The sequence below is a fragment of the Bartonella sp. OD88NMGDW genome (assembly GCF_042193775.1).
GTDB lineage: Bacteria > Pseudomonadota > Alphaproteobacteria > Rhizobiales > Rhizobiaceae > Bartonella > Bartonella grahamii.
Genome location: NZ_JBHIMA010000001.1, coordinates 288,358 through 394,970, shown reverse-complemented (window position 1 = coordinate 394,970; position 106,613 = coordinate 288,358). Strand labels below are relative to the sequence as shown.

Genomic DNA, 106,613 nt, shown 5'->3' with positions numbered 1-106,613 from the left:
TCTTCCCATGATCAACGTGACCAATCGTACCAATATTAACATGCGGTTTTGTTCGTTCAAACTTGCTCTTCGCCATCGCTATTAATCTCTTGTTTTATTCCCTATTTTTGTTAGCACCTAGGGACAGTCCTGCAAAACTCAATCCGATTAGGCTGTAACCAGCTCAATCACCACAACTCTTAGACGGAAAACCCCACCCAATCTATAAATGGAATATCCTCCATCATACCTATTTGCCCAATCACCAACAACTATTTGGAGCGGGTAGCGGGAATCGAACCCGCATATTCAGCTTGGAAGGCTGCTGCTCTACCATTGAGCTATACCCGCATGACTCACATACAAACTCTCCTTCGATGAATGGTGGAGGGGGTTGGATTCGAACCAACGTAGCATACGCAACGGATTTACAGTCCGCCCCCTTTAACCACTCGGGCACCCCTCCATTACACCGGTAAAGTCGCGCAATGAGACATTACGACAACCATCTTGAATACCCATTCAATTCAATCTGATTGCGAAGTGGTTATGACGATTACTATTGTATCTGTCAACAGAATAAATACAATTCTGTACAAATTTCCTGCTCATAACTTTAAATCATAAATTTTTTCTCTCTATTTTTCTTATTAACACGCTATAAAGAAGCTATGAAAGAAAAAACATCACAAAATTCTCATTATGCTCGTTTACGTCGCCGATATCGCGATACAAAAAGCTCTTCTTCTCGATCTTTTACACACCTAAAGAAGAAAGCTGCTTCTTTACACCAAGGGATAATCCATCTTTATGGCATTCATTCTGTTCAGGCAGCTTTAGAAAACCCAAAAAGAATTTTAAAATGTCTTTACGTTACACAAAATGCCTTAAAACGATTAAATATATCCGAATCAGATTATCCTTGCTCTGTTACATTATGCACCCCCAAATATCTTGATTCGCTTGTTGGAAGTGAGGCTGTTCATCAAGGTATTGTTTTGGAAACTCTCCCCCTCAAACCATGCAAACTGTCGGAACTAACCAATACTGATCTGGTCATTGTCATGGATCAAATTACTGATCCGCATAATGTTGGCGCTATTATGCGCTCTGCAGTTGCATTGAAAGCTAAAGCGCTTATTACAACTTGCCGTCACTCTCCCCACGAAAACGGTGTTCTTGCAAAAGCGGCATCTGGAGCTCTGGAAATGATTCATTATATTACCGTACGAAACCTCGCTGAAGCTCTTCAAGAACTTCATCAAACAGGTTTTACAAGCTTTGGTCTTGATTCAGAAGGGCACAAACCTCTAGAAACAGCATTAACAGGGAATAAAATTGCTCTTGTTTTAGGAGCAGAAGGTAAAGGTTTACGTAAAAAAACACGTGAAACCGTTTGCGCTTTAACACGCCTTGATATGCCTGGAAATATTAAATCATTAAATGTTTCAAATGCAGCAACAATAGCGCTTTATGTGGCACATAAATATCTTAGATTCTAGTTTTTATTTTTTTTGTGAAACATCAAAAAAACCAACCAACAAAAAACCCGCAAGAAACCCGCCAATATGAGCTTCCCATGCTATTGAGATGCCATTTTCTTCAAACAAAATAGAAGAAATACCTATGATAAAATCAGCCATCAGCCATACACCCATATAAACGAGCACCCCCTTAGAACACAGAGCTTTTTTAATGGACAATAAAGGTCCCAAAAGTTTTTCGTTCTGCGCATTGACAGCTAGATTACCACTAGGAAAACCGTAACGTGCAATAGCACCCATCATTCCAGATACGGCACCTGACGCCCCAATAAGTGATATGGTACTTTCTTGATGAAATGTAAAATAAGTCAAAACAGAAATAACTGCCGTTAACACCCAAAAAATTAAAAAACGTAAAACACCAAAATGCCTTGCTAAAGGAGAGCCAAAAACCAAAAGCCAAACCATATTAAGAGCAACATGTTTAAAACTACTATGCATAAATGAATAACTCACCATGGTATAACAGAGTGCTACAGGATCCCTCTTAAACAATGCTGGTATAAATGAAAAAAACTCAAGACTTTCAGTATAAACCTGATGAGAGAAAAAATACTGAGAAATGCAATAAAGACAAAAACAAAATGCTATCAAAACAACTATAATAAATGGAACATTCAACAAGGGTTCTTTAGGTTGTTTCGGCAATCGGGAAACATCATTATGTTGGTGACTAAAAACTTTCATTGTATAAAATCTCGTATTTTTCAGAAAATGGGTTATTCTTTATACAAAATAAATATACCACTCCCAGTGATACAGAATCTTTTCAACGCCTCTTCGGAGCCCCTTTTTCAATAGCTCTACATGAAAACACGTGTATTTTATACAAAAGATTTTAAAAAGCATGGATACCAAGAATATGATTTACAAACTTAGTGGTATCCTGCTTACTTAAATGTGAAGTTATCATACAATACACAAGAACTTACGAATAGATAAACTCACTTATGAGGTGGTGTATAATCAAAATATATAAACATTGTTTTCTTACTAGAAATATATTGATCATTGCATTTTTTAACTAAGCTATACTTCGATTGATAAACTTTAAATAATCTTAAATCTCAATTTTTCCATTAATATAGCTTGCATTGCTTCTACTCTTTGAATGAAAAACGACATCTCTATGAGAAAAAACTACCAACACAGCTTTCTCTAGATATACTCATTGGTGTTTCATGATGAATTACTCTCTTGATAGCCTTTTTCCCTCATAAATGCAAAAGCGTCAGTCCATCTCTTTAACAAATATAAACAAGCCTTTCATTTCAACCTCTAACAGATATAATTCAAGAACTGTCTCCTATGAAACACTGAAAAAATACGTTGGTTCTAATGATGCATCTTTGAATTTAAACAGTTCATGAAGGAAATTTTTATTCCTTATCTTAGAGAATCTTATCTGCACATCCGCCACTTGTAATGCGCAAGAGAATAATTTGGATTAATTCAATATAGAAAAATTTTAAATGAGAAAATCATAGGAATTTGAACCTCCTATTAAGTTGTAAAATGATAAATGACCATTATAAATCAATGTATTATAAATAGATAACACACTCATCATTGAAGAGGAAGATCTTGAGAATTCTGCTTGCAATCCTTTAACCACACATCATAAATAGGATGCTCAACAGCATTCAAACCAGGACTATCTGCAAACATCCATCCTGTAAAAATACGCCGTATTTTTTTATCTAATGTCACTTCATTGACTTCAACAAAACCAGTTGTACGCGTTGGTTCATCTTTAGAGCTCGTATAACACGCACGTGGTGTTACCTGTAATGCACCGTACTGATAAATTTTACCAAGAGTAACTTCAAAACGTGTGGTCCGCCCCGTGATTTTGTCAAGACCTGCAAAAACAGCAATTCCATTGCTAATACGTTCAGCACGCACCCCATTATTTAAGGATAAAAACACTAAAATTCCCATTAAAAAAATATATATAAAATGCCTCACCCCTAACAATAAAAAAAATCTCATCATATCAAAATTAATCGCACCTTAAAAAATAATTCTTTTCATAACATAGATTCAAATAAGACAAAAATATACGAGCGCATTAAAACATTTTATTTTTTAGGTGACCACGCATCATAATCTTCATGCACACAAGAACGCTCTCCACTGGAGGTGATAGCCCCCTTTGGTCGATAGCTCTCACTTGTTCCTGTCATATTTGCAACATGGGGCTTTTCCCATTCATAAGGATGATAATCCTCCTGTGTTGGTGGAGAATCACAGCGATGATGAATCCAGCCGTGCCAACCTGGTGGAATAGTAGAGGCCTCAGAATAGTCTTTATAGATAACCCAACGGTGCGGATAACCATCCTTATGAAGTCCCCCTTCATAATATATATTTCCAAATTGATCTTCCCCTATCCGCTTACCTTTGCGCCATGTGAAAAAACGCGTACCAATGGTATTGCCATTCCACCATGTGAAGATTTGCTTAAAAAAACGAGCCATCTGCTATTCCATTCATTTAGTGCGCTCATGAAATTAATCGTTGGAATAAAACTGTTAACGATTGAAATTACCGAAAAAGTTACTAGGAAATTCAGCTACAATTCCAATTGATAGGATAACGTGCTATCCCTTAATTTCAAGAAGATATCATATGTATGGCTTCTTCTCCACCCCATAAAATTTAATCTATGCCAAGTTTCATCTTAACCAATTCATTAACAACTTGAGGATTTGCCTTACCACCTGTTGCTTTCATTACCTGTCCAACAAACCAACCAGCTAGAGCGGGTTTCTGTTTTGCTTGCGCAACTTTATCAGAATTATTAGCAATGATTTCATCAACGGCTCTCTCAATTGCCTTTGTATCCGTCACCTGCTTCATATTTCGCTCTTCTACAATTTGGCGTGCATCTCCCCCCTCATTCCAAATAATCTCAAAAAGATCTTTGGCAATTTTTCCAGAAATAACTCCTTCTTTTATGAGATCAATAATGCTTCCCAATTGATTTGGCGATACTGGTGACTCTTCAATCTCACGATTATCTTTATTTAAAGCCCCTAAAAGGTCATTAATCACCCAATTGGCAACCATTTTTCCATCACGCCCACGCGCTACTTCTTCAAAATAATCAGCAATAGCCTTTTCCGTCACAAGAATGGAAGCATCATACACTGTCAATCCCATTTCCTTAACAAAACGTGCTTTTATAGCGTCAGGCAATTCTGGTAAGTCTTCTGCCAAAGCATCCACAAATGCCTGATCAAATTCTAATGGTAAAAGATCAGGATCAGGAAAATAACGATAGTCATGTGCTTCTTCTTTTGAACGCATAGAGCGCGTTTCACCTTTAGCCGCATCAAAAAGCCGAGTCTCTTGATCTATGACTCCTCCCTCTTCTAAAATTGCGATCTGACGACGCGCTTCATACTCAATTGCTTGACCAATAAAGCGAATAGAATTAACGTTTTTAATTTCACAGCGCGTTCCAAAATTTTCACCAGGACGACGAACAGATACATTGACATCTGCACGCATAGAACCTTCATCCATATTGCCATCGCAAGTGCCCAAATAACGAACAATCGTACGCAATTTTGTCATATAGGCTTTGGCTTCATCTGATGAACGCATATCAGGTTTGGAAACAATTTCCATAAGAGCAACACCAGAACGATTAAGATCTACAAAAGACATCGTTGGATGTTGATCGTGCATCGATTTTCCAGCATCCTGTTCAAGATGCAACCTCTCAATTCCCACTTCAATATCTTCAAATTGGCCATTCGAATCTGGACCAACAGATATGATAATCTTTCCCTCTCCCACAATGGGATAGCGAAATTGAGAAATTTGATACCCCTGCGGTAAATCTGGATAAAAATAATTTTTGCGATCAAAAACAGATTTTAAATTAATATGCGCCTTTAATCCTAACCCCGTTCGAACCGCTTGACGGACACATTCTTGATTAAGAACAGGCAACATACCTGGCATGGCTGCATCAATGAGTGATACATGATTGTTCGGCTCTGCACCAAATTTGGTTGACGCTCCTGAAAAAAGTTTCGAATTTGATATGATTTGCGCATGAACTTCCATGCCAATGATGACTTCCCAATCACCTGTAACTCCAGAAATAAAACGCTTAGAATCAGGAGTACGCGTATCAATGATGCTCATTGCCAATCCACTACCAATATTTTAAAATACACTCATGGCTTATCTAAAACCATTCTCTCAGTGCAATCATAGGATATAAATCTTACAAAAAGCCCGATTCTATCGGGCTTTTTCTGTTTGCATAAATATTAAGCTTTTTTAGGAGCCTTTTTCTTAACTGATGTTTTCTCTGTAGAGGTTTCTTTCACTGCAGATTTTTTCTTTGCCGGCTTTTCTTCAGGGACATCTGATTCGTCATATTCTTTCATCAACTCTTCAACCGTCACTTCTTTATCTGTGACTTTTATCTGTGCTAATAAATGATCAATGACCTTTTCTTCAAAAATTGGAGCACGTAGATTTTCAACAGCTTCCGGAGTCCTGCGGAAAAAATCCATAATCTCTTTCTCTTGTCCAGGATACTGACGAACCTGATCAAAAACGGCTGCTTTTAGCTCATCCTCACTAACTTTAACACCAACCTTCATTCCAATTTCAGAAAGCACCAAACCAAGACGAACACGACGTTGCGCAAGGATACGATATTCCTCCCGTGCCTTTTCTTCTGTAATACCTTCATCTTCAAAACTGCGCCCAGCCTTTTTCAAATCATCATTAACCTGAGCCCATATATTGTTAAACTCAATCTCTAAAAGTTCTTCAGGAATCTCAAAATTATAATCAGCATCTAAAGCATCAAGAATTTGACGCTTAACTTTTTGACGTGTCACTGAACCATATTGGCTCTCAATCTGTCCACGAACGACCTCACGTAAGCGATCCAGAGACTCTAAACCAACTTTTTGTGCTGCTTCATCATCAATTTTTAATTCATCTGGTTTAAAGACAGCTTTGACAGTAATGTCAAACTCTGCTTCCCGTCCGGCCAAATGTGCTGCACTGTAATTATCAGGAAATTTAACAAAAATCGTTTTTGCATCCCCAGCTTTCACACCAACCAATTGCTCTTCAAAACCAGGAATAAATTGTTTTGACCCAAGAATCAGTTGTGCATCACTATCTGCCCCACCTTCAAATGGAGCGCCTTCAAGCTTACCTTGATAATCTATGGTAATACGATCACCTTCTTCAGAAGCCCCCTCTTTTAGGGAATAATTACGCGTAGAAGAAAGGACGCGATTGATTTGATCATCAATATCCTGTTCAGGAATAGTTGCAATTTCACGGATAACCTTAATATGTTCAAAATCTTTAATTTCAATTTTTGGTAAAACTTCATACTTTAAACTAAAAGTAAAATCAGCTTTGCCATCTAGAATTTTTTCATCTTCATCTATATCAATTTTCGGCTGCATCGCTGCACGTTCATTGCGATCTGCTAAAATAGACCGAGGCGCATCACTGAGTATCTCATTGAGAATCTCCGCCATAAAGGATTTACCATACATTTTTCGCAAATGCCCACTAGGCACTTTACCGGGACGAAAACCATTAAGCTTGATTTTTCCCTTGGTATCATCCAATCTTTCATTCAACTTTTCTTCTAAATCTTTCGCTGGAACCACGATCTTAATTTCGCGCTTCAGTCCTTCATTAAGCGTCTCGGTAACCTGCATTAAACACCTTCATTTTCCTAAGGAGAGGGATAAACCCACTCTAATAATCATTACATTCTAACACTTCGAGTGTTACATTTACCATGAAGCGGAATTTCAGACACGTAGAAATCCGTAGCACTTAAGGGATTGCTTTGGTGCGGATGGAGGGACTCGAACCCCCACGGTCTCCCGCCAGAACCTAAATCTGGTGCGTCTACCAATTTCGCCACATCCGCTCAAACTTACAAGCTAATAACCTTATACAAGCGGCGTTTCTATACCATTAATTACAGAAAAAAAGCAAACAAATATATTAAAAAAAACAAAATCTATGCTTTTCATACATAACTGCTTACGCTAAAAGTCAATTATGTTAAAGACATTTGATATCCCAATTCATATCATCGGTGGCGGTCTTGCGGGGTGTGAAGCAAGTTGGCAAATCGCTCAGTCAGGAATTTCTGTTGTTTTGCATGAAATGCGACCCGAAAAAAAATCAGATGCCCATAAAACCGATAATTTGGCAGAACTGGTTTGTTCAAATTCATTTCGTTGCGATGATTCATTAACAAATGCCGTAGGGCTTTTACATGCTGAAATGCGATTAGCGAAATCGTTAATTATGAAAGCTGCTGATGCCAACAAAGTTCCCGCAGGTAGTGCCCTTGCTGTTGACCGTGATGGATTTTCAAAAACTGTTACGACAGCACTCGAAAACCATCCTCTTATAACAATCAAACGTGAAGAAGTTCAAGAAATTCCTAAAGCTTGGAAACATGTTGTCATTGCAACGGGTCCCCTTACATCGCCTGCACTTGCTCAAGAATTACAAGCAATAACCGGTATAAAAGCTCTTTCTTTTTTTGATGCGATTGCACCTATTATCCATACCGATAGTATTGATATCAACATTTGTTGGTATCAGTCTCGCTATGATAAAATTGGTCCTGAGGGAACAGGAAAAGATTATCTTAATTGTCCCCTCAACAAAGAACAATATAAAACATTCGTTGAAGCATTAAAAAATGCTGAAAAAACAGAGTTTCGTGACTTTGAAAAAACGCCCTATTTTGATGGATGCCTCCCCATTGAAATTATGGCTGAGCGCGGACTTGAAACGTTAAGACACGGTCCTATGAAACCTATGGGCTTAACCAATGCCCATAACCCTACAGTTAAACCTTATGCTGTCGTTCAATTACGCCAAGATAATAAACTTGGAACGCTTTACAATATGGTCGGCTTTCAAACAAAACTGAAATATGGTGAACAAATTCGCATTTTTAGAATGATTCCCGGTCTTGAAAAAGCAGAGTTTGCGCGTCTTGGTGGTCTTCACCGCAATACCTACCTCAACTCGCCAATTATTCTTGATCAAACCCTTCGTTTAAAACAAAAAAAACAACTACGCTTTGCAGGACAAATTACCGGATGTGAAGGTTATGTAGAATCAGCGGCAATAGGGCTTCTTGCTGGACGTTTTGCTGCTGCCGAATATCATCATATTTCCCCTTGCCTACCCCCACAAACTACAGCATTCGGAGCCCTTTTGAATCATATTACGGGGGGACACATCATAGATGAAAAAGCAGAAACACAGTCCTTTCAGCCAATGAATATCAATTTCGGACTCTTTCCCCCTATTGCTTCTATTAAACATTCAGGAAAACGCCTAGCAAGTAAAGAAAAAAAATTAGTAAAAAAACAAGCCATAACAGCGAGAGCTCTCAATGATTGTACTCAGTGGTTAGCAGATAAAGAATCAAAGAGTTTCTGTTTATAAAAAACACACGATTCGCTTCTCATCTACTGATATGACTCTCGTGAAAAAATCATTCTAAAGCCTTTTAATGGCTGTCTCTCCCAATCAATAAATACTACCTACGTTTCATCATTTATTCAATTATGTAGGTGCTTGTAAAATAACTTTTGGCTATAAAAAACCTTTACCGCTACCAACAATTTATATGATTTAATAACTAAAAATAAAATAGATGGAAAATACACAAGCAATACTGTACTATCTCTATTGATTGATAGTTTTTATATTATGTAATGTAATTAGTTTATAGAAGAAAAACGCTCGCTTGCATATCACAAGTGAAATAAAGATATGGAAAAAATATTTGTAGGATAGAGCTTGATCTGTCTCTTCCCTCTTAAATGCCAAGAAAAAACATAATATTGAAAGTGAAATCTGATTATCATAAGATTCTTTCATTTCAGATTCTCTTATAATAAATCGATAAAAATTATCCTCTTGGTGCGTCACAAGCAAGCTTGGCGTATAAGTAAAAGAATAAAATTACCCCTTATGCACTCGTCTCAGATATTGAGGGCTAGTCGCAACATTATAGGAACTGAGAAAAATAGTACAATGGCACCAATATGCGCTTTTATTAAGCATAAATGGTGGTATATAATAACTTTTATACACTTCACAGAGTTTTTTGCCTCATACTATTTACGGGTCTTATTTTTGAAATAAACACCGTAACACTTCAGCGTAATAAAAGTTAACATTACATTTTATAACCCATACCAGTACTTCACTAATACAGTGCAATATTTTATTGAAATGTCTAAAAACAATATATTTTAAGCTGACAGTACTTTATACAACACTTAAAATCATTTTCAAAAATACCAGCAATAAATGAAAATAAAAAATACCGCAAAGATCTCAAAATATTATATAAAAAACACGCATAATACATGTGTAAAAAAAACCCGCTTATAAATAAATCGGGTTTTTTAATGTCGCTTAAATTATTTTTTATTAACTGCTTCTTTAAGGCTTTTTCCTGCAGAAAATTTGGGTACAGAACGTGCTGGAATATCGATTTCAGCACCAGTTGAAGGATTACGCCCCTTTGTTGCAGCACGATGAGAAACTTCAAAAGAGCCAAAACCAGGAAGACGAACATCTCCTCCTGAAGCCAAAGCTTCTGTTACAGAAGCCATAAAAGCATCAACAACAGCACCAGCTTGCGCTTTCGAAACACCTGCCTTTTCAGCAACGGAGCTAACCAATTCACTTTTATTCATAAAATATTTCCTTTCCCTATATTACCTGACAACATGACTTAATCATGTTATTGGTCAGTTTATTGAAAAGTACAACAAACAGAAGTCTTATTTTTATCCAAAACATTGTTTTTTTAGCAATAATCACAGTTATTCACGGAATTTTTTACTTTTTCCAACAAAAAACAGAATAATAACCTCAACAACGCCTTCTGCCACCTAAAAAATGTCGTTATAAATGAGATAAGTGAATCAGTGTGCAATCTGTATTCCTTCACTATCACTGCTCTCTGACCGGATTGGGACAGCCACCGTAGAGGGTTCTTTCCATTCAATAGTGTCTGGAAAACGAACCAAAGCATGTTTCAAAACTTCACTCACATGATTTACCGGAATAATTTCCATATTATTTTTGACATCGTCAGGAATATCAACCAAATCTTTTGCGTTTTCTTCAGGAATAAGTACTTTTTTTATCCCTCCTCGAAGAGCTGCTAGGAGTTTTTCTTTTAATCCACCAATTGGTAAAACGCGTCCACGTAAAGTAATTTCACCAGTCATTGCAATATCTTTATGCACAGCTACTCCTGTAAGAACCGAAACAATTGCTGTCACCATTGCAATCCCAGCAGATGGGCCATCTTTTGGCGTCGCACCCTCTGGAACATGAACATGGATATCGCGTTTTTCAAAAAGTGGAGGTTCAATACCAAAATCAACAGCACGAGAACGTACATAAGATGCTGCCGCTGAAATGGACTCTTTCATAATATCACGTAAATTTCCAGTTACAGTCATCTTACCTTTGCCGGGCATCATAACTCCTTCAATGGTCAATAACTCTCCACCAACTTCTGTCCACGCAAGGCCTGTCACAACACCAATTTGATTTTCTCCTTCAATCTGATTGTAATGATAACGTTTAACACCCAAGAAATCATGAATATTATTTTCTGTAACTTTTACAGATTTTTGATGCGTTTTGAGAATTTTTGTAACAGATTTGCGGGAAATTTTCATGAGTTCACGCTCAAGGTTACGAACGCCTGCCTCACGTGTATAAAACTGAATAATTGACCTTAGTGCTCCATCAGAAATACTAAGTTCTTTTTTAGACAAACAGTGATCTTTTAGTGCCTTTGGTAAAAGATGCTGTTTAACAATTTCCATTTTCTCACATTCAGTATAACCAGCAATACGAATAATTTCCATACGGTCCATTAACGGACCTGGAATATTAAGCGTATTGGCAGTTGTGATAAACATGACATCAGAAAGATCATATTCAACTTCCAAATAGTGATCAATGAATGTACTGTTTTGTTCAGGATCAAGAACTTCTAATAAAGCGGATGAAGGATCTCCACGAAAATCTTGTCCCATTTTATCAATTTCATCAAGCAAGAAAAGCGGATTAGATTTTTTTGCTTTTTTCATAGACTGGATAATTTTTCCAGGCATCGAACCAATATATGTTCGGCGATGTCCGCGAATTTCTGCTTCATCCCGCACGCCTCCCAATGAGATACGAACATACTCACGCCCCGTCGCCTTTGCAATAGAGCGCGCTAATGATGTTTTCCCTACACCAGGAGGACCTAACAAACAAATAATGGGACCTTTTATCTTTGATGCTCGACTTTGGACGGCCAAATATTCAATAATTCGCTCCTTAACTTTTTCAAGACCGAAATGTTCATTATTCATGACCTTTTCAGCAAAATCTAAATTGTTTTTAATTTTAGATTTTTTACCCCAAGGCATTGCTAATAACCAATCAAGATAGTTACGTACAACAGTCGCTTCTGCAGACATAGGAGACATATTCCGTAATTTTCTCAATTCTGCCCCAGCTTTTTCCTGCGCTTCCTTGGATAGTTTTGTATTCTTGATGCGTTCTTCTAATTCAGAGAGTTCATCTCGGCTATCATCACCTGCGCCTAACTCTTTTTGAATAGCCTTCATCTGCTCATTGAGATAATATTCTCGTTGGTTTTTTTCCATTTGCCGTTTAACATGCGAACGAATACGTTTTTCAACCTGCAAAACAGAAATTTCTCCTTCCATGAAGGACAGAACTCGTTCAAGACGGGCCCGTACAGGTAAGAGCTCTAATATTTCCTGTTTTTCTGCAAGTTTAATCATCAAATGAGAAGCAATCGTATCGGCAAGCTTAGAAGGATTATCAATCTGGCCAATCGCATTGACAACTTCAGGAGAGATTTTTTTATTAAGCTTTACATAGTTTTCAAAATAAGCAATCACTGACCTTGAAAGAGCTTCAATCTCAACATCACTCTCTCTAGGTTCTTCTGTAACAGTCGCATATGCCTGATGATAACCTTCACTTAAAGCAAATTGACTAATTTTTGCACGTGCAGTTCCTTCAACCAAAACCTTTACAGTACCATCAGGCAGCTTTAAAAGTTGAAGAATATTGGCAAATGTACCAATATGATAAATATCCTCTGATTTTGGATCGTCATCAGAAGCGTTTTTTTGTGTCACCAAGAGTATTTGCTTGTCAACCGCCATCGTTTCTTCAAGAGCACGAATTGATTTTTCGCGCCCCACAAAAAGTGGAACAATCATATGGGGGAAGACAACAATATCACGAAGAGGTAAAACAGCATAAACCCCATCTCTTACTTCATCTGTCTTTTCATCAATATATTGCATAACTCTCCTTTCTGGAGCCTATGAGCTATCTACAACAACCAGCTCACCTTTAGAAAACCTCAGCTCTTCACAATACATGAAGTGGTAATTACTCATACATAAATCAAGCATTATAATGATATTATTATAAACACCCATCAAATACCGTTCATTATCACCTTTTATATTGTGCATCGCACAATATCATGCTGATACATTTTCTTTATCTTCTGCACGTTCTGAGTAAATATAAAGAGGACGCGCTTTCCCATCAACGACATCACTCGAAATAACCACTTTTTGAACGCCTTCAAGAGCCGGTAGCTCAAACATCGTCTCAAGAAGGATCTTCTCCATAATTGAACGTAAACCACGAGCACCAGTTTTACGTTCAATTGCTTTCTTCGCAATAACACGTAAAGCATCTTCATGAAATGCTAATTCGACATTCTCCATTTCAAAAAGACGCTGATATTGCTTTACTAACGCATTTTTAGGTTGTGATAAAATTTGCATGAGGGCGTTAACATCTAAATCCTCTAAGGTAGCGACTATAGGAAGGCGCCCAATAAATTCTGGTATTAGACCAAATTTTATAAGATCTTCAGGCTCTAAATCACGAAAAATTTCACCGACACAACGCTCATCAGGAGCCTTAACGGTCGCAGAAAAACCAATAGAAGTTTTTTCACCACGTCCTGAAATAATCCGTTCTAAACCTGCAAAAGCTCCCCCACAAATGAATAAGATGTTTGTGGTATCAACCTGAAGAAACTCTTGTTGCGGATGCTTACGTCCACCTTGAGGAGGAACAGAAGCAATCGTTCCTTCCATAATTTTTAATAACGCTTGCTGAACCCCTTCCCCCGAAACATCTCTTGTAATAGAAGGATTGTCAGCCTTACGAGAAATCTTATCAACCTCATCAATATAAACAATACCACGCTGCGCACGTTCAACATTATAATCTGCTGCTTGAAGAAGCTTCAAAATAATATTTTCAACATCTTCACCCACATAACCCGCTTCAGTCAAGGTGGTCGCATCCGCCATCGTAAAAGGCACATCAATAATACGTGCTAATGTTTGTGCAAGATAAGTTTTACCACAGCCCGTTGGACCAACAAGAAGAATATTTGATTTAGCCAACTCAATATCATTGCTTTTAGACTGATGCGCCAACCGTTTATAATGATTATGAACAGCAACAGAAAGAACACGCTTTGCATGCTGCTGACCAATAACATAATCATCAAGAACTGTTATAATTTCCTGTGGCGTAGGAACACCATCACGCACCTTAACCCCAGAAGACTTATTTTCTTCCCGAATAATATCCATGCAAAGCTCTACACATTCATCACAGATAAATACAGTAGGCCCCGCAATGAGCTTACGCACCTCATGCTGACTCTTGCCGCAGAACGAGCAATAGAGAGTATTTTTTGATTCGTTCCCGCTATTGCTAATTTTGCTCATTTTTCTTTCCTTTCACCACGATATATGAATACTTTGCCTTTTCAAAGGAAGCTTTTCATCATGAAAACTAAAAGACATATAGAAAACCATGCATGTCTCAATCTTTTTAGGTGTTTGTCTTATTTTGCGATATTTTTTATAAAACTCTGTGATTTAAAGTAGCTGTTTTTTCTATAAAAACTCTTAATCTTTTTCTTCTTTTTCAGTTTCTGCACGATATTGTATAACATCATCAACTAAGCCAAACGCTTTGGCTTCTTCTGCTGTCATAAAATGATCGCGATCGAGAGTTCTCTCAATAATCTCATAATCTTGACCTGTATGTTGAACATAAATTTCATTTAAACGCCGTTTCATCTTTATAATGTCTTGCGCATGTCGCTCAATATCTGAAGCTTGACCTTGAAAACCACCAGATGGTTGATGCACCATAATACGTGCGTTTGGCAATGTAAAACGATGACCTTTTGCTCCAGCTGTTAACAATAAAGACCCCATAGATGCCGCCTGCCCCATGCAAAGCGTAGAAACAGGAGGGCGAATAAACTGCATAGTATCATAAATAGCCATACCAGATGTTACGACACCACCTGGAGAATTAATATAAAGACTAATTTCTTTTTTAGGATTTTCCGCTTCCAAGAAAAGCAATTGTGCACAAACAAGCATTGCCATACCATCTTCGACAGGACCATTAATAAAAATAATCCGCTCCTTTAAAAGACGGGAAAAAATATCATAGGCCCGTTCACCACGATTGGTTTGTTCAATAACCATAGGAACAAGGCTTAATGCTGTTTTCATTGGATCACTCATATTTTTACTTTCCGTTCATATAACAACCGCTCTTTACACATTCAATGTTTTTATCCATATGTTAACATTACTCTCTTGCGCAAGCTACAATCAAGAGCTATTTAAGGTAGATTAAAATCTCAATAGTTAAAATAGCAATAATAACTCTATCTAAACAAATGATGAACATCAGGGATGCGAGATACCGCCCAATGGTAAAAACTTCCTTCCTGAGGTCTTTTCGTGGTCTTTGTCTTTCTGTGAATATGAAAGCCTATCAAGCGTGAATCTGTAAGCGGCTTTATGCCAAAAGCTGGTTCAAAAATACGTTCAGTTTTTCGCCCAGTCCAATAATAAAAAGTTTCCTTTTCCTTTGCTTCATGAAAAAAACCATATCGTTTTGCTAATCGTGAAATACCATCATTGCCAAATATCGTAACACCAAGACTTCCCGGTAAAATCGGCATTTTTTTTCTCTTTAACCAGAATGGTCTCCAAATACGACGCTTAAATCCAAGCCAATGAGGAATAATTTCTGTGCCTGCCCAATAATCTTCAAATATTTTTATAATAGGGTTATTGGGCGGAAAATAAAGTGCAGAAACGCCTACTCTTGTATTATTTTCTCTTGCCAACCAAACCTTATCCGCATCTGGATGAAATTGTTTAACAAGGTAAACATCTGTATCTAACCAAACACCTTGTTGATATTTCATCAGCATAACACGAAAAAAATCCGAAAACTGAACAATTGTACACCCTGGTTTATTATCAGAAAAATCGGGGTCAAGGCGATAAATTGCTGAGCGTGGTAAAATTGATTCGGCTTCATGCAACTCAACACCGGCAGGAAGATTATCTATTTTTTTATCATAACTAAAAAGCTTAACGCGCTGTCCAGTTTTAACCATTGAGGACAAACAAAGCCTATCCACCAATCTTAATTGTCCACTATACCAAAAAGTACAAATATCCATAGATAATATATCAAAAATATTCTAAACTTACGCGAAAGAGTTGTTCAACATCACGAACCCTATCAGCAAGAGCAAAAATCACTATTCTATCACCAGACAAAATGCGCGTATCTGCCGAAAGTTGTATTATTGTCTTATTGCGATAAATTGCACCAATTCTCAAACCATCTGATAAATTGAGCTCTGATAATGACTTACCAACCAATGAAGATGTTTGCATCACTTCAGCTTCAATAATTTCTGCTCGGCCATTAAAAACTGAATGAACAGAACGAATACGTCCACGGCGCATTTGTTGCAAAATTCTCGATATTGTAACGCTATGGGGATTAAGATATGCATCCACACCAACAGCACGACTAAATTCTTGATAGGCAACATTATTAATCAATACCATATTGGCTTTGCAGCCCAATCTTTTAGCAATAATAGCGCTTAAGAGATTAACCTGATCTTGATTGGTCAATGTAATCATTAAATCGGACTGATCAATTCCCGCATCTTGAAGAATCACTGGATCTAACACGTTACCGTATAAAACTGTTGTTTTTTCAAGCTGATCAGCAATCGTGAGAGCTCTTTCTCTATGCGATTCTATAATCTTCAATTTTAATTTATGGAAACGCTTTTCAATAGCCTGTGCAACATAAAGGCCAATGTGACCGCCTCCTGCAATAATCATGCGGTGGGCATCTTGTTCTTTATGACCAAAAAGCCCAACAGCACGGCGCATTTGATCACGAGCAACAACAAGATAGGTTATATCACCAACGCGTAATTGCGTTTCTGAATGTGCAACCAATAATTCCGCGCCACGTTTAATAGCGGTAACCGTCGTATGAAGATCTGGAAAAAGCTCTGTTAATTGACGCAAAGGTGTATTAATAACTGGACAATCTTCCATGCATTCCAAGGCTAGCGCAACAACATCATCATTACAAAAATAAAGAACATCTATTGCACCAGGTAAAGCAATACGGCGCAAAACCATTTCCCCAACTTCAACTTCTGGCGAAATAACCACATCAATGGGAATATTCTCTCTGGAAAAAAGCGTCTTATAACGTGGTTCTAAATAAGATTGTGAACGAATACGAGCAATTTTTGTGGGCACATTAAATAATGAATGTGCTACTTGACAAGCTACCATATTGACTTCATCAAACAAAGTGACAGCAATCAACATATCAGCTTTGTCTGCATCTGCAGCCAAAAGAACTTCAGGACGTGAACCGTGACCAACAAAACCTCTCACATCCAATGTATCGCGAATCTTTTCAATTAATCTCGTTTCAATATCAATAACAGTAACATCGTGATTTTCAGCAGCAAGACGCTCTGCTATCCCATACCCAACCTGTCCTGCTCCGCAAATAATAACACGCATCGCTTTAAGAAACTCCAAGCGCTTTAAGTTTACGGTGCAAAGCTGAACGCTCCATGCCTATAAATTCAGCAGTACGTGATATATTTCCACCCAAACGCCCAATCTGTGCCACTAAATATCTCTTTTCAAACAATTCTCGTGCTTCACGTAACGGCAAATCCATTATACTTTCATCTGAATCCATTTGAAGACGTGGCAAAGAATCACTTACTTCACTGGGAAGAAAGTCCGCTGTTATAGGACCATCACCATCCCGCACAAGAATAAGAAGACGCTCAATATTATTGCGTAATTGCCGCACATTACCCGGCCAAGCATGCGTTTGCAAAATAGCAATCACATCATCACTGATTGCACGCGGTTTAATCCCAACCTGCTGTGATATTGTTTTTACAAAATGATGTACAAGTTCTGGAATGTCTTCACGACGCGCTGAAAGGGGCGGAACAGCAATAGGAACAACCGAAAGACGGTGGAAAAGATCTTCTCTAAAGCGCCCATCAGAAATGAGGTTTTCAAGATTTTGCGCTGTCGAAGAAATAATACGCACATCCACTTTAACACGTTTTGTGCCGCCAACTCTTTCAAATGTCTGCCCCGTTAACACCCGAAGAATCTTACCTTGAGTCTCACGTGGCATGTCAGCAATTTCATCAAGATATAATATACCGCCATGAGCTTCCTCTAAGGCACCGATCTTGCGCTCTCTTCCTTCCATTTCACTGCCAAACAGCTCTATTTCCATTCTTTCCGGAGTAATCGTTGCAGCATTTATTGTAACAAATGGCCCATTCGAACGCGTTGAGAGCGCATGAATAGTTCGTGCAACAGTTTCTTTTCCTGCCCCTGAAGGACCTGTTATCATGACGCGACTATTGGTTGGTGCTACTTTTTCTATGATTTGACGCAAATTTTTTACAACTGTCGATTTTCCGAGCAACTCTAATGTCTCGTTCGAACGCTTTCGCAATTCTAAAAGCTCACGTTTTAAATTTGAGTTTTCAAGTGTTCTCTCTGCAACCAATACAAGTCTATCAGCTTTAAAAGGTTTTTCAATGAAATCATATGCCCCTCGCTTTATAGCGGAAACAGCCGTCTCAATATTACCATGACCAGAGATCATAACGACCGGAAGAGCCGGATATTGCGTTTTAATTTCATCAAGCAATGCTAAACCATCAAGACGACTACCCTGTAGCCAAATATCCAAAAAAATGAGCTTTGGAATACGCTCACTAATTTGAGCCAATGCTTCATCAGAGTTACAAGCAACACGCGTTTCATAACCTTCATCATCTAAAATACCAGCAACAAGCTCACGAATATCTGCTTCATCATCAACAATCAAGATATCTGATACCATACTATTCCCCTATCTTATGATTTATGGCTTGTATAATACTACCCTGCTTACCCCCATCCGCCGGAAATATCAAACGGATCATCGCACCACGACCTTCATAAAAACTCTCCGGTGCATCATGAAGCTCCATGGAACCACCGTGATCTTCAATAACTTTGCGCACAATGGCTAACCCGAGCCCTGTTCCTTTTTCCCGCGTTGTTATATAGGGCTCTAATAACTTTTGTCTTTGCTCTTTAGGAAGTCCTTTCCCATTATCAACAACATCCACAACCACCCATTCCTCTTGACGATAAGAACGGACAAGAATATGACCGTGAATATTTTCCTCTCGCACAACTGAATCTATGGATTCGCTCGCGTTTTTGATAACATTGCAAAAAGCTTGTACAATGAGACGGTTATCAAATGCACCCATAAGTGGTAGACTTCCTAAATCTTGCTCAAAATGAATATCATGTCGTGTCACTTCTATCAAGAAACATGCTTCGCGCAACAATTCTCGTATATCTAAAATATGCATTTGTGGTTTGGGCATACGTGCAAAAGAGGAAAACTCATCAACCATACGCCCAATATCTCCAACCTGTCGAATAATTGTCTCAATACACCGCTCAAAGACCTCTCTATCTTGTGTAATAACTTTGTTATAACGTTTACGAATGCGTTCGGCGGATAACTGAATGGGTGTGAGGGGATTTTTTATTTCGTGTGCAATACGCCGTGCAATATCCGCCCACGCCGCTGTACGTTGCGCTGCAACAAGGTCTGTAATATCATCAATTGTTAGAACCCAAGATTGCCCCTGTCCATCATCCTCTTCCATCGTAACTTGGACATTACAGACACGCTCTTTTCCTGCAACGTTTAAAGTAACCTGCTCACGATGATTTTTACGATCCAATGAACGTGCAAACTGAAAAACCTGCCAAATTTCAGCACTTAAAGATAAAAGACTTTGTCCAACAACGTGTTCAGAGCGAATATCAAACATCGCTTCAATAGATCGATTAATAATTGTAATATCACCATTATCATCTATACCAGCTACTCCTGCTGTTACACCCGATAACACTGCTTCAGAAAAACGCCTTCTCTCATCAATTTGATCACGCACTGCAATCAACTCATTGCGCCGACTTTTCAATTCACTAACCATGTAATTAAAAGTTTTGGATAATTGCCCAATATCCCCATCTTTTGCTCGTACTGGCACAAAAATTTCCATATTTCCAGTAGCAACATCATCAGCTGCACTAATGAGAAGACGAATAGGACGTACTAAGCGATCAGCGACAGCAATAGCGGCCCAAATAGCTGATAAGAATAAACTAAAAAAAAGACATAAATAAAGCATACCAAATGCAATTTGCGTCAGCAGGCGATTTTCATTTAAATCACGATAACGATCTGTATTGACTTCTGTCAAACGCAAAGCAGATAAAACACCTTTATCAACGTCACGCACCAAATATAGAAATGTGTTTGGAATGTTGGTAAATTTTAAAATAATACCAAAATAATCATGCACGCCTGGTTGAAAAGAAAAAGGCCTCGCACTGGTTGCACGTTCAATAAGATTGGAAGGAGGAATTGGCAGTTTATCTTCATCACCAAGAGCACTCGATATAAAAATAGCTCCGCTAGAACTTAACAAAAATGCGCCACGCAAATTGCGTCCTATAGCATGGCGCGTCAATTGCATCCTATATTCAGCTGGATTACGTTCTAAGAGTTTTTTGTTATCAAGTGCAAATGCCATCGCGTAGGATAAATTTTTTAAATTTTGAAGCATTTCATCTGCATAAGCATTTGCTAAATCAATAGAAGAGCCCACAATTTGCCGCGTTGTTGTATCAAACCATCGATCAAGTCCCAAATTTAGTGCTGGACCCGATACAAGAGCTACAGCAACAGCTGGCATTGTTGCAACAAGTGCAAACAATGAAATAAGGCGCACATGAAGACGCGACCCTGCACGCCTTGAACGCCAAGCACGAATGATCGGAATCATCTCATAAAAAACGATGACAATAAGCCCTAAAACCCAAAAACTATTAATCCCTATAAGAATAAGAGTTACTGTTCTACTGGGAACAACAGGGGTTAATCCAATAAGAATAATAAATGAAACAGAGGCCGTAAGTAAAGCCAATACAATAATTGTAATCCCTAAAAAAATATATACCTTACTTAAACGATACAACTCATCGTTATAAGTATTTTTATCTATGTCTTGAAGATTCGTCACAGATGTTATATTCGTCATGAGCTTACATACCCTTATCCCATTATTCTCATATAACCTTTTGTAGCAAAAATTGACAATACTAATACTACATTTAAAATAGAGCAAATATAGTCAACGAGAAAGAACTTCTACATTTTGCAAAATATCTTTAAAATAAACTGTGTTCGACGATACTTTACGAAGGAAATGAGATGCGATTAACAAAACAAACAAATTATGCTCTTCGAATGCTCATGTATTGTGCAGATAATCAGGGAACTCTCAGTCGTGTTCCAGAAATTGCTAAAGCATATGCCGTTTCAGAACTTTTTTTATTTAAAATCCTTCAGCTGCTTGTTCAAGCAGGTTTTATACAAACAGTGCGTGGACGCAATGGTGGAGTTAGATTGGCGAAACCCGCAGCAGAGATTTCAGTCGCTGATGTTGTGAAAGTAACAGAAGATAACTTTTCCCTAGCAGAATGTTTCGATACTGCAGAACCAACTTGCCCCTTGATCGATTTTTGTGGTTTAAATACCGCACTTCAAAAAGCATTAAATGCTTTTTTTGAGGTGTTATCCGTGATATCCCTTGCTGATCTACAACAACCATCCTTTCAAAATCATTTTAAAATTAATGACAAAAAGGCAAACTAAGATTATAATACAAGGAGATTAGGTATTTCTATTGCAGCAATAATATTAGCCGCTGGACGTGGTGAAAGAGCAGGATCTCCCCATGAAATTCCAAAACAATATCGGCTTCTAGGACAAAAGCCGATTATTTATCATACCGTGCATTGTTTTTTGCAGCATCCATCTATCACAACAATTATCCTTGTTATTCATCCAGAAGATCGTCAAATCTGTGAACAAGCTATTGGTGATTTTAAAGAGCGCCTTATTATCGTTGAAGGAGGCAATACACGTCAAATCTCTACCTTAAATGGACTTCAGGCACTCAAAAAATTCAATCTCCAATATGTGCATATTCATGATGGTGCACGCCCCTTTATCGAAAACAAGCTTCTTGATAACATTCACAATACAATCACCCCTCAAGAAGGTGTTCTTCCTGTTCTTCCCATCTCTGATACCCTTAAACGTGTAAATAATCAGCATGTTTTAGAAACAATTCCCCGTACCCATCTTTATAGTGCACAAACTCCACAGTGTTTTCCCTTTGAACATATCTTAGCGGCCCATAAGCAAGCAAAACAAGCTTGCAAAAAAGAATTCACTGACGATTCTGCGATTGCCGAATGGTTTGGAATTCCTATGCGTATCGTTCCTGGGGATCCTAACAACATAAAAATTACATGGCATGAAGATTTTAATACCGCACATTTATATCTCCAAAAGAAAATGCAAATGTTTCCTGATATCCGCACCGGCAATGGTTATGATGTTCACTCTTTCGAGGAAGGTGACTTTCTTATTTTATGTGGTATAAAAATCCCTTTTCATAAAAAATTAAATGGACACTCCGATGCAGATGTTGCTCTTCACGCGCTAACAGATGCCCTGCTCGCTACGCGAGGTGCTGGAGATATTGGCACACATTTCCCTCCCTCTGATCCCCAATGGAAAAATGCATCATCAGAAATTTTTCTCCGTCATGCTCTTGATATTCTAAAACAAGCAGGTGGTCGTATCGCCAATGTTGATATCACAATTATCGCTGAAAATCCTAAAATTGGTCCCTATCGTCATGCCATGACAGAAAATCTTATGACAATACTTTCAATGACACCTGATCGAATCTCTATCAAAGCAACAACAAATGAAAGGCTTGGATTTATTGGTCGTGGTGAAGGAATTGCTGCTCTTGCAACAGCGAGCGTTCTTTATTCAGGAGAACTTCCCCAATGACATATCTTTGTGAAAAACAAGCACATGAAGTCCTTAATATCTTTCGCCAAAAAGGTTTGCTGTTAACAACTGTAGAGTCTTGTACAGGAGGACTCATTGCTGCAAGCCTCACAAATATTGCAGGCTCGTCAGATGTTCTCGATTGTGGATTTGTTGTTTATTCAAATGAATCTAAAACACGCCTTGTTGGCGTTTGTGCTGAACTTATAAAAACCTATGGCGCCGTTTCAAAAGAAGTTGCTCTTGCAATGGCTGAGGGTGGATTAAAACATTCACAAGCTGACATTGCAGTCTCTGTAACAGGAATTGCTGGTCCAGGAGGAGAAAGTCTTGATAAACCTGTAGGACTTGTGCATTGCGCAGTTGCTTACAAAAATCATAAAACTCTGCACAAAGAAATGCACTTTGGTCATCTTAACCGCAATGCTATCCGCCATGCAACTGTTGAAAATGTTTTTAAAATGATTCTGGAATTGCTTCACTGAATTCCCCATACTAATTTCAAAGCTCTCTATTCCACATTGAGTCTATAATCGTCAACATCTTGAAAAAATGATTTATTGCACCACAACTTTCAGTTGAATTAATCAAATTTATTCACTTGCACGCCACAAGAAAAAAACTGTATAAATAAAATGATTGAAGAAAAGGATACTTGTACCTCTCTCAAATGCTAAGAGCTCGCGCAACATCTCGAGAGATGGCAAATAAATGGTGCAGGCTGACTTCTTCATAAGTATAAAGATGTTGATTTATATACTTTTACGAGTATCTATACTATTTATTATGAAATGGGTATGACGCAAGCATGTCCTATTTGGGCGTTTTGTTTGGATATGCCTCTATTAAAAAAGAGAAACAAAAGCGTGAAGCTGTGCATCATCTTCATCATTTAAAATGATATTCCTTTAATATGCTTTTCAAAGCTGAAAAAGATGAATTAAAACAAATAGTAAAGATGGAAACCAGTTTTCACCTTCACGCCGTTATAAGCAATACGTATTGTTAAAAAATAACAGAATAGACTATGTTATCGTAGAGCCATAAATCTGATGCGCACGCTTCTCAAAAGCGTCGGTGAATTTACGAAACGCAATATCAAACATTGAGCCCATCACTAATCCAAGCGTTTTACTTTTAAATTCATAATCAATAAAAAACTCTACATTACATGCATTGGTATTTTCAATATCATGAAAGGACCAACGATTTTCAAGATATTTGAATGGACCATCAATATATTTAACTTCTATAAGATTTTTTTCCGGCTGAAGAAATACTTGAGTCGTAAAAGTTTCACGGATAATCTTATAGCCAACGGTCATATCCGCAAGAAGCAACATTTTTTTCCCATACTCTTTTCGAGAACGTACTATTAAAGACTCACACATTGGTAAAAATTCAGGATAACGCTCAATATCTGAAACCAGCTCAAACATTTCACTGGCACTATGGGTGATCTGCCGATGTATTGTAAAAATCGGCATAATTATCTCTGTAAGGAAAATTTTTCATCACGCGCTTTTTGCAAAATAGCAAAATCATCTCCAGCATGATGAGATGAACGTGTCAGAGGATTGGAGGCCATATGTAAAAATCCTTTTACTTTACCAATCTTGGCAAAAGACTCAAATTCTTCAGGAGGCACAAAACGAACAACTGGATGATGTTTTCGTGTAGGCTGCAAATATTGTCCAATCGTCATAAAGTCAACATCAGCAGAGCGCAAATCATCCATCAATTGCAAAATTTCATTTCGCTCCTCCCCAAGACCAACCATAATTCCCGATTTTGTAAAAATTGTTGGATCAAGTTCTTTAACGCGTTGTAATAAACGAATTGAATGAAAATAACGTGCCCCTGGACGAACCTTCAAATATTTAGAAGGAACTGTTTCTAAGTTATGATTAAAAACATCAGGCTTAGCAGCAACAACAACTTCTAAAGCGCCATCCTTATGACGAAAATCAGGTGTCAGAACTTCAATTGTTGTTTTAGGAGTTTTTTGACGAATCGCATAAATAACTTTTGCAAAATGCTCAGCACCACCATCAGCAAGATCATCACGATCAACAGATGTAATGACAACATGTTTTAATTCCATCCGTGCAACAGCATCGGCTACACGTTCTGGCTCATTATCATCAACGGCAAGTGGAATACCTGTTGCAACGTTACAAAAAGCACAAGCACGCGTACATATTTCACCTAAAATCATAAAGCTAGCATGCCGCTGGCTCCAACATTCGCCAATATTAGGGCAACCAGCTTCTTCACATACAGTCACTAACTTATGCGTACGTACAATACCATGTGTTTCCTTATAAATTGGCGATGTTGGCGCTTTTACACGAATCCAATCTGGCTTTTTTTGAACGCTTGTATCAGGACGATGTGCCTTTTCAGGATGACGCAAACGTCTATTTGTAACTCTATCAACAACCGTAACCATTTAAGCCTTTGCCTTATAAATACGAAGTAACAATCAAAAATATAAAATCTTTCATACAATCCAGTCATCAAGCGTTTAAAACTTGACCATAAGCATCCAATACACTTTCTTTCATCATTTCCGATAAAGTCGGATGTGGAAAGACAGTATGCATTAATTCTTCTTCTGTTGTTTCAAGATTCATAGCAATAACAAAACCCTGTATCAATTCTGTTACCTCAGCCCCTACCATATGGGCCCCAAGAAGCTGTCCTGTTTTTTTATCAAAAATTGTTTTTACTAACCCCTGATCTTCACCCAAAGCAATCGCCTTGCCATTCGCAGCAAAAGAATAACGACCAATACGTATATCATAACCTGCTTCTTTTGCTGTAGCTTCTGAAAGCCCTACAGAGGCAACCTGTGGTGTACAATATGTACACCCTGGAATTTTTCTTTTATCAAGCGGATGAGCATTCTTTAAACCTGCAAGATGCTCAATACATATCACACCTTCTTCTTCTGCTTTATGTGCCAACATAGGAGGACCTGCTACATCACCAATAGCATAAATGCCTTCCACCCCCGTCCAACTCCATTCATCGGTTACAATGCACCCGCGATCGGTTTTTATTCCCAAAGCTTCTAAACCAAGATTCTCAATATTACCTTGCACCCCAACAGCCGAAATCAACCGGTCAACAGTCATTGACTCTATTTTACCTTGAACATCAATATGTACAGTCACAGAATCAGAAGATTTTTCAACCTTTGTTACTTTTGCTTGACGAAGAATGCGTAAACCTTTTTTCTCTAACTGTTTACAAGCAAACGTTGAAATTTCAATATCTTCAGCAGGCATGATGTGGGGCATCATTTCAACAACAGTTACTGTCGCCCCCATATCACAATAAAAAGAGGCAAATTCAATGCCAATAGCCCCAGACCCTATAACCAAAAGCGATTTTGGCATTGCTGGCGGTATCATAGCTTCAAAATAAGTCCAAATGAGTTTTCCATCTGGCTCAATACCAGGAAGGACACGAGGACGTGCACCCGTTGCAATAATGATATGCTTTGCTTGATATGTTCCCTCCCCTAACGTCCCTTTAGGGACTGGATTTTGCGGTTGCATAATCGGTTTGGAGGATGAAGAAACCATAATTTCCGCAGGATGGCTTCTCTTCGCTTCTTTAGTAAGCTTTGCTTCACCCCAGATAATATCAATTTTGTTTTTTTTCATTAAAAAATCAACACCAGCATTTAAACGTGCTGAAACACCGCGTGAACGTGCCACAACATCTTTGATGTTTGCCTCAATTGAACCATTAATTTTTAGTCCATAATTTTTTGCATGTTCAGCAAAATGTTTCATTTCCGCTGAACGTAGAAGGGCCTTTGTTGGAATACACCCCCAATTTAAACAGATCCCTCCCAAATGTTCACGTTCAACAATCGCAGTCTTAAAACCACATTGTGCTGCACGAATTGCGGTTACATATCCGCCTGGACCTGATCCAATCACAATTACATCATAAAGATTTGCCACAGTAATTCCTCCATGGATATATATAAAACGGATATGCATTTTTTGAACTTAAAACTGCAAAACAACATCACAGAATTATCTTATGTCTTTTTCTTTAAGCTTCACGTAAATGCTTTACCCAAACTAGAAATAGCAATAACATTGCTCTTCAAACTCTTAAATTTGTTTTTATTCTCTTAACACACTCTCTCACAATTTACGTGAAGAACTGTTAAACAGTTCAAACCAACATTGCTAATGGATTTTCAATCATCTTCTTAAAAGCCCGCGCGAGCTCTGCGGCTAAAGCACCATCGACAGCACGATGATCCGCAGAAATTGTAACTGACATAACTGTCGCAACAACTAATGCACCATTTTTAACAACGGCGCGTTCTTCCCCTGCACCAATCGCAAAAATCGTCGCATGCGGTGGATTAAGGATAGCCGAAAAACTTTTTATACCATACATCCCCATATTTGATACAGCTGTTGTTCCACCCTGATATTCTTCCATTTTTAACTTGCCCTCACGCGCACGCTTTGCAAAATCCTTCATCTCTTTGGAAATAAGTGATAACGGCTTTTCCTCTGCATGGCGAATAATCGGCGTAATTAATCCATTGGGAATAGAAACAGCAACCCCAACATCACAATGTTTATGATGAAGCATTCCGCCTTCAAGCCAAGAGACATTCGCATCAGGAACAGCTTTCAAAGAAAGTGCGACAGCTTTGATCACCATATCATTAACAGAAAGCTTATAAGTAGGCTGAGTTTCTTCCTGCCCCTTAATCATTGGTGCAGCAGCATTCAGTTGTGTACGCAGTGCTAACAGCGCATCAAGTTCACAATCTACCGTTACATAGAAATGTGGAACTCTCTGTTTTGATTCCATCAAACGTGTTGCGATTGTTTTACGCATATTATTATGGGGTGCGAAGGTATATTCATCCTCTTTAAAGAGTTTCAGTATCTGTTTGTCAGAAGCACCTGTAGCTACTAGCTCCCCTATTTGTGATGAATAAGACACTTTAGAAATATCACTACTCACAGCTTTTTCTACATCGCGCTTGATAATACGCCCATGCGGACCACTTCCAGAAATAAGGGATAAATCAAGGCCTTCCTGAGATGCTAATCGCCGCGCTAAGGGAGAGGCAAAAAGACGCGCTACCTTTTTATCTTGCTGTATTAATTGCTGAGCTGATGATTCATGAGACATTTTTGTACCCTTTGAGTCCGTCTGTTTCAGAGAATCTGTCTGTTTTACGCGCTCTGGTTCTTGTTTTGTAGAAGAAGAGATTTCTTCTGAAACTTTTGCCGCTTCAGCTAAATCTTCACCTTCTTCTGCTAAAACAACAATTAAAGCATTTACTTTAACGCCTTGTGTTCCAGCAGGAACAACAATTTTGGCAACCCTACCTTCATCAACGGCTTCGACTTCCATTGTCGCTTTATCCGTCTCAATCTCAGCAATAACATCACCAGAGGAAACCTTATCTCCCTCCTTAATATTCCATTTTGTTAAATTTCCCTCTTCCATCGTAGGGGAAAGCGCTGGCATTGTAATTTTAATGGGCATTATGCTTTCCTCCGTTATGCTCTGTATGTCACAGCCTTAACGGCCTCAATAATCTCAGCAGTATTAGGCAAAGCCAACTTCTCAAGATTAGCAGCATAAGGCATCGGAACATCTTTACCAGAAATCGTAGCAATTGGCGCATCAAGATAATCAAAAGCCTGCTGCATAACACGCGTTGCTATTTCAGTTCCCACGGATGACTGAGGAAATCCCTCTTCAATCGTTACCAAACGACCTGTTTTTTTAACTGAAGAAAGAATTGTTGGAAGATCCATCGGGCGAATGGTTCGTAAATCAATCAATTCAACATCGATACCAAATTGTTCAATTTCCGGCAACGCTTGAACGGCATAATGCATTCCAATTCCACACGCGACAATCGTCACATCTTGTCCAGACTTATGAATACGCGCCTTACCAATAGGCAAAACAAAATCATCCAATTGAGGGACATCAAATTGATGCCCATACAAAATCTCATTTTCAAGAAAAATAATAGGATTATCATCACGAATAGCAGCTTTCAGCAAACCTTTTGCATCTGCAGCACTATAAGGCATGACAACTTTCAGACCTGGTACATGACTATACCATGCAGCATAGCATTGAGAATGTTGAGCACCAACACGGGCAGCCGCGCCATTGGGACCCCTAAAAACCATAGGAGCGGTCATTTGTCCACCAGACATATAACGTGTTTTGGCTGCTGAGTTAATAATTTGGTCCATCGCCTGCATCGCAAAATTAAATGTCATAAACTCGACAATAGGACGTAACCCTCCAAAAGCAGCCCCGACAGCCAGCCCAGCAAAGCCGTGCTCTGTAATTGGGGTATCAATAACTCGGCGTTCTCCGAATTCTTCCAACAAACCTTGACTAACCTTATAGGCACCTTGATATTGCGCGACCTCTTCCCCCATGAGAAAAACTTTTTCATCACGCCGCATTTCTTCAGCCAAAGCCTGATTAAGCGCTTCACGAACTGTCATTGTAACCATTTGTGTTCCCGCTGGAATATCAAAATTAGGAGATGTATCAAAAGTAGAAGCAGACTGCGGAACTGACGATGCCAGAGAAAGAGGAGATTCCTTAGTTTTTTTTGCTGTATCAGTAGGTTGCGAAATATCCTCAGCACGCTCACCTTCTTCTAACAAAATCGCAATAACAGTATTAACCTTTACGCCTTCAGAACCTTCAGGCACAAAAATTTTACCAAGAGTACCTTCATCAACGGCCTCTACTTCCATTGTAGCCTTATCCGTTTCAATTTCAGCAATAACATCGCCAGAGCTAACCTTATCACCTTCTCTCTTGAGCCATTTAGACAGTTTACCTTCTTCCATAGTTGGTGAAAGCGCCGGCATCAAAATATCAATAGACATACTTGCTTCCCTCGCATCAAACTAAAATATCAGTATAGAGCTCAGAAGCATCTGGCTCTTGATCACTTTGTGCAAAATCTGCCGCATCAGCAACAATTGCACGAACCTCTTTCTCAATAGATTTTAAATCATCTTCGTTCGCCCAATTTTTTTTAAGAATCCGACTTTTTACTTGATCAATCGGATCGTGCTCCTCTTTTATTTTTTGGACTTCTTCCTTTGAACGATATTTTGCTGGATCAGACATGGAATGACCACGATAGCGATAGGTCTGCATATCAAGAATGATCGGTCCTTTACCTGAGCGTGCCCAAGAAATCGCTTCATCAGCAGCTCCTTTTACTGATCGAACATCCATACCGTCAACAACAATACCTGGAATTTCAAAAGAAAGACCACGTCGGGAAAAATCAGTTTCTGCAGATGCACGTGAAACTGACGTTCCCATAGCATACTGATTATTTTCAATAATATAAACAACAGGAAGCTTCCAAAGTGAAGCCATATTAAAACTTTCGTAAACCTGCCCCTGATTTGCGGCACCATCACCAAAATAAACCAATGTCACATTATCTTTACCAAGGTACTGATTCGAAAATGCCAAACCTGAACCAATTGGAACCTGCGCACCAACAATACCATGTCCTCCATAAAAGTTCTTTTCTTTAGAGAACATATGCATCGAGCCACCTTTCCCTTTGGAAAAGCCACCTTGACGTCCCGTTAATTCTGCCATGACACCACGTGGGCTCATCCCAACGGCTAACATATGACCATGATCACGGTAAGACGTAATAACCTGATCACCTTCTTTTGCCGCTTTCAATGTTCCTATAACAACGGCTTCCTGACCAATATAAAGGTGACAAAATCCCCCAATAAGCCCCATACCATAAAGTTGTCCTGCTTTTTCTTCAAAACGGCGAATTAAAAGCATTTCACGATAAGCATCAATTTCTTCTTCTTTTGTAAAGTCTGCTATTGGTGCTTTCTTTGTGGTGCTTGATAATGCAGTGCGCGCCACCGACGCAGAATTTTTTTTAAGTCGTTCTGCCATATTAAACTCCCTTTTATGATTATTTAGGAATAACCTTTACGAACAAAAGTTACAAGCCTTATCAATCGGCTTAAACAATATCATTGCTGATTGTTGTTTAAAGTAAGCGATTTTTCATTTACCTTTGGTGTCATTTCAAGGTATTAAGATTGTCAGTTCATTTGGCTTAGAAAAGTTCAAATTCTTTCGGACATACTCATCCAGCATATCTTTTTCTATATGTCCATTGCGTAAAAGAGAAATACGCTTTTCCATGAATATCCGCTCAGCTTCTATTTTATGAAGCTCCTTTTCTAATTCGCTAATATGCTGATTAACTTCACTGCGTGAATACAATCCATACTCACCATGATAAATGTGATAACTGAAATAGCTTAAGACTCCCACCGTCATAAGAGGTAGTACAAAGCGCACTTTGATTGATCGACGTTTCTGCTTTGTCCACATAAAATAGCACAGTCTTTACAGCACAAATTTTTTAATATTTTGCCCAACTATGCACGATTTTGATTAATACCTCATTACCAAATCTATACACTCAAACAATTTGTTATTTTCAATTTACCCTCATCTTTGTCCCTAAAATTTCCTGTTAAATAAATATAAAATCAATCAATGCCCAAAGTATAGTTGTCAAAAACCCGATCCCCAGAAATAGTAGACCTATTACACTTAATAAGAAGCATTATAAGGCCCGATACAATTTTACCAACCATAAATTGATGAATCCCCAATGCACAAAAAAACAAGTAAACGATCGCTAGCATCACATTTAATTTTTGTGACTGACCTTCAACCGAGATAGGAAAAATAGATTTAATGGTATCCCTTCACAGACAAAATCAATGGTATCCCCTACCTTTGGTGTTTTTACCCTAAAAAATCTTCAGGCAAAAATTGATAACGCTTATCATCATCTCCAAAAACGAGATAAACCCTTTGATCTTGACCAATAATCGTACCTTTCATCTTTAACACCTATAAAGCTGCTCCTCATGTGTTATTCATAAAGAGATTATTTCTTTTTATAATATGTTGATTAACCTCACGGTGTAAATAAAATTTGTAGCAGCCGTGATAAACGTGAAATTAAAATAGTTTTGAGCTCCCCAATGAGCTAATGTTTTCTGCTGCTATAAGCAGCAATACAAAACACACCTTAGTGGATTTACGCCGTTGTTTTACCCACATAAAATAGCACAGTCTTTTTCAATACTTTTATTCAACTGTGCATATTTCTCTTAATATCTCACATTAAAGAAATAGAGTACAATAATCTTGCATTATGCAACTCAATATATTGATCGAAATAAAAAGTAAACTTAATTATTTTCTTTTTATTATAAAATTTTTACAAATCTGTAATCTGATTCCCATCTTTATCCGTAAATCTTCCAGCAACAATGACTATAAAATCAACAATTGCCCAAATACCGGTAATTATCAATCCAAACAATGATAAAGATAGAACCAGCATTAAAGCACCAGTCCGAACTTTACCAACCATAAAGCGATGAACACCAAAGATACCTGCAACCCAACAAAGCAGTGCGAACATTATCTTTGTGTTCTCTGTACCTGGTCTCAACAATGGGAAAACAGAACTGACAACACCTCCTTCACAGACAAAATCAACAGCATTACCAATCCTTGGTGGATTCTTTCCCAACCAATCCCAAGTCGCAAACTGATAACGTTTACCATCATCACCCGAAACGAGATAATTTCCTTGGTCTTGACTAATAATTATACCTCTCATATTAATCCCTATAAATTTAAACACTTAAAAATTATTGCGTATATGCCTTTGATAAAAAATCTCAATTTCATAGTCTAAATAATATCATACTCTCACACTCTTTGCTCGCAACTATACACGATATAAATCACCAGCATAACGCGCTTGGGCTCCTAGCATTTCTTCAATACGAATAAGTTGATTGTATTTTGCTAATCTATCCGAACGCGCAAGAGAACCTGTTTTAATTTGTCCACAATTCGTTGCAACCGCAAGATCTGCAATGAAAGAATCCTCTGTTTCGCCTGAACGATGAGATATAATGGCACGATAACCTGCTTTATGTGCTACTTCTACAGCATCAAGTGTTTCACTCAATGTACCAATTTGATTAACTTTTATGAGAATAGAATTGCCTACCCCCATTTTAATACCATCACGCAAACGTGCTGAATTCGTTACAAACAAATCATCGCCAACAAGCTGACATTTTTCTCCAATTGTGTCAGTGAGTAACTTCCAACCTTCCCAATCATCCTCTGCCATTCCATCTTCAATTGTAATAATAGGATAATTTTTCACAAGCTGCGCTAAATAATCTACCTGCTCTTGGATGTCACGGCATTTGCCCTCACCTTTATAAAAATACGAACCATTTTTATAAAATTCGGTTGAAGCACAGTCTAAACCAATGGCAATTTGTTCACCTGGTTTATAGCCACATATCATGATAGATTCCATAATAAAATCAATAGCTTGATCAGCACTTTTAAATTGAGGTGCAAAACCACCTTCATCACCAACATTGGTATTATAACCCGCATCTTTTAAACGCGTTTTCAATGCATGGAAAATCTCAGCGCCATAACGGATAGCTTCTCTTACAGTAGGAGCTCCTATAGGAATAATCATAAACTCTTGAAAATCAATCAAATTATCAGCATGAACGCCACCATTAATAATATTCATCATGGGGGTTGGAAGAATATGCGCTTGTGTACCACCAATATAACGATACAAAGGTAAATTTAATGAATCCGCAGCTGCTTTTGCAACAGCTAATGAAACACCAAGAAGTGCATTGGCACCAAGACGGGCTTTGTTTGGCGTTCCATCCAAAGCAATCATTGCTTGATCAATAGCAATTTGATTTGTTGCATCCCGCCCACCAAGTTCTTCAAGAATTTCGCCATTAACTGCAGCAACCGCTTTTTCAACACCTTTCCCTTGATAGCGCAAACCACCATCACGAAGCTCTATAGCCTCGTGTGCTCCTGTTGAAGCTCCCGATGGAACCAGAGCGCGACCAAAAGCTCCATTCTCCAAACGAACATCAACTTCTACCGTTGGATTACCACGGCTATCAAGAACTTCACGTCCAATGATATCGACAATTATAGTCATATGTGTTTCCTTATCCAATAAAAGTCTTGATTCATTTCTAATGTCCTATTAATGAAGTGTTTTTCTCTTCTCAATTCAACTTCTTTGACAGATAATCAAACTCCATTAAAGTCTCAAGCAATCTTTGTAAATTATCAAGTTTAACCATATTGGGTCCATCAGAAGGTGCATTATCTGGATCTTGATGTGTTTCTAAAAAAATACCAGCTACCCCAACAGAAACAGCTGCACGCGCTAAAATTTCAACAAATTGACGCTGTCCACCAGATGAAGCACCCTGCCCCCCAGGTTCTTGAACAGAATGCGTTGCATCAAAAATAACAGGAGCACCAAATGAACGTAAAATAGGCAATGAACGCATATCAGAAATAAGTCGGTTGTAACCAAATGACGTGCCTCGCTCACAAAGCATAACATTCGGATTACCACTGTAAACAACCTTTTTTAAAACATTCTCCATGTCCCACGGCGCTAAAAACTGACCTTTTTTAATGTTAATAACACAGTCTGTTTTGGCGGCTGCTACCAAAAGATCTGTTTGACGACATAAAAAAGCCGGTATTTGTAAAATATCAACCGTAGAAGAAACAATTGTACATTGCTCTTCTGTATGCACATCAGTTAGTACAGGGCAATTAAACTCTTTTTTTAAATCAGAAAAAACAGCCATTGCCTTTTCAAGACCAATACCACGTGCCGCACCCAAAGAAGTTCGGTTAGCTTTATCGTAACTCGATTTATAAACAAACCCGATACCAAGCTGATCGGTAATTGTTTTAATACGACCAGCCATTTCAAAAGCATGATCGCGACTTTCCATCTGACACGGCCCTGCAATTAATGAAAGAGGCATTTCATTTGAAAAAATAATATTTCCAACTTTCACACGGGCATTTGGTTTAGTCATTTTATCCCTCAAAAGCAAAGTAACCCAATTTATGCATTAAACTAATCGACTTTGTTCTACAGCGGCTTCAATAAAAGAAGAAAAAAGCGGGTGAGGATCAAAAGGACGAGATTTTAATTCTGGATGATATTGAACACCAATAAACCATGGATGATCTGCATATTCTATCGTTTCTGGTAAAATACCATCAGGAGACATCCCAGAAAAAATCAAACCACACTGTTCTAACTTATCCTTATAATCAATATTGACCTCATAACGATGACGATGTCGCTCGACAATCTTGGTTATCCCATAAATTTGAGCAATATGACTCTCTTCTTTTAATTCAGCAGCAAAAGCACCAAGACGCATTGATCCGCCGAGATCACCATTTCTTGTACGTTTTTCAAGAACGTCTCCTTTAAGCCATTCTGTCATTAAACCTACAATTGGATTTTCTGTTTCGCAAAACTCACTTGACGAAGCATTCTTAATCTGTGCAATATTGCGCGCAGCTTCTATACAAGCTAATTGCATCCCAAAACAAATCCCTAAAAATGGGACTTTACGCTCTCGTGCAAATTGAATTGCTCGAATCTTTCCTTCTGCCCCTCGTGCCCCAAAAGCACCTGGAACCAAAATTCCATGGGCTTTTTGTAAAGCTGAAACAGAATCTTCTTTTTCAAAAAGTTCCGAATCAATCCACTCAATATTAACTTTTACTTTATTCGCTAAACCACCATGTGCAATCGCTTCAATAAGAGATTTATAAGCATCCTTTAAACCCGTATATTTTCCTACAACAGCAATCGTAACTTCTCCTTCAGGATGGTGAATACGATGCGTAATATCTTCCCAACGATCCATCTGAGGGGAAGGTGCCGAATCGATTCCAAAAGCACAAAGAACTTCAGAATCCAAACCCTCCTTATGATATGCCATAGGAACATCATAAATTGTTGGCATATCTAATGCCTGAATGACTGCATTGGAGCGAACATTACAAAAAAGTGATAATTTGCACCGTTCTGTTTCTGGAATAGATCGGTCTGCACGTACAAGCAAAATATCAGGAGAAATACCAACTGCTTGCAATTCTTTGACAGAATGTTGTGTTGGTTTCGTTTTTAATTCACCTGCCGAAGGTATATAAGGCATTAATGTGAGATGGACATAAACGACACTTTGTCTTGGTAGCTCATTGCGAAGCTGACGAATCGCTTCTAGAAAAGGCATTGCTTCAATATCACCAACCGTTCCGCCTATCTCACACAAAACAAAATCAAATTCTTCATTTCCCATCGTAATGAATCTCTTAATTTCATCCGTAACATGAGGGATAACTTGGACTGTTGCCCCCAAATAATCACCACGCCGCTCTCGTTCAATGATATTGCGATAAATACGCCCTGTTGTGATATTATCTTGGCTATTTGCAGAACGCCCAGTAAAACGCTCATAATGACCAAGATCAAGATCCGTTTCTGCACCATCATCGGTCACAAATACTTCACCATGTTGATAAGGTGACATCGTACCTGGATCAACATTTAAATAAGGATCAAGTTTGCGAAGACGTACACGATAACCACGAGCCTGTAATAACGCTGCTAACGCCGCCGCTGCGATGCCTTTTCCAAGGGAAGAAACCACACCACCAGTAATAAAAACATAACGTGCCATGGGCTTATGGTGATAAGCAATTTATAATGATTTTTCCAGCAAAAAATGCAAAAAGAAACAATTTTTCTTCTAAAATAAAAAAGGTGAAAAAATCACCTTTTTAAAAAGTCTATATTTTCTTAAAAAACTATTTCGTACTGTTATCCGGAACTGTATTTTCAAGAACCGGTGGAACTGGACTTTCTGCTTCAGGATTTGCGGACTGTTTCTGTTCCTGCGGAGAATTCGAATTGCCTCCTAGCTGTTCAAGAATAGAAGGGGAAGAAGACTCACCATCTGATGATGGGACTGATTCTGATCCTTTATTGGTAGAATTCTGTTCTGAATTAACCGGTATACGCTTTAAAATATCAGAACTAGAATTTGATATATTACCCACCACGGTAAGCCCAATAGACACAACAAAAAAACAACAGGCTAAAATAGCAGTCAAACGTGTTAAAGGATTTCGAGATCCACGAGTTTTCATCAACCCTGAGCTATTACTCACACCTAGCCCACCACCTTCTGAAGGTTGGATTAATATAACACCAACCAGAGTAATCACAATCAACAAATGAATAACTATAAGTACTGTTTGCATAAACCCTGCTCTTCAAATAACTCTTTCATAGCTATTTACACATAAATAACACACAATCCAAGGAGAAACTAAAATTTCTCTACTATAGTTTACGACAAACATCGCAAATAGTTAAAAAATCAATCGCTTTTAAGCTTGCTCCACCTATTAAAGCACCATTAACATGAGGAATGCTTAAAAGCTCAAATGCATTGGATGGCTTTACGGACCCACCATAAAGCAGACGTATCTTATCGCCTTCATCACTAAAACGAGAGCGCACCTTATCACGAATGAAATGATGTACTTTTGCAATATCTTCTGGAGTCGCTGTATTGCCGGTGCCTATCGCCCAAACAGGTTCATAAGCGATAATGGTATTTTCTGCTGTTGCATCATCTGGTAAAGATTCTTCAAGCTGCTGCGTGAGAATATCTAGTACTTTATTATTATTACGCTCCTCCAATGTTTCACCAATACATACAAGAGCCACAAGACCTGCTCGCCACGCAGCTTGCACTTTGGCACAAACAATCGCATTATTTTCTTGGTACATTGTACGACGTTCTGAATGCCCAATGATGACATGACTTGCTCCTGCTTCTTTAAGCATAAAAGCTGAAATATCTCCAGTATAGGGACCATGATCATCAAAATGACAATTTTGTCCTCCCAAAAGGAGATTTTTGCCATCCAGCATATCAGAAGCACGGGATAAAAGCGTTGCTGGGACACAAATAAGCGCCTCAAAAAGATGACTGAGATCAGATCTAACGCCTGTAGCAATAGCACGCAACTCTCCAAGTGTTTCACCCGTTCCATTCATTTTCCAATTTCCAGCAAGAAAAGGCCGAGTATTTGGAGACATATTTTCACCTCAAGAGCTCTTACAATACATTGTTTATCTGTAGTTACCAAATTATAACATGAAAGCAAGTCTTTAAAGCTTGCATCTTTTGTCTCTTTATTGCAAATTCTATTACTGCTTTTGTAATAATTTATGTTAAAAATAGGATTGAACAATGCTTGACGTCATAAGAAGTGCTACAAATTCTTGGATTTTCAGAATTTTCCTTGCTATTTTACTCTTATGCTTCATTCTTTTATGGGGAGTACCGCATTTACACAAAAAAAGTGAAAGAGATCTTATTACTTCTGGAAAATCCACAGTAACTGTCGATGATTATCGTCTCGCACTTGCCGATCAAAGTGCACGTTTAGCCCAAGCGGCTCATCTTGGACGTATGTTTACAGCAAATGAAATGCAGCAATACCAAATTCCTGCTTTTGTGTTTAATCAATTACAACAAAATGTATTGCTTGATGAACAAGTACGTAAAATGAAAATAAGTCTTTCAAAAGATACAATAGCTCATACGATTGGTTCTGATAAGATGTTCCAAGTAAATGGCACTTTTGATAAAAATTTATTTTATAACTATCTTCAGCATTTACGTATTAGTGAAAGTGCTTTTCTTAATTATTACTCCAAACAAGAAAAGCGTAACCAACTTATTTCAGCTTTACTCTCTGATATGAAAGCACCAAATCTCTTTTATAAAGCACTTGCTCTTTATCAAGGAGAAATGCGTATTGCTGATTATCTCGTTATTGATCTAAAAGAAAAGGAAACAATTGCTGATCCTGATGACGAAACACTACAAAAATGGTTTAAAACACATCAAAGTCAATTTCGTGCTTCAGAATACCGCACTGTCTCTTTGTTATCTATGGAACTTAATAATTTTGTAAAACCTAAAGATATCTCAACAGATGAGGCAAAAGCCTATTATACACAAAATGCTTCACGTTTTGTAACGCCTGAAAAGCGTACATTCGAAGAACTGCGATTTCCCTCACGCGAAGAAGCCGATAATGCAGCAAAAAAAATAGCTGATGGATTGAGTTTTGATGAACTGGTAAAAGCTGAAAAAAAGACTCTTAATGACATAAAAAAAGGGCCTTTCGCAGAAAATGAACTTCCTAATCATCTAGCATCTGAAGTTTTTGAACTTCAACAAGGCCAAGTCAGTCCTGTGATAAATGACTTACAGGGTCCTGTTATCATTCGCGTCACACATATTGAACCCTCAAGCTCTCTTCCTTTTGAAGGTGTCAAAGAAAATATTCGCCAAACACTTGCCAAAAATCGTGCTACTGATGATATTCGTAACAATTATGTAGCCATTGAAAATGCTCGTTTTGAGGGTGCTTCTCTCAAAGAGCTAGCTGATCAATACAAGTTATCTTTGCGCACAATTACCATTGATAAAACGGGAAAAACGCTTGAAGGTGCAATACTCACGGATTTACCTCAAAAAGATATTTTACTGAATGCCATCTATCAATCAAACGAAGGAGTCGATCTTGATCCTCTCTCTTTTCAAAATGGTGGTTATCTCTGGTATAAGGTCGATAAAATTATTCCTGCCCGCGATAAGACACTTGAAGAGGCTAAGCTAGATGTTCTTTCTCAATGGAAAAGTGAGGAAATTCAACGTCTTCTTGATGAAAAAGCCCAAAATGCTCTCAAGCAGCTCACGGAAGGAAAAAGTCTTGTTGCTCTTGCTCATACCCTTGCTGTTACAAAACAAACAACACCAGCCCTCCGGCGTCAAGACTCATTTGCCCCCCTTGGCGTTGAAGGGATTAAAGCATTATTTTCTGCTCCCAAAGGTCATTATGGCATCATAAAAGGTCCAGTTTCAACAAACCGTATCATTTATCAAATAAAGACTGTAACCATGCCTCAAGATATCACGCCTCATACTCTTTCAACTGAGGTTCGCACCAATATAGATATGATGATAAGAGAAGATCTCAAGCTAGAAATGCTACAAGTTGCCAATAAAGAACACCCTTTGGAAATTAATAGCACAAATTATAATCAGATCTTTAACGCTCTCCAATAAAAAGATTGTGCATAATTTAAAGAACTTATTCGATAAAGTTTCCATCAACTCTTCGTCTATAGTTGAAGAGGTAAGATAGGTCTCTTGTTTCCATATCTTAGGATCAGTATTTGTATAATGATTAATTCTCTCGCAAATCAGTGCATGTATGGATTTGCGAGAAAATAGTCAACGGAATGTAGAGTCGTTTTTGCAACGCATTAAAAAATATTATCCATCCAAAGGTTGTAAAAGTTGCCGCACACTAAGCTATACCCATTAAGCTATAAATGTCATCCCTATCGTCATTCATTTATAGCTTATCATATTGCTACTCTTAATACTCATTCATAAGGAGCGTATTGCTTTTTCTTTAAATGATTTCATTTACACACCCAACTTATAATATACAAAAAAACTATTTTTAAAATTCATTATAAAAATGAAGAAATCTTTTTCTATTCAAGACTCTCATTCAATATGAGAAAAAACGAATTATCATTATAAATCAATATATTCATAAATCATAACAGTCATCAATTATGATTTTATAATTTCTCAAAAATAAGAGTTTTTTATAGACTTATAGACTGCCAAGACAACTTCTCTCATAAAATAGAAATTTTATTTCATTTGCAAATGAGATACAATCAACATACTTAAAAGTTTTTCATCAAACAAACCAATGTATTGAGCTTTATCTCATATTTTTCTTTCTCTGCATCTCACCCTTCCAATACACTGAATAAAACATATTACCGATAAAGAAATACATCGTATTTTCAAGATCATAAAATTTCTTATTCTTTTGCGCTCATAACAACCAAAACATCAACATTTTTTATAACAAAAAATGGTTTGGAAACACCATAGTTCCTTTTATCTTCATATGAGAAAATCAGTCTATATGTTACGCATTCCGACATAGTAATATTCTTTTACAATATCTTTGGAAAATTGCCGCTTATTGCTGCCCTTGTTATCAACCAATAGCGATATATCAATGGCAACGTTGCATTCTCTTGAAAAATTTCAGCCCCCAGCTGTATAGCTTTTTGAAGAGAAGCCGGTACAATGACCAATGGAAGAAAAGCTGGCTTAAGAACTCTAGGTAAAGCACAAGAATACTCGTGAAATTGGGTATAATGATCGCGCGATAATGCTACCATAGCTTCAACAATACGACCCTTTTGTTGATCACTGAGACGATGAGATTCCAAATCTTCCCTATTCACTCCTACAGCCTTTAATATATCAGTAGGTAAATAATATTGATATCGTGATTGCATGAATGATAAAAGACGCAATACACCACTTAATCCTTGAGATATCCCTCCATGTTCATAGATATCTGTAAACTCTTGTGCAGTATCAGGATCTAATATCTGACAAGAAAGCTGTAAAATTATGCTTGCTGTCTCACCACAATAATGCTCTAGATCATGAAGCGTTTCTATTGGATTGTGATAAAGATCTAAAATTTGTGCATTACAATAACGTAAAAAAGCTGTCTTAGGTAAATTAAAAAGAGTCATTGCTTTCAATAAATCACTCAAAATCGGATTATTTCCACTCGTTTGTATTTCACCATGAGCAATAGAATCATACCACCAACGTAACCGTATTTCTCCTATGAGTGGATCATGTACACTTTCGCGAATACGAGAAACTTCAGCATTAAATACGTAAAGAGCAGCCAATGCTTGGCGCTTTTTTTTAGGCGCAAATAAAACCGATATATAGCGATCACGATCTATGGTACGTAAAATATCAAGACAATAAGGAAGAGAGCCTATCATTCGAACCTATTAACGTCCCTTTTTTAGCAATGAAATTAATATCCTCTTTTTATTCATATTAAAAAATGAGGGATAAGCAAATACAGCTCAGAAAATAAGATTTTTAAATGTGTCTCTTAACTGTATTATGAATTAAAATTTCTTTTCTAGTCACTTTTCGTTTTAGAAAGAAAAAAATTAAATAAATAACTTTTCTGATAAAACTTATCTTATCAGACTTCAAATTTTCATTTGCAGTAAAAAAAGTTAAAAACTAATCGTAACATGCATAGTGAAAATTAGAATAACAAACAACGCAAAACACTTTTTCACCGAATAGATGACAATGTTATTTATAAAAATGCACTGATCATAAAAACTTCATCAAATCATTGACCTCCTCCCCATTCTAAAGGACAAAGATTCTTACCAATACCAATTTGTAAAAAATCCAATTGCTCTCGGTGAGTTTCTATTACTATCAACATATTTATTTATAATGATAATTTATTGTTTTATATGTTAAATTAGAATCCCAAATATCGTAGAATGCTTTCATTTCAAACCAATTCCATGTTGACTCAATCAAAACTATTCCCTTGCACGTCACAAGCAGGGCTGGCTTGTAGGTAAAAACTGTATAAGAAAGAATTAAAAATGTCTCTTATGAACTGCCTCAAGTGCCAAGAGTTGATCACTCATGTGATTCATTGAACTACGAACAAGCTCTGCCCTGAATACTTGCTGCTGTATTTAAAAACACTTAATGTGTTAAGTTATGTATATTTTATTCCCCTTATATCACCACTTTAAACGACGGTATTTTACGGCGCAGTAAAGTAATCACACAATTCTTTCATACTAGATGAGAGAATTTTTTTATTAAACAATACTCTATTCTACCGCAAATAATAATGCCGCAACAGCGCGATCTTCAGCCAATAAAACATTAAATGTACGCACCGCCGCTCCCGTACTCATTGTATCTGATGAAATACGTTTTTCCCATAAAAGAACCCGTAACTCTTCAGGTAATCGCAATAATTCAATGCCAGTACCTATTAATAAAACTTCGATTTCAGAAGCTTCTTCTAAAATACGAGATATATCCTCTTGAGTGGGAATAGGTCCTGCCATATCAATGCCATAAATACCTGATGGTACACAAATAATAGAACCTCTATGAGACATATCAGCAAAACGAAATCCACCATTTCCATAAGCATCAATAGGTGCGCGATTTGGAAAATGCGCTTCACGAATTTGAATTGCATCGAACATGAACAAGCACCCTTTATTTTTGAATAATCCAATTGTCTTTGCTACTTCTCACCATAAAATTAAAGGAAGGCTGATACAAACATTGATATCTTAACCATAGCCTAGTATTGAAGTGGAAATTTTATATAAAACCCTAATCTTCTCATACAACGAGTATATGAAAATTTGATAATAAACCGCAATCAAAAGCTATACCTGCTTAAATAAATCTATCTTTTAAAAAGTTTTCTCAGCTTATTTACTCGCAAGTTTCTTTTTATAGAAACAATGATCTTGTTTAAAAAACAGAAAAAAATTGCGTAATATTCTATAAATAAAGCAACTATTTTAATAATCTCAAGGAAACAAAAACTCCATTTTCTGTAGCCACTATAAAAGCTATTTTTCCAATGAAATTGTCCTGATCTTGCCAAGCTTTTTATAAAAATGCTTAAAACTGCCACTACACCTTAAGATGCATTTTCCTTTGATATAGCTTTTTTCTCTTTAGAGACACTCATATTTTCTTTCGTTGTCGTTTTAGATTTAGACTTTTGTGGTGTTTTTGTTTTAGCATTAAGCTTTGATTTTTTTTCTGCAATCGGCTCACCTTTAACGCGCACATCAGCTAATGTTGAGCGAATAACACGAATATTCATACTCTCACCAATTTCAACCTCTAATTCACCACTCTCGTCGTGAACCTTCGTAACTTTGCCGATGATACCACCACCCGTTATAACTGTATCACCACGACGTACTGCATTAAGCATTTCTTGGCGTTTTTTCATTTGAGCACGCTGTGGACGAATCATAAAAAAATACATAATTGCAAAAATTAAAATGAGAGGGACAGCGCTAGCAAATGAAATTCCACCGGAAACATCGCCTGCAACTTGAGCATAAGCGTTCGTAATAAACATTTTCATCTCCTATAGTTAAACCTCAGGTATTTCCCACTCTATTAAAATGAAATTCCGATACAGAAAAAATTCCTAAAGAATTTATCATAAAAAGCAATAACTACATAATCTAATCACAGCTTTACAAAAATACAATAAATCCTTAAGAGATAGAATACCAAAATACAATGAGAAAAATCTTTAAAATAGATTCACTTTCCCCTATTATATATCCTAAAATATAGAATTTTTCACTAACTCAATAAATTATACAAGATAATTTTTCTCATGAAAAAACTTTAATTTATATAGATAATTCATCGTTTTTGATATCGAATGACAGATCTAAGTACAGTAAAATACTCTCATTTCAAACCCTCTGAATTAATCAAAACGATTTTCTTGCACGTCTCACATATGAAATGAGCCTGTAGATAAAAACTTTTTAAGAAAAGCGTGAAATATCTCTTTTCATGCTTCTCTCAAATGCAAGAGCAGTTGGAACACTGAAAGCTGACAAATAGTATGATGCTATTGCCTTACACTTTCATAAACACAAAGATGGTAATATCTAACGCCCCAACGAAATACTCTGATTAAACCAATGATTTTTTGCTGCAATGTTATTGATTTAAGAAAATCAATTGTTTTTCATGAAGTTTCTATAAACTGTAAGGCTATTCAAATTTTAAAGTCATCAATCAATTAGTTTTCTAAATATTTAAGGGGATCAACAGGTAATGAATTCTTACGCATCTCAAAATAGACACGTGGCGTTTTAACATTTCCTGAAACACCAGATTTAGCAATCTCATCACCGCGTCTTATCCTTTGTCCTTTGTTAACAACAAGTTTACTGTTACATCCATAAATAGTGATAATATTATTTTCATGTCGAATCATCACAACATTACCAAGCTCTTTTAATCCATCTCCCGCGTAAATAACAACACCATTTTCTGCCGACTTTACCGAAGATCCTTCCGGCACTGCAATATCTATTCCTCGATTCATTACTGTTCCCTTTTTTTGACCGAACTGGCTTAACAAACGCCCTCGTACTGGCCAACGCATCTTAGAAATTCCTGTGGCTTGCGGAGTCGTCATATTATCTGTATTCGTAACAGTATTTGACAAACCAGTCTCATGATTCAATTGCGTCATCTGTTTAGAAAAATTTTTCTCAGAACTTGATTTGTTCATCTTTGCAGGGGGTGGCGTTGTTACAGGAGCTTTATATATAGGAGAGGACTTCTTGTTTTTTATAGAGGACATCAATTGAGATTGGGCTGCAGATTCTGTTTTTGACACTGTCCAATCGTTATTATTGTGTGCATTTGAAGCTGCTAATGTACGCCTGCTTGGAACAACAAGTACCTGACCGATATAAATGGAATTGCTGTTTATACCATTTGCTAATTTTAATGCCTCAACACTAACCCCTATTTGTCGTGCAATACTGAGTAGTGTATCTCCACTCTGGACAATATAAGAATTCCGCCGAAAAATAGGAGACTTATCCATTTGTGAACGAGAAAGAGTTCCAAGATTACGTGGAGGGGAGCCCATAACGCGACCATCAGAAGAAGTTATCCTACCTTGATGTGGAAAATTATAGGGAGAATTGTCATCTCCCCACGAATCATCGCTTGATTCCACAGGCGGCAATTCAGTGCTTTGTATCATACCACTACCGTATGATAGCATTCGCGGATCTATAGACATTGTGCTCGATATATTTGATTGAGATGATACCGTACGATGAGAGAACATATTAGAAAAACGCTGTGTACCAGAACTACAACCAGCAACAATAGTTACCACCGCTAAAAAAGTTATTCTCTGAAAATTATGCTGGAAAATATTATCCAAAGCTTTTAGACACATCGTTTTGCTCACTCATCAATAATCAACTCACTCTATTAAAGCTTTTTTAAATTACCGAAGAGTTAAAATGAGATGTTTTATTCATAAATATCTTTATATAAGATCAAAATGAATTTAACATAGACAATTTGCAGAAATTTCTTAGCTTTTAAAAATTAAAGTATCTCCGCAATGCCTTTAATAAAAGGTTGGTAACGCACTTGGAACAGTTCTAAACACTCAAATCGACTACCAATTTTTGTATAGCGCGTCACCGTTTGTACCCCTTCGTCAGGTCCTATCGCCTGAATGAGAATTCCGTTTTCAGCTAAAAGTTCTAAAAATTCCTTGGGTTCATCAAAACGTGATGGCCAAATAAGAATGCGATCAAATGATCCCAAGCCTGTCACACTATGACTTCCATCAATCTGCCGTATAATAATATTTTCAATTCCTAAAGTTTGAAATTTTTGGCGCGCCAAATCAACAAGCGTTTTATAACGATCAATCGTTGTCACACGGTCACTCAGACATGCCATAAGCGCAGTACAAAAACCAGATCCTGTACCGATTTCTAAAACGCGATGCCTTTTTTTCAACGATAATGCCGAAAGAATTAAGAGTTGTTCTTCCAAACGTTCCATATATTCACCACACTCAAGGGGAATAACCTTATTATCATAAGCACTATTAAACCAAGGAGCAGAAACAAACTGTTGACGCGGAATTTTCTCTAATGCCGAAAAAAATCGCACGTCATCAATGCCTTTGCTACGCATTTTCAGTACAAGAGCGGCTAACTCCTCACGAAATTGTAAAATACCCTTTTGCCCCATAGTATCATTCAATCTCCAATGGAGGTGCACTTTTATTATACTGACAAACTGCTTCTTTTAAAATGGCAAAAACTTGCGTTTGCATATTATCACCTCTTGGCAATAAACGCATATTGTCTCTCCTTTCGTAAAATTAAGCAGTAATACAACGCATGCCTCCCATATAAGGTTGTAAAACATCTGGAATAACAATTGATCCATCAGCCTGTTGATAATTTTCAAGCACGGCAATAAGACAACGTCCAACAGCTGTACCAGAACCATTAAGGCTATGAACAAAATGCAATTTTTTATCGCCTTCTGTACGATAACGTGCATTCATACGACGACCTTGAAAATCTCCACAAACTGAACAGCTAGAAATTTCACGATAACATTCTTGACCAGGAAGCCAAACCTCGATGTCATAGGTTTTACGTGCTGCAAACCCCATATCACCCGTAGAAAGAACCACTGTGCGAAAAGGCAAACCAAGTCGTTTTAATATATCTTCTGCACATTCTGTCATACGTTCTAATTCAATTAAAGACTGCTCTTCACTGGTAATTGAGACCATTTCAACTTTCCAAAATTGATGCTGACGCAACATACCGCGCGTATCACGACCGGCTGCTCCCGCCTCTGAACGAAAACAGGGAGATAAAGAAGAAAATCGCAGTGGTAAATCTGATATTTCAAGAATTTCATTGTTGACCAAATTGGTTAATGGCACTTCTGCCGTAGAAATAAGCCATCGACCATCTGTTGTACGAAAAAGGTCTTCAGCAAATTTCGGCAATTGTGCTGCTCCGTAAACAATCTCATCACGAACAAGAAAAGGTATTGAGACTTCTGTATAACCATGCTCATTGACATGCACATCAAGCATAAATTGACCTAATGCCCGTTCTAGCCGTGCTAACGCCCCTGAAAGTATTGTAAAACGTGTTCCAGACAAACGACTAGCTCGTTCAAAATTCATCTGCTTGAGATCTTGACCAAGATCAAAATGTTCCTTTGGTGTAAAATTAAATGTTGGAGGTGTACCAAAATGTCGAATGACGACATTATCACTTTCATCTTTACCTTCTGGAACATCATCTAATGGAATATTTGGAAGTGCTGAAAGAATTTTTTCAAGACTCTCCGTCAGCTGTTTTTCTTCCGCTGTTGCAGAGGAAAGAAAGATTTTAATCTCTTCACCTTCAGCTCTAAAGCTTTCAGCCTTTTGCTGATCAGATACCGCTAAAGCCTGTCCTATTTCCTTTGAAACCGCATTGCGACGTTCCTGCGCCAATTGTACCTTAGCAATATGCGACCGACGTGCAAGATCAAGTTGTATTAACCTCTCAGCTTGCGGCTCAAGACCTCTACTTACGAGTGCTTTATCTAATTTCTCAGGATTGTCACGAATCCACTTAATATCAAGCATAAAAATTCCTCATTTATATTTTTTTATTAATTTCTTATCGCATAAGATTATACACTTTTCTTAAGCGGATTTTCTTCTCTTTTCTATACTGTAAGCAATTAAAATTGAAATCTCGTAAAGTGCTATCGTTGGTAAAGCCACTGCAAACATCGTAAAAAAATCCGACGGCGTTATGATTGCCGCAATGATAAAAGAAAGTAAAATAGCCCATTTTCGTTTAGACGCCAAATCATGAGACGTTAAAAATCCAACTTTTGTTAAAAGACTGATGACAAGAGGTAATTGAAAAATCAAACCAAAAATTAGGATAAATGATGTCATAAAGCCCAAATAATCAGAAATACGCACTATAAACTCTATTTTTAAATGAACATCTGGAAGAAATTGTTGAGAAAGGCTAAACCATAGTATTATTGGCGCTAATAGACCATAAACAAACGCTCCCCCAATACAAAATAAAATAGGCCCCCCAATGAGAAATGGTAAAAAAGCCATACGCTCATTTTTATAAAGCCCTGGTGCAATAAAACTATAAAACTGAAAAGCCGTATAGGGAAAAGATAAAATAATTCCCCCAAAAGCAGAAAGCTTCATCTTCGTTAAAAAAGTTTCCCATACTTGCGTTGATTGCAAACGAATATCCTCAGGATTACCCCCTGCTATTTTCATTGCCCACTGATACGGCCATAGTAAAAAATTTAAGATATAATCTTTAACAAGAAAACACATCATAAAAGCGATCATAAATGCAACTAGGGCAGCAATAATTCGTTGACGAAGTTCGATTAAATGTTCTAAAAGTGGTGCCATATGGGCATCAACTTCATCTTTCTTAACATTCATGACACATCTTCTTTATCTTTAGAAGCTATAGATCCTGTCATATCTTTATTGGTTACGTTGTGATCGCATTCCAAAAAATCTTTACCTTTTTCTGATTTATGGTGTGTTGCCTTAACATCCAAATTATCGTGGATATCTTCTAATGTATTTTGAATGGGATCAAAAGTCTCTGTCAACTTCTTGCTTGAATCGCTAATATCCGAATATGTTTTTTGCAAATCATCGAGCTCGATTTGTCTTATTGCATCATCAAACTGATGACGCAGCTCTTTTGCCATTAAACACATATGAGCTCTTACCTTTGCTATTGTCTTTAATATTTTAGGTAAATCTTTCGGTCCAACAACAATGATGAGAACAAGTAAGATTACGACAAACTCTGGTCCATCAATCCCAAACATCTCTTAATTCGACTTCCTCATCAAAAAATAACGCACAATGATGATTACGTTTTTGTTATTTGACACGCTGTTTTTTAGCAACAGATGTTTTGCTTCTTTTAGAAGCAGAAGAAGCCTTTCTGCGCGCTGTTACATGTTTTACCGATAATGGCTGAGATTGTTGAGATTCTACATCAATTATTTGGGAAGTAGTAGCCATTTCAACTTTATCCTCAATGCCATCATCTTCTTCCTTCATATTTTTTTTGAAGGCTTTAATTCCCTTAGCAACATCGCCCATTAATTCAGAAATCTTACCGCGACCGAAAAGCACAAAGATAATCAGTAAAATTATAATTAAATGCGTTGGTGAAAAAATATTACCCATTACTCTCTCTAACTTTATGCTTTTAAATTTGATTTCATTTATTCATGCTTCCTCTGAAGAATGTATCAAATATAATATCTTAATTATATATTTTCTTCTTAACTTAAAAACAATCACACGCTTTTATTGCAAAAGAACTTTTTATCATCTCATCCCTTCTTAGCGTATTATAACACAAACCATTCAAAAATGATAAACCGCTTCATATAAAATTAAAAAAGCTTAAAAACTTTTCTAAAATAACTTCATCTGATCTCTTAGTTACTCATCTTCCTGTAAATACTATAGCTCATGTCTTTCCTTTTAAACAATGTTGTACGTATCATTACAAATATTTCCTCCAAATTATCCATTACTGATAAAAAACATACCATGCTGTAAAAAAATTTACGTATTCAATTAAAAAATTCAGAAAGAAAAATCTCTAAAAAACTTTCTTGACACATCATCAGTCTCTTTAAAAACTATCATCTTACGCATAAGATTTATTCTTTGCGTTGGTGGGAATTTTATCATCCATTATTCCATATACAATACGAAATATAAGCCATCATCGCATTCAATTAAATATCTGACGTGTGGATAAAAACTATTCGCGGAAAGAGTAAAAATGCACTTTATGAATCAGGTCAAGTGCCAAGAGGTATGGCCAATACTAAAAAATAAAAATGGTACCAGCTTGCGCCTTTATTCAGTAAAATACCTCCATATAACCAGCTCTTTGAACCGCTGCATGCCCTAACTATTACAAGTCTCCGGATTCTGGGCATGCGTTCTCATAATATCATGTGCTTAACTTATCTCAGTATTGAAAACAGAATGGGCATTAATAGAAAATTACATCCAATCAAAAGCATGGAATCGAAGCACAATCCATGTAAAAGAATTTCTTATCCTAGTCTTTTCATAAGATTATCTCATAAAGCCGCTAGATAATACAGTGTTAGAGATAGATACACCTATTTACTTTAGTTAAAAACCCCTCATTTTATTGAGATCGCTTGCAGAGAACATATCACTTTTTAAAAGTTTTGTTTTAGCACCATACACAATAATCTAGCCATTTAGCATGTATAATATAAAGCTTGGGTTTCGCTTAAACCAATGAGATTCATCCACACTTTTATAAAAATCTATCACTATAATACCAGCACTTTATTGCTCTATCCATAATTTTACGCTCGCTAAAAAAACTGATAAATGTAACAATGTTTTTATCAAGCATTTTAAATTCTTTAATCTTTAAACAAGTAAATTTATGAATGAATTTGAAAGATAACCTTAAATTTTTTAACAAACTTCACTAATATTCTCGTTAATTGCTTGTCTTTTATAGTTTTCCTGAAAGAGTCCGCGATCATAAGAAACTTCTCTTACAACATAACTATCTCTATTGAAATGTTTGCCCTCTCCCTATCTATTTTTCATATAAAAAAATTTAAGATCTTAATGATGAATCTCATAATATGAAAATAGCCCAGTGAATAAATGCTCCTATGACATTAATATTTTTCTGTAGGGTATTATTTGGGAGTGAGGGTATTATTTGATTTCTATAAGAGTATTTTTATGGATATCAATTCTAATATTCTATGCTAATAATCCGGTACAGTTATACATATGATAGAGTTTATTCCATGAATTATCGGCATATTTATCATGCTGGCAATTTTGCTGATGTTTTTAAACACATTATTGTCACTCGCATTGTAGAATATCTCAAACGCAAAGAAAAAGCTTTTCGCGTTATAGATACGCATGCTGGAATCGGTATTTATGACCTTTCTTCTTTAGAAGCACATAAAACAGGAGAGTGGCGCGAAGGTGTCCAACGGCTTTTTTCAACTCCTATCCCAGAAGATTTAAGAGCACTCCTTTGTCCATGGTGTGATATCATTGATGCCCTTAATAAAGGGGAAAAAGAAATTGTATTTTATCCTGGATCTCCTGTTCTTATTCGTCAATTATTACGGAAACAAGATCGCCTCACCGCAATAGAATTGCACAACGAAGATTATCATATTTTAGCAAAAAACTTTGCCGGAGATTATCAGACAAAAGTTCTGCATTTAGATGGTTGGCTTTCCTTAAACGCTCATGTACCACCAAAAGAAAAACGTGGCTTTATCCTTGTTGACCCTCCCTTTGAAAAAACTGGAGAATTTTCCCGCCTTATTGAGGGATTAATGAAAGCCTATCGTCGCTTTTCTGGAGGGATCTACGCTTTATGGTATCCTGTTAAATATGATAAAGAAATTGAAAGTTTTCTTCACGCGCTTTATCAAACTAGAATTCCTAAGATTCTACAGCTTGAAATGCGTATCCGAAAAAGCTCAAGTCCACCGACAATGAATGGAAGTGGTATGATTATTATTAACCCTCCTTATCTTTTGGAAGAAGAAATGAAAAAACTCAGCCCCTTTCTTATCAACCGTCTGGGACAAGATGAAAACGCCCAAATAACGCATAAGTGGCTTCAAAAAGAACGTCTATCTTTTTGATCATCATGAATTTCCTATTCCAATCATTTTAGTGGATAAATTGAGTAAATTCATAAAACTATTTTAGAATAACAACTCTCATATTTTTTATGAAAAATCGGCTCTCTAAAATCATACTCTTATGCTATAAGATATTATTTATAGAAAAAATTATAAGGATATAAATAATCATTATTTAATAAAAAAGAATATTTCATATATTAAACAACAAGCATATTCTTAATAAACGGAATGGTCCTGAAAAATAATACAAATTGTCCGCAAAATGAGCGGGAAAAGCTTTCTTTTCTCTCTAACATTACATGGAATAATGCCAATCAAAATAATGAGAAAAATCAATTCCAAGGTGTCAAATTCATACAAGAGTTTGTTAGACACCTTCCGCATAAGCCAGGGGTTTACCGGATGATTGGTAAAAATGGTGATATTCTCTATATTGGCAAAGCTCGTAATCTCAAAAAACGTGTTTCAAACTATACGCGTGAACAAGGACACAATAATCGTATTACCCGCATGATTCGCGCAACATATCATATGGAATTTATCGTCACCCATACAGAAACAGAAGCACTCCTTTTAGAAGCCAATCTCATAAAAAGATTGCATCCACATTTTAATGTATTACTACGTGATGATAAAAGTTTCCCTTATATTATGATTACAGATGATCATCGAGTGCCTGGACTTTACAAACATCGTGGTGCCCGAACACGAAAAGCTCACTATTTTGGTCCTTTTGCTTCTGCTGGTGCAGTGACACAAACAGTTCATGTTTTACAACGCGCCTTCTTATTACGAACCTGTACTGATTCAGTTTTTGAAAACCGTACACGCCCCTGTTTGCTTTATCAAATTAAGCGATGTTCCGCACCTTGTACCCATGAAATTAGTGACAATGATTATAAAGAACTGCTGAGGGGAGCAAAAGCGTTCCTTTCGGGAAAAGATCAATCTGTTAAAAGTAATATGGTTCAAGCTATGCATAAAGCCGCAGAAAATCTTGATTTTGAACAAGCAGCTTCCTATCGTGACCGCTTATCAGCCCTTTCTCATATACAAAGCCATCAAGGTATTAATCCTCAAACGATAAAAGAAGCGGATGTATTTGCAATTGCGCAAAAAGAAGGAATGACCTGTATTCAAGTGTTCTTTTTTCGCATGGGGCAAAATTGGGGAAACCGTGCCTATTTTCCTAAAGCAGATCCCTCTTTTTCCTGTACTGAAATTTTAGCGAGTTTTCTTGCTCAATTTTACGATGATAAACCACTTCCCAAAAGCATCCTTTTATCTGAAGAAATTGAAGAAAAGACACTTCTTACAGAAGCATTGAGTCTCAAAGCAAATCACAAAGTGTCTCTCTCTTTACCCAAACAAGGTGAACGGAAAACTCTTGTTAATCATGCCTATCTCAATGCTCATGAAGCACTTGAACATAAGCTTTCTGAAACAGCCACTCATACAAAATTGCTTCAAGGTCTTGCCAAAACATTCCAACTACCTTTTCCTCCACGCCGGATAGAAGTCTATGATAATTCTCATATCATGGGAACAAATGCTGTAGGTGCTATGATTGTTGCTGGTCAAATGGGATTTGTTAAAAATCAATATCGCAAATTCAACATTCGCTCAATAGATATCACGCCTGGCGATGATTTTGGCATGATGAAAGAAGTGATTAAACGAAGATTTTCACGCCTTATAAAAGAGCATGATCAGTCAAATAGAAGTCATGACATAAAAGATAATGATCTTTTTCCCATTTGGCCTGATCTTATCTTAATCGATGGTGGTGAAGGACAAATCAACAGCGTACATGCAATACTTGCTGAATTACAATTAAATGACCTCTTCACAGTTGTTGGAATCGCCAAAGGTGTTGACCGCCATGCGGGACGTGAACGATTTTTTATAAAAGGTATCCCCCCCTTTACACTTCCTCCACGTGATCCTATCCTCTATTTTTTGCAACGTCTGCGTGATGAAGCACACCGTTTTGCGATTGGAGCTCATAGGATAAAACGAAAAAAAGAAACATTCAAAAACCCACTTGATGAAATCGAAAATATCGGTCCGACAAGAAAGCGTGCGTTGCTTCATCATTTTGGAAGTGCCAAGGCTATTGCTAGTGCCTCACTTGAAGATTTAAAAAAAGTTACGGGAATTTCTATGACAATTGCACAAAAAATTCATAACCATTTTCATGAAAAATAGGCTTGTTTCATAACCTTTGCCTTGTTACGTTTAGGAAATATATTCTCTTTCACAAGAATTAAAAATGGCTCCATGAAAAATCATACTTTTTCTTTTCCAAATATTTTAACTTATGCACGAATTGTCGCAGTCCCAATGGTTGTTGCATGCTTTTTTTTAGAAGGGCGATTACAATCAAGTGATATCACTCGCTGGATTGCTGTGTCCATTTTTATCGTTGCATCCATTACTGACTTTCTTGACGGTTACCTTGCTCGTATTTGGGAACAAACATCCAATATTGGTCGCATGTTAGATCCAATTGCTGATAAACTTCTCGTCTCTGCTTGTTTGCTCTTGCTTGCCGCAGACAGTACCATCGCTGGGTGGACACTATGGGCAGCTATTATCATTCTTTGCAGAGAAATTCTTGTATCAGGATTACGTGAATATTTGGCTGAGTTAAAAGTTAGTGTTCCTGTCTCTCGTCTTGCAAAATGGAAAACTTTTGTACAGATGATCGCTATTGTATTTCTTTTAGCTGGACCAGCCGGTAATAAAATTTTCCCTTACACAATAGAGTTCGGCATTACTATGCTGTGGATTTCTGCCCTCCTTACATTGTGGACAGGATGGGATTATTTTCGTGCAGGTTTAAAACACGTTATCCTATGAATAGTATGGAGATTTATAATGATAATTTATCTTTTTGCACTTAAATAAAAGACGAAAATAGCATAAAATTGATTCATTTTAAATCTATTAATGATAAATCAATAAAACGCTCTTTTGCACATTACAAGTAAGGGTGGCATGTAGATAAAAGCTCTTCAAAAAAAGAGTAAATAGATTTTATATTCTTGCAAAAGCAGCTGCAATATTAAATGCTAACAACGATGAATGCTCCCTATGCTTTCAAAAAAGTCTATAATCTCATAAGCAAAAAACCGAAATATAGTGTTTCGGATTTTTGCTTCTTATAAACGCTTTATTATTATAAACTCTTGATTAACCAACAATTTCTACCTCAGAAAACCAAAAGGCGATTTCTGTTTTTGCCGTTTCAGCGCTATCGGATCCATGGACAGAATTTTCGCCAATCGATAAAGCATGAACCTTACGAATTGTCCCTTCTTCTGCATCACTAGGATTCGTAGCCCCCATTACTTCACGGTTTTTAGCTATTGCATTTTCGCCTTCCAAAACTTGTACAACAGTTGGACCAGAAGACATGAATTCAACCAATTCACTAAAAAAAGGGCGTTCTTTATGAACAGCATAAAAATTTTCAGCCTCACGTTTGCTCATCCAGACACGTTTAGACGCAATAACACACAAGCCCGCATCCTCAAGCATTTTAGTAATTGCGCCAGTCAAATTACGACGGGTTGCATCTGGTTTAATCATCGAAAAAGTACGCTCTAAAGCCATTTAACCACCTTTATTTCATTTATAATATTCTCTCGCCATTTCTATAGCGAGCAAGAAGCGATTTGCCAAGTGACTCTGCAAAAATCTACACAAATTCTCAAAAATATAGAATGAATTATAAAGAAAACTTTGATAGAAATACCTGTAATTTCTCATCCCATCATAAAGATGCGCTACCGACTCTCAATAAACATTGAACCTTCTTGTATAATCTTAAATGCCTCTCATCAAATTTATCATTGAAGTCATAAGAAAAGCCAAACATGCAAAATATATACCTTTTTGAAAGCCTTCTTCTTTAAAGAGGATGAACCTAGATACTTCGATCTAGGTTTGAAAATCCTTCTACACACATTGAGATCAATCAAAAAATAACCATATAATTAGAAACTATAGCGTACACCTAAAATACCCTGAAGGGACTGTTTTGTTTTACGTCCTTTAACATAATGTGCCTCACCATATAACTTTAACTTCTCACTCACTAAACTGCTCAAACCGATTCCTAACTTACCTGCATTACCCGATAAGTCAGTGGTAAATGAATGCCGTTGATTAATCAATGTATGGTTGTCATCTTTATGCTCACGCAACCATGCTGCTGTAATATACGCAAGTGATGAGGAATCCATACGAGAACCAAATTCATATCCTAAAGATATGCCAACCTCACTGCGTAATGAAGTGAATGGACGCATGTCACCTATCATGTCATTTGATAACTGGATTTCTTTACCTTCAACTTGCAACCATGTAAATTGTCCATAAGGCTGCAACCAACTGCTCTTTGACGTCTTAAGTCGATAACCTGCTTCAAAGGAAGTACCCACCGCCCATTGCCTATAACTTCCTTCAATCCCTAAACCATTCGTCGAAACGGCCTTTAGAGTATTCTGATAATGATTGTATTTTAAAATACCATCGAGATACCAACCACTATGATCCAAATAAGTAACATAAGCGCCAATGCCATAAGTATTAATACCGCTTATACCACCCCGTGCATGCGCAATGCGTGCGCGGTCATAACTGCCAAAACCACCTATATAAAATTCTCCATTTTCCCACTCGCTTAAACTATTGATCCCTAAAACAATACCTGTCTGATCCAACTTAAAATCTATATGCTCTGTAGCAATACTCTCTTTAGACTTGATCGCATAGGTCCATAAAGCTGCATTCTTGTTACTTTTATCTAGAATTCCTCTTCCCGCACGCACGGTTTGCATTTCATTGTGAAAAACCATCGCTGGAGCCACAGACATAGACAATACGGCATCTGTAGAGGGCGTGGTCAAAAAGTGAGAAACTGAAAGTGTCTCACTCAATTGTGGAGAAGGCTGTTCTTTATGAACTGGACGCACAATCATTTGATCAGCTAAAGATTGAGAAGATTCTGAAACAGCAGTTTGTTGCTCTTCATCAGAAAGAGAATGAGAACTGGCTAGAGGAAACACCAGACGATTCTGATTTTCTTGAGAGGAAGATACAGAAACACTAGAGACATTCTGCGCTTCTCTTAAATGACGTGGAGGCCGTTGCTTGGGTTGCTCTTTTTTAGTAGATTTACGATAACCGGTATTTTTTCCTCTAGAAGAAGCGCCTTGATCAGATAATGCAAGAGGAACCTTCGTTTTCTTGTTTACACACTGTGCTTCAGTATTCGAACGTGTCGTACCTTCAGAGGCTCTTCCTAAATACCAAATTGTAGCACTACCACTAGAATCAGCACATCTATCTCTCTTCAGCAATTGATATTGATAAGCTCCACCATCGACAGTTGTAATGTCCTTACCCGAAAAATCTGCCAGAGTAAAATTAGCGCCTCCATTGTGGCTTCTATCAGTAATTAAATTAATCCCTGTGACCAAACTATTCTTTTGTGAGAGAGGACCTATAATTTCACGACCAGAATCTGCAACACTTATTTTGTGATTACCTGCGCCCTCATCAATCGACAAGTAATCACTTGAATCCCCCGTAGCACTAATATTGAATCGAAAATGTAAATTCCCTGAAAGTTTCTCAACATGAAGTGAAATATGTCGTGGATCATACGGTATAGAAGTAAAAATAACAGTTCCTCCCTGCCCCCCTAAATCTTCAATTTCAATCTGAGGTTTTTCTCCTATATTCCGCTCACCAACCTCAAATATTGTTTCATCAACTCTTCTTTCTATAGGAATTTTTTTCTTAGTCGTATGATTTGTCCTATCACCAGCAAATAAATAAAGTTCTCCGTGATCATTGACCCTTACTTCTCCAACGATTTTTTGAACACCAACATGGAACCACGATTTAGCAAAGCTGTTAACAGTCAGACCATCCACCAACCCTTTAGGATATACAACTTGAATAGCATGATCTTTCAAATTAGTAGCATAAGATTCTCCTAACGCTAAGACATGCTGTCTCCCATTCCCAGAGATCTCAGCATACATTGATTTTCCCCCCTCTTTTCTTTCTCCCGAATAAAGATTTTGTTCTCCGTTATCTCCCACTTTCGTATACCAAACCCACGTTCCATCATACACATTCTGCTGTCCAACTGCTCCACCATCCCCCGAAACTGTGGAATTATATGCACTACTTTTTCTCTCTACGCTTGTAAGATCAATATTTGGCTCTTCATGAATAAACTGCTGACCTCCCAAAATTTTGGCGTTCATTGCAATTCCTGCACGTGTAACTATTTGCATTCCTCCTTTTTTAATAGTGGAACCTACAGAAGTTTTTCCATTTTCAACAAGCTCTACATCACCATATTCAATCGTAATATTATTTTTAAAAAAACTAGCAATCTGTTCTAATTTTTTTTGTTCCTCTTCTCTATTTCGCACATGTGTTGCTCTTGTTAGCTCTCCATTCCTGTTTTCAACTGCACTTGCAACTTGTACAAGACAACTACTGATCATCAATACTGAGAAACTTAACTTATGTTTATACTGCATTATCGACACTCCACTCTCAATTATTTAGAAAAATATCCCACGGCTACGTAGGTAACTCGTCTTAGATTGTATCGTAATGTGTTTTATTTATGTTTAAAAACACTTTTTAAGTGTATTTTTTTAATATAAACAACTTTAAGTTGTGTATCTATAAGCAGCTAGAAAGTTCTAACTTAAGGCAGAAAATCTGAATAAAATTCAAATTGTTTACTTGAGTTCAAGGAACAATTTTCAATATTTGAGGTTATAGATGAAAAAAACGCTCGTGCCTTCAAAGGAGAGTATAAAAATATCCTTACTGTTTAAGAAGATCTCTACACTCTCGAGAAGACAAAATCGAGCGTTATCTGTTTAAGCATGCAAAGCAATTACATTCATAAAGTTAATCAGCCGTGTACACACATATTTAGAAACTATAGCGTAATCCTAAAATACCTTGAAGAGCATTCTTAATCTTATGTCCTTTCAGATAATGTGCTTCCGCATAAAGTGTCAGTTTATCATTGACCGAGCCGTTTAAACCAATTCCCAATTTACCTGCACTGCCTGATAAATCTGTAATAAATTTATACTGGTTATTAATTGTCGTATAATTATTATTTATATTCTCACGCAACCAAGCTGCCATAATGTAAGCTGTTAATGAAGTTTCTGAATTCACAAAAAATTCATGTCCTGCAGTTAATCCAACTTCACTGCGGAATGAAGTTAATGGACTTAGATCACCTATCATTCCATTGGAAAGTTTTATTTTTTTACCTTCAACCTGCAAACCTGTTAGCTTGATATAAGGCTGCATCCAAGTATTCTGTGCCGGTGTAAAATAACAACCAATTTCAAATGACCCACCTATCGCCCACTGATTGTAATGACTTTGAATAGCTAAACCATTCGTGGAGATAGCTTTCAAATTATCTCGGTAATAATTATATTTCAAAACACCATCCATATACCATCCACGATGATCAAAATAAGTTGCGTAAGTTCCAATGCTATAAGAGCTCAAATCGCTGTCACCACCTCGTGCATGAGAAACACGTGCTTGATCATAACTACCGAAACCACCAACATACAACTCTCCATGCCTTAATTCACTCAACTGATCAGCACCAAAGACTAAACCTGTCTGCCCAAGCTTAAAGTGTGTATGGCCTGTCGCAACACGTTCTCTACTCTTAATCCCATAAGTCCATAGTTCGATATCTTTCTTATTTCTGTCCCAAATTTTTCTACCATTCCGTACAACTTGCAACTCATTATTAAAAATAAGTCCAGGAACTACGGACAACGTTAACACTGCATCTGTAGAGGGGGTTGTTGATGTTTCACCAGGAAAAAAAGGATCTGTCGGATTTGGCATAGAAGGCTCTGGTCCACTGAGGCGGTCTGCCGATAAAAACCAAACTTTTCCATTTTCATCCTTTCTTTCTTTCAAATCATACATATACGTTCCACCATCAATGGCGTTAATTTTGTCACCCTTAAGATCTGTCAACGTAAAATGTGCGCCACCACTTTGATCCCTAATTAAATCACGCTTATTTGAAAAAGGATCCGTGATTTCAACTCCAGAATCAGCAACACTTATTGTATGTTTCCCAGCGCCTTTCTCAACCAAGAGATAATCACCACGGTTATGAGCAATCGTCGTATTGAACGCGAAATGTAAATTTCCTGAAAGATTATTCACATGAAGCTGAGAATAATATGGATCAGAACCTGTAAACGAAAAAATAACACTCCCTTCACCACTTAATTTTTGTATCAAAGAACTTTTTCCATCAAACTCATCAGTAATAGAATACAGTTTTGTATCTTTTCCATTTAAAATAATATCTTCTACTATGGTACGATGTTGATCATTCCCAGCATAAAGATGAATCTGCCCAGAATGATTTACCTGTGTCTTGCCTTCTAATGTTGCCCCAGCATGCACCCATGATTTTGTTTCATCATTCATTGTTAGATTTTTTACAGATCCATCAGAATATATTTCCTGAATAGCGCTCTCATTTAAAGTAACTCCAATAGCCTTACCGCCTTTTAAGATACGCTGTTTACCACCGCCAAAAACTTCTGTGTCAAATGCAAAACCACCATTTTTAGCACTTTGAGATTTTTTTCCAACCTCTTGTACGCCCCCTCGCATAACTTTCGTATCCCAAACTTTTCCGCCATCATATACTTTTTGTTGGCCTAGTATTTCATCTTGACCATAAATGACAGTATGAGAAGCACTACTCCCTTTAACCTCTCCTCCAACATCCCCCTCCCCGAAAACAAGTTGCTCACCACCATAAATTTTAGTCCCCTCTACTTTTCCTCCATTTCCAACACTTTGTTGTCCACCTTCTTTAACGACAGCATTTTTCGAAAAGCCTTGTTTTCCCTTCAAAGCCTGAACATTTTCAATTCCACCATGTTCAATTTTACTATTCTCACTGAGTCCTCCTGCATACACATAAAGCTCTGCACCATTCCTTACAGTGTTATTAATGGATCGCCCTGGACTATTAATCTCACCATCATTTGAAATGTATGCTTTACCTTCATTATCAAGGATATAATTTTCTAACATTGCCCCATCTTTAATGGAGATAAGTTCAGGTTTTTTAAGAAACGCAATATTTTCTTCTTGTACATCATATCCGACATTGTCACGACGACTGCTGTCAAGCTCCTGTTGACTCGCAAACACTCGAGTGCCCTTATCCTCAGTAAAATCGCTAGGATTTTTTAAAAAGTCTAATTCATTGCGTGCCCTTATAATAACATCATTAGATGCTCCAAGTATGCATCTTCCTGTTTTCATATCCTCATTGTATTGATCCTGAAATATTTTGCCATTTTCATAACTTGAAGATTGACAAAAAAGTGCTGCCCCCGCCTCATTTGCAGCAGCAGCTTGCACAAAACAGCTGCTCAACATGAGTATCCAACAATGTCGTTTCCATTTATATTGTAGAGCCATATCCTCCCCCCTTCACGCCTGCATAGACACTAAACGTAATTAGCTCTACAAAACATATTTTCAACCTTAGATTGCAAACAATCCTTCTTAAAAATCCTCCTTATCTCATAAAAAACTGTTCTTTACAGTTTTTTAAATACTTTTTTGATCAAGAATATAAGGGCGTTTTTATAGTGCTTCTTTAGTATTTCCTCGGAGTTTTCTTATCAAAGAAAAAAGTAATGCATAATAAAGTATATAAGGGTATACAGCTTATCATGAAAAGCGAAGCTGCATGCTCTGAAAAATTGTTCTCTGAACCTTCAATTAAAGACCTTTAAAAACAATCATACATTTAAAGATAACTAAAAAATAACCATATAATTAGAAACTATAGCGTACACCTAAAATACCCTGAAGGGACTGTTTTGTTTTACGTCCTTTAACATAATGTGCCTCACCATATAACTTTAACTTCTCACTCACTAAACTGCTCAAACCGATTCCTAACTTACCTGCATTACCCGATAAGTCAGTGGTAAATGAATGCCGTTGATTAATCAATGTATGGTTGTCATCTTTATGCTCACGCAACCATGCTGCTGTAATATACGCAAGTGATGAGGAATCCATACGAGAACCAAATTCATATCCTAAAGATATGCCAACCTCACTGCGTAATGAAGTGAATGGACGCATGTCACCTATCATGTCATTTGATAACTGGATTTCTTTACCTTCAACTTGCAACCATGTAAATTGTCCATAAGGCTGCAACCAACTGCTCTTTGACGTCTTAAGTCGATAACCTGCTTCAAAGGAAGTACCCACCGCCCATTGCCTATAACTTCCTTCAATCCCTAAACCATTCGTCGAAACGGCCTTTAGAGTATTCTGATAATGATTGTATTTTAAAATACCATCGAGATACCAACCACTATGATCCAAATAAGTAACATAAGCGCCAATGCCATAAGTATTAATACCGCTTATACCACCCCGTGCATGCGCAATGCGTGCGCGGTCATAACTGCCAAAACCACCTATATAAAATTCTCCATTTTCCCACTCGCTTAAACTATTGATCCCTAAAACAATACCTGTCTGATCCAACTTAAAATCTATATGCTCTGTAGCAATACTCTCTTTAGACTTGATCGCATAGGTCCATAAAGCTGCATTCTTGTTACTTTTATCTAGAATTCCTCTTCCCGCACGCACGGTTTGCATTTCATTGTGAAAAACCATCGCTGGAGCCACAGACATAGACAATACCGCATCTGTAGAGGGAGTGGTTAAAAAGTGAGAAACTGAAAGCGTCTCTCTCAATTGTGGAGAAGGTTGTTCTTTATGAACTGGACGCAAAATCATTTGATCAGCTAAAGATTGTGAAGATTCTGAAACAACAGCAGGTTGCTTTCCATCAGAAAAATGAAGAGGACTTGCTGGATATGCCCCTTCAATAATTTGACTTCCAAGAGTTGAAACAGTTAGAGATACAGAATCTGGAGATTTTTGCCTTAAGTTTTGGCGGTTTTCTCTTCGATGTAGCAACTTAATAGCATGCTCTTTTGTAACTGTAATAGTTGAAAGAGAAGAAACTGATTGATTTTGATTTAAATGCCACGCAGATCTACTCCTACTACGTGGCAAACTGTTGAGAAATGAAACATTATCAATAAATACCGCAGATAAATACCAAACTTTTTCACCCCCATCCTCATCAATTCTCTGTTTTAAACCATACATATAGATTCCGCCATCAATAGTTTTAACATTTGCACCAGAAAAGCTTCTCAGAGTAAAATGTGCTCCTCCACTTTGATCAACTATTAAATCAAGTTCTGTTGAAGAAGGATCAACAATTTCAATACCGGAATCTACAATACTTATTGTGTGAGAACCACGACCATTCTTGATAAAGAGATAATCACCCTCTCCTTCTGCAAGGCTAACATTAAAATCGAAATGTAGACTCCCAAAAAGATTATCAATATAAAGTTTAGAGTAATGTAAATCGGATTCTGTAGAAGTAAAAATAATATTTCCCACACCGCTTAGCTTCTTAATATAGATTTCTGTGTTTCCATATCCAGTAGAAATAGAGTATAATTTAGCGTTTTCTCCCTCTAAATTAATATCATCTACTGTTGTCTGAGAATTTTTATATTCAGTATAAAAGCTATTATTTCCAGCATAAATATGAACTTGTCCAAAATCATGAATCTTTATTTTTTCTTCCAACATCGCACCAGCAAAAACCCATGAATTGGCTCCTTCTTTAATTGTTAGATTTTTTACAATGCTACCAGCATGAACTTCTTGAGCAGCATGGCGGTGTAAAGTCACAATGTCCGCCTCTCCCCCTGCTAACAGCCGCTGTACCCCACCCGCGAAAACCTCAGTATTCACGGCTAAGCCACCACTTTTTTGTACAAAATTATCATCATCTGCAAACCATTTAGCAAGAGTTTGTATTCCTCCACTCATCACTTTTGTTCCCACCGCCATCCCATCATCATATACATTCTGCTGTCCCGGCGTGTCACCTTGACCATAAAGTGTCGTGTTATAAGTGCTACTTCCCACAATTTCACCATTTACATAACTATCTCCGAAAACAAGCTGCTCACCACCATAAATTTCAGCTCTCAATGCGGATCCTCCTCCCTCCACTCTTTGTTTTCCACCCTCGTAAATAATCGTAAATTCTGAGATACCCTGTTCCCCTACAATCTCTGAACCACCATTTTCAATTGTTGTATTCTTACTAAAACCACCATTCTTAACATAGAGTGTTGCAGTTTCTGGAACTGTATTATTAATGGATAATTTAAAATCATCCGTTTCTCCATCACCAACAATATAAACTATGCTATTGTTACCGAGTATGGAGTTTTGTAAAAATTTTTCACCTAGACCAGTAATGAAATCCTCTGCATAAAAATTGAAATCACCTGTATAAGAATTGGCTCTAGAATCTTCCGAAGGAGAAACAGTATTGTCTTGCTCAAAAGAGTTATCTATAGGCAACTCCGTATGAGATGGAGGAAAGATAGGAGTAGAAATTTTTTCCGATGTAGATGGTGTCGATAAAGACCAAATCTTTCCACCGTTATGATCTCTTTTCTTGAGAGCGTACATGTAGACTCCATTATCAACAGTAGCTATCTCCTCACCCAAAAAATCTATCAGAGTAAAATGCGCATTTCCGCTTTGATCATGAATTAAATCAAGCTCCAAAACTAAGTTCTGATTTTGTAGAAGAGAATTGGTCATTTCAACACCAGAATCGATAACGCTGATGGTGTGATGACCTGCTCCTTTTTTTATAAGAAGATAATCACCGCGCTGTTCTGCAAAATTAGTATTAAACCTAAAATGTAAATTACCTGAAAGATTACCGACCTCAAGTTTAGAGTAATGTGGATTAAACACGGTAGAAGTAAAAACAACGCGTCCATCCCCGCTTAGATCCTCAATCAAAGAGCTTTCACCATCCATCTTGGAAGCAATAGAGTATAATGTGGTATCTTTGCCATTTAAAACAATTTTTTCTACTTCAGTATGAGATTGCTCAGCACCAGCATAAAGATAAATCCGTCCAGAATCATGAATCATGGTGTTTCCTTCTAGTGTTGCACCAGAATGTAACCACGACTGTGCTTGATCCTTAATCGTTAAATCTTTTACATAGCCTCCTAAATCTATTGCTTGAAAAGCATTCCCTTGTAAGAGAACACCAATCGCGATTCCTCCCGCTAAAACGTGTTGTTCTCCACCAGAAAAGATCTTCGTATCAAATGCAAAACTGCTATAATGGTCTAGATCTTCTTCCACAAAAAGATTTTGTACCCCTCCTTCCATGATCTTTGTGCTAAAAACCTCTCCATCATCATACACATTCTGGTATCCTAGCACTCCACTTTTACCAGAAACGACAGTGTCATAGGCGCTACTCCTTACCATCCCACCTTTGATATTAGACTTTCCTGAAACAAACTGCTCACCACCGTAAATTTTAGCCCCTTCAGCTTTTCCCCCATCTTCAACCTTTTGTTTTCCCCCTCTCTTAACTGTACTATCCTGTGAAAGACCCTGTGTTCTAATAAGTTCAGTACCGCCTCTTTGAATTATCGTATACAGGCTAAAACCACCGTTATAAACGGAAAGCTTTCCAGCATCTTTAACTATATTACTAATTGAAGTTTCTCCATTGCTATCAACTTTCTCACTGTTACTATCAAAGCTAGGATCAGCAATCGTAATAATCATTCCCTTTTCAATTGTGCGTTCTATGAGATCATTCGATAATGAAGCCATCGCAGATGGTTGCAAGTTAAAATCAGAAAATAAAGAGGTATTTTCCTCATCAAGAGCATAATTCGCGTCTAAATACCAAATTTTACCATTTCTCTCATTTTTTCTATGTTTCAAACTGTACATGTATGTTCCGGCATCAATAGCTCTGATTTTTTCACCAAAACTGTTTGTCAGAGTAAAATGAGCGTTTCCACTATGATCAGAAATTAATTTAAGCTTTTTGTGGGAAGGGGTTGTAACCTCACCTCCAGAATCAGTAATACTTATTGTATGATAACCTGAACCACTTTCTTTAATAACAAGATAATCACTAAGATGCTTGGCAAAGTTGACATTCAACTCAAAATGTAAAGAACCTGATAGATTATCAATATTAAGCTTAGAGTAATGCTTATCAGCCCCAGAAGACGTAAAAATAACCCTGCCACTTCCAGTTACATTCTGGATATTAACCTGAGATTTTTTGCCATTATCTTCAACAGCAATAATGTATAGCTTGGCATCTTCTCCATTTAAAATAAGATTTTCTACTTCCGTAACAGCTTCACCATTCCCAGCATAAAGATAGAGGTTGCCAAAATCATTAACATTTGTATCCTTATCTAATATTGCACCAGCAAAAACCCATGATTGTGCTTGGTGGTTAATTGTTAGATTATCCGCGTATCCAGAATCATATATCTTCTGAGTAGCTCTATCATATAAAGTAACTTCGCTCGCATTCCCTCCTGCTAAGATATTCTGCGCACCATTTTTAAAAAGTTCGGTACTAAGTGCAAAAGCCCCCTCATTAATTGTAAAATCCTCATTTTCTGTATCAGCTGTATCAGTATCTTCTGAGAATCCGTTATTAAAATTCTCTTTACCATCAAGATTCTGGACACCTCCTTTCATAACCTTTGTATCAACAACCATCCCCCCACTATAGACACTTTGTAGTCCTAGGATTCCATCTTCAGCATAAATTTCGGTGTTATAAGCACTACTTTCCTTATCTTTACGCGACAAACCAGTTCCAAGGACCCCTTTACCAAAAATAATCTGCTCACCGCCATAGATTTTAGCCCCCTCAGCATTTGCACCACTCTCAACAATTTGTTTACCACCTTTTTTAACAGTGGCATATTCTGAACTGCTCAGATTTTGGACGAATTCAATACCACCACTCTCAATTGTCGTATCCCTGCTAACACTTGCTGCATCAATGTAGAGTTTTCCACCTCCTTGAATCGTATTATTGATGGAATAGCCTGCATCTTCATATTTAAAGCTATTTATTTCAGAATCTTCAGAGTCACGATTAGTAATATAGACAATAGCACCATCACTTATTATTGAATTTGTGAGTACTTCAAAGAATAGGCTTTCTAATCTCTTCCTTTCCTCTTCTGAAGACTTACTTCCTTCTACTATCTGTTTATTCTCTATCCTTTTTGATCCCCCTTTTTTTTCTTTTAATCCCCTCACTTCCGATAACATTTTTTTTGTCTCTTCTAGATGTTCACTGATACTTACTGGTGTTAATAACTTTTCTTTTGGTGTCGCTACTCCATCTGCACTCGCAATCTTGACAAAAAAACTGCTGGTCATTAATGCATAAAAACTTAATTTAAATTTGCGTTGCATTATTCACACTCCATAATTTCAAATTTAAGTTTCCCTATTTAGAAAAAAGTGCATAGACCAAAACAACTCAATGCAATTGCTCAACCTCATGTCTTTTAAGATGATAAAGCATTCGATGGACTAAACTCTGACAGATCAAATATACATCCTGTGTTTTAAAATACATGCACAACTAAAAGATTTAATTTCTTTCAGATACGCTTAAAAAGTGTTATAATTACATCTATGAAAAATATTTTTGAGATACCAAAGGCTGATCTATAAATAAGATTGATCCCTCAATAGATAAAAATGGCATTAAACATTAAAGGAAACAGTAATATTAATGAGAGCAGCCTTTATATCCACATATTTCATCCTCTACAGCATTTAAAACAGTGTCTTTATTCTATTTAACTTGGATAATCTAAAGAACACTTATTCATGCTCATCAAGCCATAACCATTGTTCTAATATATAAGAAACATCATAATATCGACTCGACAGTGATTTGAAATTTTTATAATTATAGTCAGTTAACTCATCATTTGATTTGTCATATACTGAAAGGGACATTCTATTCATGTCTATAAACTTAGAAATGCAAGGTAAAAGCAACAGAAATTCCCCTCGTCGCATTTTGTTTGCAAGCCTTATTGGCCCAACAATTGAATTCTTTGATTTCTATGTCTTTGCCACTGCCGCAGCTCTCATATTTCCTCATGTGTTTTTTCCAACACAAAATGATCAGATTGCCATTTTACAATCTTTCCTGATCTTTGGAGCAGCCTTTTTTGCCCGCCCCTTTGGATCAATTGTTTTTGGACATTTTGGAGATAAAGTTGGAAGAAAAGCAACACTTATTGCTTCTCTTCTCACGATGGGTCTTTCAACAGTCATTATTGGTTTTCTTCCTACTTATGAAACCGCTGGATGGTTTGCCCCTTTCCTCTTGACCTTGTGCCGTATTGGACAGGGAATGGGATTAGGAGGAGAATGGGGAGGAGCTGTTTTGCTCGCAACAGAAAATGCCCCTCCAGAAAAGCGCGGCTGGTACGCGATGTTCCCCCAATTGGGTGTTCCAATCGGTTTATTTTTATCTATTGCCGTTTATTTAGGTCTGTTGCATTTCCTTGATCATGAAGAACTTTTAGCTTGGGGATGGCGCATTCCTTTTATTGCTTCAGTTGTTTTTATGATTATAGGATTGTGGGTCCGTCTTTCAATCAATGAAACTGTTCAATTCAAAAAAACTCTTGAAAGTAAGGAACGAGTCAAAGTTCCTATCATCGATGTCTTTTTAAAATGTCCACGAATCTTATTTCTTGGAATATTTTCTGGTATGGCAACATTTGTTTTGTTTTACTTGGTCACTGCTTATTTGTTAAGCTACTCAACAAACCATCTGCAATTGCCATTTTATCAAGCTCTTCAAGTCGAAATTGTTGGTGCTATTTTCTGTGGAATTTTTACTGTCATCACTGGAAGACTCGCTGATCGTATTAGACGTAGAACTTTGATGATTTGGGTTACAATCATCACCGGTATCTATTCTTTTGCAATTCCTTATTTCTTAAATTCTGGAGTTGTAGGAGTCCTTGCAATGTCTGTTATTGGTTTGTCTATCATGGGGATGATATACAGTCCTCTTGGTGCTGTTTTGGCTTCACCATACCCAACAGAAATTCGATATACTGGTTCTTCTATTACTTTCAACTTATCGGGTATCGTAGGAGCCTCTCTTGCGCCTTATATTGCAGAATATCTGGTACAGCATTTTGATACATCTTATATCGGCTATTATTTGCTTCTCGCTTCTTTTATTTCACTGATTTGCTTCGTCGGATTTACAGATGATGAAATATCCAACTAAAATATAATAAAGAAGAATAAAATAAGTACTGGCAGCAAAAATGCTGCCAGTTTCATTTTTAAAGACATGGGTTGCGGTATTTTCCACCACAATATTCCCGAGAACAAAGCGCTTAAAAAGAAAAATAAAAAATCTGCAATATTGCTTATATAAGCAACAGTAAACATTCCTGATAGGATATGTGTTGTTCCCAACCACGAAACGCAAAAAAAAGCCAATATCACAGCCCATAAAACAAGCAAAATTCGATCAATTATCATGATGCCGTTTCATTTTTTTAATTGTAGACCATATCTTTAATATGCCTAAAAGAAAAATCACAATAAAAACCCAACGCCCTCCCCCTGATCCTTTCGCAATAAAAAGCGCTGGATTTACTATTCCTACCAATCCTATAAAAATCAGAACAACAGAGATGAGACGCATTAAACCTGTTTTTCCCAACAACGATCTTCAGTCTGTTGCCAATACGTTAAATTATGATTTTCCATTTTATATTTTTTCCACTGTGCACGAACAAGACTCAACTGCTCATCATTTCTACCATCAAATATCACAACAAGCCGTTGATAAGTATCAATATTCGAACATACGGCTCCCTCTATGAGAAAACGAATCTTTGAATCATTCGGATTTTCTTGTCCTGTCGTCAGAAATACAGGCTGAAAGTTTGAATATTGATCACACTCAGTTCCATGTCCAATAAATGATTCATCCGCATAAACCCATAAATGCATATCCATAGAATCGCGTTGTTCTTCACTTACACATTGTATTGTTACCTTACCAAAACGAGCCAATGCACGCTCTACAAGCGTTGGCAAAATATCTTTCAGCGTTGACTGCGTCAAATGATAGAATAAAATATCCAACCTCTTAAGCCCTCATCACTCTTTATAAAAAGCTAACATCTTTTTTAGAGAAACTTCCATACCCCCAATATAAAAGGAAACGATTCAAGATATAAACCCTCTTTTTTGATTGAGATCATTATCTTTTTGCACATGTCTTTAAAAGACAAAAATTTTTATTTTCAACGTTAATAAAAAAGTTTTTTAAGTTATTTTCTAGATTCTTTGTAGACTATAGTTGAAAATAAAATATAATGTACGGAAAATTTAAAGAGGAACTCATAGGCAATTTTATATTATTTATTTAGTTAAAATATCCAATTCATGGAAGGATATTTTTTCAAACTTTATTACATTTTAACCGAAAGCAGTAAAAATATTTGCTATCGAATTAAAGGCTGAGGATTTTCCCCAATTTATGCGTATTATTGAGTTCTACATCCTGAAACGTGTCCTTGTTTTGTTTAGTTCTGTCATGATTGCAGCAGTGGGCGTTAGTTGGACAGTACAAATTCTCGCACGGATAAACTTTCTCACAACAAGCAAACAAACACTCCTCACAGTCTTACAATTTTCACTCTCATTGGTTCCTTCTGTTATTTTTCTTGTCATTCCATTTGCATTAGTGATCGCAGTTACAACCATCCTCTCAGCAATGCATCAAGACTCAGAACTTGCTGTCATAAATGCCTCTGGTTTTCCTAAAAGTACTGTTTGGAAACCTATCCTTCTTCTTGCTATTGTTACATCCTGTATCTCCTTTTCTATAGCTAATTTTGTTGTTCCTCAAGCGCGTCTTCATATGCGACAAATGCTAGCAAGCGCTCATTTTGATCTTATTAATCTATTCATTAGTGAAGGAAGCTTTCAAAAACTCGCCAATAACCTTTACATAGAAATTGGCGAACGAAATCCAAATGGAACACTTGAACGCCTTTTCATTGCCGACCAGCGTGATCCTAAGACTGATCTTTTTTATTATGCAACAGACGCATCCATTGTGAGCAATAAAAACGGCAGTTTTCTGGTTCTCAATAACGGTGAAATAGAAAGAGTCAACCATCAAAATAACAGTGTTTCAATCGTTCAATTTAGCTCATACACTTTTAGCCTAGGGGAGTTTATCCCCAGTGATAAAGCACCTACTCTTTATCCAAAAGATCGGTCTCTTTCTTATTTACAAAACCCTGATCCAAAAGATCCCTACTATCAACGAAAACCACTCCAATATAAAGCTGAATTTCACCGCAGATTAACACAATGGCTCTACCCTATTGTTTTTTCACTTATTGCATTAGCAGCGGCAGGGGATGTACGCTCCCATCGACAAGCTCGTCATTCCGCAAATCTCTCGGCAATTGCCCTTTCTTTTCTGGTGTATTGGATAGGATATTTTTTCGCAGAAAAAGCAAAGAACGATCTTGCATACGTTCCTCTCCTTTATATTATGCCCATAGGAACAAGTGCATTTGTCTTTTTTATGCTTTTAACGAATCATAAAATTGGGCTCCCTACAAAAGTTAATGAGATTATTCAAATCGCTTTTCAAAAAGTAATGAACAAATTTGAACATCGAAAATCTCAAGATTCCTCGGATGAAATATCATGATTGGGTGGACACTTGGACGATACTTTTTTATACGTTATCTTAAAATAACTTGTTATTTCTGGGGAAGCATTTTTGTTCTTGCTCTTTTAATCGATTTCACAGAGAACTCCGGCAGGCTATCCTCCATTCCGCATCATACAGCAAAAGATGCATTTTTCCTCTCTGTTTTACGCATCCCTTTTATCATGCAACAACTCATCCCTTTCATTGCACTCTTTTCTGCAATGGCAACACTTATCTCGCTCAACAAAAAACTTGAACTTGTGGTGACTCGTTCAATCGGTGTTTCGGCATGGCAATTTCTTATGCCAGCCTGTTTGGGAGCTTTTCTTTTGGGATTATTTTCAATTCTTCTCATTAATCCACTTGCTGCATGGGGATTTTCTCAAGCAGAAAAAAAGATGACTGAATGGCGCAATAACAATGTACTAACACCTTTTCATAATACAGGTATCCACTGGTTAACACAACGTACAAATTTAGGCAGAACAACCATTGGTGCTAAATTTATCACTGACCAAGGACTTTCTCTTCTCGATGCAACCTTTGTACAATACAAGGACAACGCAACCGTCAAAAATTGGATTAATACCCCAAAAGCAACCTTGACTAATGGATCTTGGCTATTAACAAATGGAACAATCTATAAAATAGGGCATCCTCCTGAAAAATTTGCCGTGTTGCAAATAAAAACTAATCTAAAACCTGAATTTTTAACGGAACGTTTAGTGAATCCCGCGACTATTCCATTTTATCAACTGCCAAAAAAAATTATGATTGCACGTTCATTTGGCTATTCTGCTAATAATTTTGATATGTATTTCCAATCTTTGATTGCATTACCGGCATTGCTTGTGGCAATGACCCTCATTGCAGCAACTGTATCTTTAAATTTTACACGTTTTGGGCAATCTAGAAAGTTGATTCTTGGTGGCGTAATAGCCGGGTTTATGCTTTATGTTATTTCCGTACTCGTTCAAGCATTTGGTAATGCTGGATATATTCCACCAATTATTGCAGCTTGGACACCCGTTGTTATTGCGTTATTCTTAGGAATCTCTTTTTTACTGCATAAAGAGGATGGCTAAGTGAAAGCATTAACGCTTAAAAAAATTATTTTAACAAAATTAAGTGCTCTCGCTTTTAAAAGTGTTATGGGGGTTATTTTAGGAGGCGCTTTGTCTTATTGTGCGCACGCTCAAAGCCTTATGTCTCCTTCTCAAAGTCGCATTCAAAATCCGGAACGTCCTCTTTTGCTCTCTGCGGATGAACTCATCTACAATCGTGATGAAAACACTGTTTCTGCACAAGGTAATGTCCAAATCGAATATGATGGCAATAAAGTTGTCGCTCAAAAAATTATTTACAATCAAAAAACAGGACGGCTTATAGCACAAGGGAACGTTGAAATTACTCAAAAGGATGGTAATAAAATTTATTCCAACCAAATTGATATGACCAAAGATCTTGGCGAGGGTTTTGTAAACGCCTTACGTATTGATACAGCCAACAATGTTCACTTTTCAGCCCAAAATGCTACACGCAAAAACAATCACATAACAGTCTTTGAAAATGCAACCTATACAGCCTGTGAACCTTGCTCTTATAAACCAGATAGAGACGTCCTATGGAAAATTAAAGCAAGAAAGATCATATGGAATAATAGTATCAAAAAAATTCGGTTTGAAAATAGCAGTTTTGAAGTTTTTGGTGTCCCGATTATAAAATTTCCAAATTTTGAGATCTATGATCCAACTGTCAGGCGTGCTAGCGGTCTGCTTACTCCTCATTTTTTTTATACTGATTATCTCGGTATGGGGATAAAGAATTCTTATTTTTGGAATCTCGCCCCTCACTATGATTTTACCCTTTCTTCTACCGTTTATACCCAACAAGGGCTTTTAACCGAAGGGGAATGGCGTCAACGTTTAAAAATGGGCAGTTATAATATTCGCTTTGCTCATATATACCAAATGAAACAGCATAGATTTGATAATGATACGATTGATGCACAGCATAAAAACCGTTATATGCTGGCAACAAAAGGGGACTTTCGTATTAATTCACACTGGACTTATGGATGGGATATTCTTGCACAATCAGATCGGCATTTTAGTCGTGCCTATAAACTTGAAAACTATAGCAATCCTACACAACTTTCTCAGATCTATCTGAATGGTCTTGCAGGAAAAAATTATTTTGATATGCATTTTTATCATTTTAAAGTTCAAGATTCATTATTGAATGATCCTCATTATGAACGTCACTCTCGGCAAGCTTGGGTCCTACCGCGCATCGATTATTTTTTCACACCAGATGAACCCATTTATAATGGGGAGCTTACCTTCCATAGTAATATACAATCAATTTATCGTCGTCATGCTGACTTCAGTTCACACGACCAGAAGGGAAACCCTCTCAACATAGTAAGACTTTCTGGTATGGCTGGAAATAGTTTGCGTTTAACAAACGAGCTTCAGTGGAAAAAGCGCTTCAACACGCACAATGGCCTCATATTAACCCCTCTTCTCTCTCTACGAGCTGATATTATTACAACCAATGCAAGCGAAAATTATACAGATTCTACAGAAAACAATGCCTTATCCGCAATTCATGGTTCAACAATTCGTGGCATGGCAACAGCAGGCTTGGAACTACGCTATCCCTTCCTCATTACAGCTGATCATTCTACACATATTATAGAACCAACCGCACAAATTTTTATACGCAATAATGAACAATATATTGGACAAATTCCTAATGAAGATGCTCAAAGCTTTGTCTTTGATGCAACCACTCTCTTTAAACGAGACAAATTTTCTGGTTATGATCGTGTAGAAGGTGGCACACGAGCCAATATAGGTCTAAGATATTCTGGAAGCTTTAATGACAATTGGTCTCTTTATGCTCTTGTTGGACAATCCTTTCATCTAGCAGGAAAGAATTCTTTTGCAGAAAAGGACTTTGTCAATGTCGGTATTCATTCTAGCTTAGAGGCAAAACGTTCAGACTATGTTGCAATGTTTGGTGCGACCCATAAAAGTGGTTTTTCCTTAGAAACGCGTGGACGCTTTGACAAAAAAACAGGAAAAATCCGCCGTAGTGAAATCGAAGCATCACAAAAATGGCAAAATTTTTGGGCGGCTCTACAATATGCCTATATCGCAAAGCAACCAGATTATGAATATCCTCAAGAGCGCCAAGAAATTTCTTTTCAAACAGGACTTAAACTGGCAGATTATTGGTCTATTAATAGCAACGCCGGTTATGATTTAGTATCTGGTACGTTTGTAAAGCGAGGAATTAGCTTGAATTATACAGATGAATGTTTCGGGTTAACATTCGGTTATCAACAGGTAACGAATCCAGGCAGGAAAACACCCTTGCAAAACTTTAATTTCTCTCTTTCATTGCGTACGATTGCAGATATCGGAAAAAAGATAGATTAATTTATAAAGAGAATGTATCAGTCATTTAACTTATCATTGTTTTTATGAAAGAAAGAGTATATTTTAAGTTGTTGATGAGAATTAATAAACAATGCGAAAGCCTATTCACATGAATAAATTGAAAAAGCGTGTTCTTGCTTTATTTTATATTGCGTCTTTGAGCGTAAGTAGCCTTCTAATAAATGAATTTTTGATTCCGACAGTCTTTGCGCAGACTTCTATTGTTGTTACAGTTAATGGCAACCCCATCACAAATTATGATATACAAAGGCGCCTTGCTTTTCTCAGATTACAACAAAAGCAAGGCAATTTGGTGGCACAGGCTAAAAAAGAGCTTATCGATGAAAAGCTAAAAAATATTGAAATAAAACGTCGTAATATTGAAGTAAGCAATGATGAAGTTGATAAAGCTTTTGAGAATTTTGCGACACAAAATAATATGACGATTGATCAGCTCAACCAGATTCTGATCCAAACTGAGATCACTGTGCAACACTTTAAAGATTACATCCGTGGACAAATAGGATGGGGGCGTCTTGTTAGTGCACGCTATCAAGCTGAAACAGGTATGATTAGCGAACAAGAAGCTGTACGCAGGATATTAAAAAATGGTGGTGTAAAACCTTCAACCAATGAATATACATTACAGCGAATTGTTTTTGTTATTCCTGCACATCGTCGTTCAGAAATTTTTGAAAGACGTCAAAGAGAAGCAAGCAATTTTCGCGCACATTTCCGTGGATGTGCCAATGCTCACAATCAAGCAAGAGGTATTTTAGACGTTACTATCCGCCACTTAGGAAAGTTTCTGGAACCCCAACTTCCCAATGCATGGGAACAAGCTATTCTTGCAACGCCTGCTGGAAAAATGACAAAATTACAAGAAACATCTGATGGAATAGAAGCAATTGCTGTCTGCAAAATAAAAAGAGTTTCTGATGATTATGTCGCTCGACTAATATTTTCTCTTCAAGATAGTAAAAAAAGAAGCCCGCAAAAACTTGAAGAATTAAGCGACAAATATTTAGGAGAACTGCGGCGAGTGGCGCGCATTCAAAATTCATAATGGCTGCTCTTATTGTTAGCGGTGGTGATCCTGCCGGAATTGGTCCTGAAATAGTCCTAAAAGCGTGGAATTTGCGTGTTACGCGCCAAATTCCACCTTTTGTGCTTCTTGCTGATCCAGATGTTATTCGTTCGCGCGCTCGTTTTTTACAGATTGATGTTGAAGTGCAATCTGTTTTAATCAATAATTCCGCAAAAAATTTTCAAAACGCTCTTCCTATCATACCATTAAAAAACAAACAAAGTGATCAATTAGGTATACCTTCATCGAATAATGCCGCTGGAATCATTGAAGCAATTGAACGCTGTGTTCAATTGATTCAAAATGGCCATGCATGTGCACTTATCACTTGTCCTATTGCAAAAAAGAATCTTTATGATGCCGGTTTTCAATTTCCAGGTCATACAGAATTTTTAGCCGATTTAGCCCATAAAGCTTTTCATAAATGTTATCATCCAGTTATGATGTTAGCAGGACCTCGATTAAAAACAGTACCAATAACTGTTCATATTCCATTTAAAAATGTTCCTTCACAGCTTACCCGTGATTTAATTATTCAAACGGTACTTATTACTGAATGTGACTTAAAAACACGGTTTAAAATAACGTCACCCCGACTAGCTGTTGCTGGTCTTAATCCTCATGCTGGAGAAGAAGGTGCAATGGGAAAAGAAGATATTGAAGTTATCACTCCTGCTATTGAATATCTTAAAAAAAAAGGACTCAATATTGCAGGCCCGCTGCCTGCCGACACAATGTTCCATGAATGCGCAAGAAAGGCATATGACGTTGCCATTTGTATGTATCATGATCAAGCCCTTATCCCTGTTAAAACATTAGACTTTGATAGCACTGTTAATGTCACGTTAGGTCTCCCTTTTATTCGCACGTCCCCAGATCACGGAACTGCTTTTGACATTGCTGATAAAGGGATAGCCTCTCCCGAAAGCTTTATTGCTGCTCTTAAACTTGCAAATCAACTTGCCGAAAATAGTTTAATACCATGCCAATAGATAATCTCCCTCCTCTACGTGAGGTCATTGATATATATGGATTACAAGCGCATAAATCTTTGGGGCAAAATTTTCTTTTTGATCTTAATTTAACATCTAAAATTGCTCATCATGCAGGTAATATAGAAGGAAAACCTGTTCTTGAAATTGGTCCTGGTCCTGGAGGTCTCACACGAGCCTTGCTAGCAAAGGGCGCCATTGTAACAGCAATAGAACGCGATGAACGCTGCATACCAGCTCTCTTAGAAATAGAAAAACACTATCCTAAAAAATTAAAAATTATTTGTAATGATGCACTGAAGCAAGACTTCTCAAAACTCTTTGAAACAAGCCCAGAAAAACCTCGCATTATTGCAAATCTTCCCTATAATATTGGAACACAACTCTTATTAAATTGGCTTTTGACTGAACCATGGCCTCCTTTTTATGAATCAATGACATTGATGTTTCAACGTGAAGTTGCCAAACGGATTACAGCTAAACCTCAATCTACTCATTATGGACGTCTTAGTGTCTTAACTGGCTGGCGTACCACTGCTAAAATTGCTTTTGATGTGCCCCCTCAAGCCTTCATACCAATACCTAAAGTAACTTCTTCCGTTGTTCATATTATTCCGCGAACACAACCTCTTGCCTGCTCTGCACAAAAACTAAGCCTCGTCACAAAAACCGCCTTTGGACAAAGGCGAAAAATGCTTCGTCAAAATCTCAAAATACTTGGAGGTGAAGTGCTGTTAGAAAAAGCTGGAATTGATGGAACGCGCCGTGCTGAAACGCTCTCGGTTTCCGAATTTGTAACTTTAGCGCATCTAGTTCTCTAAAAAATTGCAATTTTTGTTATACAATCTTTTTTAATCAAGACATTTATCGATCTTTTCAGCAATAAGCCCATCAACAAAAGAGTCAAGATAAGAACAGCGCTCGCGTTTTGCGGTTTCAGCTAAATAAATTGATTTAATAAAAGATAAAGACTGATCTAAATCTTCGTTAATCACAACATAATCATAAGAACGCCAATGCTTTAACTCCGTTCGTGCATTTTCCAATCGTAAATTGATGATATCTTGACTATCTTCTGCTCGACGATGTAACCGCGAAACAAGCTCTTTCATTGATGGTGGAAGGATAAAAACAGATACAGTGTCTCCCAGCATCTTTTTTTGCAGCTGCTCGGTACCTTGATAATCAATATCAAATAACATATCACGGCCAATACTCAATGCGTTTTCAACAGTTTCACGTAAAGTGCCATAATAATTTCCGTGAACTTCTGCCCATTCAATAAATTCATCTCTATCACGCTTATATTCAAACTCTTCCTTTGAAATAAAGTGATAATGCAGTCCATCTACTTCACTAGGACGCCTTTTCCTTGTGGTCACACTTACGGAAAGCTCTAATTGTCCATCTTTTAGAAGTAATCGAGAAATTGTTGATTTACCAGCACCTGAAGGTGAAGAGAGAATAAATAAAAAACCGCGGCGTTGATTTATTTTTATAGCACTCAATTTACTTTCGAAGACTGTCATTACATCACTCTACTTTGTTCATAAATGTTTCTCCAAAATTTGAATTATACATTATCTCAACCTTTCCCCTAATCAATGTGTTTTCTTAGCAGTTTTCAATGTTATTCTGCTCTTTTTTGAGATACGTTATTAGCAGTGTATTCACTGCTTTCTTAAATATTTTTATCCATACGCTAATCCTACTTGTGACAGACAAAAAAATGATTTTTTTATCATTCTCATAAAAAGTTTAAAGAGAAAAATTTTACTATATTTTGCATTCTCATTTACGATGCAAAAAGATGTGTTATCGTTATAAATTCAATGTCTTGCCTTTAATTCTCGCCACTTGCGAACATTCACATTATGTTCTTCTAAAGTTCGAGAAAAAACATGCCCTCCTGAACCATCAGCAACAAAATAAAGTGCGTCACTGCTTGGTGGATGTGCCACCGCTTTCAAAGAATCTCGACCTGGATTTGCAATAGCTGTTGGAGGCAAACCATTAATTTTATAAGTATTATATGGTGTTTCCTTCTCAAGATCTGAACGATAAATTGCACGACCTGATGGCTTTCCTTTTCCTCCAAAGAGACCATAAATAACTGTTGGATCCGATTGAAGACGCATATGCTTTGTAAGGCGGTTATAAAATACCGCAGCAACCATTGGTCTTTCTGCTGCAATTCCCGTTTCTTTCTCAACAATTGAGGCTAATATAACAAATTCATCAATCGATTTAATGGGTAAATCAGGCGAACGCGTAGCCCATATAGCATGAATTAATTTTGTCTGTTCTTCACGCAATCTGTTTACAATCTCTTTACGCGTTGTCCCCCGAATAAAACGAACAGTATCCGTCATTAAACAGCCCTCTGGAGGCAAAATTTTTGGAAGATCTCCAATCAAAATTTCATTCGCAGCTAATCGATCGAAAACTTGCTGAACCGTTAAACCTTCAGGTACTGTAAATGTATACTCAATAGATTTTCCTTTCACAAGAATATCCATAATATCCTGCATCGAAGCATGTGCTGGAATTAAATATTCACCAGCCTTCAGATGCGTTGTTTTTTGGTGATAACCAACCCCATAAACAAAAATATCTGATGATCGAATGAAACCACGTTTTTCTAGCAATGAAGCAATTTCACGAATTCCTGTGCCAGGATGGATAAGAACAATTTGTTCTTCCTCAATTTTCCCCTTTTCTTCAAAAATACTTTTTCCAATATAAAGAGGAATACTTATGGCGAAAAGAATAACCACAATCAGCATAAGAAAAAAATGACCGAGAATAACCAACGGATTACGGACGATCGATGATTTCTTTCGTTTTTTATGTACTAACATGTCATAACTATATGCTAAATGATTCGAAGAGGAATCACTTACGTCCTTTAATGATTTTCCTTTTTTCACACCGGACATAACCCCTCAATAGCGATTAAGGACAATATTATAATTTCTCATTCACCTTATAACAAAGTAGAAAACTCAAAAGCAGAAATTAAATAAAAATACTTACTATCCACTAAAACGTCGCATCACCAACGATGCATTTGTCCCACCAAATCCGAAAGAATTAGAAAGAATTGTATCAATCTTTCGTTCACGCGGTTTGTGTGGTACAAGATCGATTTTCGTTTCAATCGACGGATTGTCAAGATTAAGTGTCGCTGGAGCTATATTATCCCGTATAGCTAGAACAGAAAAAATAGCCTCAGCAGCACCGGCGGCACCAAGTAAATGCCCGATAGATGATTTCGTTGATGACATGGATACTTGTGGTGCATAATTCCCTAAAACACGTTCAACAGCTGCTAGCTCTATAGAATCAGCCATCGTTGATGTACCATGAGCATTAATGTAATCAAGTTCACTCACATTCACTTGTGCACGCTTAAGAGCAGCCATCATACTACGCTGAGCCCCTTCACCACTTTCTGAAGGCGCTGTAATGTGGTAAGCATCACCAGATAAACCATAGCCAATAACCTCAGCATAAATACGCGCTCCTCGTTTTTTGGCATGTTCCAGCTCTTCTAAAACAACAACTGCCGCTCCTTCCCCCATCACAAAACCATCACGATCAGCATCATAAGGACGTGACGCCCGTTCAGGATCATCATTGCGACAAGTAGAAAGAGCTCTACAAGCTGCAAAACCTGCAAGAGATATCCGATTTATCGGAGATTCGGCCCCCCCTGCCACCATGACATCGGCATCACCAAACATAATCAAACGTGCCGCATCACCAATCGCATGCGCTCCTGTCGAACAAGCCGTTACAACAGAATGATTAGGCCCTCGTAAACCATATTGAATAGACACATAACCAGAAGCAAGATTAATCAAACGACCTGGAATAAAAAAAGGAGAAACACGACGAGGTCCCTTATCACGAAGCGTATAACCAGATTCAACAATGCCCTCAATTCCCCCAATTCCTGAACCAATTAACACACCTGTACAAATCTGATCTTCATCATTCTTAGGAAACCATTCTGCATCTGCAAGTGCTTGGTTAGCAGCAGCCATTGCATAAACAATAAATGCATCAACTTTACGTTGCTCTTTAGGTTCCATATACAAATCAGCATTATAGGTCCCCTCTGTTCCATCCCCTAAAGGGATACGCGCAGCAATCTGGCATGGCAAATCTGACACATCAAACTCAGTAATACGTCGGACACCACTTCTTCCTTCAAGAAGTCGTTTCCAACTATATTCAATATTACCAGCTAATGGAGATACCAATCCTAAACCAGTAACAACAACACGTCTCATAACTTCTAACCTTGAACTAAACTTCACCTCTCAAAGCTCTCTTTTCAAAAGAGCTCCGAAGAATATAGGCAAAAGCAATTTATGCCTTTGCCCTTTAGTAATCATGCAGAAGCTTTATCAATGAACTTGACTGCATCACCAACTGTGAAAATCGTTTCAGCAGCCTCATCTGGAATTTCTACCCCAAACTCTTCTTCAAAAGCCATAACGAGTTCAACTGTATCAAGGCTATCAGCCCCTAGATCATCGATAAAGCTTGCATTTTCTACAACTTTATCAGCATTAACCCCAAGATGTTCCACAATAATTTTCTTAACGCGCTCTACTGTATCACTCATGTTGAAATCCTCGAATTTATATTTTCCTATAATTTGGTTAACTATATCGGCTCATCTAATCAAGCAATAGATGCATCACTTTAAAAGATTTTAGCAATGATTTAAAACATCCTGTGGATATCCCCTACAAAATGAACCAATCTGACATTCCGACATCAATTGATCAACGGCCATGTTAAAGAAATAGATGCATCTTTCTATTTCAATCGTTACTATCTAAAATAATACAACTCATAAATCAATGTGGAATAAAATAAATACTCAAATCATTGCCATTCCACCATTGATATGAAGTGTTTGACCTGTCGTATAGGCTGCTTCATCGCTTGCTAAATAAACAGCCGCAGCGGCTATTTCTTGCCCACTTCCCATACGCTTCATTGGAATCGCCGCCATAATGGCTTCTTTTTGCTTTTCATTAAGCTTGTCTGTCATTGCAGATTTAATAAATCCTGGAGCAATACAATTGACAGTGATGTTTCGCGAAGCAATTTCTTGTGCCAATGCTTTAGAAAAACCTATCAAACCTGCTTTTGCAGCACAATAATTCGTTTGTCCAGGATTTCCCACAACACCAACAACAGATGTAATGTTAATAATCCTTCCATAACGGCGGCGCATCATAAAATGTATTAATTCACGCGTCAAAAGAGAAGCAGCTGTTAGGTTAACTTCTAAAACATCATCCCAGTCTTTATCTTGCATACGCACAAAAAGACCATCCCTAGTGATTCCCGCATTGTTAACCAAAATATCGACGCCATCCATTTCTCTTTCTGCAACTTCAGCCAATTGTTTAATCGATTGGCGTTCAGAAAGATTAGCGGGAAATACAAAAACATTCTGCCCTAATTCTACCGCCACTTCTCTAAGCTTTTCTTCACGTGTTCCATGAAGTCCAACAATGGCTCCTTGTGCATGAAAGCAGCGTGCAATTGCCTCACCAATTCCTCCCGAAGCCCCCGTTACAAGAGCTTTACGTCCTGTTAATCTAAACATTTTTTTACTCCTTATAGATTAAACGCCAAGCATGCCTAGCGCTGATTCTATTTCATCAACTGTTCCAATTGTTACCCCCTTTATATCTTTGTTAATACGACGCGTTAAACCTGTTAATACTTTTCCAGAACCAACTTCAAAAAGCGTATCAACCCCATTAGCAGCGATCCATTCTATCGTTTCACGCCATCGCACCCTCCCAGTCACTTGTTCAACAAGAAGAGCAGTAATACGCTCTGGATTGCTCTCAGGTGCAACAGAAACATTGGCAATCAAAGGAACAATAGGAGGCATTTTGTTAACAGTCAAAAGTGCTTTCTTCATGGCATCAGCAGCAGGTTGCATTAAAGATGAATGAAAAGGTGCAGAAACTGGAAGAAGAAGTGCACGTTTTGCACCTTTTGTTGATGCAATCTCTACCGCTGTCTCAACTGCTTTTGCTTTACCTGAAATAACATATTGTCCACCACCATTATCATTAGCAATCTGACATAGTCCTTCTCCAGAAACAGTTTCGCAAATTTCTTCCACAACGTGCTCTTCCAAACCAATCAGTGCTGCCATAGAACCTTCACCAACTGCGACAGCAGCCTGCATAGCATTGCCACGAATACGCAAAAGTCTTGCCGTATCTGTGAGAGCAAATGTACCAGCAGCACAAAGAGCCGAGTATTCGCCTAAAGAATGACCAGCAACAAACTTTACCTTTTCTTCTATACAAAACCCTAATTGTTTCATCACACGAATGACAGCCATGGATACAGCCATTAATGCCGGTTGTGCATTTGCTGTTAACGTTAAAACATCTGCTGGTCCTTCAAAAATGATCTTTGATAATTTCTCACCCAGAGCATCATCAACTTCCTCGAAAACCATCCGTGCGGCAATAAATTGCTCTGTAAGCGCCTTCCCCATACCAACAAGTTGACTTCCCTGCCCTGGAAAAATAAAAGCTGCACCCATTTACCAACTCCTAAAATTGTACAATTAAATTATTTTCTTTTGACCTTATTCATCCGCACAAATCAAGATAAAGCCCTTTATTTAAAACGAATACCACTCTTAAAATTATATTTTAAAGGCGGAATTTGATATAAAAACTTAGGAAAGTAGGGAGCTATAAACTGAATAACACCCAAACTTATGAGACTTCCTAAAATTGCACCTGCTAAAATATCAAAGGGATAATGTACACCCACAAAGATGCGCGCCCAACAGATCAAGCACAAAAACACCGTGGCAAATTTAAAAGCAACTTTGTATCGGTAAAAATAAAAGTTAGCTGCATAAGATGCAATGGTCAAGGCATGATTACTAGGAAAAGAAGCTGTTGCACGATGTTGAATAAGCGGTGTCGCTAACCCTACCACGAATGGGCGAGGATGAAAATAAAAAAGAGAAATGAGATAACCTACGAAAAGAGCCGCACAAATACTCATGCAAATGCTTAGTACGACACATCGTTCCCTCTCCCCACCACAAAACCACAACGCACAAAGATGGAGAGGAATAATGTAAATTAAAAACTTTGCACAAAAAATACTAAACAAAACTACAATCGACCAAGCTTGATGATTGCCGACAAACATTTCAAAGAGTGTAACATCAATCTGGTTTAAAAAGTCCATTTTTCTCTCCTTTATGTTACAGTACTATCTTTTTGTAGAAGAGGGAAATATATCAAGATTTAACAAATCAATTTTTTTATGTGCATAAACTTGCTATTTTAAAAGATAACCTGTAGATATGAAATATTCGTTGCCGGCACTTTAGCTGGAGGTTGAACGGAGGGCTGTAAAATATCAGTAGGAAATACAATGTTTCCGGCCTCCCGTGTCTCCGCTCTCGGATGTCTCGAATCGTAAACGCGTCCTTTCTTCTTTGGATTTCCAAAAAAGACAAGTCGCAGAGGCTTTGCGCTAAAACCGGTGAGATTTAATTGAAGAAAGGCAAAACAATGGCTCTTTATGAACATATGTTCCTTGCCCGACAAGACATTACACCGCAGCAAGTTGATGAACTTTTGAGTCTCTACAAAGGTGTCATTGAAGCACATGGTGGAAAAGTTGGGCGTGTAGAAAATTGGGGACTTCGTCCTCTTGCTTACCGTATTCGTAAAAACCGTAAAGCTTATTATACTTTGGTCAATATTGATGCACCAGCTTCAGCAATTGCTGAAGTGGAACGTCAGATGCGCATCAATGAGGATATTTTGCGTTATATGACCATTCGCGTAGAAAAACACGAAAAAGAAAAATCTGCTATGCTCTCACACCTTGATCGCAATAGCCATCACATTGGACACGATGAAGAGCGTCCTCGTTTTCCGCGTCGTCAACGTGAAAATGCTATAGAAGGGGTAGAATGATGACTGATACCAATCAAAACTCTGCACGTCGCCCCTTTCATCGTCGTCGTAAAACATGTCCTTTTTCAGGGACTAATGCTCCCAAAATTGATTATAAAGACATCAAGTTGTTACAACGTTATATTTCCGAACGTGGGAAAATTGTTCCTTCACGGATTACTGCTGTTAGTCAAAAAAAACAGCGTGAATTAGCTAATGCTATCAAACGTGCTCGCTTTTTAGGCTTACTTCCGTACATTATAAAGTAAACGATCAATACGCTATGCAACTGGAGAGTTTATCCAGTTGCTTTTCTTATATGGTTTTAAAAAATAGCTTGTTGCATCCTATGTTAAGCTATTACATGTCAAAGTTGGGGTATTGACGCGCCCCTAACTGCAGAAAGCAGGACAGCAATAAATGAAAAAAAATCGTACCTATGAGATATTAATCGGTATTTTAGCAGGATTATTTGCTGTTGTAATAGGAATGGCAATCATCAGTGTTGCAAATATCGCGCCCTTTTTTTCTCTTCTTCTTGGCTGCTTTCTTTCATTGCCAATTTTTATTGTTGCGTTCGGTCAAGGAACATTAGCCAGTCTCATCGCCCTCATAAGTGCCACTGTTGTTCTTATCATAACCACTAATACCTATATTGCTCTTGGCTTGATGTTCTTATTTTTCCTTCCTGCTGTCTATGCTTCTTGGCTTCTTGGGCTTGCACGACCAGCGCAAAAAGAAAACGAACTGATATGGTATCCATTATCATCGGTTATTTTTCATTTAACTAATTTTATCGCTCTTATAGCAACTTTCATTGGGCTCTATGTTCAAACCCGTCCTTCCACACCCGTCATTGCAAAAAAAATCACCGAAAACATAGCACAAACTCTGCAACAATCACAGTCAATAAAAGAAGCCGATATACGCGCTTTTAGTGAGCTTTTAATGACGCATCCAGCAACTTTTACTGCTGTTTCTTTGACTCTTTATAGTTTGGTTTTTCTCATTGGTAACCTTTACTTTTCCATGATAGCAGCACAACACATGAAATGGCTGAAAAGACCCCGTGATGATTGGAGCCAAACTCTCCGCCTTCCAATTTCTGGAATTGTTATTTTCATTATTGTTTGCATAGCATCGATGGTTGAGTTGAGCGCTTCTCTTAACTTGAGTACCCGTGTCTTTAGTACTGCATACACTGTCATCATATTAATTAGTGGTCTAGCATATCTTCACAATATTACAAAAGGGGTAAACGGTCGGATTATTATACTTTCTCTTGTTTATATTGCTATTTTAACAGTCGTTTTTACTCCACCTATTGTTTTCATGATGCTTTTGATGGGAATTTGGGCTGCTATTCAATATAATTTTCAATCACGCAAAAAACTCCACTAAATTTATTTGTTCGAAAGGAAAAACTATGGATATTATTTTACTTGAGCGCATTCCTCGTCTTGGTCAGATGGGTGATATTGTCTCAGTTAAAGATGGTTATGCGCGTAATTTTCTCTTGCCTCAAGGTAAAGCTTTACGCGCAAATGAAGCCAATAAAAAACATTTTGAGATACAACGTGCACAACTTGAAGCCCGTAATCTTGAACGCAAAAGCGAAGCGCAAAAAGTTGCTGAAAAACTTGATGGACAATCATTCATTGTTGTTCGTTCTGCTGGTGAAACAGGACAACTTTATGGTTCTGTATCAACACGTGATATTGCTGAAATTATAACAGATGAAGGCTTTTCTATTGGGAGAAATCAAGTCGAACTTAACCATCCAATAAAAATGATCGGTCTTCACACAATCACTCTTAGCTTACATCCTGAGGTTCAAATTTCTGTGATTATTAATGTTGCGCGTTCTACCAGTGAAGCACAACGCCAAGCAGAAGGTGAAACTCTCACTTCTGCTAAAGAAATATATAATATTCAAGAAGAATTATTAGAAGAAAATCAGGAAGAATTATTGGTAGAAGAAATTAATGACAACGATATAAACAGTTCTCATCAAGAAGCTTAATTGCTATTTTTGCTTTCTGTTTTATATTTTTTATTCTATTTTAAATATTGCTCATAAAATACTCACACTTTAAAATTGGGTATTTTATGGCTATCATACATAAAGAACCTAATTTTTATGAAAGAATTAGGAATATATTATTTAAAGGCATTACATGCCGAGAATGATAATATCACTAAGAGGAAATTTTCTTTTGTTGTCTAGCATCTAAAGCAAAAATAATTTAAAGTTCTACCCTTAAGGGTAAGGTTTGTATGAGCGGTAAGTTGATTATATCAACACATGATCTGAAATAATTTCAGTTATAAAAAAGTAATTCTACTTACACAGATATTGGAATTTTAAGGTCACATAACTTCAAAACACTTAAATTTAGAATAGCAAAACTTCCACTTTAAAATCACGTATTATAAAATAAAATAGATCAATGTTATATAAATAATACACAAATGATAGATGAGCAACGAAAAGAGGGTTTTGAAAAATTATATAATTTTAACTTAAAATGAAGATTTGTAGCTCTATTCTTTTAATTATACGATTTTCAATTTATCGCCTAAAGTAGCTAGACTTAGAATTTTAGTGGAAAAATATTATGGAAGAAACTAACGTTGTTAATGTCAGCTCTTCAAAGAAGGAAGATTCTCCTTCTTTTCGGCAGCTTCCGTATAATATTGAAGCTGAACAGGCATTGCTTGGTGCCATCTTTATCAACAATGATTCTCTTGACCGCGTTTCAGATTTTCTAAAACCAGAACATTTTTTTGAACCATTGCATCAAAAAATTTATCATGTTTTATCTCACCTTATTAAAACAGGAAAACGTGTAGATCCAGTTACAATCAAGCCCTATATCCAAATGGAAGAAAAAATTGGAGATATTACTGTATACCAGTATGTTGTTCGCTTAGCCACAGAGGCAGTCACTATTATTAACGCTGAAGATTATGGACGCGTCATTTACGATCTTTTTATCCGACGGTCTTTGATTAACCTTGGAACTCAAGTTGTCAATACAGCCTTTGATGCTCCTGTAGAGCTCACGCCTACCCAACAAATTGAAACTGTTGAAAATCAGTTATTTGAGCTAGCAGAAAAAGGGAAATATGGAGGTGGATTTGAAAATTTTAATGAGGCTATCAAAAAAGCTATCGATATGGCAAGTGCTGCGAAAAAGCGCTCTTCACAATTATCAGGGATAGCCACCCATATTAAAACACTTGATGAAAAAATGGGAGGATTACAAGCATCTGACTTAATTATCCTTGCAGGACGCCCTGGTATGGGAAAAACCTCACTGGCTACCAATATTGCCTTTAATATTGCTAATGCTTATAATCGTAATGCCAATATCCAAGAAAATGAAGGGGGTATTGTAGGTTTCTTCTCACTTGAGATGTCATCCGAACAGCTTGCAACCCGTATTATTTCTGAACAAACAGAAGTCTCTTCTTCTGATATTCGGCGTGGTAATATCTCAGATGAACAATTTTCAAAAATTATTCGTGCGGTGAACCAACTACAAAAGGCACCACTTTATATTGATCAAACTGGGGGAATATCAATTACGCAATTAGCTGCTCGTGCGCGGCGTCTCAAGCGACAACATGGTTTAGATATCTTGTTTATTGACTATATCCAACTCATGACAAGCAGTTCAAAGCGTTCATCAGAAAATCGTGTTCAAGAGATCACAGAAATTACCACAGGATTAAAAGCGTTAGCGAAAGAATTGAATATTCCTATTATCGCTCTCTCTCAACTTTCACGTCAAGTAGAAAATAGAACAGATAAACGTCCCCAACTCTCAGATTTACGTGAATCTGGTTCAATTGAGCAAGACGCCGACATTGTTCTGTTTGTCTACCGCGAAGAATATTATCTCAAAAATGAAGAACCAAAATTAGGTAGCTTAGAACATACAAAATGGCAAGAAATAATGGACAAAGCTTTTGGAAAAGCTGATGTTATTATTGCAAAACAGCGCCATGGGCCGACAGGAATCGTGCCACTTGCCTTTCAATCTGATTTCACACGATTCAGTGATCTGGCCGATAGCAATTATCTTCCAGAGCAAATCGGTTAAATTAACATGGCGCGTAATCGTATTCAATTTATCTGTCAAAATTGTGAAACCATTCTTCTCATTAAAAAATGTAATTCTTATCAAGAATGAAATTTCTTACAAAGAATCATTTTTCAATGATTCTAGCCGCCGTTATTTGCTATTTAATAACATTCTTCTTGCATGAAATGATAACACATCTCTTAATGTTGTAAGTGGGGTACATATATTAAAATCCATAGCTAATTTAAACCTTGCTATATTGTTCCTTCTTTTACAAAGTCTCTTTCTTGCAAGACACCCATTTTCTCGTTATTAAATTTAAAAATAATTGCTGCTGTTGTGTATGGCAAGCTATTATGAAAATATCAGAAGATTTCCTCTTCATAGAAAAATCTCTAATTTTTTAACAAAAATATTTTCTAATTTATCTGAAAAAAATTACCCTAATTACCGTAATATAAAAAAACAAGCAGTGTTTTAAATATTACAGCACAGAGAAAATTCTATAACATGCAACATATTCTTGATATAAAATTGTATAAAAACTGATATCTAACAAAAGGAAAATGTATAATTATGCTAGAAAAAAAAGAAGACTGCGATAGTGGATTTGACAGTCTTGATGAAGCTATCAAAAGAGTTATTGATATAGCAGGTGCTGCAAAAAAACGCTCTTCGCAAATATCAGGGATAGCAACTCACATTCAAACACTTGATGAAAAAATGGGAGGATTACAAGCATCTGACTTAATTATCCTTGCAGGACGCCCTGGTATGGGAAAAACCTCACTGGCTACCAATATTGCCTTTAATATTGCTAATGCTTATAATCGTAATGCCAATATCCAAGAAAATGAAGGGGGTATTGTAGGTTTCTTCTCACTTGAGATGTCATCCGAACAGCTTGCAACCCGTATTATTTCTGAACAAACAGAAGTCTCTTCTTCTGATATTCGGCGTGGTAATATCTCAGATGAACAATTTTCAAAAATTATTCGTGCGGTGAACCAACTACAAAAGGCACCACTTTATATTGATCAAACTGGGGGAATATCAGTTTCACAACTGGCTGCCCGTGCTCGGCGTCTCAAGAAAAAACATGGTTTGGATGTCTTAATTATTGATTATATCCAACTCATGACAAGTGATTTAAAATACACATCTGAATATCGTATTCAAGAAATCACTGCAGAATTAAAAGCATTAGCTAAAGAATTAAATATCCCTATTATTGCTCTTTCACAACTTTCACATCAAGTTGAAAACAGAACAGATAAACGCCCAAAACTTTTAGATTTAGGTGGATTTGGTTCTATTGAGCAAGATGCCGACATCGTTTTATTTGTCTATCGTGAAGAATATTATCTCAAAAATGAAGAACCAAAGTTCGGTAGCCTTGAACATATGAAATGGATAGAGACAATGGACAAAGTTTTTGGAAAAGCTGATGTTATTATTGCAAAACAACGTCATGGACCGACAGGAATCGTGCCACTTGCCTTTCAATCTGATTTCACACGATTCAGTGATCTGGCCGATAGCAATTATCTTCCAGAGCAAATCGGTTAAATTAACATGGCGCGTAATCGTATTCAATTTATCTGTCAAAATTGTGGAACTGTCCATTCTCGTTGGGCGGGAAAATGTAGTGCTTGTGGAGAATGGAATTCCCTTATCGAAGAAACTATAAATGGCGGCATAGGAAGTGGTCCTAAACAGAATGCTCGTAAAGGACGCATTGTCACACTCACATCTCTTTCTGGAAATATCGAAGATACTCCACGTATTCATTCTGGTATTGCTGAACTTGATCGTGTTACCGGTGGGGGCTTTGTCCGTGGATCAGCACTCCTTGTTGGAGGTGATCCGGGTATTGGTAAATCAACATTGCTGACACAAACAGCTGCTGCTTTATCACGCAAAGGATATAATGTTATCTATGTTTCAGGTGAAGAGGCTATTGCGCAAATTTGTCTGCGCGCGCAAAGGCTTGAAGCTAACAATACAGAGGTGAAACTTGCTGCTGAAACCAATGTTGAAGATATTCTGGCAACCTTAAGCGAACATAAAAACCTTGATATGGTGATTATCGATTCAATTCAAACCCTATGGTCAGATACAGCAGATTCATCACCCGGCACTGTCACACAAGTACGTATCGGTGCTCAAGCAATGATCCGCTTTGCCAAAAAAACGGGAACCGCCGTTGTTCTTGTTGGTCATGTTACAAAAGATGGGCAAATTGCTGGTCCTCGAGTTGTTGAACATATGGTTGATGCCGTTCTCTATTTTGAGGGTGAAGGAGGACATCATTATCGCATTCTTAGAACTGTAAAAAATCGCTTCGGACCAACAGATGAAATTGGTGTCTTTGAAATGTCTGATAAAGGATTACGCGAAGTGATAAATCCATCCGAATTGTTTTTAGGAGAACGTAATGAAAAAGCTCCAGGTGCTGCTGTTTTTGCGGGAATGGAAGGGACACGCCCAATACTCGTAGAAATTCAAGCGCTTGTTGCTCCTTCTTCCCTTGGGACACCAAGACGTGCGGTTGTCGGATGGGATGGAAATCGTCTTTCTATGATTCTTGCCGTTTTAGAAGCCCATTGCGGCATTCGTTTTGGACAGCATGATGTCTATCTGAACGTGGCAGGTGGATATCGCATATCAGAACCCGCTGCTGATTTAGCTGTAGCCGCTGCTTTGGTATCCTCTCTTGCCAATATCGCATTGCCAACGGATTATGTATATTTTGGTGAAGTCAGTCTTTCAGGAGCTACCCGCGCTGTTTCACATTCAGCACAGCGCATCAATGAAGCAAAAAAACTCGGCTTTCAAGGAGCATTTCATCCCACAACAACAACCGAAATGATGAAGTCGCTCAATTTTCAACAAAAAACTTTCTCCGACCTTCCGGAACTCGTTGCTACTCTTACCGTAAGTAAAAAATGATCTGCACCATAGATATGATAATATAGAAAAAACTCTATAAAATACAAAAGATCCTTGCTATAAGAACAAAAAATATATTTGCACATAGACTTAGAAGAACACAACTTTATGTATAAGGAACAAACAAATGATCATAACAATCCTTGATGGAATTGTCGTAGTAATCATCCTGTTGTCCGCTTTTCTTGCTATGCTTCGAGGGTTTTCACGTGAAGTGTTATCGTTGATTTCTTGGGCAGTTGCAGCTATTACGACACTGTTTTTATTCAAGCCTGTCTTACCTTTCTTTGAACACTATCTCTCTAATAAAATGATTGCATTGATCACAACATTGGTCACGATTTTTATTATTGTTCTCATTATTACTTCAATTATTACAATGAAGATCTCTGATTTTATTATTGATAGTCGAATTGGTATTCTTGACCGTGCTATTGGTTTTATTTTTGGAGCACTTCGCGGTTTACTTATCATGGTCATCGGTATGTTGCTGATTAATGCACTGATTAAACCCGAGCTTCAAGCGAATTGGTTAAAAAATGCAAAAACAAGGCCTATTTTAGATTCACTAGGACAAAAAGTTTGGGAAATACTCCCAAAAGATATTGGATCGGTTCTCGAAAAGGCGGAAAATTTGTTTAAAGACAGCAATAAACATACGTATGGGCAACACTCTCATGAAAAGATAATTTTAGAAAATAGAGAATAGTTTTTCATGAGGAAAGAGAACTAAATGATGTAAAATGTGATATTAATGATTCCTCCATATCACAACTGAAAGAATATGATGATAAAAAGCGATGTTTTCTGTCAAGAATTTTCATTAGATGATGATACCCTTCATGAAGAATGTGGCGTTTTTGGTATTCTTGGGCATGAAGATGCAGCAACATTAACAGCTCTTGGACTCCACGCACTTCAGCATCGTGGGCAAGAAGCGGCTGGTATTGTTTCCTACCATAATAAAATGTTTCATCAAGAAAAGCATTTAGGTCTTGTTGGTGATCACTATACCAATCCTACAACACTTGCACGCTTACCAGGAAATCGCGCTATTGGACATACCCGTTATTCAACAACTGGAGAAGTAGCATTACGCAATGTTCAACCCCTTTTTGCTGAGTTGAAAGCTGGAGGCATTGCTATTGCTCATAATGGTAATCTTACCAATGGTCTCACATTACGCCGTGAACTCATCGCTTCTGGTGCTATCTGTCAATCAACGTCAGATTCAGAAGTTTTTCTCCATCTTATTGCCCGCTCACGTTATGAATCGTCCTCTGATCGTTTTGTTGATGCAATTCGGCAAGTAGAAGGTGGATATGCTATGTTAGCGCTCACGCGTACAAAGCTTATTGCTGCACGCGATCCAACAGGGATTAGACCCCTCGTGATGGGGGAACTTGATGGTAAGCCTATTTTTTGTTCTGAAACTTGTGCTCTTGATATTATTGGAGCAAAGTATGTCCGTGATGTTAAAAATGGGGAGATCATCATATGTGAAATACAAAAAAATGGGGAAATTACTAAAAAAATTATAAAACCAAAAAATGAAAAACCAGAAAAACTTTGCTTGTTTGAATATGTTTACTTTGCCCGTCCGGACTCAATCGTTGGAGGGCGTAGTGTCTATGCAACACGCAAAAATATGGGAATACGTTTAGCACAGGAAGCCCCTTGTGAGGGTGATGTTGTGGTTCCTGTTCCTGATGGAGGAACTCCTGCTGCAATTGGCTATGCACAAGAAATTGGAATTCCCTTCGAGCTTGGTATTATTCGTAATCACTATGTTGGTCGCACTTTTATCGAACCAACACAACAAATTCGTGCTTTTGGTGTCAAATTAAAACATTCTGCAAACCGTCCTGTGATTGAAAGAAAACGTGTTATTCTTGTTGATGACTCTATTGTACGTGGAACAACATCTCTTAAAATTGTGCGAATGCTCCGTGATGCAGGAGCAAAAGAAGTTCATATGCGCATTTCTAGCCCTATGATTTTCTATCCCGACTTTTATGGTATTGATACACCTAAAGTTGAAAGCCTTTTAGCAAATCAATATCCAGATTTAAAATCTATGTGTGATTTTATTGGAGCGGATTCATTAGAATTTCTTTCAACGGATGGATTATATCTTGCTGTAGCAGGAGAAAAACGGAATAATGCCGATCCACAATTTACTGACCATTATTTTACTGGATATTATCCTACGCAGCTGGTTGATCAAGAAAACCTCTCCAAAACTCATCAATCATCTGTTCTTAGAACAAGAGATTAATGATGACAAAATTTAGTCTCCATGGGCGTGTTGCACTTGTTACTGGCGCATCAAGAGGAATTGGTTATTATTTGGCACTCGAGCTTGCTACACGCGGCGCTCATATTATTGCTCTTGCACGAACAGTCAGTGGACTTACTGAATTAGATAATCAGATCCAAGAAAAAGGGGCTCATGCAACCCTTGTTCCCCTTGACTTGCATCATATGGAAAACATCGATACTCTTGCTATCTCAATTGCCAAACGCTGGAAAAAACTTGATATTATCGTTGCAAACGCAGGAATCCTTGGAACACTCTCACCAATAGCGCATATAGAAAACACGGTATTTGAAGATGTTTTTCAAATAAATCTTTTCAGCCAATGGCGCTTAATGAAAGCTGTTGAGCCTTTATTACGAGAATCTGATGCTGGACGAGCCATTCTGTTATCCTCAAGCGTTGCGCATGCTGCGCGCCCTTTCTGGGGAGCTTATGCAGCCTCTAAAGCAGCTTTAGAGATGATTGCCCGCTGTTGGGCAGAAGAACTCAAACAAACCCCTATAAAGGTTAATTGTGTCAACCCTGGTGCCACACGCACTGCCATGCGCGCTGAAGCTATGCCCGGTGAAGATCCACAAACTCTCCCTTCACCACAAGAGGTTGCAAAAAAGATAGTACATTTGTTATCACCTGATTTAAAAGAAACTGGAAAACTCTTTAATGTCCATAAAAATCGGTTTGTAGATTATCATGTACCTGACTGATCATCATCGGAGAAGTAAATCGTTTGATTCTCTCTTTTTCCTGTGCTTCTCAACAGAAGAATGAAACACTTTATGATTCTTGGATAGCTTTAGCATCAGCCTTTTTCTCTTCTAAAGTAGCACGTTTATTATAAGCGATAAAACTACAGGGGAGAAAAATCATATAGCTAACAGCTGTAATCAATAAAGTTTTCCATGTGTAAGTCGCAAGAAAACCGACATAAATAACAATAACCAACATGCATGGTATAACGATATCGCGCCTTAAATTTTGATCAATTGTTTTTGCATTCCATACTGGTAAACGACTAATCAAAAGAAAAGCAATAATTACAGTATAAAGACTAAAAAATAATGCCCACCCCCAATTGGGGACCAAACCAAGAGCGCCTAAATAGGTAGGCAATAAAAGGAGTAATGCTCCTGCTGGTGCTGGAACACCAACAAAATAACTTTTCTGCCACTTAGGTATATTGGTGTTATCCAACATCACATTAAAACGTGCTAATCGCAAACAACAAGCAACACAATAAACAAGGGCTGCAACCCAACCAATGTGATTTGCTTGATTCAAGATAAAGGAATAAACAATAAGTGCAGGGGTAACACCAAAATTTATAACATCAGCAAGAGAATCCATCTGTGCCCCAAAAGATGAACTACCATCTATTAAACGGGCAATGCGACCATCAGCACCATCTAAAACTGCGGCCAAAAGCACCATTAAAATAGCAGCTTCATAGCGATGTTCAAAAGCCAAACGAATGCTGCTCATCCCTGCACAAATTGCTAAAATAGTAATGATATTGGGAATGACATACCGCATTGATGTAGGTGAACGCCGCCGACTTGCAACATCATCATGCTGCCCCTCAGGATTGAATGAAGAAAATGGCGAAAAATTTTTCATTGTGAGTCCTAATCGTATCTGAAGTCCGTTGTGGCACTCTTATCATCAAAAGAACCCAAAACTGTTTCTCCAGCAATTGCTGTCTGTCCAACTGCAACACGCAATTTCATTTCAGTTGGTATATAAATATCAAGGCGAGAACCAAAACGAATCAATCCAAATCGCTCACCAGTCATAACGGCATCGTTTTCTTTTGACCAACAAACAATCCGGCGTGCAACCATTCCCGCTATTTGTACGATACCGATTTTACCATGTTTGCTATCAATTACCATCCCATTACGCTCATTAAACTGGCTAGCTTTATCAAACTCAGCATTGGTAAATCGACCTGGATGATAAACGATAGACTCTACTGTACCACTGATAGGAATACGATTAATATGGCATGAAAAAATATCCATAAAAATGGAAATACGGATCATTTCATCTTTCCCTAATCCTAATTCTTCAGGTGGAACACATGATTCCACAAATGAAATACGCCCATCGGCAGGCGACATAACCCAATTTGAATTCAAAGGGATCACACGATCTGGATCACGGAAAAAGTATATACACCACACCGTGAGAACGAGACCAAACCAAAACAACGGACTCCATATCCAACCAAGAATGAGCGAAATAACAAAAAACGCTACAATAAAAGGATAACCCTCTTTATGAACCGGTACAAAGCTATTATGGAAAGATTGCAGAATACTCATATAATTTCCTATTCATCGTAAACTTAAACAAGCAACAAATCTTTTTGTTCCTCTTGTATCTTTTTATGTATTTAATCAATCACTCCATATAAAGATATAGATTACATTTTGCCCTATTTATTTTTTACGATTAACAACACTCGTCTCATCTTCTTCACGTATTTTACGTAATTTTTCTTCAGCTTTCGATGCTTCAAGCTGCTTATTCCACATTGAAGCATATAAACCTTTCTTGCGTAAAAGCTCTGTATGCGCCCCATTTTCAATAATACGACCACTTTTAAGAACCAAAATTTCATCAGCATTGATAACAGTAGAAAGACGGTGAGCAATAATCAATGTTGTACGTCCACGGCTTACAATATCCAATGCTTGTTGAATTTCCTGTTCCGTTGCCGTATCAAGAGCCGATGTTGCTTCATCTAGGATAAGAAGTGGGGGGGCTTTTAAAAGTGTCCGTGCAATAGCCACACGTTGTTTTTCACCACCTGATAATTTGAGACCTCGCTCTCCTACCATAGACTGAAAACCTTCCGGTAAAATTTCAATAAATTTTGATATTTGTGCCATTTCAGCAGCTTTGCGCATTTCTTCATCTGTAGCACTTGGACGCCCATAGCAAATATTATAGGCAATTGTATCATTAAATAACACTGTATCTTGTGGGACCATGCCTATCGCTTCACGCAAACTCTTTTGTGTTACGTCACGAATATCCTGCCCGTCAATTGTGATAGAACCCGCGTCAACATCATAAAACCGAAAAAGCAACCGAGAAATAGTTGATTTACCTGCACCAGATGGACCGACAATGGCGACTGTTTTTCCTCCAGGAACTTCAAAATCAATATCTCTGAGAATCTGACGTGTCGAATCATAGGAAAACTTTACCTGATGAAAACGAATGGTCCCATCGCTTATCTCTAACGGTTTAGCATCCGATTTATCAACGATCTCCTTCTGAACATCTAAAAGATCAAACATTGCTTCAATATCCGTTAAACCTTGTCGAATATCACGATAAATTGAACCAATAAAATTCAGTGGAATGGAAAGTTGCATTAAAAGTGCATTAATAAAAACAAAATCACCCAAAGTTTGTGTTTTATAAAAAACTTCATAAGCTGACATCAGCATCATGATCGTCATTCCAATACCAAAGATAAGAGCCTGACCAAAATTAAGCCAGCTTAACGATGTCCAAATCTTTGTTGCGGCTTTTTCATAACCTACCATAGAAGCATCAAATCGATCGGCTTCTAGAGTTTCATTGCCAAAATATTTCACCGTTTCAAAATTCAAAAGAGAATCAACAGCACGCGTATTGGCCTCAGTATCTGCTGTATTCATTTGTTGCCGAATACGAATGCGCCAATCACTCGCCTTAATGGTAAAAAAGATATATAATCCAACCGTTGCAACAACGATGAGAAGATAATGCCACCCATAACTTATGTAAAATACAAGTGCCGTTAATATAAACTCTAGAACTGTCGGTACTGTGTTCAGAATTGAAAATCTTACGATCGCTTCAATTCCTTTTGTACCACGCTCAATCACACGAGAAAGCCCACCAGTTCGGCGTTCCAAATGAAATCGCAAGGATAACTCATGCATATGTACAAAGGTTTTATAAGCCAATTGACGAACAGCATATTGACCAACAGTGGCAAAAAGAGAATCGCGTAATTGATTTAATCCAGCCTGCATAATACGTGCGACATTATATGCCAAAACGAGCATGATGGGAATAATCAAACTGGATGGGAACCATTCAGGTAGCTGAAAGCTTGAATCAAGCACATTCGTAGAATATTTAAAGAAATACGGTACAGATATGAGAACGAGCTTAGCCAAAACAAGATAAAATATTGCCCATAGCACACGTATTTTTAGATCACGCCGACCTACTGGCCACATATAGGGCCATAAATTGTAAAGTGTGTGCAGAGTTCTCCCTGTATCTGATGATACAGTTTTTGTCATTTCATTGCGTTTCATAAAGTCCTTACTTCTCTATCATCCACACGAAAAAGGCAAAATACCCCCCGTGGTTGTTTATAGATTTATCTCTTCATTACGCTTCCAATAAGCTATACCTACTCGTTGTTTGAAGTTAGACTGTTTTTGAAAAAGGAACAAGAAATAATCCACTATACAATTTATTATTTTGATCTGTATTTTCATACCACTCTGCTGCAAATAAATTTTCAACTTTTACATGTTTTTTTTTCAATTCTGCATGAAGCCACTTTTTTGTTTTACCAATCTCTTTAAGTCCATCATCAATAACTTCACCATTTTCTATTAAAATCGTCGATTTCTTCCCCTCTTCCTTTTTAATGACAGTGAAATCACCATTGGTTTCCAAACGAACAAAAGCGGCTTCATGTAAGTGACACCCTTTAAGACGTAACATCGTAATGAGATCATTAACATTGATCCCTAAGTTCTTAATCTTATCTATTTGGAAAACCCCATCTAAAACTAATGTAATATTCCGCCCCGCGATAAGACGACGAAAAAAAACTGAATAGCGTGCAAAAAAATTAAAAGATGTAATCAAGGTTTGCCAGATGAGTAAAACAAGCAATAATTGAATGCTACTAATATTCTGATTATAAATAACTCCGCCAATAATACCTCCCATAACAAAATTACTGACCAAATCAACTGGTGTCATCTGACTAAGACTCCCCCGTCCTGTTGTTCTTAAAATAAACAAGAAGGCAACAAGACCTACAGCCAGCTTAAGCGCGATATATCCATAATGATATAAAAATTCCATCAAACTTTCCTCCCTTTATTTATGTAAGCTGCTGGAATAGGAAAATTAAAATCGTTTTATTTCCCACACAGTTATGCGCTCACCACTCTGCGGATCCTTACTGTCTTTTAAAAGAATCCCCTCAGCTGCAAGCTCATCACGAATTGTATCCGCTGCTTCCCACTCTTTATTATGGATAAGTCGTAGTCTTTCAGCAATACGTTGATCAATAAATTTTGAATCAAGAAAAATTTTTTTTATAAATAATGGGCAGTCTATTTCTTTAATCCATTCTTGTCGTAACAGTCCTAATAAATTCATCCCATTAGCAAGAGCCAACGCATTCCCTTCTTTATAAAACTTTCGCAAAAGAGTCAGTGCTTTTGGAGTATTAAGATCATCACTGAGTGCATCTATCAAAGTATCATTAATTGCTTCATTGTTTTCCATCTCACTTTTTTTGCTGCGAAGCAATTCATACCAACGATACAGTTCGCTGCTCGATTGTATTAAACGCTGTGCTGTCCAATTTAATGGTTCACGATAATGCGTTTGCAACATCGAAAAACGCGCAGACAAACCAGCCCAATTTTTCTTCATTTCATCGGTTAAAATACCATTAAACTCCCAAAAGTTATTCTCTAAAACAGAACGAATAGTTATGAAATTGCCAAAGCTTTTCGACATCTTTTTTCCTTCAACTTGTAAAAAACCATTATGCATCCAAAAATTTGCCATTCGCTCCGTCCCAAAAGCTGAACAACTTTGTGCAATCTCGTTTTCATGATGAGGAAAAATTAAATCAAGTCCACCACCATGGATATCAAAAACATTCGCGGTTGGATCATCACAAGTTAAACCACCGCCATAGGGCGCTAATAACTTTGCCATTGACATCGCAGAACATTCAATATGCCAACCTGGACGACCTAAAACAGGAATTCCGGCCGGCGATTCCCAACCTGGCTCCCCTTCCACAGAAGGTTTCCATAAAACAAAATCCATCTCTTCCCTTTTATAAGCAGCAACATCAATACGCGCCCCCGCCCTCATTTCATCTAAAGAACGATTTGCAAATGCCCCATAGTGGGGAGGATTTTTTATGCTACTTACAGAAAATAATATATGATTTTCCGCTTTATAAGCGTGCCCCTTTTCAAGCAATCTTTCAATTAAAGAGCGCATTTCCTCTAAATGCTCGGTTGCGCGCGGCTGACTGGTTGGTAATAGACAACCAAGTGCTATTGTATCTTGTTGAAACTGGAAATATGTACGTTCTGTTAATTGACGAATGGCGTCATTCAATGACAAGTTTGGATATTCAAAAGCTGCTCGTGCATTAATTTTATCATCAACATCTGTAATATTACGCGCATATAGAACATGCTCATTGCCATAAACATGACGCAATAAACGAAATAAAATATCAAAAACAATGACAGGGCGTGCATTTCCTATATGCGCATAATCATAAACTGTCGGACCACAAACATAAAGACGTACTCTTGTCGGATCTATTGGTGTAAAATTTTCTTTTTTACGTGTCAGCGTATTATAAAATCGCAACTCTCTCATTATTGACTCCATGGACGATACTATGCACCGCTCCTTTTAGATGTATCTTATCTCAACTTATCGTATTACGCGGTTTAGGCTCAAAACTTTTATCTTATAGTAAATTCTTCTTACCATTTTCCCACTAGTATTCACGGCTGTATTCATCATTTATCATAAAAACAATCTATTTTATTTGATTGAACAAAAGCATTCTATCATTAGAGATGCTTTTCCTCCTTAAAGAAAACGAGCTTAGAAAAAGTTCTATAGGCAATACAATATAAATCTATGTGAAAAATAGATAGCTTTCAGGAAGCAAATCTTAAATTTTTAACCACACAAAGCTTCGTCAGTATTTTCAATATTCCACAATGGGTTCCTTACTGCCTCTTACGCCCTATATTTTATAATCAATAATTGAGAATAATGTAGCAATTAACTCTATTTTTTTACACAGTTCTCATGACAAAATTATTTCATCTGTACAGAGTTTTATTCAAAGAAAGCAATAAAAATAATGCGTAATAGATTGATGAACATCATTATTTTAATATTTCTTGTCATTTCAATGCCAACCTTTGCGCAACAATCTCCACCTTATGAAAGAAAATTACTCCGACTAGCAGAAATTTTAGGATCATTGCATTCTCTCCAAAATCTTTGCGATCCTTCAACAAACCAATGGTATGATTATATGAATGCACTGATTGAAGCAGAACACCCCATTCCACAAAGACGTGCTTATTTTTATGAAGCGTTTAATGAAGCGTATCGTGCTTTCTCAGAAAATTATCATCATTGTACACAAGCAGCCATTGAAGCCAATCAAAGATACATTGAGGAAGGAAGAATTTTATCTGAAAACCTCCTCATGCATTATAAATAATTAATCTATACAAAAAGTATCTCTCTCAATTTTAGCGATATCAATGATATTCCTCTCACAAATGCGGAGAGCAATAAACCAGCTCTGAAAATAGAGAGACTTTTAAAAAATAATGTCTCGATACGCTTTTATTCGTATGAGCGCCTTCTTCTCATACAAAATCGTTCTTTGGCTTCCTCCCCACACCTCAAAGGATGAAGATTGTTAACTAAATTTTTTCTGTAAATAATCTAGGTTCTTGTTGAACAAGATTCCTCTTGGCTTCCCACTCATGTAATTTGCTTCATAGTTTCTACAAATAAGCCTAAGAATATTCACCACGCATTAAAAAACACTTATGTGCCAAAGAGGCTGACATACCCTATATCATCACTCTAAAAGATGATATTTTACGACACACTTTTTAATCTGTTTACACCAAATTTTCCATAAATTTAACAGGCTCTCCTTGTGACGGTGTGACAATTTCACCTTCCCACATAACGCGCATACCACGGATAATAGTCCCAACAGGCCAACCTTTAACTTTTTGACCATCATAAGGTGTCCAACCGGCACGCGAACCAATTAAGCCATTCGTAATAATTTCTTCTCTCTTAAGATCAACAATGGTTAAATCAGCATCATACCCAACAGCAATGCGCCCTTTACAGCTTATACCAAAAATACGACTAGGGCCATGTGAAGTGAGATCAACAAAACGTTCAAGAGATATTTTTCCTTCATTCACATGTGTCAACATAATTGCTGCTGTTGTTTGCACCCCTGTCATTCCTGAAGGTGAAGAGGGATAAGGTTGAAGTTTTTCTTCAAGGGTATGAGGCGCATGATCTGAGCCTAAAACATCAATAATTCCTTGTTGAACACCATACCAAAGAGCTTCACGGTGGCGCAATTCACGAATAGGCGGATTCATCTGAATTAATGTACCAAACTTCTTATAATCATCAGCCGTGAGAGTCAAATGATGTTGTGTCACTTCAATTGTTGCAACATCCTTATGTTTTTTTAGAAAATCAATTTCTTCTTCTGTCGAAAGATGTAACACATGAATCCGTGCTTTCGTCTCATGGGCAATTTTTACCAAACGCTGCGTACATTTTAATGCCGCAATTTCATCACGCCAAATCGGATGTGACGATGCATCCCCTTCAATACGCAATATTTTACGCTCTTTGAGCCTCGCCTCATCTTCAGAATGAAAAGCTGCACGACGGCGTGTATTCTTCAAAATAAGGCGTACACTTTCATCATCATCAACCAAAAGATCACCTGTAGAGGACCCCATAAAGACTTTAATTCCAGCCGCACCAGGAAGTCTTTCTAATTCAGATAGTTCATGAGCATTTTCACGCGTTCCTCCAACCCAAAATGCAAAATCACAATGCATTCGATGAAATCCGCGTTGAACCTTATCGCTTAATGTTTCTTCTGATGTTGTTAATGGATTGGTATTAGGCATTTCAAAAACTGCCGTAACACCCCCTAACACAGCAGAATACGAGCCACTTTCCAAATCCTCCTTATATTCATTTCCTGGCTCACGAAAATGCACTTGGCTATCAATAATTCCTGGTAAAATATGAAGCCCCGTACAATCAATGACCTCATTAGCCGATGCACATGTAAGGTTGCCTATTTCAGCAATACGACCATTTGTAATACCAATATCACGCTTGCTTCTTCCATCATGATTCACAAGTGTTGCACCTTTAAAAATTGTATCAAATGTTTTAAACATAGCCACGCTCCTTACATATTGCTCACTTATCGATTATGTAACTTTGAGCAGAAAGGCAAGAACCATGATTGAAAAACAAAATGCCATTTGCTTAAAAAACCGCGGGCTTATTCAAATTACAGGCGAAGAAGCAACAGATTTTCTACAATCCCTGATCACGACAGATGTAAAAAAAATCAGCCCACAGGAACTTTTCCCTGGAGCCCTTTTATCCCCACAAGGAAAGGTTCTTGCTGATTTTCTTATCGGAAAAAAAGAAAATGGTTACCTGATTGATATCAGAATGCCTTTAGCTGATACGCTTCACCAACGTCTGTTGCTCTATAAGCTGCGTAAAAAAGTAGAAATTACACAACCATTACAAAAGCTTGTTACGGTTTCTTTGAATAATGAATCAGATTCTTTAAATTTTGATTCAAGTTTTGTTGATAAACGCTTCCCACAACAAGAAAAAATAATACGAATCTATGGCAAAAAACCTTTTTTGACTTCAGAATATAATGACACATGGAATCAATTGCGTATCCGTTATGCAATTGCGGAAAGTGATCAAGACTATGAAATTGGTAAAGTCTTTCCTCATGATATTAATTACGATCAAATCAATGGACTCTCATTCAATAAAGGATGTTATATTGGACAAGAAATTGTTTCACGAATGCACCATCGCCGTGCAGCACGTCGCCGTATTTTTATTGTAAAAGGCCAGTGTGAATTAACCCCTCAATCTAGCATTGAAGCAGGAACAAAAGTGCTTGGCTACTTGGGAACGTGTGTAGAAAATGAGGCTCTCGCTTTAATGCGTATTGACCACGTCAAAGATGCTATGGATCATAACATCCCCTTTACTGTAAAAAACATTCCTGTCACTATAAGCATTGCTGAAAATATGAATTTTACCTTTCCTGAAAATACTATAGAAAATACGCATGGCTAAAGCTGAATTATTAAAAAATGGAGAAGCACGCGCTTGGCAAAGAATGCTCTCTGGACGCAGACTTGATCTTCTCAACCCTTCTCCTTTTGATGTTGAAATTGAAGATATTGCCCATGGACTTTCTCGCGTGGCACGTTGGAACGGTCAAACACGAGGGGAGCATGCCTATTCTGTTGCACAACATTCACTTTTGGTTGAACAAATATTTCAAAAACTTTTTCCACAATCGGGAAGCAACGAATGTCTTTATGCTCTTCTTCATGATGCTCCAGAATATGTCATCGGCGATATGATTTCCCCCTTTAAAGCTGTCATAGGAAAACAATATGAACGCATTGAAAAGGGCATCCAAGATGCTATCCACATGCGCTTTTCTCTTCCCGTTGATCTTTCTCAAAAACTTTTAAAAAAAATCAAACAAGCCGACCGTATCGCTGCATATTATGAAGCGATTACGCTTGCTGGATTTAGTAGAGAAGAAGCCCTTCGCTATTTTGGCTCTCCCAATAATATTTTACCCGATGATCTTAATTTATACCCCTACTCTACCCAACAAATTGAAAACGCATTTTTAACTCGCTTCAATGCCTTGGATGCCCAAAGATTATAGACTCTTCGCATTGTTCCTTCCCTATCATTAAAGACTCATCACACTGATTTATAATAATAATTCATTGTTTTTTCATGTTGAATGAGAGCCACTAATATCGTAAGATTCACTCATTTCAAATCTGTTTATATTGAATCAATCAAAACCATTCTCTTGTACGTCATAAGTGGGACCGGCATATGGGTAAAAACTTTTAAAGAAAGAATTTGAAATGTCTCTTATGAAGCGTAAAGATGGGGGCGCTCTATAAATTGTACACTTCACAGGGGCTTTACCGCTATACCATTCACAAGCGCCGTCGCGAAATAGGATTGAGTCCCCAAGAAAGCTTTCTTAAAAAAGCACATGACTTAGCAACCCAATGGCGTTCTGTTTTGCATGAGAGGAGTGACTCCATTAAAGAAATGGAAAAAATCACAGCTCAAATTGCATACAAAATATATGAAATAATACACTTTCATTATCAAAATAACAAATGTTCCCTTGTTAAACTTTTCATCTTAAACTGAAGTTTATTTTAATTTATAAACTTCATTATCCGCTGGGAAAGCACGAGATGTGACATCCTCTGCATAATTCTTTATTGCAGTTTCCATGGCTTGTTCAAGGTCTCCATAACGGCGTACAAATTTTGGCACATGAACACCATAGCCCAACATATCTTCCATAACCAATACTTGTCCATCGCATTGATTGGATGCACCAATACCGATCGTAGGGATAGAAAGCTTTTCTGTCAGTTTTACTGCTAAAGGTTCGACAATCCCTTCTAAAACAATAGCAAAAGCACCGGCCTCCTCAATTGCAGCCCCAT

84 protein-coding genes, 3 tRNA genes and 2 pseudogenes (1 of these 89 running past the window's edge) are annotated in these 106,613 nt (G+C 37.3%); 29 read left to right on the top strand and 60 right to left on the bottom strand.

Annotation, left to right across the window (positions count from 1 at the left end; genetic code table 11):
- From ACFIJR_RS01720 to ACFIJR_RS01710, 3 genes and pseudogenes are all read right to left on the bottom strand, one after another.
- Window positions 1-76: pseudogene (locus ACFIJR_RS01720) on the bottom strand (elongation factor Tu); the annotation flags it as partial.
- Between the two features lie 180 nt (window positions 77-256).
- Window positions 257-330 (bottom strand) — tRNA-Gly (locus ACFIJR_RS01715).
- Between the two features lie 31 nt (window positions 331-361).
- Window positions 362-445: transfer RNA gene (locus ACFIJR_RS01710), tRNA-Tyr, on the bottom strand.
- Between the two features lie 205 nt (window positions 446-650).
- On the opposite strand from ACFIJR_RS01710, the gene ACFIJR_RS01705 reads away from it, so the two are divergent.
- Window positions 651-1,481, top strand: a complete 831-nt coding sequence (locus ACFIJR_RS01705; RefSeq protein WP_375625965.1) for a TrmH family RNA methyltransferase — start codon at window positions 651-653, stop codon at window positions 1,479-1,481.
- A 3-nt stretch (window positions 1,482-1,484) separates the two neighbouring features.
- On the opposite strand, the gene ACFIJR_RS01700 is transcribed toward ACFIJR_RS01705, so the two are convergent.
- From ACFIJR_RS01700 to ACFIJR_RS01675, 6 genes are all read right to left on the bottom strand, one after another.
- Window positions 1,485-2,210, bottom strand: a complete 726-nt coding sequence (locus ACFIJR_RS01700) for a rhomboid family intramembrane serine protease (protein WP_375651534.1) — start codon at window positions 2,208-2,210, stop codon at window positions 1,485-1,487.
- Window positions 2,211-3,089: 879 nt separating this feature from the next.
- Window positions 3,090-3,515, bottom strand: coding sequence for a DUF2155 domain-containing protein (locus ACFIJR_RS01695; protein WP_375625183.1), 426 nt, complete (start codon window positions 3,513-3,515; stop codon window positions 3,090-3,092).
- Window positions 3,516-3,604: 89 nt separating this feature from the next.
- Complete coding sequence (locus ACFIJR_RS01690) at window positions 3,605-4,003, bottom strand: NADH:ubiquinone oxidoreductase subunit NDUFA12 (RefSeq protein ID WP_375624962.1); 399 nt, start codon at window positions 4,001-4,003, stop codon at window positions 3,605-3,607.
- A gap of 181 nt (window positions 4,004-4,184) precedes the next feature.
- Window positions 4,185-5,684 carry an Asp-tRNA(Asn)/Glu-tRNA(Gln) amidotransferase subunit GatB gene (gene gatB, locus ACFIJR_RS01685; RefSeq protein ID WP_375624963.1) on the bottom strand — a complete coding sequence of 500 codons (1,500 nt, stop codon included), beginning with the start codon at window positions 5,682-5,684 and terminating at the stop codon, window positions 4,185-4,187.
- A 128-nt stretch (window positions 5,685-5,812) separates the two neighbouring features.
- Entirely contained in the window at window positions 5,813-7,240 is a 1,428-nt protein-coding gene (tig, locus tag ACFIJR_RS01680; protein ID WP_375625960.1) for a trigger factor, read from the bottom strand.
- A gap of 135 nt (window positions 7,241-7,375) precedes the next feature.
- Window positions 7,376-7,458 (bottom strand) — tRNA-Leu (locus tag ACFIJR_RS01675).
- 134 nt (window positions 7,459-7,592) lie between these two features.
- On the opposite strand from ACFIJR_RS01675, the gene trmFO reads away from it, so the two are divergent.
- Complete coding sequence (gene trmFO, locus ACFIJR_RS01670) at window positions 7,593-9,005, top strand: methylenetetrahydrofolate--tRNA-(uracil(54)-C(5))-methyltransferase (FADH(2)-oxidizing) TrmFO (RefSeq protein ID WP_375625958.1); 1,413 nt, start codon at window positions 7,593-7,595, stop codon at window positions 9,003-9,005.
- A 986-nt stretch (window positions 9,006-9,991) separates the two neighbouring features.
- On the opposite strand, the gene ACFIJR_RS01665 is transcribed toward trmFO, so the two are convergent.
- From ACFIJR_RS01665 to ACFIJR_RS01630, 8 genes are all read right to left on the bottom strand, one after another.
- A complete protein-coding gene (locus ACFIJR_RS01665) occupies window positions 9,992-10,270 on the bottom strand; it encodes an HU family DNA-binding protein (protein WP_012231443.1) in 279 nt (92 codons plus the stop codon).
- Between the two features lie 231 nt (window positions 10,271-10,501).
- A complete protein-coding gene (gene lon, locus ACFIJR_RS01660; RefSeq protein ID WP_375653317.1) occupies window positions 10,502-12,928 on the bottom strand; it encodes an endopeptidase La in 2,427 nt (808 codons plus the stop codon).
- A gap of 183 nt (window positions 12,929-13,111) precedes the next feature.
- Window positions 13,112-14,386, bottom strand: a complete 1,275-nt coding sequence (clpX, locus tag ACFIJR_RS01655) for an ATP-dependent Clp protease ATP-binding subunit ClpX (protein ID WP_273723371.1) — start codon at window positions 14,384-14,386, stop codon at window positions 13,112-13,114.
- A 183-nt stretch (window positions 14,387-14,569) separates the two neighbouring features.
- Window positions 14,570-15,202 carry an ATP-dependent Clp endopeptidase proteolytic subunit ClpP gene (clpP, locus tag ACFIJR_RS01650; RefSeq protein ID WP_012755012.1) on the bottom strand — a complete coding sequence of 211 codons (633 nt, stop codon included), beginning with the start codon at window positions 15,200-15,202 and terminating at the stop codon, window positions 14,570-14,572.
- A gap of 146 nt (window positions 15,203-15,348) precedes the next feature.
- Complete coding sequence (locus ACFIJR_RS01645; protein ID WP_375625953.1) at window positions 15,349-16,158, bottom strand: hypothetical protein; 810 nt, start codon at window positions 16,156-16,158, stop codon at window positions 15,349-15,351.
- A 10-nt stretch (window positions 16,159-16,168) separates the two neighbouring features.
- A complete protein-coding gene (gene trkA / locus ACFIJR_RS01640; RefSeq protein WP_012755010.1) occupies window positions 16,169-17,545 on the bottom strand; it encodes a Trk system potassium transporter TrkA in 1,377 nt (458 codons plus the stop codon).
- A 4-nt stretch (window positions 17,546-17,549) separates the two neighbouring features.
- Window positions 17,550-18,908, bottom strand: a complete 1,359-nt coding sequence (locus ACFIJR_RS01635; protein WP_012755009.1) for a sigma-54 dependent transcriptional regulator — start codon at window positions 18,906-18,908, stop codon at window positions 17,550-17,552.
- Window position 18,909: 1 nt separating this feature from the next.
- Window positions 18,910-21,177: an ATP-binding protein gene (locus ACFIJR_RS01630; RefSeq protein ID WP_375625950.1), complete on the bottom strand. Its 2,268-nt coding sequence runs from the start codon at window positions 21,175-21,177 to the stop codon at window positions 18,910-18,912.
- A 173-nt stretch (window positions 21,178-21,350) separates the two neighbouring features.
- Between ACFIJR_RS01630 and rirA the strand changes: the two genes are divergently transcribed.
- The 3 genes from rirA to ACFIJR_RS01615 are packed head-to-tail and all read left to right on the top strand — an operon-like array spanning window position 21,351 to window position 23,494.
- Window positions 21,351-21,794: an iron-responsive transcriptional regulator RirA gene (gene rirA, locus ACFIJR_RS01625; RefSeq protein ID WP_273788340.1), complete on the top strand. Its 444-nt coding sequence runs from the start codon at window positions 21,351-21,353 to the stop codon at window positions 21,792-21,794.
- A gap of 24 nt (window positions 21,795-21,818) precedes the next feature.
- Window positions 21,819-23,009, top strand: a complete 1,191-nt coding sequence (locus ACFIJR_RS01620; RefSeq protein ID WP_375651615.1) for a bifunctional 2-C-methyl-D-erythritol 4-phosphate cytidylyltransferase/2-C-methyl-D-erythritol 2,4-cyclodiphosphate synthase — start codon at window positions 21,819-21,821, stop codon at window positions 23,007-23,009.
- Window positions 23,006-23,494 carry a CinA family protein gene (locus tag ACFIJR_RS01615; RefSeq protein ID WP_375624974.1) on the top strand — a complete coding sequence of 163 codons (489 nt, stop codon included), beginning with the start codon at window positions 23,006-23,008 and terminating at the stop codon, window positions 23,492-23,494. The genes ACFIJR_RS01620 and ACFIJR_RS01615 overlap by 4 nt, the downstream gene beginning before the upstream one ends.
- A gap of 540 nt (window positions 23,495-24,034) precedes the next feature.
- On the opposite strand, the gene ACFIJR_RS01610 is transcribed toward ACFIJR_RS01615, so the two are convergent.
- From ACFIJR_RS01610 to tpiA, 13 genes are all read right to left on the bottom strand, one after another.
- Window positions 24,035-24,496 carry a type II toxin-antitoxin system RatA family toxin gene (locus tag ACFIJR_RS01610; protein ID WP_273788342.1) on the bottom strand — a complete coding sequence of 154 codons (462 nt, stop codon included), beginning with the start codon at window positions 24,494-24,496 and terminating at the stop codon, window positions 24,035-24,037.
- A gap of 2 nt (window positions 24,497-24,498) precedes the next feature.
- Window positions 24,499-25,461 (bottom strand): lipoyl synthase, encoded by a 963-nt coding sequence (gene lipA, locus ACFIJR_RS01605; RefSeq protein WP_273723360.1) that lies wholly within the window; start codon window positions 25,459-25,461, stop codon window positions 24,499-24,501.
- 67 nt (window positions 25,462-25,528) lie between these two features.
- Window positions 25,529-26,989 carry a dihydrolipoyl dehydrogenase gene (gene lpdA / locus ACFIJR_RS01600; RefSeq protein WP_375625945.1) on the bottom strand — a complete coding sequence of 487 codons (1,461 nt, stop codon included), beginning with the start codon at window positions 26,987-26,989 and terminating at the stop codon, window positions 25,529-25,531.
- A 220-nt stretch (window positions 26,990-27,209) separates the two neighbouring features.
- Window positions 27,210-28,553 carry a pyruvate dehydrogenase complex dihydrolipoamide acetyltransferase gene (locus ACFIJR_RS01595; RefSeq protein WP_375651536.1) on the bottom strand — a complete coding sequence of 448 codons (1,344 nt, stop codon included), beginning with the start codon at window positions 28,551-28,553 and terminating at the stop codon, window positions 27,210-27,212.
- Window positions 28,554-28,567: 14 nt separating this feature from the next.
- The gene (locus tag ACFIJR_RS01590; RefSeq protein ID WP_375651537.1) at window positions 28,568-29,935 is read right to left on the bottom strand and encodes a pyruvate dehydrogenase complex E1 component subunit beta; all 1,368 of its coding nucleotides are present in this window, start codon (window positions 29,933-29,935) and stop codon (window positions 28,568-28,570) included.
- A gap of 16 nt (window positions 29,936-29,951) precedes the next feature.
- Window positions 29,952-30,992, bottom strand: a complete 1,041-nt coding sequence (pdhA, locus tag ACFIJR_RS01585; protein WP_273788346.1) for a pyruvate dehydrogenase (acetyl-transferring) E1 component subunit alpha — start codon at window positions 30,990-30,992, stop codon at window positions 29,952-29,954.
- Between the two features lie 135 nt (window positions 30,993-31,127).
- On the bottom strand, window positions 31,128-31,439 hold the full coding sequence (locus ACFIJR_RS01580; RefSeq protein ID WP_012754998.1) for a septum formation initiator family protein: 312 nt from the start codon (window positions 31,437-31,439) through the stop codon (window positions 31,128-31,130).
- A gap of 904 nt (window positions 31,440-32,343) precedes the next feature.
- Window positions 32,344-32,751 (bottom strand): TM2 domain-containing protein, encoded by a 408-nt coding sequence (locus tag ACFIJR_RS01575; RefSeq protein ID WP_375625937.1) that lies wholly within the window; start codon window positions 32,749-32,751, stop codon window positions 32,344-32,346.
- Window positions 32,752-32,862: 111 nt separating this feature from the next.
- A complete protein-coding gene (gene eno, locus ACFIJR_RS01570) occupies window positions 32,863-34,134 on the bottom strand; it encodes a phosphopyruvate hydratase (RefSeq protein ID WP_375625935.1) in 1,272 nt (423 codons plus the stop codon).
- A gap of 70 nt (window positions 34,135-34,204) precedes the next feature.
- Window positions 34,205-35,041 carry a 3-deoxy-8-phosphooctulonate synthase gene (gene kdsA / locus ACFIJR_RS01565; protein WP_375625933.1) on the bottom strand — a complete coding sequence of 279 codons (837 nt, stop codon included), beginning with the start codon at window positions 35,039-35,041 and terminating at the stop codon, window positions 34,205-34,207.
- 36 nt (window positions 35,042-35,077) lie between these two features.
- Window positions 35,078-36,706: a CTP synthase gene (locus ACFIJR_RS01560; RefSeq protein WP_375624988.1), complete on the bottom strand. Its 1,629-nt coding sequence runs from the start codon at window positions 36,704-36,706 to the stop codon at window positions 35,078-35,080.
- Window positions 36,707-36,833: 127 nt separating this feature from the next.
- On the bottom strand, window positions 36,834-37,289 hold the full coding sequence (gene secG, locus ACFIJR_RS01555; protein WP_375625929.1) for a preprotein translocase subunit SecG: 456 nt from the start codon (window positions 37,287-37,289) through the stop codon (window positions 36,834-36,836).
- 82 nt (window positions 37,290-37,371) lie between these two features.
- The gene (gene tpiA, locus ACFIJR_RS01550; RefSeq protein WP_375624990.1) at window positions 37,372-38,136 is read right to left on the bottom strand and encodes a triose-phosphate isomerase; all 765 of its coding nucleotides are present in this window, start codon (window positions 38,134-38,136) and stop codon (window positions 37,372-37,374) included.
- A 154-nt stretch (window positions 38,137-38,290) separates the two neighbouring features.
- On the opposite strand from tpiA, the gene ACFIJR_RS01545 reads away from it, so the two are divergent.
- A complete protein-coding gene (locus ACFIJR_RS01545; protein WP_375653312.1) occupies window positions 38,291-40,180 on the top strand; it encodes a peptidyl-prolyl cis-trans isomerase in 1,890 nt (629 codons plus the stop codon).
- A 917-nt stretch (window positions 40,181-41,097) separates the two neighbouring features.
- On the opposite strand, the gene ACFIJR_RS01540 is transcribed toward ACFIJR_RS01545, so the two are convergent.
- From ACFIJR_RS01540 to tatA, 9 genes are all read right to left on the bottom strand, one after another.
- Window positions 41,098-41,958 (bottom strand): phytoene/squalene synthase family protein, encoded by an 861-nt coding sequence (locus tag ACFIJR_RS01540; protein ID WP_375625925.1) that lies wholly within the window; start codon window positions 41,956-41,958, stop codon window positions 41,098-41,100.
- Between the two features lie 873 nt (window positions 41,959-42,831).
- Window positions 42,832-43,218 carry an Mth938-like domain-containing protein gene (locus ACFIJR_RS01535; protein ID WP_375653310.1) on the bottom strand — a complete coding sequence of 129 codons (387 nt, stop codon included), beginning with the start codon at window positions 43,216-43,218 and terminating at the stop codon, window positions 42,832-42,834.
- Between the two features lie 449 nt (window positions 43,219-43,667).
- A complete protein-coding gene (gene yajC / locus ACFIJR_RS01530) occupies window positions 43,668-44,120 on the bottom strand; it encodes a preprotein translocase subunit YajC (RefSeq protein WP_375625922.1) in 453 nt (150 codons plus the stop codon).
- A 684-nt stretch (window positions 44,121-44,804) separates the two neighbouring features.
- On the bottom strand, window positions 44,805-45,986 hold the full coding sequence (locus ACFIJR_RS01525; RefSeq protein ID WP_375625921.1) for a peptidoglycan DD-metalloendopeptidase family protein: 1,182 nt from the start codon (window positions 45,984-45,986) through the stop codon (window positions 44,805-44,807).
- Between the two features lie 155 nt (window positions 45,987-46,141).
- Window positions 46,142-46,801 carry a protein-L-isoaspartate(D-aspartate) O-methyltransferase gene (locus ACFIJR_RS01520; protein WP_012754986.1) on the bottom strand — a complete coding sequence of 220 codons (660 nt, stop codon included), beginning with the start codon at window positions 46,799-46,801 and terminating at the stop codon, window positions 46,142-46,144.
- A gap of 133 nt (window positions 46,802-46,934) precedes the next feature.
- Window positions 46,935-48,212 carry a serine--tRNA ligase gene (gene serS, locus ACFIJR_RS01515; protein ID WP_375625918.1) on the bottom strand — a complete coding sequence of 426 codons (1,278 nt, stop codon included), beginning with the start codon at window positions 48,210-48,212 and terminating at the stop codon, window positions 46,935-46,937.
- A gap of 60 nt (window positions 48,213-48,272) precedes the next feature.
- Complete coding sequence (gene tatC / locus ACFIJR_RS01510) at window positions 48,273-49,055, bottom strand: twin-arginine translocase subunit TatC (protein ID WP_375624998.1); 783 nt, start codon at window positions 49,053-49,055, stop codon at window positions 48,273-48,275.
- Window positions 49,052-49,456 carry a twin-arginine translocase subunit TatB gene (locus ACFIJR_RS01505; RefSeq protein WP_375625916.1) on the bottom strand — a complete coding sequence of 135 codons (405 nt, stop codon included), beginning with the start codon at window positions 49,454-49,456 and terminating at the stop codon, window positions 49,052-49,054. Before ACFIJR_RS01505 ends, tatC begins: the two co-directional genes overlap by 4 nt.
- Before the next feature lie 55 nt (window positions 49,457-49,511).
- Window positions 49,512-49,823, bottom strand: a complete 312-nt coding sequence (gene tatA, locus ACFIJR_RS01500) for a twin-arginine translocase TatA/TatE family subunit (protein WP_273788360.1) — start codon at window positions 49,821-49,823, stop codon at window positions 49,512-49,514.
- Between the two features lie 1,637 nt (window positions 49,824-51,460).
- On the opposite strand from tatA, the gene ACFIJR_RS01495 reads away from it, so the two are divergent.
- From ACFIJR_RS01495 to pgsA, 3 genes are all read left to right on the top strand, one after another.
- Window positions 51,461-52,324, top strand: coding sequence for a 23S rRNA (adenine(2030)-N(6))-methyltransferase RlmJ (locus tag ACFIJR_RS01495; protein WP_375625914.1), 864 nt, complete (start codon window positions 51,461-51,463; stop codon window positions 52,322-52,324).
- Between the two features lie 231 nt (window positions 52,325-52,555).
- Window positions 52,556-54,535, top strand: a complete 1,980-nt coding sequence (gene uvrC / locus ACFIJR_RS01490) for an excinuclease ABC subunit UvrC (RefSeq protein WP_375625912.1) — start codon at window positions 52,556-52,558, stop codon at window positions 54,533-54,535.
- 72 nt (window positions 54,536-54,607) lie between these two features.
- Complete coding sequence (pgsA, locus tag ACFIJR_RS01485) at window positions 54,608-55,189, top strand: CDP-diacylglycerol--glycerol-3-phosphate 3-phosphatidyltransferase (protein WP_375625003.1); 582 nt, start codon at window positions 54,608-54,610, stop codon at window positions 55,187-55,189.
- 333 nt (window positions 55,190-55,522) lie between these two features.
- Here the strand turns inward: pgsA and ndk are convergent, their stop codons facing one another.
- The 4 genes from ndk to bafA (ACFIJR_RS01465) form a co-directional block, all read right to left on the bottom strand.
- Entirely contained in the window at window positions 55,523-55,945 is a 423-nt protein-coding gene (ndk, locus tag ACFIJR_RS01480) for a nucleoside-diphosphate kinase (protein WP_375625004.1), read from the bottom strand.
- 383 nt (window positions 55,946-56,328) lie between these two features.
- Window positions 56,329-58,896 carry a BafA family autotransporter gene (bafA, locus tag ACFIJR_RS01475; RefSeq protein WP_375653307.1) on the bottom strand — a complete coding sequence of 856 codons (2,568 nt, stop codon included), beginning with the start codon at window positions 58,894-58,896 and terminating at the stop codon, window positions 56,329-56,331.
- Window positions 58,897-59,302: 406 nt separating this feature from the next.
- On the bottom strand, window positions 59,303-61,867 hold the full coding sequence (bafA, locus tag ACFIJR_RS01470) for a BafA family autotransporter (protein WP_375653305.1): 2,565 nt from the start codon (window positions 61,865-61,867) through the stop codon (window positions 59,303-59,305).
- Between the two features lie 363 nt (window positions 61,868-62,230).
- Window positions 62,231-67,795 carry a BafA family autotransporter gene (gene bafA / locus ACFIJR_RS01465; RefSeq protein WP_375653303.1) on the bottom strand — a complete coding sequence of 1,855 codons (5,565 nt, stop codon included), beginning with the start codon at window positions 67,793-67,795 and terminating at the stop codon, window positions 62,231-62,233.
- A 562-nt stretch (window positions 67,796-68,357) separates the two neighbouring features.
- Here bafA (ACFIJR_RS01465) and ACFIJR_RS01460 point away from each other — a divergent pair.
- Window positions 68,358-69,647: an MFS transporter gene (locus ACFIJR_RS01460; RefSeq protein WP_375625008.1), complete on the top strand. Its 1,290-nt coding sequence runs from the start codon at window positions 68,358-68,360 to the stop codon at window positions 69,645-69,647.
- Here the strand turns inward: ACFIJR_RS01460 and ACFIJR_RS01455 are convergent.
- Genes ACFIJR_RS01455 through ACFIJR_RS01445 form a run of 3 tightly spaced genes read right to left on the bottom strand, consistent with a single transcriptional unit; the run spans window position 69,644 to window position 70,519 of the window.
- Entirely contained in the window at window positions 69,644-69,907 is a 264-nt protein-coding gene (locus ACFIJR_RS01455) for a hypothetical protein (protein WP_375653299.1), read from the bottom strand. The genes ACFIJR_RS01460 and ACFIJR_RS01455 overlap by 4 nt on opposite strands.
- Window positions 69,897-70,073: a hypothetical protein gene (locus tag ACFIJR_RS01450; RefSeq protein WP_375619424.1), complete on the bottom strand. Its 177-nt coding sequence runs from the start codon at window positions 70,071-70,073 to the stop codon at window positions 69,897-69,899. Before ACFIJR_RS01450 ends, ACFIJR_RS01455 begins: the two co-directional genes overlap by 11 nt.
- A complete protein-coding gene (locus ACFIJR_RS01445; protein ID WP_330167384.1) occupies window positions 70,073-70,519 on the bottom strand; it encodes a DNA polymerase III subunit chi in 447 nt (148 codons plus the stop codon). Before ACFIJR_RS01445 ends, ACFIJR_RS01450 begins: the two co-directional genes overlap by 1 nt.
- A 397-nt stretch (window positions 70,520-70,916) precedes the next feature.
- Here ACFIJR_RS01445 and lptF point away from each other — a divergent pair, with 397 nt between their 5' ends.
- The 6 genes from lptF to rsmA all read left to right on the top strand — a co-directional run bounded on the left by lptF (window position 70,917) and on the right by rsmA (window position 78,456).
- Window positions 70,917-72,107 (top strand): LPS export ABC transporter permease LptF, encoded by a 1,191-nt coding sequence (gene lptF / locus ACFIJR_RS01440; RefSeq protein WP_375653297.1) that lies wholly within the window; start codon window positions 70,917-70,919, stop codon window positions 72,105-72,107.
- A complete protein-coding gene (gene lptG / locus ACFIJR_RS01435; RefSeq protein ID WP_375653293.1) occupies window positions 72,104-73,195 on the top strand; it encodes an LPS export ABC transporter permease LptG in 1,092 nt (363 codons plus the stop codon). Before lptF ends, lptG begins: the two co-directional genes overlap by 4 nt.
- Window positions 73,196-75,556, top strand: a complete 2,361-nt coding sequence (locus ACFIJR_RS01430) for an LPS-assembly protein LptD (protein WP_375625896.1) — start codon at window positions 73,196-73,198, stop codon at window positions 75,554-75,556. It begins immediately after the preceding gene.
- A gap of 109 nt (window positions 75,557-75,665) precedes the next feature.
- On the top strand, window positions 75,666-76,622 hold the full coding sequence (locus ACFIJR_RS01425) for a SurA N-terminal domain-containing protein (protein WP_375625012.1): 957 nt from the start codon (window positions 75,666-75,668) through the stop codon (window positions 76,620-76,622).
- The gene (gene pdxA, locus ACFIJR_RS01420; RefSeq protein WP_375625893.1) at window positions 76,622-77,635 is read left to right on the top strand and encodes a 4-hydroxythreonine-4-phosphate dehydrogenase PdxA; all 1,014 of its coding nucleotides are present in this window, start codon (window positions 76,622-76,624) and stop codon (window positions 77,633-77,635) included. Before ACFIJR_RS01425 ends, pdxA begins: the two co-directional genes overlap by 1 nt.
- Window positions 77,626-78,456 carry a 16S rRNA (adenine(1518)-N(6)/adenine(1519)-N(6))-dimethyltransferase RsmA gene (gene rsmA / locus ACFIJR_RS01415; RefSeq protein ID WP_375625014.1) on the top strand — a complete coding sequence of 277 codons (831 nt, stop codon included), beginning with the start codon at window positions 77,626-77,628 and terminating at the stop codon, window positions 78,454-78,456. Before pdxA ends, rsmA begins: the two co-directional genes overlap by 10 nt.
- A gap of 30 nt (window positions 78,457-78,486) precedes the next feature.
- On the opposite strand, the gene gmk is transcribed toward rsmA, so the two are convergent.
- The 7 genes from gmk to ACFIJR_RS01380 form a co-directional block, all read right to left on the bottom strand.
- Complete coding sequence (gene gmk, locus ACFIJR_RS01410) at window positions 78,487-79,164, bottom strand: guanylate kinase (protein WP_375625015.1); 678 nt, start codon at window positions 79,162-79,164, stop codon at window positions 78,487-78,489.
- Window positions 79,165-79,464: 300 nt separating this feature from the next.
- Entirely contained in the window at window positions 79,465-80,574 is a 1,110-nt protein-coding gene (gene mltG / locus ACFIJR_RS01405) for an endolytic transglycosylase MltG (protein WP_375625016.1), read from the bottom strand.
- A gap of 96 nt (window positions 80,575-80,670) precedes the next feature.
- Window positions 80,671-81,933 carry a beta-ketoacyl-ACP synthase II gene (fabF, locus tag ACFIJR_RS01400; RefSeq protein ID WP_375625890.1) on the bottom strand — a complete coding sequence of 421 codons (1,263 nt, stop codon included), beginning with the start codon at window positions 81,931-81,933 and terminating at the stop codon, window positions 80,671-80,673.
- A gap of 101 nt (window positions 81,934-82,034) precedes the next feature.
- Window positions 82,035-82,271 (bottom strand): acyl carrier protein, encoded by a 237-nt coding sequence (locus tag ACFIJR_RS01395; RefSeq protein ID WP_004860281.1) that lies wholly within the window; start codon window positions 82,269-82,271, stop codon window positions 82,035-82,037.
- Window positions 82,272-82,532: 261 nt separating this feature from the next.
- Complete coding sequence (gene fabG, locus ACFIJR_RS01390) at window positions 82,533-83,270, bottom strand: 3-oxoacyl-[acyl-carrier-protein] reductase (protein ID WP_375653291.1); 738 nt, start codon at window positions 83,268-83,270, stop codon at window positions 82,533-82,535.
- Window positions 83,271-83,288: 18 nt separating this feature from the next.
- Window positions 83,289-84,233: an ACP S-malonyltransferase gene (gene fabD, locus ACFIJR_RS01385; protein WP_375625886.1), complete on the bottom strand. Its 945-nt coding sequence runs from the start codon at window positions 84,231-84,233 to the stop codon at window positions 83,289-83,291.
- Between the two features lie 77 nt (window positions 84,234-84,310).
- Window positions 84,311-84,898 (bottom strand): undecaprenyl-diphosphatase, encoded by a 588-nt coding sequence (locus ACFIJR_RS01380; protein ID WP_375625884.1) that lies wholly within the window; start codon window positions 84,896-84,898, stop codon window positions 84,311-84,313.
- Between the two features lie 329 nt (window positions 84,899-85,227).
- On the opposite strand from ACFIJR_RS01380, the gene rpsF reads away from it, so the two are divergent.
- From rpsF to ACFIJR_RS01330, 10 genes and pseudogenes are all read left to right on the top strand, one after another.
- A complete protein-coding gene (rpsF, locus tag ACFIJR_RS01375) occupies window positions 85,228-85,638 on the top strand; it encodes a 30S ribosomal protein S6 (RefSeq protein ID WP_375625882.1) in 411 nt (136 codons plus the stop codon).
- Window positions 85,638-85,886 carry a 30S ribosomal protein S18 gene (rpsR, locus tag ACFIJR_RS01370; protein WP_375625880.1) on the top strand — a complete coding sequence of 83 codons (249 nt, stop codon included), beginning with the start codon at window positions 85,638-85,640 and terminating at the stop codon, window positions 85,884-85,886. Before rpsF ends, rpsR begins: the two co-directional genes overlap by 1 nt.
- A gap of 151 nt (window positions 85,887-86,037) precedes the next feature.
- Window positions 86,038-87,018 (top strand): hypothetical protein, encoded by a 981-nt coding sequence (locus ACFIJR_RS01365; RefSeq protein WP_375625878.1) that lies wholly within the window; start codon window positions 86,038-86,040, stop codon window positions 87,016-87,018.
- A gap of 25 nt (window positions 87,019-87,043) precedes the next feature.
- The gene (gene rplI, locus ACFIJR_RS01360) at window positions 87,044-87,640 is read left to right on the top strand and encodes a 50S ribosomal protein L9 (RefSeq protein WP_375625876.1); all 597 of its coding nucleotides are present in this window, start codon (window positions 87,044-87,046) and stop codon (window positions 87,638-87,640) included.
- Between the two features lie 595 nt (window positions 87,641-88,235).
- Window positions 88,236-89,726 (top strand): replicative DNA helicase, encoded by a 1,491-nt coding sequence (locus ACFIJR_RS01355; RefSeq protein ID WP_375619412.1) that lies wholly within the window; start codon window positions 88,236-88,238, stop codon window positions 89,724-89,726.
- A 561-nt stretch (window positions 89,727-90,287) separates the two neighbouring features.
- A pseudogene (locus ACFIJR_RS01350) lies at window positions 90,288-91,277 on the top strand (DnaB-like helicase C-terminal domain-containing protein); the annotation flags it as partial.
- 6 nt (window positions 91,278-91,283) lie between these two features.
- Window positions 91,284-92,660 carry a DNA repair protein RadA gene (gene radA / locus ACFIJR_RS01345; RefSeq protein WP_375648249.1) on the top strand — a complete coding sequence of 459 codons (1,377 nt, stop codon included), beginning with the start codon at window positions 91,284-91,286 and terminating at the stop codon, window positions 92,658-92,660.
- 127 nt (window positions 92,661-92,787) lie between these two features.
- On the top strand, window positions 92,788-93,369 hold the full coding sequence (locus ACFIJR_RS01340; RefSeq protein WP_375653287.1) for a CvpA family protein: 582 nt from the start codon (window positions 92,788-92,790) through the stop codon (window positions 93,367-93,369).
- A gap of 75 nt (window positions 93,370-93,444) precedes the next feature.
- Window positions 93,445-94,938: an amidophosphoribosyltransferase gene (gene purF, locus ACFIJR_RS01335; protein WP_375625023.1), complete on the top strand. Its 1,494-nt coding sequence runs from the start codon at window positions 93,445-93,447 to the stop codon at window positions 94,936-94,938.
- Between the two features lie 2 nt (window positions 94,939-94,940).
- Window positions 94,941-95,684, top strand: coding sequence for an SDR family NAD(P)-dependent oxidoreductase (locus ACFIJR_RS01330; protein ID WP_375653329.1), 744 nt, complete (start codon window positions 94,941-94,943; stop codon window positions 95,682-95,684).
- Window positions 95,685-95,754: 70 nt separating this feature from the next.
- On the opposite strand, the gene pssA is transcribed toward ACFIJR_RS01330, so the two are convergent.
- The 5 genes from pssA to cysS all read right to left on the bottom strand — a co-directional run bounded on the left by pssA (window position 95,755) and on the right by cysS (window position 101,643).
- Window positions 95,755-96,594, bottom strand: coding sequence for a CDP-diacylglycerol--serine O-phosphatidyltransferase (gene pssA, locus ACFIJR_RS01325; protein ID WP_012754949.1), 840 nt, complete (start codon window positions 96,592-96,594; stop codon window positions 95,755-95,757).
- 8 nt (window positions 96,595-96,602) lie between these two features.
- Entirely contained in the window at window positions 96,603-97,301 is a 699-nt protein-coding gene (locus tag ACFIJR_RS01320; protein ID WP_375638586.1) for a phosphatidylserine decarboxylase, read from the bottom strand.
- 117 nt (window positions 97,302-97,418) lie between these two features.
- Window positions 97,419-99,302, bottom strand: coding sequence for an ABCB family ABC transporter ATP-binding protein/permease (locus ACFIJR_RS01315; RefSeq protein ID WP_375625026.1), 1,884 nt, complete (start codon window positions 99,300-99,302; stop codon window positions 97,419-97,421).
- Between the two features lie 115 nt (window positions 99,303-99,417).
- The gene (locus ACFIJR_RS01310; protein ID WP_375625027.1) at window positions 99,418-100,089 is read right to left on the bottom strand and encodes a DUF421 domain-containing protein; all 672 of its coding nucleotides are present in this window, start codon (window positions 100,087-100,089) and stop codon (window positions 99,418-99,420) included.
- 45 nt (window positions 100,090-100,134) lie between these two features.
- Window positions 100,135-101,643, bottom strand: coding sequence for a cysteine--tRNA ligase (gene cysS / locus ACFIJR_RS01305; RefSeq protein WP_375625867.1), 1,509 nt, complete (start codon window positions 101,641-101,643; stop codon window positions 100,135-100,137).
- A gap of 499 nt (window positions 101,644-102,142) precedes the next feature.
- Between cysS and ACFIJR_RS01300 the strand changes: the two genes are divergently transcribed.
- Complete coding sequence (locus ACFIJR_RS01300; protein WP_375651547.1) at window positions 102,143-102,511, top strand: TIGR02301 family protein; 369 nt, start codon at window positions 102,143-102,145, stop codon at window positions 102,509-102,511.
- Between the two features lie 412 nt (window positions 102,512-102,923).
- Here ACFIJR_RS01300 and ACFIJR_RS01295 read toward each other — a convergent pair whose 3' ends face one another.
- The gene (locus ACFIJR_RS01295) at window positions 102,924-104,252 is read right to left on the bottom strand and encodes a dihydroorotase (protein WP_375653284.1); all 1,329 of its coding nucleotides are present in this window, start codon (window positions 104,250-104,252) and stop codon (window positions 102,924-102,926) included.
- A gap of 64 nt (window positions 104,253-104,316) precedes the next feature.
- Here ACFIJR_RS01295 and ACFIJR_RS01290 point away from each other — a divergent pair, with 64 nt between their 5' ends.
- Together ACFIJR_RS01290 and ACFIJR_RS01285 are read left to right on the top strand one after the other, a co-directional pair.
- Window positions 104,317-105,189, top strand: a complete 873-nt coding sequence (locus ACFIJR_RS01290; protein ID WP_375653281.1) for a YgfZ/GcvT domain-containing protein — start codon at window positions 104,317-104,319, stop codon at window positions 105,187-105,189.
- Window positions 105,182-105,799 (top strand): YfbR-like 5'-deoxynucleotidase, encoded by a 618-nt coding sequence (locus ACFIJR_RS01285; protein WP_375625859.1) that lies wholly within the window; start codon window positions 105,182-105,184, stop codon window positions 105,797-105,799. Before ACFIJR_RS01290 ends, ACFIJR_RS01285 begins: the two co-directional genes overlap by 8 nt.
- A gap of 512 nt (window positions 105,800-106,311) precedes the next feature.
- On the opposite strand, the gene panB is transcribed toward ACFIJR_RS01285, so the two are convergent.
- On the bottom strand, window positions 106,312-106,613 hold the final stretch of the coding sequence (panB, locus tag ACFIJR_RS01280; protein ID WP_375625857.1) for a 3-methyl-2-oxobutanoate hydroxymethyltransferase. It continues 514 nt past the right edge of the window; 302 of the gene's 816 nt are visible here — the last part of the coding sequence; its start codon lies beyond the right edge, outside the window; its stop codon occupies window positions 106,312-106,314.

Coding starts and splice junctions, on each gene's coding strand:
- ACFIJR_RS01705 (WP_375625965.1), top strand. CDS start 651: ATGAAAGAAAAAACATCACAAAATTCTCATTATGCTCGTTTACGTCGC.
- ACFIJR_RS01700 (WP_375651534.1), bottom strand. CDS start 2,210: ATGAAAGTTTTTAGTCACCAACATAATGATGTTTCCCGATTGCCGAAA.
- ACFIJR_RS01695 (WP_375625183.1), bottom strand. CDS start 3,515: ATGAGATTTTTTTTATTGTTAGGGGTGAGGCATTTTATATATATTTTT.
- ACFIJR_RS01690 (WP_375624962.1), bottom strand. CDS start 4,003: ATGGCTCGTTTTTTTAAGCAAATCTTCACATGGTGGAATGGCAATACC.
- gatB (WP_375624963.1), bottom strand. CDS start 5,684: ATGAGCATCATTGATACGCGTACTCCTGATTCTAAGCGTTTTATTTCT.
- tig (WP_375625960.1), bottom strand. CDS start 7,240: ATGCAGGTTACCGAGACGCTTAATGAAGGACTGAAGCGCGAAATTAAG.
- trmFO (WP_375625958.1), top strand. CDS start 7,593: ATGTTAAAGACATTTGATATCCCAATTCATATCATCGGTGGCGGTCTT.
- ACFIJR_RS01665 (WP_012231443.1), bottom strand. CDS start 10,270: ATGAATAAAAGTGAATTGGTTAGCTCCGTTGCTGAAAAGGCAGGTGTT.
- lon (WP_375653317.1), bottom strand. CDS start 12,928: ATGCAATATATTGATGAAAAGACAGATGAAGTAAGAGATGGGGTTTAT.
- clpX (WP_273723371.1), bottom strand. CDS start 14,386: ATGAGCAAAATTAGCAATAGCGGGAACGAATCAAAAAATACTCTCTAT.
- clpP (WP_012755012.1), bottom strand. CDS start 15,202: ATGAGTGATCCAATGAAAACAGCATTAAGCCTTGTTCCTATGGTTATT.
- ACFIJR_RS01645 (WP_375625953.1), bottom strand. CDS start 16,158: ATGGATATTTGTACTTTTTGGTATAGTGGACAATTAAGATTGGTGGAT.
- trkA (WP_012755010.1), bottom strand. CDS start 17,545: ATGCGTGTTATTATTTGCGGAGCAGGACAGGTTGGGTATGGGATAGCA.
- ACFIJR_RS01635 (WP_012755009.1), bottom strand. CDS start 18,908: ATGGTATCAGATATCTTGATTGTTGATGATGAAGCAGATATTCGTGAG.
- ACFIJR_RS01630 (WP_375625950.1), bottom strand. CDS start 21,177: ATGACGAATATAACATCTGTGACGAATCTTCAAGACATAGATAAAAAT.
- rirA (WP_273788340.1), top strand. CDS start 21,351: ATGCGATTAACAAAACAAACAAATTATGCTCTTCGAATGCTCATGTAT.
- ACFIJR_RS01615 (WP_375624974.1), top strand. CDS start 23,006: ATGACATATCTTTGTGAAAAACAAGCACATGAAGTCCTTAATATCTTT.
- ACFIJR_RS01610 (WP_273788342.1), bottom strand. CDS start 24,496: ATGCCGATTTTTACAATACATCGGCAGATCACCCATAGTGCCAGTGAA.
- lipA (WP_273723360.1), bottom strand. CDS start 25,461: ATGGTTACGGTTGTTGATAGAGTTACAAATAGACGTTTGCGTCATCCT.
- ACFIJR_RS01595 (WP_375651536.1), bottom strand. CDS start 28,553: ATGCCCATTAAAATTACAATGCCAGCGCTTTCCCCTACGATGGAAGAG.
- ACFIJR_RS01590 (WP_375651537.1), bottom strand. CDS start 29,935: ATGTCTATTGATATTTTGATGCCGGCGCTTTCACCAACTATGGAAGAA.
- pdhA (WP_273788346.1), bottom strand. CDS start 30,992: ATGGCAGAACGACTTAAAAAAAATTCTGCGTCGGTGGCGCGCACTGCA.
- ACFIJR_RS01580 (WP_012754998.1), bottom strand. CDS start 31,439: ATGTGGACAAAGCAGAAACGTCGATCAATCAAAGTGCGCTTTGTACTA.
- ACFIJR_RS01575 (WP_375625937.1), bottom strand. CDS start 32,751: ATGAGAGGTATAATTATTAGTCAAGACCAAGGAAATTATCTCGTTTCG.
- eno (WP_375625935.1), bottom strand. CDS start 34,134: ATGACTATAATTGTCGATATCATTGGACGTGAAGTTCTTGATAGCCGT.
- kdsA (WP_375625933.1), bottom strand. CDS start 35,041: ATGACTAAACCAAATGCCCGTGTGAAAGTTGGAAATATTATTTTTTCA.
- ACFIJR_RS01560 (WP_375624988.1), bottom strand. CDS start 36,706: ATGGCACGTTATGTTTTTATTACTGGTGGTGTGGTTTCTTCCCTTGGA.
- secG (WP_375625929.1), bottom strand. CDS start 37,289: ATGCAAACAGTACTTATAGTTATTCATTTGTTGATTGTGATTACTCTG.
- tpiA (WP_375624990.1), bottom strand. CDS start 38,136: ATGTCTCCAAATACTCGGCCTTTTCTTGCTGGAAATTGGAAAATGAAT.
- ACFIJR_RS01545 (WP_375653312.1), top strand. CDS start 38,291: ATGCTTGACGTCATAAGAAGTGCTACAAATTCTTGGATTTTCAGAATT.
- ACFIJR_RS01540 (WP_375625925.1), bottom strand. CDS start 41,958: ATGATAGGCTCTCTTCCTTATTGTCTTGATATTTTACGTACCATAGAT.
- ACFIJR_RS01535 (WP_375653310.1), bottom strand. CDS start 43,218: ATGTTCGATGCAATTCAAATTCGTGAAGCGCATTTTCCAAATCGCGCA.
- yajC (WP_375625922.1), bottom strand. CDS start 44,120: ATGTTTATTACGAACGCTTATGCTCAAGTTGCAGGCGATGTTTCCGGT.
- ACFIJR_RS01525 (WP_375625921.1), bottom strand. CDS start 45,986: ATGTGTCTAAAAGCTTTGGATAATATTTTCCAGCATAATTTTCAGAGA.
- ACFIJR_RS01520 (WP_012754986.1), bottom strand. CDS start 46,801: ATGGGGCAAAAGGGTATTTTACAATTTCGTGAGGAGTTAGCCGCTCTT.
- serS (WP_375625918.1), bottom strand. CDS start 48,212: ATGCTTGATATTAAGTGGATTCGTGACAATCCTGAGAAATTAGATAAA.
- tatC (WP_375624998.1), bottom strand. CDS start 49,055: ATGAATGTTAAGAAAGATGAAGTTGATGCCCATATGGCACCACTTTTA.
- ACFIJR_RS01505 (WP_375625916.1), bottom strand. CDS start 49,456: ATGTTTGGGATTGATGGACCAGAGTTTGTCGTAATCTTACTTGTTCTC.
- tatA (WP_273788360.1), bottom strand. CDS start 49,823: ATGGGTAATATTTTTTCACCAACGCATTTAATTATAATTTTACTGATT.
- ACFIJR_RS01495 (WP_375625914.1), top strand. CDS start 51,461: ATGAATTATCGGCATATTTATCATGCTGGCAATTTTGCTGATGTTTTT.
- uvrC (WP_375625912.1), top strand. CDS start 52,556: ATGGTCCTGAAAAATAATACAAATTGTCCGCAAAATGAGCGGGAAAAG.
- pgsA (WP_375625003.1), top strand. CDS start 54,608: ATGAAAAATCATACTTTTTCTTTTCCAAATATTTTAACTTATGCACGA.
- ndk (WP_375625004.1), bottom strand. CDS start 55,945: ATGGCTTTAGAGCGTACTTTTTCGATGATTAAACCAGATGCAACCCGT.
- bafA (WP_375653307.1), bottom strand. CDS start 58,896: ATGCAGTATAAACATAAGTTAAGTTTCTCAGTATTGATGATCAGTAGT.
- bafA (WP_375653305.1), bottom strand. CDS start 61,867: ATGGCTCTACAATATAAATGGAAACGACATTGTTGGATACTCATGTTG.
- bafA (WP_375653303.1), bottom strand. CDS start 67,795: ATGCAACGCAAATTTAAATTAAGTTTTTATGCATTAATGACCAGCAGT.
- ACFIJR_RS01460 (WP_375625008.1), top strand. CDS start 68,358: ATGTCTATAAACTTAGAAATGCAAGGTAAAAGCAACAGAAATTCCCCT.
- ACFIJR_RS01455 (WP_375653299.1), bottom strand. CDS start 69,907: ATGATAATTGATCGAATTTTGCTTGTTTTATGGGCTGTGATATTGGCT.
- ACFIJR_RS01450 (WP_375619424.1), bottom strand. CDS start 70,073: ATGCGTCTCATCTCTGTTGTTCTGATTTTTATAGGATTGGTAGGAATA.
- lptF (WP_375653297.1), top strand. CDS start 70,917: ATGCGTATTATTGAGTTCTACATCCTGAAACGTGTCCTTGTTTTGTTT.
- lptG (WP_375653293.1), top strand. CDS start 72,104: ATGATTGGGTGGACACTTGGACGATACTTTTTTATACGTTATCTTAAA.
- ACFIJR_RS01425 (WP_375625012.1), top strand. CDS start 75,666: ATGAATAAATTGAAAAAGCGTGTTCTTGCTTTATTTTATATTGCGTCT.
- pdxA (WP_375625893.1), top strand. CDS start 76,622: ATGGCTGCTCTTATTGTTAGCGGTGGTGATCCTGCCGGAATTGGTCCT.
- rsmA (WP_375625014.1), top strand. CDS start 77,626: ATGCCAATAGATAATCTCCCTCCTCTACGTGAGGTCATTGATATATAT.
- gmk (WP_375625015.1), bottom strand. CDS start 79,164: ATGACAGTCTTCGAAAGTAAATTGAGTGCTATAAAAATAAATCAACGC.
- mltG (WP_375625016.1), bottom strand. CDS start 80,574: ATGTCCGGTGTGAAAAAAGGAAAATCATTAAAGGACGTAAGTGATTCC.
- fabF (WP_375625890.1), bottom strand. CDS start 81,933: ATGAGACGTGTTGTTGTTACTGGTTTAGGATTGGTATCTCCATTAGCT.
- ACFIJR_RS01395 (WP_004860281.1), bottom strand. CDS start 82,271: ATGAGTGATACAGTAGAGCGCGTTAAGAAAATTATTGTGGAACATCTT.
- fabG (WP_375653291.1), bottom strand. CDS start 83,270: ATGTTTAGATTAACAGGACGTAAAGCTCTTGTAACGGGGGCTTCGGGA.
- fabD (WP_375625886.1), bottom strand. CDS start 84,233: ATGGGTGCAGCTTTTATTTTTCCAGGGCAGGGAAGTCAACTTGTTGGT.
- ACFIJR_RS01380 (WP_375625884.1), bottom strand. CDS start 84,898: ATGGACTTTTTAAACCAGATTGATGTTACACTCTTTGAAATGTTTGTC.
- rpsF (WP_375625882.1), top strand. CDS start 85,228: ATGGCTCTTTATGAACATATGTTCCTTGCCCGACAAGACATTACACCG.
- rpsR (WP_375625880.1), top strand. CDS start 85,638: ATGACTGATACCAATCAAAACTCTGCACGTCGCCCCTTTCATCGTCGT.
- ACFIJR_RS01365 (WP_375625878.1), top strand. CDS start 86,038: ATGAAAAAAAATCGTACCTATGAGATATTAATCGGTATTTTAGCAGGA.
- rplI (WP_375625876.1), top strand. CDS start 87,044: ATGGATATTATTTTACTTGAGCGCATTCCTCGTCTTGGTCAGATGGGT.
- ACFIJR_RS01355 (WP_375619412.1), top strand. CDS start 88,236: ATGGAAGAAACTAACGTTGTTAATGTCAGCTCTTCAAAGAAGGAAGAT.
- radA (WP_375648249.1), top strand. CDS start 91,284: ATGGCGCGTAATCGTATTCAATTTATCTGTCAAAATTGTGGAACTGTC.
- ACFIJR_RS01340 (WP_375653287.1), top strand. CDS start 92,788: ATGATCATAACAATCCTTGATGGAATTGTCGTAGTAATCATCCTGTTG.
- purF (WP_375625023.1), top strand. CDS start 93,445: ATGATGATAAAAAGCGATGTTTTCTGTCAAGAATTTTCATTAGATGAT.
- ACFIJR_RS01330 (WP_375653329.1), top strand. CDS start 94,941: ATGACAAAATTTAGTCTCCATGGGCGTGTTGCACTTGTTACTGGCGCA.
- pssA (WP_012754949.1), bottom strand. CDS start 96,594: ATGAAAAATTTTTCGCCATTTTCTTCATTCAATCCTGAGGGGCAGCAT.
- ACFIJR_RS01320 (WP_375638586.1), bottom strand. CDS start 97,301: ATGAGTATTCTGCAATCTTTCCATAATAGCTTTGTACCGGTTCATAAA.
- ACFIJR_RS01315 (WP_375625026.1), bottom strand. CDS start 99,302: ATGAAACGCAATGAAATGACAAAAACTGTATCATCAGATACAGGGAGA.
- ACFIJR_RS01310 (WP_375625027.1), bottom strand. CDS start 100,089: ATGGAATTTTTATATCATTATGGATATATCGCGCTTAAGCTGGCTGTA.
- cysS (WP_375625867.1), bottom strand. CDS start 101,643: ATGAGAGAGTTGCGATTTTATAATACGCTGACACGTAAAAAAGAAAAT.
- ACFIJR_RS01300 (WP_375651547.1), top strand. CDS start 102,143: ATGCGTAATAGATTGATGAACATCATTATTTTAATATTTCTTGTCATT.
- ACFIJR_RS01295 (WP_375653284.1), bottom strand. CDS start 104,252: ATGTTTAAAACATTTGATACAATTTTTAAAGGTGCAACACTTGTGAAT.
- ACFIJR_RS01290 (WP_375653281.1), top strand. CDS start 104,317: ATGATTGAAAAACAAAATGCCATTTGCTTAAAAAACCGCGGGCTTATT.
- ACFIJR_RS01285 (WP_375625859.1), top strand. CDS start 105,182: ATGGCTAAAGCTGAATTATTAAAAAATGGAGAAGCACGCGCTTGGCAA.